The sequence below is a fragment of the Rhodococcus sp. 320_ES genome, assembly GCF_059691855.1.
In genome coordinates this window covers 1-110,736 of record NZ_JCAWAG010000005.1, presented here as the reverse complement: position 1 = coordinate 110,736, position 110,736 = coordinate 1, and the positions used below count along the sequence as shown (strand labels likewise).

120 protein-coding genes (1 of these 120 only partly in view) are annotated in these 110,736 nt (G+C 66.6%); 60 read left to right on the top strand and 60 right to left on the bottom strand.

Translation table 11 applies throughout. The features are described from left to right. Positions 1–473 carry the 3' end of a DUF6542 domain-containing protein gene (locus tag AC59JP_RS18175; protein ID WP_497327218.1) on the top strand. 556 nt of this gene lie to the left of the window's left edge, so 473 of the gene's 1,029 nt are visible here — the last part of the coding sequence; its start codon lies beyond the left edge, outside the window; the stop codon is at positions 471–473. Between the two features lie 21 nt (positions 474–494). On the opposite strand, the gene AC59JP_RS18170 is transcribed toward AC59JP_RS18175, so the two are convergent. Then, positions 495–1,508, bottom strand: coding sequence for a 4-hydroxy-3-methylbut-2-enyl diphosphate reductase (locus AC59JP_RS18170; protein ID WP_497327217.1), 1,014 nt, complete (start codon positions 1,506–1,508; stop codon positions 495–497). An 86-nt stretch (positions 1,509–1,594) separates the two neighbouring features. Between AC59JP_RS18170 and AC59JP_RS18165 the strand changes: the two genes are divergently transcribed. Genes AC59JP_RS18165 through AC59JP_RS18155 form a run of 3 tightly spaced genes read left to right on the top strand, consistent with a single transcriptional unit; the run spans position 1,595 to position 3,740 of the window. Continuing rightward, complete coding sequence (locus AC59JP_RS18165) at positions 1,595–2,257, top strand: lipid droplet-associated protein (RefSeq protein ID WP_497327216.1); 663 nt, start codon at positions 1,595–1,597, stop codon at positions 2,255–2,257. After that, positions 2,254–3,504, top strand: coding sequence for an exodeoxyribonuclease VII large subunit (xseA, locus tag AC59JP_RS18160; RefSeq protein WP_497327215.1), 1,251 nt, complete (start codon positions 2,254–2,256; stop codon positions 3,502–3,504). The genes AC59JP_RS18165 and xseA overlap by 4 nt, the downstream gene beginning before the upstream one ends. A 26-nt stretch (positions 3,505–3,530) precedes the next feature. After that, complete coding sequence (locus AC59JP_RS18155) at positions 3,531–3,740, top strand: exodeoxyribonuclease VII small subunit (protein ID WP_497327214.1); 210 nt, start codon at positions 3,531–3,533, stop codon at positions 3,738–3,740. Here the strand turns inward: AC59JP_RS18155 and AC59JP_RS18150 are convergent. Beyond that, positions 3,737–4,300, bottom strand: a complete 564-nt coding sequence (locus AC59JP_RS18150) for a DUF4245 domain-containing protein (protein WP_497327213.1) — start codon at positions 4,298–4,300, stop codon at positions 3,737–3,739. The genes AC59JP_RS18155 and AC59JP_RS18150 overlap by 4 nt on opposite strands. A gap of 110 nt (positions 4,301–4,410) precedes the next feature. Between AC59JP_RS18150 and glpX the strand changes: the two genes are divergently transcribed. Both glpX and AC59JP_RS18140 read left to right on the top strand, forming a co-directional pair. After that, a complete protein-coding gene (gene glpX, locus AC59JP_RS18145; protein WP_497327212.1) occupies positions 4,411–5,451 on the top strand; it encodes a class II fructose-bisphosphatase in 1,041 nt (346 codons plus the stop codon). A gap of 43 nt (positions 5,452–5,494) precedes the next feature. Next, the gene (locus AC59JP_RS18140) at positions 5,495–6,886 is read left to right on the top strand and encodes a class II fumarate hydratase (RefSeq protein WP_497327211.1); all 1,392 of its coding nucleotides are present in this window, start codon (positions 5,495–5,497) and stop codon (positions 6,884–6,886) included. Between the two features lie 69 nt (positions 6,887–6,955). Here AC59JP_RS18140 and AC59JP_RS18135 read toward each other — a convergent pair whose 3' ends face one another. The 3 genes from AC59JP_RS18135 to phoH2 form a co-directional block, all read right to left on the bottom strand. Continuing rightward, a complete protein-coding gene (locus tag AC59JP_RS18135) occupies positions 6,956–7,816 on the bottom strand; it encodes an acyl-ACP desaturase (protein WP_497327210.1) in 861 nt (286 codons plus the stop codon). Between the two features lie 71 nt (positions 7,817–7,887). Beyond that, entirely contained in the window at positions 7,888–8,562 is a 675-nt protein-coding gene (locus tag AC59JP_RS18130) for an SDR family NAD(P)-dependent oxidoreductase (RefSeq protein WP_497327209.1), read from the bottom strand. Between the two features lie 55 nt (positions 8,563–8,617). Further along, on the bottom strand, positions 8,618–9,922 hold the full coding sequence (phoH2, locus tag AC59JP_RS18125) for an RNA 5'-3' helicase PhoH2 (protein ID WP_497327208.1): 1,305 nt from the start codon (positions 9,920–9,922) through the stop codon (positions 8,618–8,620). Positions 9,923–10,186: 264 nt separating this feature from the next. Here phoH2 and AC59JP_RS18120 point away from each other — a divergent pair, with 264 nt between their 5' ends. Further along, a complete protein-coding gene (locus tag AC59JP_RS18120; RefSeq protein WP_497327207.1) occupies positions 10,187–11,002 on the top strand; it encodes an alpha/beta hydrolase in 816 nt (271 codons plus the stop codon). A 38-nt stretch (positions 11,003–11,040) separates the two neighbouring features. Here AC59JP_RS18120 and glyA read toward each other — a convergent pair whose 3' ends face one another. Together glyA and AC59JP_RS18110 are read right to left on the bottom strand one after the other, a co-directional pair. Beyond that, positions 11,041–12,339: a serine hydroxymethyltransferase gene (glyA, locus tag AC59JP_RS18115; protein ID WP_497327206.1), complete on the bottom strand. Its 1,299-nt coding sequence runs from the start codon at positions 12,337–12,339 to the stop codon at positions 11,041–11,043. A 56-nt stretch (positions 12,340–12,395) separates the two neighbouring features. Then, positions 12,396–13,586 (bottom strand): DUF885 domain-containing protein, encoded by a 1,191-nt coding sequence (locus AC59JP_RS18110; protein ID WP_497327205.1) that lies wholly within the window; start codon positions 13,584–13,586, stop codon positions 12,396–12,398. A 107-nt stretch (positions 13,587–13,693) separates the two neighbouring features. Between AC59JP_RS18110 and coaA the strand changes: the two genes are divergently transcribed. Further along, a complete protein-coding gene (gene coaA, locus AC59JP_RS18105) occupies positions 13,694–14,626 on the top strand; it encodes a type I pantothenate kinase (RefSeq protein WP_497327204.1) in 933 nt (310 codons plus the stop codon). A 46-nt stretch (positions 14,627–14,672) separates the two neighbouring features. Here coaA and AC59JP_RS18100 read toward each other — a convergent pair whose 3' ends face one another. Continuing rightward, positions 14,673–15,440, bottom strand: coding sequence for an isoprenyl transferase (locus AC59JP_RS18100; protein ID WP_497327203.1), 768 nt, complete (start codon positions 15,438–15,440; stop codon positions 14,673–14,675). Between the two features lie 135 nt (positions 15,441–15,575). On the opposite strand from AC59JP_RS18100, the gene trhA reads away from it, so the two are divergent. Continuing rightward, positions 15,576–16,217: a PAQR family membrane homeostasis protein TrhA gene (gene trhA, locus AC59JP_RS18095; protein ID WP_497327647.1), complete on the top strand. Its 642-nt coding sequence runs from the start codon at positions 15,576–15,578 to the stop codon at positions 16,215–16,217. A 4-nt stretch (positions 16,218–16,221) separates the two neighbouring features. On the opposite strand, the gene AC59JP_RS18090 is transcribed toward trhA, so the two are convergent. Both AC59JP_RS18090 and mca read right to left on the bottom strand, forming a co-directional pair. Next, positions 16,222–16,470, bottom strand: coding sequence for a hypothetical protein (locus AC59JP_RS18090; protein WP_497327202.1), 249 nt, complete (start codon positions 16,468–16,470; stop codon positions 16,222–16,224). Continuing rightward, positions 16,470–17,324, bottom strand: coding sequence for a mycothiol conjugate amidase Mca (gene mca, locus AC59JP_RS18085; RefSeq protein ID WP_497327646.1), 855 nt, complete (start codon positions 17,322–17,324; stop codon positions 16,470–16,472). Before mca ends, AC59JP_RS18090 begins: the two co-directional genes overlap by 1 nt. A 137-nt stretch (positions 17,325–17,461) precedes the next feature. Between mca and AC59JP_RS18080 the strand changes: the two genes are divergently transcribed. Then, positions 17,462–17,887, top strand: a complete 426-nt coding sequence (locus AC59JP_RS18080) for a DUF4307 domain-containing protein (protein ID WP_497327201.1) — start codon at positions 17,462–17,464, stop codon at positions 17,885–17,887. 156 nt (positions 17,888–18,043) lie between these two features. Next, positions 18,044–18,538, top strand: a complete 495-nt coding sequence (gene greA, locus AC59JP_RS18075) for a transcription elongation factor GreA (protein WP_497327200.1) — start codon at positions 18,044–18,046, stop codon at positions 18,536–18,538. Positions 18,539–18,606: 68 nt separating this feature from the next. Here the strand turns inward: greA and ilvA are convergent, their stop codons facing one another. Both ilvA and AC59JP_RS18065 read right to left on the bottom strand, forming a co-directional pair. Next, entirely contained in the window at positions 18,607–19,836 is a 1,230-nt protein-coding gene (ilvA, locus tag AC59JP_RS18070) for a threonine ammonia-lyase (RefSeq protein ID WP_497327199.1), read from the bottom strand. Positions 19,837–19,853: 17 nt separating this feature from the next. After that, positions 19,854–21,026, bottom strand: a complete 1,173-nt coding sequence (locus AC59JP_RS18065) for a cystathionine gamma-synthase (protein WP_497327198.1) — start codon at positions 21,024–21,026, stop codon at positions 19,854–19,856. 129 nt (positions 21,027–21,155) lie between these two features. Here AC59JP_RS18065 and AC59JP_RS18060 point away from each other — a divergent pair, with 129 nt between their 5' ends. Further along, entirely contained in the window at positions 21,156–22,364 is a 1,209-nt protein-coding gene (locus AC59JP_RS18060; RefSeq protein WP_497327197.1) for an acyl-CoA dehydrogenase family protein, read from the top strand. Between the two features lie 14 nt (positions 22,365–22,378). Here AC59JP_RS18060 and AC59JP_RS18055 read toward each other — a convergent pair whose 3' ends face one another. Continuing rightward, positions 22,379–23,215 carry an alpha/beta hydrolase family protein gene (locus AC59JP_RS18055; protein WP_497327196.1) on the bottom strand — a complete coding sequence of 279 codons (837 nt, stop codon included), beginning with the start codon at positions 23,213–23,215 and terminating at the stop codon, positions 22,379–22,381. Between the two features lie 14 nt (positions 23,216–23,229). Beyond that, positions 23,230–24,615 (bottom strand): cystathionine beta-synthase, encoded by a 1,386-nt coding sequence (locus AC59JP_RS18050; protein WP_497327195.1) that lies wholly within the window; start codon positions 24,613–24,615, stop codon positions 23,230–23,232. 42 nt (positions 24,616–24,657) lie between these two features. On the opposite strand from AC59JP_RS18050, the gene AC59JP_RS18045 reads away from it, so the two are divergent. Further along, positions 24,658–25,614, top strand: coding sequence for an SGNH/GDSL hydrolase family protein (locus AC59JP_RS18045; RefSeq protein WP_497327194.1), 957 nt, complete (start codon positions 24,658–24,660; stop codon positions 25,612–25,614). Positions 25,615–25,653: 39 nt separating this feature from the next. Continuing rightward, entirely contained in the window at positions 25,654–26,871 is a 1,218-nt protein-coding gene (locus tag AC59JP_RS18040) for an acetyl-CoA C-acetyltransferase (protein ID WP_497327193.1), read from the top strand. Between the two features lie 67 nt (positions 26,872–26,938). Here AC59JP_RS18040 and AC59JP_RS18035 read toward each other — a convergent pair whose 3' ends face one another. The 3 genes from AC59JP_RS18035 to AC59JP_RS18025 all read right to left on the bottom strand — a co-directional run bounded on the left by AC59JP_RS18035 (position 26,939) and on the right by AC59JP_RS18025 (position 30,220). Beyond that, positions 26,939–28,498 carry a long-chain-fatty-acid--CoA ligase gene (locus AC59JP_RS18035; protein WP_497327192.1) on the bottom strand — a complete coding sequence of 520 codons (1,560 nt, stop codon included), beginning with the start codon at positions 28,496–28,498 and terminating at the stop codon, positions 26,939–26,941. Between the two features lie 81 nt (positions 28,499–28,579). Beyond that, positions 28,580–29,245: a TetR/AcrR family transcriptional regulator gene (locus tag AC59JP_RS18030; RefSeq protein ID WP_497327191.1), complete on the bottom strand. Its 666-nt coding sequence runs from the start codon at positions 29,243–29,245 to the stop codon at positions 28,580–28,582. Positions 29,246–29,377: 132 nt separating this feature from the next. Further along, positions 29,378–30,220 (bottom strand): Bax inhibitor-1/YccA family protein, encoded by an 843-nt coding sequence (locus AC59JP_RS18025; protein WP_497327190.1) that lies wholly within the window; start codon positions 30,218–30,220, stop codon positions 29,378–29,380. Positions 30,221–30,379: 159 nt separating this feature from the next. Here AC59JP_RS18025 and AC59JP_RS18020 point away from each other — a divergent pair, with 159 nt between their 5' ends. After that, complete coding sequence (locus tag AC59JP_RS18020) at positions 30,380–30,817, top strand: hypothetical protein (protein ID WP_497327189.1); 438 nt, start codon at positions 30,380–30,382, stop codon at positions 30,815–30,817. 24 nt (positions 30,818–30,841) lie between these two features. Here AC59JP_RS18020 and AC59JP_RS18015 read toward each other — a convergent pair whose 3' ends face one another. Next, entirely contained in the window at positions 30,842–31,963 is a 1,122-nt protein-coding gene (locus tag AC59JP_RS18015) for a class I SAM-dependent methyltransferase (protein ID WP_497327188.1), read from the bottom strand. A gap of 97 nt (positions 31,964–32,060) precedes the next feature. Between AC59JP_RS18015 and AC59JP_RS18010 the strand changes: the two genes are divergently transcribed. Genes AC59JP_RS18010 through AC59JP_RS17990 form a run of 5 tightly spaced genes read left to right on the top strand, consistent with a single transcriptional unit; the run spans position 32,061 to position 36,190 of the window. After that, positions 32,061–32,654: a biotin transporter BioY gene (locus tag AC59JP_RS18010; protein ID WP_497327187.1), complete on the top strand. Its 594-nt coding sequence runs from the start codon at positions 32,061–32,063 to the stop codon at positions 32,652–32,654. Further along, the gene (locus tag AC59JP_RS18005) at positions 32,651–33,802 is read left to right on the top strand and encodes a class I adenylate-forming enzyme family protein (RefSeq protein WP_497327186.1); all 1,152 of its coding nucleotides are present in this window, start codon (positions 32,651–32,653) and stop codon (positions 33,800–33,802) included. Before AC59JP_RS18010 ends, AC59JP_RS18005 begins: the two co-directional genes overlap by 4 nt. After that, entirely contained in the window at positions 33,799–34,914 is a 1,116-nt protein-coding gene (locus tag AC59JP_RS18000; protein WP_497327185.1) for a thiolase family protein, read from the top strand. The genes AC59JP_RS18005 and AC59JP_RS18000 overlap by 4 nt, the downstream gene beginning before the upstream one ends. Beyond that, on the top strand, positions 34,911–35,591 hold the full coding sequence (locus tag AC59JP_RS17995) for an energy-coupling factor ABC transporter ATP-binding protein (protein WP_497327184.1): 681 nt from the start codon (positions 34,911–34,913) through the stop codon (positions 35,589–35,591). The genes AC59JP_RS18000 and AC59JP_RS17995 overlap by 4 nt, the downstream gene beginning before the upstream one ends. After that, complete coding sequence (locus AC59JP_RS17990; protein WP_497327183.1) at positions 35,588–36,190, top strand: energy-coupling factor transporter transmembrane component T family protein; 603 nt, start codon at positions 35,588–35,590, stop codon at positions 36,188–36,190. Before AC59JP_RS17995 ends, AC59JP_RS17990 begins: the two co-directional genes overlap by 4 nt. Positions 36,191–36,196: 6 nt before the next feature. Here the strand turns inward: AC59JP_RS17990 and AC59JP_RS17985 are convergent, their stop codons facing one another. Next, positions 36,197–36,727, bottom strand: coding sequence for a hypothetical protein (locus AC59JP_RS17985; RefSeq protein ID WP_497327182.1), 531 nt, complete (start codon positions 36,725–36,727; stop codon positions 36,197–36,199). A gap of 307 nt (positions 36,728–37,034) precedes the next feature. Between AC59JP_RS17985 and AC59JP_RS17980 the strand changes: the two genes are divergently transcribed. From AC59JP_RS17980 to AC59JP_RS17970, 3 genes are all read left to right on the top strand, one after another. Then, a complete protein-coding gene (locus AC59JP_RS17980) occupies positions 37,035–38,042 on the top strand; it encodes a substrate-binding domain-containing protein (RefSeq protein WP_497327181.1) in 1,008 nt (335 codons plus the stop codon). Between the two features lie 83 nt (positions 38,043–38,125). Continuing rightward, positions 38,126–39,577 (top strand): aminopeptidase P family protein, encoded by a 1,452-nt coding sequence (locus AC59JP_RS17975; protein ID WP_497327180.1) that lies wholly within the window; start codon positions 38,126–38,128, stop codon positions 39,575–39,577. A gap of 74 nt (positions 39,578–39,651) precedes the next feature. Next, on the top strand, positions 39,652–39,867 hold the full coding sequence (locus AC59JP_RS17970) for a hypothetical protein (protein ID WP_497327179.1): 216 nt from the start codon (positions 39,652–39,654) through the stop codon (positions 39,865–39,867). A gap of 3 nt (positions 39,868–39,870) precedes the next feature. On the opposite strand, the gene AC59JP_RS17965 is transcribed toward AC59JP_RS17970, so the two are convergent. The 4 genes from AC59JP_RS17965 to AC59JP_RS17950 are packed head-to-tail and all read right to left on the bottom strand — an operon-like array spanning position 39,871 to position 43,688. Further along, complete coding sequence (locus AC59JP_RS17965; RefSeq protein WP_497327178.1) at positions 39,871–40,647, bottom strand: PIG-L family deacetylase; 777 nt, start codon at positions 40,645–40,647, stop codon at positions 39,871–39,873. A gap of 41 nt (positions 40,648–40,688) precedes the next feature. Continuing rightward, the gene (locus AC59JP_RS17960; RefSeq protein ID WP_497327645.1) at positions 40,689–41,564 is read right to left on the bottom strand and encodes an alpha/beta fold hydrolase; all 876 of its coding nucleotides are present in this window, start codon (positions 41,562–41,564) and stop codon (positions 40,689–40,691) included. Between the two features lie 17 nt (positions 41,565–41,581). Then, positions 41,582–42,046, bottom strand: coding sequence for an NUDIX hydrolase (locus AC59JP_RS17955; protein ID WP_497327177.1), 465 nt, complete (start codon positions 42,044–42,046; stop codon positions 41,582–41,584). Positions 42,047–42,071: 25 nt separating this feature from the next. After that, positions 42,072–43,688: a sensor domain-containing protein gene (locus tag AC59JP_RS17950; protein ID WP_497327176.1), complete on the bottom strand. Its 1,617-nt coding sequence runs from the start codon at positions 43,686–43,688 to the stop codon at positions 42,072–42,074. Positions 43,689–43,847: 159 nt separating this feature from the next. Here AC59JP_RS17950 and AC59JP_RS17945 point away from each other — a divergent pair, with 159 nt between their 5' ends. The 3 genes from AC59JP_RS17945 to AC59JP_RS17935 all read left to right on the top strand — a co-directional run bounded on the left by AC59JP_RS17945 (position 43,848) and on the right by AC59JP_RS17935 (position 46,796). Continuing rightward, a complete protein-coding gene (locus AC59JP_RS17945; RefSeq protein WP_497327175.1) occupies positions 43,848–45,017 on the top strand; it encodes a beta-ketoacyl synthase N-terminal-like domain-containing protein in 1,170 nt (389 codons plus the stop codon). Positions 45,018–45,150: 133 nt separating this feature from the next. Beyond that, positions 45,151–45,978 carry a poly-gamma-glutamate hydrolase family protein gene (locus tag AC59JP_RS17940; RefSeq protein WP_497327174.1) on the top strand — a complete coding sequence of 276 codons (828 nt, stop codon included), beginning with the start codon at positions 45,151–45,153 and terminating at the stop codon, positions 45,976–45,978. Then, the gene (locus AC59JP_RS17935; protein ID WP_497327173.1) at positions 45,975–46,796 is read left to right on the top strand and encodes an LLM class flavin-dependent oxidoreductase; all 822 of its coding nucleotides are present in this window, start codon (positions 45,975–45,977) and stop codon (positions 46,794–46,796) included. The genes AC59JP_RS17940 and AC59JP_RS17935 overlap by 4 nt, the downstream gene beginning before the upstream one ends. A gap of 19 nt (positions 46,797–46,815) precedes the next feature. Here AC59JP_RS17935 and AC59JP_RS17930 read toward each other — a convergent pair whose 3' ends face one another. After that, on the bottom strand, positions 46,816–47,634 hold the full coding sequence (locus tag AC59JP_RS17930; RefSeq protein ID WP_497327172.1) for an Fpg/Nei family DNA glycosylase: 819 nt from the start codon (positions 47,632–47,634) through the stop codon (positions 46,816–46,818). 57 nt (positions 47,635–47,691) lie between these two features. Here AC59JP_RS17930 and AC59JP_RS17925 point away from each other — a divergent pair, with 57 nt between their 5' ends. The 3 genes from AC59JP_RS17925 to AC59JP_RS17915 all read left to right on the top strand — a co-directional run bounded on the left by AC59JP_RS17925 (position 47,692) and on the right by AC59JP_RS17915 (position 50,447). Continuing rightward, positions 47,692–48,093: a hypothetical protein gene (locus AC59JP_RS17925; protein ID WP_497327171.1), complete on the top strand. Its 402-nt coding sequence runs from the start codon at positions 47,692–47,694 to the stop codon at positions 48,091–48,093. Positions 48,094–48,369: 276 nt separating this feature from the next. After that, positions 48,370–49,041 (top strand): response regulator transcription factor, encoded by a 672-nt coding sequence (locus tag AC59JP_RS17920; protein WP_497327170.1) that lies wholly within the window; start codon positions 48,370–48,372, stop codon positions 49,039–49,041. Further along, a complete protein-coding gene (locus tag AC59JP_RS17915) occupies positions 49,038–50,447 on the top strand; it encodes a HAMP domain-containing sensor histidine kinase (RefSeq protein WP_497327169.1) in 1,410 nt (469 codons plus the stop codon). The genes AC59JP_RS17920 and AC59JP_RS17915 overlap by 4 nt, the downstream gene beginning before the upstream one ends. Here the strand turns inward: AC59JP_RS17915 and AC59JP_RS17910 are convergent. From AC59JP_RS17910 to AC59JP_RS17895, 4 genes are all read right to left on the bottom strand, one after another. Next, on the bottom strand, positions 50,428–51,294 hold the full coding sequence (locus AC59JP_RS17910) for a sensor domain-containing diguanylate cyclase (RefSeq protein ID WP_497327168.1): 867 nt from the start codon (positions 51,292–51,294) through the stop codon (positions 50,428–50,430). The genes AC59JP_RS17915 and AC59JP_RS17910 overlap by 20 nt on opposite strands. Positions 51,295–51,323: 29 nt before the next feature. Then, positions 51,324–52,874: an acyl-CoA carboxylase subunit beta gene (locus tag AC59JP_RS17905; RefSeq protein WP_497327167.1), complete on the bottom strand. Its 1,551-nt coding sequence runs from the start codon at positions 52,872–52,874 to the stop codon at positions 51,324–51,326. 82 nt (positions 52,875–52,956) lie between these two features. Continuing rightward, positions 52,957–53,907, bottom strand: coding sequence for a ribokinase (locus AC59JP_RS17900; protein WP_497327166.1), 951 nt, complete (start codon positions 53,905–53,907; stop codon positions 52,957–52,959). A 279-nt stretch (positions 53,908–54,186) separates the two neighbouring features. Further along, the gene (locus AC59JP_RS17895; protein WP_497327165.1) at positions 54,187–56,115 is read right to left on the bottom strand and encodes an APC family permease; all 1,929 of its coding nucleotides are present in this window, start codon (positions 56,113–56,115) and stop codon (positions 54,187–54,189) included. Between the two features lie 23 nt (positions 56,116–56,138). On the opposite strand from AC59JP_RS17895, the gene AC59JP_RS17890 reads away from it, so the two are divergent. Continuing rightward, a complete protein-coding gene (locus AC59JP_RS17890; protein WP_497327164.1) occupies positions 56,139–56,495 on the top strand; it encodes a nuclear transport factor 2 family protein in 357 nt (118 codons plus the stop codon). A 5-nt stretch (positions 56,496–56,500) separates the two neighbouring features. Continuing rightward, positions 56,501–57,532, top strand: coding sequence for an LLM class flavin-dependent oxidoreductase (locus AC59JP_RS17885; protein ID WP_497327644.1), 1,032 nt, complete (start codon positions 56,501–56,503; stop codon positions 57,530–57,532). On the opposite strand, the gene AC59JP_RS17880 is transcribed toward AC59JP_RS17885, so the two are convergent. The 3 genes from AC59JP_RS17880 to AC59JP_RS17870 form a co-directional block, all read right to left on the bottom strand. Further along, a complete protein-coding gene (locus AC59JP_RS17880; RefSeq protein WP_497327163.1) occupies positions 57,529–57,738 on the bottom strand; it encodes a hypothetical protein in 210 nt (69 codons plus the stop codon). The two genes, AC59JP_RS17885 and AC59JP_RS17880, sit on opposite strands and share 4 nt — an antisense overlap. Positions 57,739–57,927: 189 nt before the next feature. Next, positions 57,928–58,107: a hypothetical protein gene (locus AC59JP_RS17875; protein WP_497327162.1), complete on the bottom strand. Its 180-nt coding sequence runs from the start codon at positions 58,105–58,107 to the stop codon at positions 57,928–57,930. Positions 58,108–58,184: 77 nt separating this feature from the next. Further along, complete coding sequence (locus AC59JP_RS17870; protein ID WP_497327161.1) at positions 58,185–59,279, bottom strand: GGDEF domain-containing protein; 1,095 nt, start codon at positions 59,277–59,279, stop codon at positions 58,185–58,187. A 122-nt stretch (positions 59,280–59,401) separates the two neighbouring features. Between AC59JP_RS17870 and AC59JP_RS17865 the strand changes: the two genes are divergently transcribed. Next, a complete protein-coding gene (locus tag AC59JP_RS17865) occupies positions 59,402–60,610 on the top strand; it encodes a PucR family transcriptional regulator (RefSeq protein WP_497327160.1) in 1,209 nt (402 codons plus the stop codon). Between the two features lie 139 nt (positions 60,611–60,749). After that, positions 60,750–61,808: a TerC family protein gene (locus tag AC59JP_RS17860; RefSeq protein ID WP_497327159.1), complete on the top strand. Its 1,059-nt coding sequence runs from the start codon at positions 60,750–60,752 to the stop codon at positions 61,806–61,808. 79 nt (positions 61,809–61,887) lie between these two features. Here the strand turns inward: AC59JP_RS17860 and AC59JP_RS17855 are convergent, their stop codons facing one another. Both AC59JP_RS17855 and AC59JP_RS17850 read right to left on the bottom strand, forming a co-directional pair. Further along, positions 61,888–63,342, bottom strand: a complete 1,455-nt coding sequence (locus tag AC59JP_RS17855; protein ID WP_497327158.1) for a flavin-containing monooxygenase — start codon at positions 63,340–63,342, stop codon at positions 61,888–61,890. An 18-nt stretch (positions 63,343–63,360) separates the two neighbouring features. Continuing rightward, on the bottom strand, positions 63,361–64,221 hold the full coding sequence (locus tag AC59JP_RS17850; protein WP_497327157.1) for an SDR family oxidoreductase: 861 nt from the start codon (positions 64,219–64,221) through the stop codon (positions 63,361–63,363). 295 nt (positions 64,222–64,516) lie between these two features. On the opposite strand from AC59JP_RS17850, the gene AC59JP_RS17845 reads away from it, so the two are divergent. Beyond that, positions 64,517–65,599, top strand: a complete 1,083-nt coding sequence (locus tag AC59JP_RS17845; RefSeq protein ID WP_497327156.1) for a GGDEF domain-containing protein — start codon at positions 64,517–64,519, stop codon at positions 65,597–65,599. Here the strand turns inward: AC59JP_RS17845 and AC59JP_RS17840 are convergent. Beyond that, a complete protein-coding gene (locus AC59JP_RS17840; RefSeq protein ID WP_497327155.1) occupies positions 65,580–66,341 on the bottom strand; it encodes a hypothetical protein in 762 nt (253 codons plus the stop codon). The genes AC59JP_RS17845 and AC59JP_RS17840 overlap by 20 nt on opposite strands. A gap of 256 nt (positions 66,342–66,597) precedes the next feature. Here AC59JP_RS17840 and AC59JP_RS17835 point away from each other — a divergent pair, with 256 nt between their 5' ends. Beyond that, on the top strand, positions 66,598–67,650 hold the full coding sequence (locus AC59JP_RS17835; protein WP_497327643.1) for an Rv1355c family protein: 1,053 nt from the start codon (positions 66,598–66,600) through the stop codon (positions 67,648–67,650). 110 nt (positions 67,651–67,760) lie between these two features. Continuing rightward, positions 67,761–68,720 (top strand): ferritin-like domain-containing protein, encoded by a 960-nt coding sequence (locus AC59JP_RS17830; RefSeq protein ID WP_497327154.1) that lies wholly within the window; start codon positions 67,761–67,763, stop codon positions 68,718–68,720. Between the two features lie 130 nt (positions 68,721–68,850). Here AC59JP_RS17830 and AC59JP_RS17825 read toward each other — a convergent pair whose 3' ends face one another. Further along, a complete protein-coding gene (locus tag AC59JP_RS17825) occupies positions 68,851–69,309 on the bottom strand; it encodes a MarR family winged helix-turn-helix transcriptional regulator (RefSeq protein ID WP_497327153.1) in 459 nt (152 codons plus the stop codon). A 95-nt stretch (positions 69,310–69,404) separates the two neighbouring features. Here AC59JP_RS17825 and AC59JP_RS17820 point away from each other — a divergent pair, with 95 nt between their 5' ends. Genes AC59JP_RS17820 through AC59JP_RS17805 form a run of 4 tightly spaced genes read left to right on the top strand, consistent with a single transcriptional unit; the run spans position 69,405 to position 72,878 of the window. Next, the gene (locus AC59JP_RS17820; RefSeq protein WP_497327152.1) at positions 69,405–69,890 is read left to right on the top strand and encodes a VOC family protein; all 486 of its coding nucleotides are present in this window, start codon (positions 69,405–69,407) and stop codon (positions 69,888–69,890) included. Continuing rightward, a complete protein-coding gene (locus tag AC59JP_RS17815; protein ID WP_497327151.1) occupies positions 69,890–70,657 on the top strand; it encodes a pirin family protein in 768 nt (255 codons plus the stop codon). Before AC59JP_RS17820 ends, AC59JP_RS17815 begins: the two co-directional genes overlap by 1 nt. A gap of 59 nt (positions 70,658–70,716) precedes the next feature. After that, complete coding sequence (locus tag AC59JP_RS17810) at positions 70,717–71,934, top strand: cytochrome P450 (protein WP_497327150.1); 1,218 nt, start codon at positions 70,717–70,719, stop codon at positions 71,932–71,934. Continuing rightward, positions 71,931–72,878, top strand: a complete 948-nt coding sequence (locus AC59JP_RS17805) for a PDR/VanB family oxidoreductase (protein ID WP_497327149.1) — start codon at positions 71,931–71,933, stop codon at positions 72,876–72,878. Before AC59JP_RS17810 ends, AC59JP_RS17805 begins: the two co-directional genes overlap by 4 nt. 9 nt (positions 72,879–72,887) lie before the next feature. On the opposite strand, the gene AC59JP_RS17800 is transcribed toward AC59JP_RS17805, so the two are convergent. Then, positions 72,888–73,703 carry a siderophore-interacting protein gene (locus tag AC59JP_RS17800; RefSeq protein ID WP_497327148.1) on the bottom strand — a complete coding sequence of 272 codons (816 nt, stop codon included), beginning with the start codon at positions 73,701–73,703 and terminating at the stop codon, positions 72,888–72,890. Positions 73,704–73,758: 55 nt separating this feature from the next. Here AC59JP_RS17800 and AC59JP_RS17795 point away from each other — a divergent pair, with 55 nt between their 5' ends. From AC59JP_RS17795 to AC59JP_RS17785, 3 genes are read left to right on the top strand one after another with little or no spacing between them, the layout of a single operon-like run. Continuing rightward, on the top strand, positions 73,759–74,334 hold the full coding sequence (locus AC59JP_RS17795; protein WP_497327147.1) for a GNAT family N-acetyltransferase: 576 nt from the start codon (positions 73,759–73,761) through the stop codon (positions 74,332–74,334). Between the two features lie 32 nt (positions 74,335–74,366). Continuing rightward, the gene (locus AC59JP_RS17790) at positions 74,367–74,909 is read left to right on the top strand and encodes a copper resistance CopC family protein (RefSeq protein WP_497327146.1); all 543 of its coding nucleotides are present in this window, start codon (positions 74,367–74,369) and stop codon (positions 74,907–74,909) included. 21 nt (positions 74,910–74,930) lie between these two features. Next, entirely contained in the window at positions 74,931–75,479 is a 549-nt protein-coding gene (locus AC59JP_RS17785) for a YceI family protein (RefSeq protein ID WP_497327145.1), read from the top strand. Here the strand turns inward: AC59JP_RS17785 and AC59JP_RS17780 are convergent, their stop codons facing one another. Continuing rightward, positions 75,480–75,998, bottom strand: a complete 519-nt coding sequence (locus tag AC59JP_RS17780) for a hypothetical protein (RefSeq protein ID WP_497327144.1) — start codon at positions 75,996–75,998, stop codon at positions 75,480–75,482. It abuts the gene before it with no gap. A gap of 94 nt (positions 75,999–76,092) precedes the next feature. Here AC59JP_RS17780 and AC59JP_RS17775 point away from each other — a divergent pair, with 94 nt between their 5' ends. From AC59JP_RS17775 to AC59JP_RS17755, 5 genes are all read left to right on the top strand, one after another. Next, the gene (locus AC59JP_RS17775; protein WP_497327143.1) at positions 76,093–76,227 is read left to right on the top strand and encodes a hypothetical protein; all 135 of its coding nucleotides are present in this window, start codon (positions 76,093–76,095) and stop codon (positions 76,225–76,227) included. A gap of 77 nt (positions 76,228–76,304) precedes the next feature. Continuing rightward, positions 76,305–76,589 carry a Dabb family protein gene (locus tag AC59JP_RS17770; protein WP_497327142.1) on the top strand — a complete coding sequence of 95 codons (285 nt, stop codon included), beginning with the start codon at positions 76,305–76,307 and terminating at the stop codon, positions 76,587–76,589. A gap of 46 nt (positions 76,590–76,635) precedes the next feature. Next, positions 76,636–77,028, top strand: coding sequence for a VOC family protein (locus AC59JP_RS17765; RefSeq protein ID WP_497327141.1), 393 nt, complete (start codon positions 76,636–76,638; stop codon positions 77,026–77,028). Positions 77,029–77,040: 12 nt separating this feature from the next. Next, complete coding sequence (locus AC59JP_RS17760; RefSeq protein WP_497327140.1) at positions 77,041–77,700, top strand: SDR family NAD(P)-dependent oxidoreductase; 660 nt, start codon at positions 77,041–77,043, stop codon at positions 77,698–77,700. Then, the gene (locus tag AC59JP_RS17755; protein ID WP_497327139.1) at positions 77,670–77,780 is read left to right on the top strand and encodes an SDR family oxidoreductase; all 111 of its coding nucleotides are present in this window, start codon (positions 77,670–77,672) and stop codon (positions 77,778–77,780) included. Before AC59JP_RS17760 ends, AC59JP_RS17755 begins: the two co-directional genes overlap by 31 nt. On the opposite strand, the gene AC59JP_RS17750 is transcribed toward AC59JP_RS17755, so the two are convergent. After that, positions 77,767–78,378 (bottom strand): GyrI-like domain-containing protein, encoded by a 612-nt coding sequence (locus AC59JP_RS17750; RefSeq protein ID WP_497327138.1) that lies wholly within the window; start codon positions 78,376–78,378, stop codon positions 77,767–77,769. The two genes, AC59JP_RS17755 and AC59JP_RS17750, sit on opposite strands and share 14 nt — an antisense overlap. Before the next feature lie 34 nt (positions 78,379–78,412). Here AC59JP_RS17750 and AC59JP_RS17745 point away from each other — a divergent pair, with 34 nt between their 5' ends. Then, a complete protein-coding gene (locus AC59JP_RS17745; RefSeq protein ID WP_497327137.1) occupies positions 78,413–79,273 on the top strand; it encodes a patatin-like phospholipase family protein in 861 nt (286 codons plus the stop codon). 13 nt (positions 79,274–79,286) lie between these two features. On the opposite strand, the gene AC59JP_RS17740 is transcribed toward AC59JP_RS17745, so the two are convergent. Then, positions 79,287–80,066 (bottom strand): IclR family transcriptional regulator, encoded by a 780-nt coding sequence (locus AC59JP_RS17740; RefSeq protein ID WP_497327642.1) that lies wholly within the window; start codon positions 80,064–80,066, stop codon positions 79,287–79,289. Between the two features lie 144 nt (positions 80,067–80,210). Between AC59JP_RS17740 and AC59JP_RS17735 the strand changes: the two genes are divergently transcribed. Beyond that, a complete protein-coding gene (locus AC59JP_RS17735) occupies positions 80,211–80,960 on the top strand; it encodes a CoA transferase subunit A (RefSeq protein ID WP_497327641.1) in 750 nt (249 codons plus the stop codon). Beyond that, positions 80,957–81,601, top strand: coding sequence for a 3-oxoacid CoA-transferase subunit B (locus AC59JP_RS17730; RefSeq protein ID WP_497327136.1), 645 nt, complete (start codon positions 80,957–80,959; stop codon positions 81,599–81,601). The genes AC59JP_RS17735 and AC59JP_RS17730 overlap by 4 nt, the downstream gene beginning before the upstream one ends. Here the strand turns inward: AC59JP_RS17730 and AC59JP_RS17725 are convergent. The 3 genes from AC59JP_RS17725 to pgfA form a co-directional block, all read right to left on the bottom strand. After that, positions 81,582–82,388, bottom strand: a complete 807-nt coding sequence (locus AC59JP_RS17725) for an HpcH/HpaI aldolase/citrate lyase family protein (protein WP_497327135.1) — start codon at positions 82,386–82,388, stop codon at positions 81,582–81,584. The two genes, AC59JP_RS17730 and AC59JP_RS17725, sit on opposite strands and share 20 nt — an antisense overlap. 7 nt (positions 82,389–82,395) lie before the next feature. Beyond that, the gene (locus AC59JP_RS17720) at positions 82,396–83,562 is read right to left on the bottom strand and encodes an acyl-CoA dehydrogenase family protein (RefSeq protein WP_497327134.1); all 1,167 of its coding nucleotides are present in this window, start codon (positions 83,560–83,562) and stop codon (positions 82,396–82,398) included. Positions 83,563–83,677: 115 nt separating this feature from the next. After that, positions 83,678–84,739: a cell envelope lipid trafficking protein PgfA gene (pgfA, locus tag AC59JP_RS17715; RefSeq protein WP_497327133.1), complete on the bottom strand. Its 1,062-nt coding sequence runs from the start codon at positions 84,737–84,739 to the stop codon at positions 83,678–83,680. Between the two features lie 143 nt (positions 84,740–84,882). Here pgfA and AC59JP_RS17710 point away from each other — a divergent pair, with 143 nt between their 5' ends. Further along, entirely contained in the window at positions 84,883–86,235 is a 1,353-nt protein-coding gene (locus AC59JP_RS17710; protein WP_497327132.1) for an MFS transporter, read from the top strand. Here AC59JP_RS17710 and AC59JP_RS17705 read toward each other — a convergent pair. Continuing rightward, positions 86,232–87,356: an SGNH/GDSL hydrolase family protein gene (locus AC59JP_RS17705; protein ID WP_497327131.1), complete on the bottom strand. Its 1,125-nt coding sequence runs from the start codon at positions 87,354–87,356 to the stop codon at positions 86,232–86,234. The genes AC59JP_RS17710 and AC59JP_RS17705 overlap by 4 nt on opposite strands. A 126-nt stretch (positions 87,357–87,482) precedes the next feature. Between AC59JP_RS17705 and AC59JP_RS17700 the strand changes: the two genes are divergently transcribed. After that, positions 87,483–88,679 carry an NADH:flavin oxidoreductase/NADH oxidase family protein gene (locus tag AC59JP_RS17700; protein ID WP_497327640.1) on the top strand — a complete coding sequence of 399 codons (1,197 nt, stop codon included), beginning with the start codon at positions 87,483–87,485 and terminating at the stop codon, positions 88,677–88,679. Positions 88,680–88,687: 8 nt separating this feature from the next. Here AC59JP_RS17700 and AC59JP_RS17695 read toward each other — a convergent pair whose 3' ends face one another. After that, entirely contained in the window at positions 88,688–89,431 is a 744-nt protein-coding gene (locus AC59JP_RS17695; RefSeq protein WP_497327130.1) for an alpha/beta hydrolase family protein, read from the bottom strand. A gap of 161 nt (positions 89,432–89,592) precedes the next feature. On the opposite strand from AC59JP_RS17695, the gene AC59JP_RS17690 reads away from it, so the two are divergent. Continuing rightward, positions 89,593–90,495, top strand: a complete 903-nt coding sequence (locus tag AC59JP_RS17690) for an alpha/beta fold hydrolase (RefSeq protein WP_497327129.1) — start codon at positions 89,593–89,595, stop codon at positions 90,493–90,495. Here the strand turns inward: AC59JP_RS17690 and AC59JP_RS17685 are convergent. The 7 genes from AC59JP_RS17685 to AC59JP_RS17655 all read right to left on the bottom strand — a co-directional run bounded on the left by AC59JP_RS17685 (position 90,462) and on the right by AC59JP_RS17655 (position 95,424). Next, positions 90,462–91,544 (bottom strand): SDR family oxidoreductase, encoded by a 1,083-nt coding sequence (locus tag AC59JP_RS17685; RefSeq protein ID WP_497327128.1) that lies wholly within the window; start codon positions 91,542–91,544, stop codon positions 90,462–90,464. The genes AC59JP_RS17690 and AC59JP_RS17685 overlap by 34 nt on opposite strands. An 8-nt stretch (positions 91,545–91,552) precedes the next feature. Beyond that, positions 91,553–91,699, bottom strand: a complete 147-nt coding sequence (locus tag AC59JP_RS17680) for a hypothetical protein (RefSeq protein WP_497327127.1) — start codon at positions 91,697–91,699, stop codon at positions 91,553–91,555. A gap of 64 nt (positions 91,700–91,763) precedes the next feature. Next, positions 91,764–92,369, bottom strand: a complete 606-nt coding sequence (locus tag AC59JP_RS17675; protein ID WP_497327126.1) for a response regulator — start codon at positions 92,367–92,369, stop codon at positions 91,764–91,766. After that, positions 92,370–93,491 carry a sensor histidine kinase gene (locus tag AC59JP_RS17670; protein ID WP_497327125.1) on the bottom strand — a complete coding sequence of 374 codons (1,122 nt, stop codon included), beginning with the start codon at positions 93,489–93,491 and terminating at the stop codon, positions 92,370–92,372. Between the two features lie 24 nt (positions 93,492–93,515). Further along, complete coding sequence (locus AC59JP_RS17665) at positions 93,516–94,286, bottom strand: ABC transporter permease (RefSeq protein ID WP_497327124.1); 771 nt, start codon at positions 94,284–94,286, stop codon at positions 93,516–93,518. Then, positions 94,283–95,200 (bottom strand): ABC transporter ATP-binding protein, encoded by a 918-nt coding sequence (locus tag AC59JP_RS17660; protein ID WP_497327123.1) that lies wholly within the window; start codon positions 95,198–95,200, stop codon positions 94,283–94,285. The genes AC59JP_RS17665 and AC59JP_RS17660 overlap by 4 nt, the downstream gene beginning before the upstream one ends. Beyond that, a complete protein-coding gene (locus AC59JP_RS17655) occupies positions 95,197–95,424 on the bottom strand; it encodes a hypothetical protein (protein ID WP_497327122.1) in 228 nt (75 codons plus the stop codon). The genes AC59JP_RS17660 and AC59JP_RS17655 overlap by 4 nt, the downstream gene beginning before the upstream one ends. A 102-nt stretch (positions 95,425–95,526) precedes the next feature. Here AC59JP_RS17655 and AC59JP_RS17650 point away from each other — a divergent pair, with 102 nt between their 5' ends. Further along, on the top strand, positions 95,527–96,777 hold the full coding sequence (locus AC59JP_RS17650; RefSeq protein ID WP_497327121.1) for an alpha-hydroxy acid oxidase: 1,251 nt from the start codon (positions 95,527–95,529) through the stop codon (positions 96,775–96,777). On the opposite strand, the gene AC59JP_RS17645 is transcribed toward AC59JP_RS17650, so the two are convergent. The 7 genes from AC59JP_RS17645 to AC59JP_RS17615 all read right to left on the bottom strand — a co-directional run bounded on the left by AC59JP_RS17645 (position 96,774) and on the right by AC59JP_RS17615 (position 101,766). After that, complete coding sequence (locus AC59JP_RS17645) at positions 96,774–97,151, bottom strand: DUF6941 family protein (RefSeq protein WP_497327120.1); 378 nt, start codon at positions 97,149–97,151, stop codon at positions 96,774–96,776. The two genes, AC59JP_RS17650 and AC59JP_RS17645, sit on opposite strands and share 4 nt — an antisense overlap. Positions 97,152–97,164: 13 nt before the next feature. Beyond that, entirely contained in the window at positions 97,165–98,118 is a 954-nt protein-coding gene (locus tag AC59JP_RS17640; protein ID WP_497327639.1) for a glycoside hydrolase family protein, read from the bottom strand. Positions 98,119–98,206: 88 nt separating this feature from the next. Continuing rightward, on the bottom strand, positions 98,207–98,752 hold the full coding sequence (locus AC59JP_RS17635; RefSeq protein WP_497327119.1) for a DUF2231 domain-containing protein: 546 nt from the start codon (positions 98,750–98,752) through the stop codon (positions 98,207–98,209). Positions 98,753–98,812: 60 nt separating this feature from the next. Further along, positions 98,813–99,016: a zinc-ribbon domain-containing protein gene (locus AC59JP_RS17630; protein ID WP_497327118.1), complete on the bottom strand. Its 204-nt coding sequence runs from the start codon at positions 99,014–99,016 to the stop codon at positions 98,813–98,815. A gap of 4 nt (positions 99,017–99,020) precedes the next feature. After that, entirely contained in the window at positions 99,021–99,917 is an 897-nt protein-coding gene (locus tag AC59JP_RS17625) for a DMT family transporter (protein ID WP_497327117.1), read from the bottom strand. Beyond that, positions 99,914–100,864 carry a tripartite tricarboxylate transporter substrate binding protein gene (locus AC59JP_RS17620; protein ID WP_497327116.1) on the bottom strand — a complete coding sequence of 317 codons (951 nt, stop codon included), beginning with the start codon at positions 100,862–100,864 and terminating at the stop codon, positions 99,914–99,916. Before AC59JP_RS17620 ends, AC59JP_RS17625 begins: the two co-directional genes overlap by 4 nt. 17 nt (positions 100,865–100,881) lie before the next feature. Next, positions 100,882–101,766, bottom strand: a complete 885-nt coding sequence (locus tag AC59JP_RS17615) for an SDR family oxidoreductase (protein ID WP_497327115.1) — start codon at positions 101,764–101,766, stop codon at positions 100,882–100,884. A gap of 228 nt (positions 101,767–101,994) precedes the next feature. Between AC59JP_RS17615 and AC59JP_RS17610 the strand changes: the two genes are divergently transcribed. The 3 genes from AC59JP_RS17610 to AC59JP_RS17600 are packed head-to-tail and all read left to right on the top strand — an operon-like array spanning position 101,995 to position 105,413. Further along, entirely contained in the window at positions 101,995–102,798 is an 804-nt protein-coding gene (locus AC59JP_RS17610; RefSeq protein WP_497327114.1) for a bestrophin-like domain, read from the top strand. 40 nt (positions 102,799–102,838) lie between these two features. Next, complete coding sequence (locus tag AC59JP_RS17605) at positions 102,839–104,095, top strand: esterase/lipase family protein (RefSeq protein ID WP_497327113.1); 1,257 nt, start codon at positions 102,839–102,841, stop codon at positions 104,093–104,095. A 31-nt stretch (positions 104,096–104,126) separates the two neighbouring features. Next, positions 104,127–105,413, top strand: a complete 1,287-nt coding sequence (locus tag AC59JP_RS17600) for a competence/damage-inducible protein A (RefSeq protein WP_497327112.1) — start codon at positions 104,127–104,129, stop codon at positions 105,411–105,413. Between the two features lie 2 nt (positions 105,414–105,415). On the opposite strand, the gene AC59JP_RS17595 is transcribed toward AC59JP_RS17600, so the two are convergent. Continuing rightward, a complete protein-coding gene (locus AC59JP_RS17595; protein WP_497327111.1) occupies positions 105,416–106,954 on the bottom strand; it encodes a carboxylesterase/lipase family protein in 1,539 nt (512 codons plus the stop codon). Positions 106,955–107,234: 280 nt separating this feature from the next. Between AC59JP_RS17595 and AC59JP_RS17590 the strand changes: the two genes are divergently transcribed. Further along, entirely contained in the window at positions 107,235–107,888 is a 654-nt protein-coding gene (locus AC59JP_RS17590) for a hypothetical protein (protein WP_497327110.1), read from the top strand. A gap of 6 nt (positions 107,889–107,894) precedes the next feature. Here AC59JP_RS17590 and AC59JP_RS17585 read toward each other — a convergent pair whose 3' ends face one another. Further along, positions 107,895–108,734: a helix-turn-helix transcriptional regulator gene (locus tag AC59JP_RS17585; protein ID WP_497327109.1), complete on the bottom strand. Its 840-nt coding sequence runs from the start codon at positions 108,732–108,734 to the stop codon at positions 107,895–107,897. Positions 108,735–108,814: 80 nt separating this feature from the next. On the opposite strand from AC59JP_RS17585, the gene ilvD reads away from it, so the two are divergent. Continuing rightward, positions 108,815–110,662: a dihydroxy-acid dehydratase gene (gene ilvD, locus AC59JP_RS17580; protein WP_497327108.1), complete on the top strand. Its 1,848-nt coding sequence runs from the start codon at positions 108,815–108,817 to the stop codon at positions 110,660–110,662. Positions 110,663–110,736 lie beyond the last annotated feature (74 nt).

The window sequence follows — 110,736 nt, the reverse complement described above, 5'->3', positions numbered from 1 at the left end:
CGTCACGCGAGCCCGAGGAGATGCCGGAGTCGTCGCCGTGGCGTCGTCCGAGGTCGGAGCCGACATCGCCTCGAGGCTCTCGCTCGGCGGCGTCGGATCGGCGAGAGCGAGACGCCGAGCCGCCCCGGCGTACACGTGCTCAGGAGGCACCGCGTCGGGCAGACCGATCCGCTCCTCCGGGTCGCACCCCACGCGAGAATCCACGTGAGACCTCGCGCCGCGGGATCTACGCGCCGGTCGACGCCACCCGCGAGCCATCACACCTTCGCGAACCGGCTACGTCCTACGAACAGGAACGTTCCCGGGAGCGACCGAAGTACGACTCGCCGAACTACGACGCACCGAGCTACGAGCGACCGAGCTACGAGCGGCGGGCCTACGAGCCGAGGACACCGACGAGACGTGCCGGTGCCGAGAACCCGGCCCTGACGCCCCACCCGGCGCCGCGGGTGCGCTACCGCGACCGGGACTGACCCCGAGCGGTAACTACCGGCTCAGGACGTCGGGGCCGCGTGGCGCAGCTCACGAGGCAGCGCGAACACCAGGGTTTCGTTGGCGGTGGTGACGGACTGGACCGTGCCGAATCCGTGCTCGGCCAGCATGTCGATGACCCCACGCACCAGGATCTCGGGCACGGAGGCGCCGGACGTGATGCCGACGGTGCGCACGCCGTCGAGCCAGTTCAGGTCGATCTCACGGGCGAAATCGACGAGGTAGCTGGCCTTCGCGCCGGCGGCGAGGGCCACCTCGACCAACCGGACGGAGTTCGACGAGTTCGTCGATCCGACCACGATCACCAGATCGCACTCCGGCGCCATCGCCTTGACCGCCACCTGGCGGTTCTGGGTGGCGTAGCAGATGTCGTCGCTGGGAGGATCCTGCAGTGTGGGGAACTTCTCACGCAGTTTGGCCACGGTTGCCATGGTTTCGTCGACGCTCAACGTGGTCTGCGACAGCCAGATCACCTTGGACTCGTCGCGCACGGTGACGGCGTCCACGGACTCGGGTCCGTCCACCAGCTGTACGTGATCGGGAGCCTCACCTGCGGTTCCCTCGACTTCCTCGTGACCTTCGTGTCCGATCAGAAGAATGTCGTAGTCGTCGCGCGCGAAGCGCTTGGCTTCCTGGTGCACCTTCGTCACCAGTGGGCAGGTGGCGTCGATGGTGCGCAGGTTCCTCTCGGCCGCGGACTCGTGCACCGCGGGCGACACTCCGTGTGCGGAGAACACCAGAAGCGATCCCTCGGGCACCTCGTCTGTCTCGTCGACGAACACGGCGCCGCGCTCGGCGAGGGTGTCGACGACGTGGCGGTTGTGCACGATCTCCTTGCGCACGTACACCGGAGCCCCGTGCTGCTCGAGCGCCTGCTCCACCGTTTCCACGGCTCGGTCGACGCCGGCGCAGTAGCCGCGCGGCTCGGCGAGGAGGATGCGCTTCTCCCCGTCGTACGGCTGCTCCGACGTGGTGGATTGCGCGATTCCGAGGTTCAACGGCACTGCAGAGGACATGTCACCAGGATACTGGTCCGCACGAGTCGAGGCCTCCCCCGCACGTCGGCTACCCAAACGCCTCGACGTGCGGCAGTCTGGTGCTCATGATTCGTCCCCCGTTCGCCGCCCGCGTGGCCGTCGGCCTGGCCGTCACGGTCGTCGACGAGGCCCGCCGCCTGCCCAGCACCGCGATCTCGCTCCCCATGACCGCGATCAGCCAGGTGTTGCAGACCTCGATGCGCTTTCAGCAGACCGTGACCGAGCTCGCGATCCGAGGCGACGAAATCTTCGCTCTGATCGGGAACTCACCGCAGGAGAAGCCGTCCTGGGCGACCTTCGACGACGACACACCAGTCTCCAACAAACCGCTGTCGACCGAGCCGGAACTGCTCGGTGACACCAGCGGCGAGATCGACGTCCCCGAACCGGAGCCTGCGACGCGGGCACCCGCGGCCGTGTCGAAGGCGGCGCCCGAATCCGGGCCCGCTGCCGGGCGCTTCGCGCTGTACTCGACGCCTCCGTCCGAGATCGAGGTTCCGGCGGCGCCCGCTCCCAAGAAGGCTGCGAAGCGTGCGCGCAAGAAGGCACCCGAGATCGCCGAGTACCTGGACTACGACTCGCTGACGTTGGCGCAGCTGCGGGCGCGGTTGCGCACGCTCTCGGTGGACGAGTTGACCACCCTGCTCGACTACGAGACGGCGACGTCCGCGCGGGCGCCGTTCCTGACGATGCTCACCAACCGGATCACGACCGCGCAGGCCAAGTGACCTCCGCTTCACCTCGAAGCGGAGCCAGTTCGGCCGAGGAACCGTGGCCGGTACGCACGGTCGCCACGAAGATCGCCGGCTGGATCGACCGGCTCGGCAGCGTGTGGGTCGAGGGTCAGATCACTCAGCTGAACGTGCGTCAGGGAACCCGGACCGCGTTCATCGTTCTGCGGGATCCGTCGGCCGACATGTCGCTGTCGGTGACGTGTTCGCCTCTGCTGATTCAGAACTCGCCGGTTCAGCTGGTCGAGGGCGCTCGCGTCATCATGTTCGGCAAGCTCTCCTTCTTCACCGGTCGGGGAACGATTTCGTTGCGCGCCACGGAGATTCGCGCCGTGGGCGTCGGGGAACTGTTGGCCCGAATCGAGCGCCTTCGATCCCTGCTCGCCGCCGAAGGATTGTTCGATCCTCGACTCAAGCGTCCGATTCCGTTCCTGCCGCGCACCATCGGGTTGATCACGGCGCGGGCGAGCGCCGCCGAGCGTGACGTGATCAGCGTCGCCCAGAGGCGCTGGCCCGCAGTGCGATTCGACGTGCGACACACACCCGTTCAAGGCCCGACCGCCGTGCCCGCCATCCTGTCCGCGCTGAGCCGCCTCGACAAGGATCCGGACGTCGACGTGATCGTCCTCGCTCGCGGCGGCGGCAGCGTCGAAGACCTTCTCCCGTTCAGCGACGAGGCGTTGTGCCGGGCCATCTCGTCTGCCACGACCCCCGTCGTCAGCGCCATCGGTCACGAGCCGGACAGCCCGCTGTGCGACCACGTGGCGGACCTGCGGGCCGCGACTCCGACCGACGCCGCCAAGCTCGTCGTTCCGGACGCGGTTGCCGAGATGCAGCTCGTGTCCGATCTGCGGGTCAGATCGGCGGCGGCACTGCGGTCGTGGGTGGCGCGTGAAGTGCGGAGCCTGGACATGCTCCGCGAGCGTCCCGCCCTGGCCGACCCCCTCGCCTCCATCGTCGATCGTCGTCACGCGGAAGTGGCCGAGGCCATTCGTGTGGTGCGGCGCGACGTCGAACGCGAGGTGGCCCGGCAGACGACGTCCGTGGAGCATCTGCGCTCACGACTGTCGACGCTCGGTCCGGCAGCCACCCTCGCCCGCGGCTACGCCGTCGTGCAGCGCGTCGTCGCGGGCTCGGAGCCCGAGGTGGTCCGGTCGATCGAGGACGTTGCGCCGGGCACTCAGCTGCGGGTGCGCGTCGCGGACGGAGCCGTCACCGCGGTGACGATGGGAAAGAGTTCGTGAACACGCGTCTGGAAGGATCTTCGGCCATGAGCGATACGCCCACCTCCGAGCTCGGGTACGAAGCTGCGCGTGACGAGTTGCTCGACGTGGTCCGACTGCTCGAGCAGGGCGGGCTCGATCTGGATGCGTCGCTGGCCCTGTGGGAGCGCGGCGAGGCGCTGGCCACTCGATGCGAAGAGCATCTCGCGGGCGCCCGCGACCGGATCGAGAAGGCGCTGTCCTCCGACGAGGACTAGGTCCCGAGCGGGGCGGCCGACGACACAGCCGTGGCGAGCGTGACGAACTCGTCGCTGGTTCCGCTTCCGGTCACCACCGCGTGGGTTCGGCCGAAGTCCGCGACCCAGATCGATTCCACGCCGTCCCCGCCGTAGACGACCCAGTTGGTGCCGCCGAGGTTCTCGGCTCCGGTGGCCGTGCGTGAACCCTGCGCGACGTATTGGACCAGTTGATCCTCGGTCGCGTCGCTCTGCGTCAGGGCGAGGTAGTTGCCCTTGTCGGTGATGAACCCCACCGTGCTGCCCACCTTGTCACCGGTGATCGTGGGCCGACTGGCGGAGTTGGGAGTCCAGGAGTCGGGGACTTTAGGCTCGCGAATCGGGAAGGGCAGCGCGGCTGCGTCGGCTTGCAACGACGCACCGAGATCGACTCGCGGGACCGTTCCCTGCGACGGTCCGCCCACCCGCAGCGAGCACTGACCTGCGACGGCGGCGATCGCCAGGCACGCGAGAAGCAGCGGGATCAGCGACCACGCCATGTCTTTGTTGCTCTGGAGAATCCTGGGTTTCTTGTCGGCCACACCATCCACTATCCCACCGGCACCGCCGGGGCCGTGACAGTGCGACAATCACCGACGAGATCCCACTGCGAACGCACGTCTGTAGGCCACGTGCAAGGAGGCACTGCTTCATGACGATATCGACCGATACCCGCACTCACATGGCCCCCGACCGCAACCTCGCACTCGAACTGGTGCGCGTCACGGAAGCGGGCGCCCTGGCCTCCGGTCGATGGGTCGGTCGCGGCGACAAGGAAGGTGGCGACGGCGCCGCGGTCGACGCGATGCGTCAGCTCGTCAGTTCCGTGTCGATGCGCGGCGTCGTCGTGATCGGTGAGGGCGAGAAGGACGAAGCACCGATGCTGTTCAACGGCGAGGAGGTCGGCAACGGCGACGGTCCCGACGTCGACTTCGCCGTCGACCCCGTCGACGGCACCACGCTCATGGCCAAGGGCATGCCGAACGCCATCTCGGTGCTCGCCGTGGCCGAGCGCGGCGCCATGTTCGATCCCTCCGCCGTCTTCTACATGGACAAGATCGCGGTCGGACCCGACTACGCCAACGCCATCGACATCACCGCTCCCATCGCGGAGAACCTCCGCCGCGTGGCCAAGATCAAGAAGGGAGCGCCGTCGGACGTGACGGTGTGCGTGCTCGATCGCCCCCGCCACACCGCCCTGATCCAGGAGATTCGGGACACCGGGGCTCGCATCCGCCTGATCTCGGACGGCGACGTGGCCGGCGCCATCGCCGCAGCACGTCCCGATTCCGGCACCGACATCCTCATCGGAACCGGTGGCACCCCCGAGGGCATCATCGCCGCGGCCGCGATGCGCTGCATGGGTGGAGTGCTGCAGGGCCGTCTCGCGCCGACGGACGACGACGAGCGCCAGAAGGCGATCGACGCGGGCCACGACCTCGACCGGATCCTGACCACCGAGGACCTCGTCTCGGGCGAGAACGTCTTCTTCACCGCAACGGGTGTCACCGACGGTGATCTGCTTCGCGGTGTGCGCTACGCCGGCGGCGGCGCGTACACGCAGTCGATCGTGATGCGCTCGAAGTCCGGAACCGTGCGCATGATCGACGCGTACCACCAGCTCAACAAGCTCAAGGAGTACTCGTCCGTCGACTTCGACGGCGACACCTCCGGCTCCATCCCGTCCTTCTGACCGACTCGCGTACCCGACTCGCCTACAGAAAGAGTTGCTTTTCATGACAGAGCAGTACCGAATCGAACACGACACCATGGGCGAAGTGAAGGTGCCCATCGACGCGTTGTGGCGGGCTCAGACCCAGCGCGCCGTCGAGAACTTCCCCATCTCGGGCCGCCCGCTCGAGCGCACCCAGATCCGCGCCATGGGCCTTCTCAAGGCCGCCTGCGCTCAGGTGAACAAGGACCTCGGTCTGCTCGACGCCGAGAAGGCCGACGCGATCATCGCCGCCGCAGGTGAGATCGCCGACGGCAAGCACGACGATCAGTTCCCCATCGACGTGTTCCAGACCGGCTCGGGCACGAGCTCGAACATGAACGCGAACGAGGTCATCGCCTCGATCGCGAAGAACGCCGGCGTCGAGGTGCACCCCAACGACCACGTCAACATGTCGCAGTCGTCGAACGACACCTTCCCGACGGCCACGCACGTCGCCGCCACCGAGGCCGCGGTCACCGATCTCGTTCCGGCGCTGCGTCATCTGCACGAGGCGCTGGCCGCCAAGGCAACCGAGTGGAAGACCGTCGTCAAGTCCGGCCGCACGCACCTGATGGATGCCGTGCCGGTCACCCTCGGCCAGGAATTCGGCGGGTACGCCCGCCAGATCGAAGCGGGAATCGAGCGGGTCGAAGCGACGCTTCCGCGCCTCGGCGAGCTGCCCATCGGCGGCACCGCGGTGGGCACCGGCCTGAACGCTCCCGACGGTTTCGGCGCGAAAGTCGTTGCCGAGCTGGTCAAGTCGGCCGGCATCGATGCTCTCACCCCCGCCAAGGATTCGTTCGAGGCTCAGGCCGCGCGCGACGGACTCGTCGAGGCGTCGGGCGCGCTGCGCACCATCGCGGTGTCGCTCACCAAGATCGCCAACGACATCCGCTGGATGGGATCGGGTCCGCTTACCGGTCTGGGCGAGATCGCCCTGCCCGATCTGCAGCCCGGCAGCTCCATCATGCCCGGCAAGGTCAATCCCGTTCTCCCCGAAGCGGTCACGCAGGTCGCCGCACAGGTGATCGGTAACGACGCCGCCGTCGCGTTCGGTGGAGCATCGGGTGCGTTCGAGCTCAACGTCTACATCCCGATGATGGCGCGCAACGTCCTGGAGTCGTTCAAGTTGCTGGCCAACGTTTCTCGGCTCTTCGCCGATCGTTGCATCGTCGGTCTCGAGGCCAACGTCGAACACCTCAAGACGCTCGCCGAGTCGTCGCCGTCGATCGTGACGCCCCTCAACAGCGCCATCGGCTACGAGGAAGCCGCGGCGGTGGCGAAGCAGGCTCTGAAGGAGAAGAAGACGATCCGTCAGGTCGTCGTCGAGCGTGGTCTGGTTCCGGACAAGCTGTCCGAGGAAGAGCTGGACAAGCGCCTCGACGTTCTCGCCATGGCGAAGGTCACCGACTGACCGGTTCCGAGGCAAAGAAAAACCCCCGCAGCGTGGCTGCGGGGGTTTTTCGCGTCGTGGACTCTCGGGTCAGGCGACCGCGGACGCGATCTCGTCCCGCGCCGCGTTGCCCTCGGCTCCGAAGTCGTTGCGCTCGAACACCTTCCACTCCTGCAACAACGGCTTGACGACCTGCTCGCTCTGCATCTCGGGCGTGTAGATTCCGGCCTTCTCGAGCAACGTGGAACTGCTGCCCTCACCGGGCAGGTCGACGACCGGGACGGCGAAATCGGCCACTCGGTCCGCGATGGCGCGCATCGACAGATCCGGTTCCAGGTCGAGTGCCGCGGTGACGAGGTTGCGGAAGAACACGGCCTGCAGCTCGTCGTCCTGTGCGATACGGCCGAAGATGGCGGCCAGACGCGGTTCCGTCGCCAGTTCCGCGGCCTTGCGGTGACGCAGGCCCGCGGCGGTCTCGTCCAGCGCGTACTTCACCAGCATGTCCACCACATGGAGCGAGGGCGCTGAGTACCCCTGTGTCATGTAGTCGATCCGTACGCGCTCGAGCTCGACGGGATCCACCGAACGGGTGGTCATGAGGAAGTCCCGCAACACGATGGCGTGACGGTTCTCCTCGGCGGTCCAGCGTCCGATCCACTTCCACCACACACCCTTCTTGCGCAGCGAGAAGGCGAGATCGCGGTGGTAGGCGGGAAGGTTGTCGGCGATGAGCACCCCGACCGTCGCCGCGATGCGGTCGACGTCCGTCAGTCCGGACTGCTCGGCAGCCCAGTCCTCACCGCCGAGGAACGCGAAGTTCCGCCCTTCGGCCCACGGGACGAAATCGTGAGATTCCCAGTCCTGTGCGGCGCCCACGTGGCGGTCGTAGTTTTCTTCGGCGACCTGTTCGAGGGCAGCAAGCAACTCGGCATCGGTCTTCGGTGACGTCATGAGCGCAAGCATAACGACCGCACCGGGGGTGTGATCCTTCACTGCCACCGCGCTGTGACCGCTCACAGAGCTCAGAAGTCTTCGCTGGCAACCTCGGTCTCGTCGTCACGAAGTGCAGCCACGATACGGTCCGCGACACGCGCTGGGTCGAGCCCCTTGGGCAGTTTCGGCGGCGTGCCGGCGATCGCGCGGTCGACCAATCCGGTTTCGGTGTGCGGCGGGCGCACGTCCACGATTCTGATCTTGCTGCGTCGAGCCTCGTGACGCACGGCCGTGAAGAACGCACTCACAGCCGACTTGCTGGCGGAGTAGGCCGCCATGTTGCCGGTGGGCGTCTCGACGAGCACGGCGCTGATGTTGAGGATCACCGCGCCCGACTCCATCACTCCCAGCGCGGCGCGCGTAAGACGAACGGGCGCGAGGTAGTTGACGAGGAGCAGGTCGTCGACCGTGTCGTCGTCGACCTCGGCCGCTGCACCGAAGGCCGCGATGCCGGACGCGATGACCACGCCGTCGAGCCGGCCACCGTCCGATTGGGCACGCTCCACCATCGCTCGGGGCGCATCGGGTTGACGCAGATCACCGGTGACGGTCTTCGCACCCTCGACGCCCACGCCGTTCAGTTCCTCCTCGTCGCGACCGGCCAGGGTGAGAGTGGCACCCGCGTCCGCGAGACCGTGTGCGATGAGTGATCCGAGTGCGCCGCTCGCTCCGACGACCAAGAAGTGCTTTCCAGAAATGTCCATGGTCAAGGTTCGTGGTCACCCCGCCCCGTGGACGAGGCGGGGTGACATCGAACGCCTAGCTCGGGCCGAACTCTTCGAGCATCTCCGTCACGAGGGCGGCGATCGGCGAGCGCTCGCTTCGCGTCAGAGTGATGTGCGCGAAGAGCGGGTGGCCCTTGAGCTTCTCGATCACGGCGGCGACGCCGTCGTGCCGACCGACCCGCAAATTGTCTCGCTGCGCGACGTCGTGGGTCAGGACGACGCGCGAGCCGGTGCCGAGCCGCGACAGAACGGTCAGGAGAACGTTGCGCTCCAGCGACTGAGCCTCGTCGACGATCACGAACGAGTCGTGCAGCGACCGTCCACGAATGTGCGTGAGCGGCAACACTTCCAGCATGCCCCGCGCCGTGACCTCTTCCATCACCTCGGGACTGGCCAGACCGTCGAGCGTGTCGAAGACGGCCTGAGCCCAGGGACCCATCTTCTCGCTCTCGCTGCCGGGAAGGTAACCGAGCTCCTGGCCACCCACCGCGTAGAGCGGGCGGAAGACCACGACCTTGCGGTGTGTCCGACGTTCGAGCACCGCCTCGAGACCCGCGGTGAGCGCGAGCGCCGACTTGCCGGTGCCCGCCTTGCCGCCGAGCGAGATGATCCCGACGCTCTCGTCGAGCAGAAGGTCCAGCGCGACGCGCTGTTCCGCGGAACGGCCGTGCAGACCGAACGCCTCGCGCTCACCGCGCACGAGCTGCACGCGCTTGTCCGCCGTCACCCGCCCGAGAGCGCTCGACGTTCCGCCGAGAAGCCGAACACCGGTGTGGCACGGCAACTCTCGCGCCTGCTCGATGTCGAGAATGCCCTCGGCGAACAACGCGTCGACGGTCTGACGTGAGACGTCGACCTCCGCCATGCCCGTCCACCCGGACGGCACGACGTCCTGAGCCCGGTATTCGTCGGCCGGAAGCCCGACTGCTCCCGCCTTCACGCGTAGCGGAATGTCCTTGCTGACGAGGACGACGTCCTTGCCCTCGGCCGCAAGATTCAAGGCGCACGCCAGGATTCGGGAATCGTTGGAGTCGGTGCGGAAGCCCACCGGCAGCACCGACGGGTCCGTGTGATTGAGCTCGACCTGCAGAGTTCCGCCCTCGGTACCGATCGGAACCGGCTGATCGAGGCGCCCGTGTTCGATGCGCAGGTCGTCGAGCATGCGCAACGTCTCGCGGGCGAACCATCCGAGTTCGTGGTGGTGCCGTTTACCTTCGAGTTCGCCGATGACGATGAGCGGGAGAATCACTTCGTGCTCGGCGAACCGGACTACCGCCCAGGGATCGGAGAGCAGAACGGAAGTGTCCAACACGTAGGTACGAACGCGAGCTGTGGTCACGTGGAACTCCTCGGCGTGTGCGGCACCCACACACACTCTCGATCGCTGGACCGGTCCGTCCCGATGTGTCAGGTGACACGAGGGCCGGGCACCGGCCCTCTCGCACTGAATGACTCAGTCACGTATCAGGACCTCCCGCACCGTCGGCTTCCCCGCCGCCGGTGAATTGGACGCTACTGGCAATGGAGGGCTCCGGCGCGTTGGACACGACGAGAGTCGATGAACAACAGGTAACGCGGGGAAGCCGGGTGTTAGCGTCGGCCCATGACGACGGTTGCGGACACAGCGAGTTTCGAAGGTACCGAGGGCACGATCGAATACACCGTGTGGCGGAGTACCGATCCGACCTTCGTCGCGCTGATCGCCCACGGGTTCGGTGAGCACGCGGCGCGCTATCAACACGTCGCCGACGCCCTCGTCGACATCGGCGCCGTCGTGTATGCACCCGACCACATCGGCCACGGAAAGTCCGACGGCGCCCGCGCGGTGGTCACCGACGCGGACCACCTCGCTGTGGATCTCCATACGGTCGCCGACATCGCGCGACGCGAGAACCCGGGCATCCCGGTCGTGCTCGTCGGACACTCGATGGGCGGTCTGGTGGCAACCCGCTTCGCGCAGCTCTACCGCGGCGAACTGGCGGCACTCGTGCTGTCGGGTCCGCTCCTCGGGGATCACCCGGCACTCGCGTTGCTCGACATGGACCCGATCCCGGAGATCCCCATCGATCCGGAGACGCTCTCACGCGACCCGAAGGTGGGCGAGGCGTACATGGCCGACCCGCTGATCTACCACGGCCCCTTTGCGCGCGAGACCCTCGAAGCGTTCAAGGCGGCGATGCCGCGGGTGGCCGGCGACGGAGACCTCGGAGAGCAGGCCACGTTCTGGATCCACGGACGCGACGACGCGCTGGTGCCCTACGACACCACCGCTGCCGCCATCCCGCCGCTGCGCGGACCGCAGTTCCAGGAGAAGATTTACCCGGGCGCCAAGCACGAGGTCTTCAACGAGACCAACTCCGACGAGGTGATCGGCGACGTCGTGACGTTCCTGAAGGAATCCGGACTGCCGACCAAGTAATCCGGCCGGCCTCGGGCCTACCCGCAAAGTAGAAGCGGTCAGCCCAGCAGACCCCAGTCTTCGAGGCCCTCGTACAGCGGGCACTCCTGCGCGAGCTTGGTGACGCGGGCGCGCAACGCGTCGGTTGCCTCGCCGGTCGTCAGCGCGGTGGCGATGATGTCGGCGACCTCGGTGAACTCGGCCTCACCGAAACCACGGGTGGCGAGTGCGCCGGTGCCGATACGCAGACCGGACGTCACCATCGGCGGACGCGGGTCGAACGGAACGGCGTTGCGGTTCACCGTGATTCCCACCTCGTGCAGGAGATCCTCGGCTTGCTGACCGTCGAGCTCGGAGTTGCGCAGGTCCACCAGAGCGAGGTGGACGTCGGTTCCGCCGGTGAGAACCGATATGCCCTTGCCGGCGACGTCCGAGCCGGTCAGACGCTCGGCGAGGAGCGACGCACCGAGCAGGGTGCGCTCCTGACGCTCGCGGAACTCTGCGGTGCCCGCGATCTTGAAGGCGACCGCCTTCGCGGCGATCGCATGCATCAGCGGCCCGCCCTGCTGGCCGGGGAAGACGGCGGAGTTGAGCTTCTTGGCCCACTCCTTCTTGGCCAGAATGATGCCGGAGCGGGGACCGCCGAGAGTCTTGTGCACGGTCGAGGACACGACGTCGGCGTACGGGACGGGTGACGGGTGCACCCCGGCCGCGACGAGCCCGGCGAAGTGCGCCATGTCGACCCAGAGCAGCGCGCCCACCTCGTCGGCGATGGAGCGGAACGCCTCGAAGTCCTGGTGGCGAGGGTATGCGGACCATCCGGCGATGAGCACCTGCGGCTTGGCGGCGATAGCCTGCTTGCGCACCTCGTCCATGTCGATGCGGTGGTCTTCCTTCGACACACCGTAGGACTCGACCTCGTAGAGCTTGCCGGAGAAGTTCAGCTTCATGCCGTGGGTGAGGTGGCCGCCGTGAGCGAGGTCCAGGCCCATGATCTTGTCGCCCGGGTTGATGAGGGCCATGAGCACCGCGGCGTTGGCCTGCGCGCCGGCGTGCGGCTGCACGTTCGCGAACTCGGCGCCGAACAGTTCCTTCGCCCGCTCGCGCGCGAGGTTCTCCACGATGTCGACGTGCTCGCATCCGCCGTAGTACCGGCGTCCCGGGTAACCCTCGGCGTACTTGTTCGTCAGGACGCTGCCCTGAGCCTGGAGCACGGCGCGGGGAACGAAGTTCTCCGACGCGATCATCTCGAGCGTGTCGCGCTGACGGCCGAGTTCACCCGCGAGGGCCGCTGCGACCTCGGGATCGACCTCGCCGAGCGACGCGGTGAGTGCGGACGTGACGGGTGCAGCGGTCATCGATGTTCTCCAGTGCTGACGAGTGCGGGGATGAAGAGGAGTCTATTGGTCTTTCGTCACCGCAGCGACGACGGGATCAGGGGTTCGTCGAGCAGGCGCCGGAACAGCTCGCTCCGCTCGGCGGGTGAGCCGCCGCGATCGAGCCAGGTGTCGAGCAGCCGATACCCCTCGACGTAGGTCGTGGTGTACGCCCGCCAGAGCGGTGAGGACAGGAACCGGAGCATCTGCCGCGCTCGTTCCTCGGTTGCGAGGGACCACCGCTGCAGGAAGGCGGCGACGTCGTCCTGACTTCGGCCCTGATCGTGCAGCAGCAGGGCTGCGTCCTGGCGCACGCCCAGCAGGGCCGCGGACGCGTTCGCGAGCGCCTCGGCGCGCTCGCCGTCGAACCGAAGTCCGAGATCGGCGTAGATGTCCTGAGCCCATCGACCCCATCCCGGCCCGACGATGGATCCGAGCGCGTGATCGGCGAGGCCCTCCGCCATCAGGCACTGTGGGGTGTTCACCACGAACAACGTCTGTTCGGTCTCGCCTCCCGCCACCAGTCCGGCTTCCTTCCTGCAGTGCTCGGTGTGGTGACCGGGGTAGGACTCGTGCGCGATCAGGTGCGGCAGATGCGCCATGTGCTGTTGGAGGTCGGAGTTGATCGCCACCGTCGAGCGGTAGTTCCCGAGGTAGTAGTTGAAGCCCGACCACGGCTTGTCCCCCACCACCTCGTAGTCGACGCGTTCGGTGTCGGGAAGGGTGTACTCGGCGCGGACCAATTCGCGAAGTGCGCCGGAGAACGCGTCGACGCATTCCTGCAGCCGCTCCGGCGCGATCACGTCGGCCGCCCGGTGCGCCCGAACTCGTTCTGCGAGAGGGCCGCTGCCCGCCAGTACCTCGTCCATGACCCGGTGCGCCGACCGGTAGTCATCCGGGTCCCCTGCCTCGATCCGGACGTCGAAGTACGCCTCCACCTCGTCGACGAACGCGACCGGTTCACCGGCGAACTTGCGGCCGGAGCACTCGAGGGCCCGCAGGTGGACGTCGAGGAAACGGACTCGGTGTTCGGGAAGGTCGGTCGACGCGAGTTCGGTCCGCAGCTCGCGGGCCCTCCCCGCGAGACGGCGCGGGTCGAAGGCCGGGTCGTTCTCGATCTGCCGGCGTAGCGCCGGATCGCCGGTGTAGGCGTCGACGAACCCCGGTTCGAGTCGGTCGAAGGCCAGGCCGAGGAGCAGATACTCGCGCACGAAGTCGTCGGAATTCACGACGATCAACCCTACGCGGCCCACCCCGATTGTCGGGATGGCAGCGCCACCAAGCACAATCGCTGCATGGATCCACTGCTGTCGTCGATTCCGGCGAGCGGTCGCGCGTGTCCCGAGTAGGCGAATCCAGCCCGTACGTCGAATTCGACCGACGACAGTGGCGGACTCTGCGCAACTCGACACCGCTCGTGTTGACCGAGAGCGAGCTGATGGGTCTGCGCGGCCTCGGCGAGCAGATCGACCTCGACGAGGTGGCCGAGGTCTACCTACCCCTCGCCCGCCTGATCCACCTGCAGGTCGCCGCTCGCCAACGCTTGTTCGCGGCCACCGCGACCTTCTTGGGTGAGAAGACGCCCGACCGTCAGGTGCCGTTCGTCATCGGCATCGCGGGCAGTGTGGCCGTGGGCAAGTCGACCACGGCGCGTGTTCTGCAGGCTCTGCTCGCGCGGTGGGAACACCACCCGCGGGTCGATCTGGTGACCACCGACGGATTCCTGTACTCGACGTCGGAGCTGACCAAACGCGGCATCATGCATCGCAAGGGTTTCCCCGAGAGCTACGACCGCCGCAAGCTGCTTCGCTTCGTCACCGAGGTCAAGTCGGGCACGGAAGCCGTTGCCGCGCCGGTGTATTCGCATATCTCTTACGACATCATTCCGGGCGAGTTCCATGTGGTGCGCCAGCCCGACATTCTGGTGATCGAGGGACTGAACGTGCTGCAGACGGGCCCGCGCCTGATGGTGTCGGACCTGTTCGATTTCTCGATCTACGTCGACGCCCGCATCGAGGACATCGAGCACTGGTACGTCCAACGCTTCCTCGCCCTGCGCAAGACCGCGTTCGCGAACCCGTCGTCGCACTTCCACCACTACTCGGGGCTGAACGACGAACACGCCCGATTGGCGGCGGAAGACATCTGGCACTCCATCAACCGCCCGAATCTGGTGGAGAACATTCTGCCGACGCGTCCGCGGGCCACGCTGGTGCTGCGCAAGGACGGCGATCACGCCATCAACAGGTTGCGGCTCCGCAAGCTCTGAGCCCGCTGAGCCTCAGATACCCCAGTGTTTCAGATACCCCTATGTTTCAGATACCGAAGCGCCGGTGCCGAGCTGCGAAGTCTCGAAGTGCGCGCAGGAAGTCGACCCGGCGGAACTCGGGCCAGTACGCCTCGGTGAACCAGATCTCCGAATAGGCGCTCTGCCACAGCAGAAATCCCGAGAGGCGTTGCTCGCCAGACGTTCTGATGACCAGGTCCGGATCCGGTTGACCCGAGGTGTAGAGGTGCGCGTCGATCGCGTCGACGGTGACTTCCCGCATCAGGTCCTCGCCCGTGCGCCCCTCGGCGATCTTGTCGGCCAGCAGGGACTGCACTGCGTCGGCGATCTCCTGCCGACCTCCGTATCCCACCGCCACGTTGACGTGGGTGCCGGATCGTCCGGCGGTGCCCGAGGACGCCTCTTTCAAGCGCCGCGCGGACTCGGCGGGCAACAGGTCGAGGGTGCCGACGATCTTGACGCTCCAGTTCTTGCCCGGGCCGCTGATCTCCTCGACGACGTCGGTGATGATCTCGAGCAGTGATTCGAGTTCGTCCGGATCACGGCTGAGGTTCTCCGTCGAGAGCAGGTAGATCGTGGCCATCTCGATTCCGGCCATGTCGCACCACGTCAGCAACTCGGCGATCTTGAGTGCGCCCATGCGGTGCCCGTGCGCGACGTCGGAGAAGCCGTTCTCGCGAGCCCAGCGACGATTTCCATCGCACATCACGGCGACGTGCCGGGGGTGCTGAGCCCCTTCGAGCTGCTTCAGCAACCGACGTTCGTAGAGCGTGTACAGCAGACCGCGGGCCTTCATCTATCGCCCCATCAGTTCTGTCTCCGACACGGTGTTTCACCTTACGCCCGCGAACGACACAGTCTCGAGGTAGACACCCGGCGAGCTAACTTACGGTACCGTAGGTTTGTGATATCCACGGAGTCGACGACGGTGATGGGCAAGCCCCGCATGCGCGGCTGGATCCACCTCTACGCGCTCGCGGTGTCGCTCGTGTGCGGCATCGTTCTGATCGCACTGTCCTACTCGCTCGTGTCCGCGAGCGCGGGATTCGCGACCACCGTCTACTCGATCACCATCTGGGGCCTGTTCGGCATCAGCGCCACGTATCACCGCGTGCACTGGAAGACCGTCGCGAGCCGAACGTGGATGAAGCGGGCCGACCATTCGATGATCTTCCTGTTCATCGCCGGCAGTTACACACCCTTCGCGGTACTCGGCCTGTCCTCCTCGACCGCCAGGACACTGCTGGTGGTGGTGTGGTCGGGCGCAGTCGCGGGTGTCGCCCTGAAGATGCTGTGGCCGACCGCTCCGAGTTGGATCGGCGTGCCGCTCTATCTGCTTCTGGGGTGGGCGATCGTCCCCGTCGCCGGTCAGCTGACGCACAACGTCGGACTGGCGCCGATGCTCCTCCTGCTTGCGGGAGGGATCTCCTACAGCGTCGGCGCCGTCCTGTACGCGACGAAATGGCCCAACCCGTGGCCGACGACATTCGGCCACCACGAGTTCTTTCACGCGGCCACCGTCGTGGCTGCGCTCGCTCACTACATCGCGATCTGCCTGGTGGTGTTCGGCTGACCCGTCAGGTGGACGGGCGGTCGACCGCTCCCTTGTCCGTGCCGTCGTCCGCGGCCTGGTCCGGAAGCGGGTCCTTCGGATCGAACGACGGCGGCAGTTTCTTGAGTCTGCCGTTCATCGAGCGGATCAACAGCGCGGTGCCCACAAGCAGAACCACGATGACGACCAAGCCGAACGGCGACGCCTTGCCGAACTCGGGTCCGGTGTCGTTCTGAGTCTGTGCGAGAAGAAGATTGGCCTGCGCGAGCAACATCACGCCTCCTCGATTCCCGCGAACAGATCGTCCTCGGGGATCGACGTACGCACCCGTGTGCGCGCCAACTCGTACTCCTCGGTGGGCCACAGCTTCTGCTGAACGTCCATCGGCATGGAGAAGAAGTGACCGTTCGGGTCGATCTGGGTGCGATGGGCACGCAGTGCCTCGTCACGCACCGGGAAGTACTCGGCGCACTCGACCTGCGTGGTGATGCGCTCCATGATCTGGTCGCGTTCGGTGCCCCACCGCTCGAGCCACTCGGTGAAGGGTCCCGGCTTCACTCCGCGCGCTTCCGCTTCGTCGTTGAACAGCTGCATGCGCTTTCGGATGAAACCGTGCGAGTAGTAGAGCTTGAGCGGTGTCCAGGGTTCTCCCGCGTCGGGGAACTTGTCCGGGTCACCGGCCGCCTCGTACGCCGCAACGGACACCTCGTGGCAGCGAATGTGGTCCGGGTGCGGATATCCGCCCTTCTCGTCGTACGTGGTCATCACGTGCGGCTTGAAGTCGCGAACCACTTTCACCAGCGCTTCGGTGGAGACCTCGAGCGGCACCAGCGCGAAGCATCCGTCGGGCAGGGGCGGGAGTGGGTCGCCCTCGGGAAGTCCGGAGTCCACGAACCCCAACCACGTCTGCTGGACGCCGAGAATGGCCGCAGCCGCGGCCATCTCCTCCTTGCGCACCTCGCTCATGCGATCGGCGATACCGGGAATGTCCATGGCCGGGTTGAGGATGTCTCCTCGTTCACCGCCGGTCAGGGTGACGACGAGGACGTCGTGTCCCTCGGCGGCGTAGCGCGCCATCGTTGCGGCACCCTTGCTGGACTCGTCGTCGGGATGGGCATGTACTGCCATCAGACGTAGTCCGCTCACGTTGTGTCCTCATCTCGAATTCGCAGGTCTTTCGCAGGCAATGGTTCCACTTTGCCCCATCTGGACAACACCCGGCCCGCCGCAGTCCATCCCGTCCACGCAACTAGTCTTGGAGGACGATGACCACCACGACGCGGCCCGAAGGCCGATACCCCACACCCAGCCGGTTCTCTGCCTCGAAGGCACTGGCTCTGCTGTTGGGCGCACTCGTCATCGCTCTGGGCGTGGCCATCGCCTACCTGGGCTACAAGAAGTTCACCACCCCCGACGTCGACGGCGAAGTGGTCTCGTTCGTGCTCGTGAACGACCAACGAGTCGACATCAGGCTCAGCGTCTCGCGCGCGGACCCGTCCCGGCCGGCGGTCTGCATCGTGCGCGCCCGGTCCAAGGACGGCACCGAAACCGGCCGTCGCGAGGTCCTGATTCCGGCGTCCGCGGGCAACACCGTCGACGTCCAGACCTTCGTGATCGCGTCGCAACCGCCCGCTCTCGGCGACCTGTACGGCTGCAGCCTCAACGTGCCCGGATACCTCACCGGAACCTGAGTTTCGAGGGGCCACGTCCCGCTCGTGTTAAAATGGTCGGATGCACGGCTTCGGATTGGAGCCGTGTATTGCTGCATATGCAGGTAGTGCCGCTACCCCGGCGCTGCGTGCGACAGGGAGCCGACTACCGGCTTCGACTACAAGGGAGTGATCGAGATGACCGAGACTCAGGTGACCTGGCTGACCCAGGAATCCCACGACAGGCTCAAGAGCGAACTCGACCAACTCATCGCCAATCGTCCGATCATCGCCGCAGAGATCAACGAACGGCGTGAAGAGGGCGACCTCAAGGAGAACGGCGGCTACCACGCCGCCCGCGAGGACCAGGGCCAGCAGGAAGCACGCATTCGTCAGCTGCAGGAGTTGCTGAACAGCGCCAAGGTCGGCGAGGCGCCCACCCAGTCGGGTGTGGCATTGCCCGGATCCGTGGTGAAGGTGTACTACGACGGAGACGAGTCCGACACCGAGACGTTCCTGATCGCGACCCGCGAAGAGGGTGCCCGCGACGGCAAGCTCGAGGTCTACTCGCCCAACTCGCCGCTGGGCGGTGCGCTCATCGACGCCAAGGTCGGCGACACGCGTCAGTACTCGTTGCCCAACGGCAAGTCGATGAAGGTGACGCTCGTCAGCGCGGAGCCGTACCACAACTGACGGTCGAGATGGCCGGCGCCGTTTTCCCAGCAGGGAAGCGGCGCCGGTGTCGTTCGCGGACGGTGCGTCTAGATCTGCACCCGCGGGTCGTAGTGGTGCCCCCGGAGCGCCGCAAGAACTTCCTCGCGATGCGTCGGACCCTGTGTCTCGACGGTCAGCAGCACGTCGACCTCGTCGATGGCCAGCGTCCCCGCGGTGCGGGTGTGCAGGACGTCGACGACACTCGCCTTGGTGTCTCGTACGACGCCGAGCAGATTGACCAGACCGCCCGGCCGGTCCGGAATGACCACACGAACCGCGAGATACCGTCCAGCAGCACGCAATCCGTGGGTGACGACCTGCGTGAGAAGCAGCGGATCGATGTTGCCTCCGGAGAGCACCGCCACGATGGGCCGATCGCTGTCGTCGCCCGCGAGTTCGCTGGTCGGCAGGTTCATCAGTGCGGCAACCGCCGCGGCGCCCGCCGGTTCGACAATCAGCTTGGCGCGCTCCATGCAGAGCAGGAGCGCGCGCGAGAGTGCGTCCTCGCTGACGGTGACGACGCTGTCCACCAGGTCACGGACGTGAGCGAACGGGACGACACCGGGACGGCCGACGGCAATTCCGTCGGCCATGGTCGACATGGACTGCGCCGCAACGGGTTCACCCACGCGCAGTGATTCGGGCCACGCGGCAGCCTTCTCTGCCTGCACCCCGACCACGCGAATATCCTTGCCCGACAGCGCAACAGCCGCAGCGATACCGGCCACCAGACCGCCGCCGCCGGTCGGCACCACGATGGTCCCGACGTCGGGCATCTGGTGCACGATCTCGACACCGGCGGTCGCCTGACCGGCCACTACGTCGATGTGGTCGAACGGGTGAATCAGCACCGCGCCGGTTCGCTCCGAGAACGCCATCGCGGAGGTGAGCGCCTCGTCGACGGTCGTACCGACCTGATGCACGTCGGCCCCGTACGCCTTGGTCGCCACCAGCTTGGGCAGCGGCGCTCCAGTCGGCATGAACACCGTCGAGCTCGCGCCGAGCTCGGCCGCTGCCCAGGCCACTCCCTGCGCGTGGTTGCCGGCGCTCGCGGCGACCACCCCACGCGAGCGCTCCTCGTCGGTGAGCCGCGCGATCCGGTTATAGGCACCGCGGGGCTTGAACGACCCTGTGCGCTGCAGGTTCTCGCACTTGAGCCACACCTGGCGGCCACACCGATCGGACAGAACACGCGACGCGACCAGTGGCGTGCGGCGCATGACGGGCGCCAGCAGTTCGAGCGCGTCGTCGAGTTGTTCCTGCGTCAGCAACTGCATCGACCGAGGGTAGTTCTTCAGGAGAGCGCCTGCTCGATGTCGGCGACGAGGTCGGCGCCGTCCTCGATGCCGACCGACAGCCGAACCAGGTCGTCCGGAACTTCGAGGAGCGAGCCCGCCGTCGACGCGTGCGTCATGGCGCCCGGATGCTCGATCAGCGACTCCACGCCGCCGAGCGACTCGGCGAGGGTGAAGATCTCGGTCTTCGCGCACAGGTCGAGGGCCGCTTGCCGGCCGCCGGCCAGCCGCACCGACACCATGCCGCCGAAACGGCGCATCTGCCGTGCGGCGACGTCGTGGGAGGGATGCTCGGCGAGACCCGGGTAGATCACCTGCGACACCGCGGGGTGTCCGACGAGCAGATCGCACATCATCTCGGCGTTGGTGCTGTGCTGCTCCATTCGCAGAGCGAGGGTCTTGATTCCGCGCAGCGTCAGGAAGGCGTCGAACGGTCCGGGAACGCCGCCCGCGCCGTTCTGGAGGAAGGCGAAACCGGCGTCGAGCTCTTCGTCGTCGGTGACCAGGGCGCCGCCCACGACGTCGGAGTGACCGCCGATGTACTTCGTGGTCGAGTGCAGGACCACGTCGGCGCCCGAGGTCAGAGGCTGCTGGAGGTAGGGCGAGGCAAAGGTGTTGTCCACCACGATCTTCGCCCCGCCGTCGTGCGCCACGGCCGACAGTGCCTCGATGTCTCCGACGTTGAGCAGCGGGTTGGTCGGCGTCTCGACCCACACCAGCTTGGTGGTCGGCCGCATCGCGGCTCGGACCGCGTCGATGTCGGAGACGGGCGCCACCGAGTACTCGATTCCCCACTGCGTGAAGACCTTGTCGATGAGCCGGAAGGTGCCGCCGTACGCGTCGTTCGGGATGACCAGGTGGTCGCCCGGCCGCAGAACCGTCCGCAGGAGGCAATCCGTCGCGGCCATGCCCGAGGAGAAGGCGCGACCGTAGTGACCGGCCTCGATGGACGCGAGGTTGGCCTCGAGCGGGCGGCGCGTCGGGTTGCCGGTGCGCGCGTACTCGAAGCCGCTGCGCATACCGCCCACACCGTCCTGCGCGAAGGTGGAGCTGGCGTAGATCGGGACGTTGACGGCGCCGGTCAGAGGGTCGGGTTCGTACCCGGCGTGAATTGCTCGGGTGGAGAACCCCTGCCAGGACGAACCGTCTGCCTTGCTGCGCTGTTCACTCATGGCACCCAGGGTAAACGGGCAGGAAAACCGGGCATTGCCTCGCCCGGTCGGCCGCGTCGGTTAGCGTCGAGGCACCACGGGTTCATCGGTCGGCGAGCGGCCGGGCGGCACAGGGAAAGAGGGCATCTCATGGCGGACACGACACCGGTCAGCGTCGAGCAACTGTTCGCGATCGACGGGTTGCTCGAGCCCGAGGAGCGCGACATCCGCGACACGGTGCGCAAGTTCGGTGCCGAGCGTATTCGTCCACATATCGCGGGATGGTTCGAGGACGGCACCCTTCCCGCGCGCGAGTTGGCGAAGGAACTCGGTTCGCTCGGGCTCCTCGGAATGCATCTCGAGGGATACGGCTGCGCCGGAACGTCCGCGACGGCGTACGGCATCGCGTGCTCCGAGCTGGAAGCCATCGATTCCGGCGTGCGCAGCCTGGTGTCGGTGCAGGGTTCGCTGGCCATGTTCGCGATCTGGAAGTTCGGCTCCGAGGAGCAGAAGCAGCAGTGGCTGCCGGGCATGGCGGAGGGGTCGCTCATCGGGTGCTTCGGTCTCACCGAGGCCGATTTCGGGTCCGATCCCGGCGGCATGCGTACCAACGCCAAGCGTGACGGCGACGACTGGATTCTGAACGGGTCCAAAATGTGGATCACGAACGGGCCGATCGCCGACGTTGCCGTCGTGTGGGCGCAGACCGACGACAAAATCAGCGGGAAGGCCGGAGGCCGGTCGGTAATCAGGGGTTTCGTTGTTCCGACGGACACGCCGGGGTTCACGGCGAACACCGTGCAGCACAAGCTGTCTCTGCGCGCCTCCATCACCGGTGAGCTGGTATTCGAGGATCTCAGACTGCCCGCCGACGCGGTCCTGCCCGAGGTGACCGGTTTGCGCGGGCCCCTCAGCTGCCTGTCCGAGGCACGCTTCGGCATCATCTTCGGCGCGATGGGCGCAGCGCGTGATTGCCTCGAAAGCGCCATCGAGTACTCGCTGACCCGCAACGTGTTCGACAAGCCGCTCGCGGGTTACCAACTCACGCAGGCGAAGATCGCCGACATGGCGCTCGAACTGGGCAAGGGTGAGCTGCTCGCCATTCACCTCGGACGTCTCAAGGACGCCGGCGGTCTGAAGCCCGAACAGGTCAGTGTGGGCAAGCTGAACAACGTGCGTGAGGCCATCGCGATCGCCCGCGAATGCCGAACCATCCTTGCTGCCAACGGAATCACCCTCGAATACCCCGTGCTGCGGCACGCGAACAACCTCGAATCGGTGCTGACCTACGAGGGCACCTCCGAGGTGCACCAGTTGGTGGTGGGGCAGGCACTCACCGGGGTGGGTGCCTTCCGCTGATCAATCGGTGCTGATCAACCGGTGCTGAGCAACCACCGCAGCGATTCGACCCAGAAGTCCTCCCGGTGCCGTGAGTGGAACAGGCCGAAATGCCCGATGCTCTCGCACCCCAAGTCCGAGGGCGCCAGTTCGATTCGCTCGCGTCGCGCGCCCACGTAGGGCGCCAGTCCGCGGACGATTGCTGCGGGCGTACCGAATTCGTCGTCCGTCGCGGCGTACGCACGAATCGGCGCGGTCACGGCGGCGAAGCGCGCTCGCACCTCGGCGCCGTCGCGGAACCACGCCGTGAAGTCGGCTCTGCTGAACGCCCACCCGTAGACGACGCGCGACGGAGTGTCCTCCAGCCAGCCGAACCGTCGGCCGGGAAAGTAGCCGACCAGGGCAGTGACGGGGGGCATCACCAGATGCCACTTCACGAACATCGACGTCCGCCGGGCCGGCAGGTAATCGGGCCAGTAGGCGTGCTGCGCTCCGACCGTCAGAATGCGGTCCACCGCAACCGAATTGGGCGCGAAACCGATCATGAAGCCGCCCCAGCTGTGCCCGACCACCGTGATCGGCACGGACGGGAACTGCGTCGCCGCCCACCCGAGTACCGCGTCGAAATCCAGCTCGCCCCAGGTTCGCCACCGAGTGCGTGATCCGCGCAGCGATCCACGGCGGGACTCACCGATGTCGCGGCAGTCCCAGGTGATCGCGGCTACCCCGTTCTCCGCCAGGAACTCCGCGTACCTCCGGTAGTACCGGGCACGCGTCGATGTCGCGCAGTTGATCACGGCCACCGCGACCGCGTTCTGAGCCGCGAACACCGTCGCGTGGACGGGGACCCCGTCCGAACAGGTAATTCGCACTCCGACCAGAACAGCTACGCGCCGGAGCTGAGGAATCCCAACAGGTCGTGACGAGTGATGACGCCGACGGGCTTGCCGTCCTCGACCACCATCAACGCGTCGGTCTCGCCGAGCATCTTGGTGGCGGCGGAGACGGGCTCACCCGCACCGATCATCGGGAACGCGGCGCTCATGTGCGCTGCAACCGCGTCCGAGAGCGCCGCGCGGCCTTCGAACACCGCACTGAGCAGGTCGCGCTCGCTGACGCTGCCGGCCACCTCACCGGCCATGACCGGCGGCTCGGCGCCGACGACCGGCATCTGCGAGACGCCGTACTCGCCGAGGATCTCGATGGCGTCGCGCAGTGTCTCCGACGGATGGGTGTGCACCAGGTCCGGAAGGTTGCCGGACTTGCCGCGGAGAACGTCGCCGACCATCGGCTCGGCCCTGGCACCTTCGAGGGGGGTGCGGAGGAAGCCGTAGGACGACATCCACTTGTCGTTGAAGATCTTGCCGAGGTATCCGCGTCCGCCGTCGGGTAGCAGAACCACCACGAGCGCATCCGGGCCCTCGCGCTTGGCCACCTCGAGCGCCGCGACCATCGCCATGCCGCACGATCCACCGACCAGTAGACCTTCCTCACGGGCGAGGCGGCGGGTCATCTCGAACGAATCGGCGTCGGACACCGCGATGATCTCGTCCGGGATCGACGGGTCGTAGGCGGACGGCCAGAAGTCCTCGCCGACCCCTTCGACCAGATACGGGCGACCCGTGCCGCCGGAGTAGACGGAACCTTCGGGGTCCGCGCCGACGACCTTGACCGCACCGCCGGAGACCTCTTTGAGGTACTTGCCGGCGCCGGTGATGGTTCCGCCGGTTCCGACGCCCGCCACGAAATGGGTGATCTTGCCGTCGGTGTCGGCCCAGATCTCGGGGCCGGTGGTCTCGTAGTGCGACTGCGGGCCACCCGGGTTGGCGTACTGGTTCGGCTTCCACGCGCCCTCGATCTCACGGACGAGGCGGTCGGAGACCTGGTAGTAGCTGGTGGGGTCCTCCGGTGCGACCGCCGTGGGGCACACGACGACCTGCGCGCCGTACGCCCGCAGCACGTTCCGCTTGTCCTCGCCGACCTTGTCGGGGCACACGAACACGCACTTGTAGCCGCGCTGCTGGGCCACCAGCGCCAGACCGACGCCGGTGTTGCCGGACGTCGGCTCGACGATGGTGCCACCGGGCTTCAGTTCGCCGGACGCCTCGGCCGCGTCGATCATCTTGACCGCGATCCGGTCCTTGGAGCTACCGCCCGGGTTGAGGTACTCGACCTTGGCCGCGACGACGGCCGATCCGGGCTCGACGACGGAGTTGACCTTCACCAGCGGGGTGTTGCCGATCAGGTCGGTGATGTGGCTCGCGATGCGCATGTCTCCATCCTCCCAGATTGCCGACCGTCATACGATCGAGGTGTGCCGACACAGCGATGGCAGAACGCCGCGGTCGCCGGTGCTGCGACCGTGCTCGCCGGATCCGGAGCCGGGACTCTGTCGTGGGCCGCGTATCGCCACCTCATGGCGCAGGCAGCGGCCGCGCGCGGGGTCATCGGCCGCAGTACCGAGAAGCCGCCCGAGGCCGACGGGATCTACACCGCCGGGTGCGACCGTCCCGAGCCGTGGCGTCTCGGTGCGTCGGCCGATCTGCACCTGATGATATTCGGCGATTCCACGGCGGCCGGAATGGGATGCGTGGTGGCCGACGAGGTTCCGGGCGTCCTTCTCGCGCGCGGCCTCGCCGAGGAGACCGGCAAGCGAATCAGGCTCAGCACCAAGGCAATTCCGGGCGCCACGTCCAGGGGACTGAAGGGCCAGGTCGACGCGATGTTCGTCGCCGGGCCGCCGCCGGACGCGGCCGTCATCCTGGTGGGCGCGAACGACGTCACCAAGAAGAACGCCGCCGGGGCGTCGGCCGCGCGTCTCGGGGAGGCGGTCGGCCGCCTGCGCCGAAGTGGCGCGGTCGTCGTGGTGGGCACGTGTCCGGACCTCGGAGTGGTGCTCGCGATTCCGCAGCCGCTGCGTGCGGTCGTGCGCACCTGGGGACATCGACTTGCGCGAGCTCAATCGGAGGCGACGCTGAAGGCCGGTGGTCACCCCGTCGCCTTGGCCGACCTATTGGCACCGGAGTTCCTCGCGGCTCCGGACCGGATGCTGTCCGCGGATCACTTCCACCCGTCCGCGGCCGGTTACGCCCTCGCGGCCGAGCAATTGTTGCCGGTACTCGCCGCGGCGCTGGGCGAGTGGGACGGAGGCCCGCTCCCCACCCTGCCCGCTGTGTCGCAGGCCGCGGAATCGCGCCGTTTGGCGGCTCGATTGACGCACGCCGCGAACAGAGTCGTACGCGCCACACCGGCCGACAAACACGGACGCTAGATTCGCAGCACAGACCGTTCGATCATCGGAGGACAGTTCATGCCCGAAGCAGTCATCGTCTCGTTCGCGCGCTCGCCTATCGGCCGGGCCGGCAAGGGCTCGTTGGTGAGCATGCGCCCCGACGATCTGGCGGCCCAGATGGTCAGCGCCGCGCTGGCCAAGGTGCCCGCGCTCGACCCGACCGACATCGACGACATCCTCATGGGCTGTGGCCTCCCCGGCGGTGAGCAGGGCTTCAACATCGGCCGCAACGTCGCCATCCAGCTCGGATACGACTTCCTGCCCGGCACCACCATCACCCGCTACTGCTCGTCGTCGCTGCAGACCACCCGCATGGCGCTGCACGCCATCAAGGCCGGCGAAGGCGACGTGTTCATCTCCGCCGGCGTCGAGACGGTGTCGCGGTTCGCGAAGGGGACGTCGGACTCCTGGCCCGACACCCACAACCCGATCTACGCCGACGCCGAGGCCACCACCGCGGAGTTCTCCGCCGGCGGCAAGACCTGGGTCGACCCCCGCGAAGAGGGCAAGCTGCCCGACGCCTACATCGCGATGGGCCAGACCGCGGAGAACGTCGCTCAGATCACCGGCATCACCCGCGAGGAGCAGGACCGCTGGGGCGTTCGCTCTCAGAACCGCGCCGAGGAAGCCATCAATCGGGGCCACTTCGACAACGAGATCACCCCGGTCACCCTCGCCGACGGCACCGTCGTCAGCAAGGACGACGGTCCTCGCGCCGGCACCAACTACGAGACGGTGAGCCAGCTCAAGGCCATCTTCCGCCCGGACGGCACCGTCACCGCCGGCAACGCCTGCCCGCTCAACGACGGCGCCGCGGCTCTGGTGATCATGTCCGACACGAAGGCCAAGGAACTGGGCCTGACTCCGCTCGCCCGCATCGTGTCCACGGCGGTCACCGGCCTGTCCCCCGAGATCATGGGCCTCGGTCCCATCGAGGCGTCGAAGAAGGCACTCGCGTTGGCGGGCAAGACGATCGACGACATCGATCTCGTCGAGATCAACGAGGCGTTCGCCGTGCAGGTCATCGGCTCGGCACGTGAGCTGAAGATCGACGAGGACAAGCTCAACGTCTCCGGCGGCGCCATCGCCCTCGGCCACCCGTTCGGTATGACGGGTGCGCGTATCACCGCCACCTTGATCAACAACCTCACCGCGCACGACAAGCAGTTCGGTCTCGAGACCATGTGCGTCGGCGGCGGACAGGGCATGGCGATGGTGCTCGAGCGCCTGAGCTGACCCGAGCTTTTCGAGCGAAGGGCGCTTCCCGGGTCGGACCCGGGGAGCGCCCTTTGGCTTGCGTCTTCTAGATGGCCCGCTCGCGCCCGGCCCAGAAGGGTGCGCGAAGCTCTCGTTTGAGAATCTTCCCAGTCGCGTTGCGGGGCAACGCATCCAACACCTCGACCCGACGGGGACGCTTGTACGCGGCCAGGTTGTCCGCGCAGTGCGCCAGCAGGGCGTCCACGTCGACGTCGACGTCCTCGGCCGGAACGACCACCGCCAGAACACTTTCGCCCCACCGCTCGTCCGGAACGCCTATCACGGCCACGTCCGCAACCCCCGGAAACGCGGCGACGACGCGTTCCACTTCGGCCGGGTAGATGTTCTCACCGCCGGAGATCACGATGTCCTTCACCCGGTCTCGGATCGTGAAATAGCCTCCGTCGTCCATGGTCCCCGCGTCGCCGGTACGGAACCAGTCGCCGTCCATCGATGCCGCAGTGTCCTTGTCGCGCCGCCAGTACCCGGCCATCACCTGCTCGCCGCGCACCTGGAACTCGCCGATCTCCCCGGCCGGCAACGGGTCTCCGGTCATCGGGTCGACCACACGGACCTCGGTACCGAGCACGGGACGGCCAACCGAGTGAAGCCGGTCGGGCCTGCTGGTGTCGCGATGGTCGTCACCATCGAGAATGCAGAAGACCCCCGACGCCTCGGTCATGCCGTACACCTGGAAGAAATCGACGTCGAACGTCTCCATCGCCGTCGCGAGCAGCGCGGACGGCATCGGCGACCCGCCGTAACCGAGGCAACGCAACGACGTCAGGTCGAGGTCCGCAGCTCCGGGAACGGCAGCCAGCATGGCGATGGCCGCCGGCACGAAGAACGAGTGGGTGACGCGCTCGGCCGCGATCGTGTCCAGCACGACGGGCGGATCGATCGCGCGCACGAGGATCGTCCGGCAACCAGCGGCCAGACCGGCCAGGGCCCAACAGGTTCCGCCGACGTGGAACAGCGGCATCGCCACCATGTTCACGCTCTGCTCGTCGAAACCGAACCCGGCGATCGCACTCCGGCTGTGCGCGCCGACGGAGCGGTGGGTCAGGACGGCGCCCTTCGGAAGGCCGCTCGTGCCCGAGGTGTACAGCTGGAGGAATCCGTCGTCCGGGCCGGTGGAGAGCGCGCCCTCCACCGGTTCGGCAGAGCCGATCCACGGCTCGTATTCGTCTGCGGCGCCGCCCAACACGATGACCTGGGGGTCGTGAATCAGCTCCGAGACGATGGAGTCGATCACGTCTCGAAACTCGTGGCCGACGAGGACGACGCGGGCTTCGCTGTCGTTGAGCACGTGCGCGAGTTCCGGCGGTGCGAGCCGAAAATTGACGATGGCGTTGGCCGTGCCCGCCAGTGCACTGCCGAGAGTCGTCTCGAGACACGCGAGGTGGTTCTTGTCGAGAACGGCGATGCGGTCCCCCGAGCTCAGACCGGCGCCGCGTTGGGCCCCGGCATTTCGGCGCACGCGCTCGTCGAACTCCGACCAGTCGTACGTCACGCCCTCATAGGCGATGGCGGCACGGTCCGGGTGCGCTCGTACGTGCTCCCGTATCGCCGCCATCGTGTGCCACTGCGGCAGCTGGTCGTCCACGCTCGAAGTCCCTTCGTCGCGCCGATCCCCATTGACCGTACGCACGGTCAGTCAACCAGACAGTGATCCATGCCACAAGGGTCAGGACAGCACGTTCCGGGCGGCCGTTGCGGCCGCACCGGCCGCGTCGGCGAGGTCCTCGAGGTCACCTCGGTCGATCAGCAGTCCGCCGAGCACCGACTGCACGAGCGCCGATCCCACCTCCGCCGCGCTGTGTCGGCCCGCCGGCTCGAACCACGTGTACGCCCAGTGCGCGGACCCGAACAGCAGCAGGGACTGCAGATCGACATCGACGTCGCGGAACACCCCGGACTCGACGCCGGCACGCAGGACGCGTCGCACCGACTCGAGGTGGTCGGCTCTCAGACGCAGCCCACGTTCGCCCAGTGCAGGAAGGCGCATGACCTCACGCTGGAACGCCACCGTCGCGTCCCGGTCGTGCTCCTGATAGAGCACCAGGGCGAACAACACTGCGGCGAGTTGCCGGTCCGGCAGAGGCGACCAGGCCACCAGCTGCACCATCTCCGCGTTGCGCCGCACCATGTACTGCTCGTGGAGGGCGCCGAGCAGTCGCTCCTTGGTTCCGAAATGGTGGACGATCGTGCCCTTCGAAATCGACAGCTCGGCCGCGATGTCGCTGAAGTTCGTTCCGTCGTAACCGAATCGAGCGACCCGCCGGGTGAACGCCGCCAGGATGTCGTCTGCACGCCCTTCGCGACGCACGCGTTCCTGCTTCTCGATCGCCACGGCACACGGTATCGCGGCGGGTGCGCTTCACGCGGCACAGCGACACGAACAGCAGGGCCACGGACAGCAGGGCCCCGAACAGCAGTCGGCCCCTGCCTCCGAGGGAGACAGGGGCCGACGATCTGCGGAAGGCTAGTCGTTCTGGAAGTAGCTCAGCAGTCGCAGGATCTCGATGTACAGCCACACCAGCGTGACGGTCAGGCCGAAGGCGACGCCCCAGGCTGCCTTCTCCGGCGCCTGCGCGCGGATGAGCTGGTCGGCAGCGTCGAAGTCGAGCAGGAAGCTGAACGCCGCGATGCCGATGCAGACGAGGCTGAAGATGATGGCGATGGTGCCGCCGTCACGCAGTCCCAGTCCGCCTGCGGTGAAGAAGCTGGCGATGAAGTTGCCCAGCATCAGCACCACGACGCCGATGAGGGCGCCGACGACCATGCGGGTCAGTCGCGGGGTGACGCGGATGGCACCGGTCTTGTAGACCACCAGCATGCCGAAGAACACGCCGAACGTGCCGAGGACGGCCTGCGCGATGAGCGCGCTGCCGCCTGCGCCGCCGAACTCGATTCCGGTGAACAGGTAGGACAGGGCACCGAGGAAGACGCCTTCTGCGGCTGCATAGGTCAGAACGATGGCCGGGTTGTCCATCCTGCGACCGAAGGTTGCGACCAGCACCAGCACGAAGCCGATGAGACCGCCGCCGATGACCAGCGGAGCCGCGAGGCCCGGGTCGTTGCCGACGAGCAGGTAGGACACAACTGCGGCAACGGTGAGAACACCGAGCGTGATGCCGGTCTTGGTGACGACATCGTCGATCGTCATCGCGCGCTGGGCATTGCCGGTCTGGTACGGCTGCGGGGCCTGCGGCTGACCGAACTGCGTTGCCTGGGCGGCACCGGCCGTGGCCGAACCGAACGTGGCGTATCCACCGCCCTGCTGCTTGGGCAGATTGCGGAACACCGGGTTGCTGGAGGTGCGCACCGTGTCTCGTCCCTTCTCGGAGTAGTTCTGAAGCTCTGTGGTCTGTCAACGCTCGACATCCGGACAAAAGTTCCCGCGTCGTCGAGCCAGTCGGACAAATCGGACTCTACCCCGCGAAGGTCACGTTTCGCCCCTCGTCGCACTGGGCAGAATAGGGATATGAGTATCGAAGACGGCCCCGGCGACACCCTCGATCCGAGCGAAAGCCTCGACTCCGACGAGGTGCGCAACGCCGACGGCGACGACGTGGTGACCCCGCCCGATTCCTGGTCGGAGGCCGACAAGTTCGGCACCACCGAGCGTGAGGCACTCGAGGGCGAGACACTCGACATGAAGCTGAGCGAAGAAGAGCCCGACATCGCGATCGAGGACGAGCTCGATGTACCCGTCGCCGCCACGCCGGACGACTACCTCACCGAAGAGCTCGTGGACCGCGTCGTCGACAGCGACGACGAGAACGACTACATAGCCGCCGAGGATCCCATCGAGGGAAGCAAGGCAGCCGACGTGGTCGATGGTGTCGTCGTCGAAGATTCCCGCGTGGACCGCGGACAGATCGACGGTGCGGCCGAGGACGGCGACTCGCTGTTCGACTGACAGCTTCTGTTTCGACCGACGGCGTCAGCGGACGGTGCGCGTCACCGTGAACTTGGCGTTGCGTCCCACCGTGTCGGTGGGGCCGACGACTCTGCCGAGCAACGGTCGGAAGTGCAGGTGCGCGTTGTGCACCGTCCACAGCTCGCCGCCCGGACGCAGCACCCTCTTCGCGGCGGTGAAGAGTTTCTCGGCGCCGCCGGTGTGCACCGCCGCGTTCTCGTGAAACGGCGGGTTGCACAGGATCAGGTCCACCGAACCGTCCGGCATCGACGTCATCGCGTCGTCGCGAACCACCTCGATCTCGACACCGGCGTTGGCGGCGGTAGCCCGCGTGGACGCCACGGCCGCCGACGATCGGTCCGTGGCCACCACCGACGCCGCGGGTCGCCGTCGCGCGGCTTCGACGGCGAGAATTCCTGTCCCGCAGCCCAAGTCGACGATCACCGTCGCGTCGGGCCGCATGGTGTCGAGAAAGCTCACGAGGAATCTGGTCCCGACGTCGTACTTGTCGCCGGCGAACACCGCGCCGTGCGCCACCACGTCGAGATCGAGCTCGGCGATGGTCGACGTGACCGGATAGGTGAAGGTGGTCGGCGCGATCGGACCCGACGCGATCAGTCCGCGAGACTTCTGCGCGGCCCGGGTGGCCTGCACGTTCGAAAAACTCCGTGCGAGAACGTCGTTCATCGACCGCGTCATGTGTTTGACGCGTCCGCCGGCGTACACCTGCGCAGTCGGCGACGCCCATCGCGCGACCGTTTCGGACACCTCGGTCAGCTCCGCGAGCGATCTGGGCAGTTGCAGAAGGATCACCTCCGCGCCGGACACCAGCTCCTCGCCGAGGGGAAGGTTGCGGAATTCCCCGACGAACCCTGTGGTCGACGAGTTGTGCGCCAACGCTGTTTCACCGGTCAGCGCATCCTGATGCACTCGAATGTTCGTCGCACCCAGAGTCCCGATGGCCCCGAGGGTCAGTGCGCCGTACCGGTCTCCGATCACCACGACCGAGCCCGCGTCGGCGCGCGACACCGCGTCGGCGGCCTCGGCGAGAATCAGGCGGTCCGATGCGTCGAAGGCGAACAGATTGACCGCCTCGACATCGGGGGCCCGTCGCAGCTGAGAGAAGATCGTTTCGAGGTCGGCCACAGGCACAGTCTTGCGCAGTTTGCGCTGCGTGCGTCGCTCGGGTTAATTTACGGCCTGAAGAACTTGAACACCGTTCAAGTCTGGCGAAGGAGTACTGGTGACCCACTCTCGTTTCTCTGCGCGCGACCTCGCTCGTGTCGCCGTCTTCGCCGCACTCATCGCGGCACTGGGCCTTCCCGGCTCCATCACGGTCGGCATCAGCGGCGTTCCGATCACCGTGCAGACGTTGGGCGTCATCGCCGCCGGCGCCATTCTCGGTGCGCGCGAGGGCACCGCCGCGGTCCTGGTTCTTCTCGCTCTCGTGGCCATGGGCCTGCCGCTGCTGGCCGGTGGACGCGGTGGCCTCGGAGTCTTCGCCGCACCGAGCGCCGGATACCTCGTGGGCTGGGTGTTCGGAGCGCTGGTGATCGGCCTCCTCACCGCCCGAATCCTGCCCAAGTACTCGCTCTGGGCAGGATTGCTCGTCAACGCCGTGGGCGGAATCGTGGTCATCTACTTCTTCGGGATCATCGGAGTGCTGCTGCGCACCGACCTCGGACTCGGCGCGGCCATCGCCTCGACCGGTGCCTACATCCCCGGCGACGCGATCAAGGTCGTCATCGCGACCATCGTGGCGAAGAGCGTTCACCGTGCGTACCCGGGCCTGATCGGCCGGCCGGCGTCGCGGACACTGCGCACCACGGACGCATGAGCCTGGCCCTGTCGGGCACTCCCAGCGCACCTGCCCTCGCATGGAACGGGCGGGTCAAAACCTACGCAGAACTCGACGCCGCAGTGGACCGGTGGCCTCGATCCGAGATCCACGACGCCTCGCGTCTGTCCGTCCCCGATGCGCTGACGTGTGTGATCGCGGCTGCGCGACACGGGGAGTCGGTGATCGTGGTCGACCCGGAACGGCCGCCGGTCATCGAAGAACACAACGGCCGGTCCGAGGCCTCCGGCCTGAAGCCCGCCCGCCTGCACGTGTCGACATCCGGCTCGTCGGGCGCACCTCGCGCGCTGCGGCGCACGTACCGGTCGTGGACGGACAGCTTTCCGTCGTTCACCGCCGTCACCGGACTGACGAGTGCCGACCGCGTCCTGATCACCGGCCCACTGCACGCCACGATGCACCTGTTCGGGGCTCTGCACGCGCTGAGCGTCGGGGCATGCGTCACCGACGACGCCGACACGGCCACCGCGGTACATGCGGTCCCCGCCGTTCTGCGGCGGGTTCTTCGCGCCGCACCCCGACTGCGCACCGCCGTCGTCGCCGGAACGTTCCTGGATGCGACCGCGGCGCGGCTCGCCGCCGAGCGCGGCGTGCGCGTCGTCGAGTACTACGGCTCGGCCGAACTCTCACTGGTGGCGACGCGGGTGGCCGGCGAATCGGACACCCTGCGCGTCTTTCCCGGAGTCGACGCGGTCGAGCGCGACGGAGCCGTGTGGGCCCGGTCGCTGTTCATGGCGGCGGGACTCGAACTGGACGAGTCCGGCTACTACTCCGCGGGCGATCTGGGCCGCGTCGACGGTGACCGCATCGTCGTGTCGGGTCGGTCGAACGCGGCCATCAACGTGGGCGGAACCACCGTGATCGCCGAGGACCTCGAATCCCGGCTGTCCGAGGTCGACGGAGTACGGACCGTGGCCGTCGTCGGTGAACCCCACTCGGTGCTCGGCGAAGTGGTGACCGCCGTCGTCGTTCTGGAACCGGGAAGCGACCTCGCTGCCGTCAAAGCCGAGGCCAGGGCTACCGTCGGTGCCGAAGCGTTTCCGCGTCGATGGATCGTTCGCGACGAACTGCCGCGGACCGCGAACGGCAAGATCGCGCGAGCCGAGATCAAGAGGAGTGTGCAGTGACCCGGTCTCCGGTGATCGTCGCCGCTCGCCGCACCCCCATCGGCAACGCCGGCCACGGATTCGCACAGCTCACCGTCACCGACCTCGCAGCCCCTGTCCTGTCGGCGGTGGCCCGCGAGATCGACGACCTCGGACCCGTGGACGACGTGATGCTCGGCAACTGCGTCGGACCCGGTGGCAATCTGGCACGCATCGCCGCCCTGGCCGCGGGTCTCGGCACCGACGTCCCCGGTGTGACCGTCGACCGGCAATGCGGATCCGGACTGGACGCGGTTGCCCTTGCCGCGCTTCGTATTCGCAGCGGTGAGGACTCGCTGATCCTGGCCGGCGGGGTCGAGTCGGCCAGCACCGCACCGTGGCGATTCTGGCCTCCCACAGCGGGTTCGGAGCCGCAACGCTACACCCGCGCACCCTTCGCGCCGGCGGGATTCCCCGACCCCGACATGGGCTGCGCCGCAGACGATCTCGCTCGGCTGCGTGGTATCGACCGGGGCCGCCAGGACCGGTACGCCGAGCGGTCGCACCGCTTGGCCGCAGAGTCCGACTTCGGTCCCGAGATCGTGCCCGTCGGCGGCGTCACCCGCGACGAACGCATTCGGTCGGGCATGACCGAGGCGCGACTGGCACGCCTGCGCCCGGCCTTCGGTCCCGACGGCACCGCCACAGCCGGCAACTCGTGCGGCATCTCCGACGGTGCTGCGGTCGTTGCCGTCACCACACAGGAGAAAGCTCGCGGACGGCCGGGTCTGCGGGTCCTCGCATCGGCCGTGAGCGCCGGTGACACAGCGCTTCCCGGCCTCGGCCCGGTCGACGCGATACGCCGCGCCCTCGATCGGTGCGGCCTGGACATCACCGACATCGGCGTCGTCGAGATCACCGAAGCGTTCGCTTCTGTGGTCCTCGCGGTGGTGGACGAGTTGGCAATCGATCCGGAGATCGTGTGTCCGGACGGCGGAGCCATCGCGATGGGTCACCCGTGGGGAGCGTCCGGAGCAATTCTGTTGGTGCGCCTGGCAACACGAATGTGCGCCGCGGACGGACCTGCGCTCGGCTTGGCTGTCTGCGCCATCGGCGGCGGGCAGGGCATTGCCATGGTAGTGGAGAAGCTATGAGCGTCATACGTTTCGACGGTGTCTCGCACTCCTACGGTGAGCGGCACGTGCTCTCCGATGTCGACCTGACACTGACCGAGCATCGCATCGGTATCATCGGGTCCAACGGATCCGGTAAATCGACGCTCGCGCGGATGATCAACGGTTTGGTCGTACCGTCGTCCGGCACGGTGAGCGTCGACGGTCTGAACGTTGCGCGCAAGGGCGGCGAGGTGCGCCGCAAGGTCGGATTCGTCTTCACCGATCCGGACAACCAGATCGTCATGCCCACCGTGGGGGAAGATCTCGCGTTCTCGCTGCGCCGATCCAAGCTCTCGAAAGCCGAAGTGGCGCACCGTGTCGAGAGCATGCTCGACCGTTTCCGCCTCGCGGGACACGCCGACCACCCTGCCCACCTGCTTTCCGGCGGCCAGAAGCAGATGCTCGCCATCGGCGCGGTGCTGATCCGAGAGCCGGATGTCGTGGTGGCGGACGAACCTACGACACTGCTCGATCTACGGAACGCGCGCATGGTGACGGACGTCCTCGCCGCGGTGCGCCAGCAGGTGATCGTGGTGACCCATCAGCTCTCGCTGCTCGACGGGTTCGACCGGGTCGTCGTGGTGCACGACGGCCGGATCGCGTTCGACGGTCTGCCCGCCGACGCGATCCCCTCCTACGAGAAGCTGCTCCTGTGATCGGGTTGTATCGGCCGGGAACGTCTGTGCTGCATCGGATGCCGGCGGGCGCAAAGCTGATGGGGCTGATGGTGGCGATCATCGCCCTGCTGGCGTTCGCGCGCACCCCCCTCGACATCGCCGTCGCCGCCGTGGCAGTGGCTGCCCTGTTCGCAGTAGCGCGGATTCGTCCCGGAGTCGTTCTCGCGCAGCTGCGTCCGATGGTGTGGATGCTGGCGCTGATCGCCGTGTTCCAGGTGATTCTCACGTCTCCATCGCGCGCGATCGTGGTGTGCGGTGGAATCCTGCTGTCCGTGGCCCTCGCAAGCCTGGTCACCTTGACAACGCGGGTCACCGCGATGCTCGACACCACCACTCGCGTTGTGGGCCCGCTGCGCAGAGTAGGCGTGGACCCCGATCGGGTGGGACTGCTTCTGGCCCTGACCATTCGGTGCGTTCCACTGCTGACCGAGATCGTGCGCGAGGTGTCCGATGCGCGCAAGGCGCGTGGTCTGCAATGGTCGGTGACGGCACTCGCGACGCCGGTCATCGTGCGTGCTCTGCGGACCGCGGATGCGTTGGGCGATTCGCTGCTGGCGCGCGGCGTGGACGACGACTGAGCGGAGTTACCGCGCCCGAAGTTCGTTCGTGCTGCCCCACAACGCGAATCCGAGGAGCAGCGCGCCGGGGATCACCGCGCCGACGAGGTCGATCGCGACCTCGGGGCCACCGCCGAACGCGATGACCAGTCCGACGAGACCGCACACTGTCAGACCGGCCGCGAGAACGGTGAAGAACGACAGGTGCCACACACGCGCGAGCGCGAAAAAGTGCACGCCGACGACGAGGGCAATCCAGGCAACGGCGGCGTCCGGCCTGTTCAGCACACCGGTGATGATGCGCAGACCACCGAATATCGCAACGACTTCCACTGCGACGACCACCCAGTAGCCCCGCCCGAACCCGCCCTGCTTCGATATGTCGGGCAGGCGCGCGGGTGGTACGCGCGCAAGGGCGACAACGATTCCGACGAACACCGCCGCGGCCACGATGCGCAGAATCAGTGCGATCGGCCCGGGAAACGAGCCGGTGTTCACGAGCACGAAAATCAGGCCGAACATTCCGCCGATCAACGAGCCGATCTTCTCCCTTGGCATCGGGTAATTATCGGTGCTATCGACTTCGGGTGTGGAGAAGTGGCTATTTCCGCGGCCCACGCACCCCGGATCGCTCTGCACACGCCCGATCGCCGGCGCCTCGAGCGAACCGGAGTGCCCCAACTCCGAGCACCTCCGATCGCCGGTGCCTGAACGGCCCGACGCCCCGGAGCAATAAGTACATATGTCCAGACAAACTCTTGACATCTCTTGTGATGTGGATTACACATTGATCGCACACCGAATCACGACTCCGAAGCACCGTTCGCGGGCCATACCCGACCGCGAGCCTCGAGAAAGCGACCAGATGACACTGAACAAGAATCGCCGCGCCCTGTCTGCGGCGATCGGCCTGGCACTCACCGCGACGGTCGTCGCCGGTTGCTCGAGCACCGGCGGCGCACAAGACACCGGGGGCGGAAGCGGCAACAACGCCGGCACCGCCGACACTCCCCGCGTGACGATCGCAATGGTCACCCACGAGGCGCCCGGCGACACGTTCTGGGACCTGATCCGCAAGGGCGCCGAGGCCGCGGCAGCCAAGGACAACATCGACCTCAAGTACTCCAACGACAACCAGGGTCCGCGTCAGGCCACACTGGTGCAGTCGGCCATCGACTCGAAGGTCGCGGGCATCGCCGTCACCATGGCGTTCCCCGATGCCATTGCGCCCGAGGTCAAGACGGCAACGGACGCCGGTATCCCGGTCACAGTCTTCAACTCCGGCAAGGACCAGGCGCTCGGCGCCGGTGCCATCAGCTACTTCGGCCAGGACGAGAACATCGCGGGCGAAAGCGCGGGACAGCGTCTGGCCAGCGAAGGCGCCAAGAAGGCGATCTGCGTCGTCCAGGAGCAGGGTTCGGTCGCCCTCGAGGCCCGCTGCGCCGGCGCGAAGCAGGGCTTCACCGGCGGCAGCATGGAGAACCTGAACGTCAACGGCACGGACCTCCCCTCGGTGCAGGCCACCATCAGCGCCAAGCTGCAGTCCGACCCGTCGATCGACACTGTCCTGACGCTCGGCGCACCCATCGCGCTCACCGCGGTGCAGTCGATTCAGTCGAACAACAGCAACGCCAAGGTGGTCACCTTCGACACCAACGCCGCACTCGTGGACGCCATCAAGGGTGGCGACGTGCAGTGGGCCATCGATCAGCAGCCCTACCTCCAGGGTTACCTGGCCGTCGATCAGCTGTGGCTCTACCTCAACAACAAGAACATCATCGGTGGTGGCCAGCCGGTTCTGACCGGACCGTCGTTCATCGACAAGAGCAACATCGATGCCATCGCGGAACTCGCGCAGGGCGGCACCCGCTGACCTGAGCAGTACACGACCTGAGCAGTACAAGACAACGGGCCCGGAGCGATGCTCCGGGCCCGTTGTCGTCGTACGGTGAACGCATGAGCGAGACACCAGTACGCAAGCGGAGATCCACGCTGCCGAGCACCCCGGAGTTCGGTACCTACATGTCGTCGAACTGGGACGACGCACCCGATCGGCGTCCGGACCGGCGCGAGGTGGCCGCGTACGCTGCTCGCCGCCGAGCCGCGGTCTCCGCACAGCACCCGGGCCTGTGGCTGGTCGTTCCCGCCGGCGACCTCGTCCAACGATCCAACGACACCGACTATCCCTTCCGCGCGCACTCCGGGTTCGCCCATCTCACCGGATGGGGATCGGACACCGTCCCTGGCTCGGTCCTAGTGCTCGAACCCGTGGAGAACGAGGAACATTCGGCCACGCTCTTCTTTCCGGCAGCACCGGGTCGGGACACCACGGAGTTCTTCACCGACGCGCGCACGGGAGAGTTCTGGACCGGCCCGCGGCCGTCGCTCGCACACGTCGAAGCGGAACTCGGACTGCGAACCCGCCCGCTGTCGGAACTGCCCGAGCTGCTGAATTCACTGGGCGACGACACCGCCGTCGTGGCCGAAGCGGACCCCGGTGTCAACGAGCACCTGTCTCGAACACCCTCTGCCGCAAGCACACTCGACGCCGATCTGTTCCGCACCCTGTCCGAGATCCGACTCGTCAAGGACGACTACGAAATCGAGCAGATGCGCCGCGCCGTCGCTGCCACCGCACGGGGTTTCGACGACATCGTCGCGGGTCTCCCCGTCAGCTCCGGTCACGTTCGCGGAGAACGCGTGGTGGAAGGCATCTTTCATTCGAGAGCGCGACTCGAGGGAAACGACGTGGGGTACGCCACGATCGCCGCGTCGGGCCATCACGCCACGGTGCTGCACTGGGAGAAGAACGACGGACCCGTCCTGGCGGGGGATCTTCTGCTGGTCGATGCCGGTGTCGAGATGGACAGCTACTACACCGCCGACATCACGCGAACCGTTCCGGTGGACGGGCGCTTCTCGCCGGTGCAGCGGCGGGTGTACGAGGCGGTTCTCGACGCCGCCGACGCCGCGTTCGCGGTGACGCGGCCCGGCGTCCGGTTTCTCGACGTCCACGAGGCAGCCATGGCGGTGATCGCGTCCAGGCTCGACGAGTGGGGTCTGCTCACGATGAGCGTCGAGGAGGCGCTCGAGCGCGACAATCAGCCGCACCGTCGGTACATGGTGCACGGCACCAGCCACCACCTCGGCCTCGACGTCCACGACTGCGCGCAGGCGCGGTTGGAGCTCTATCAGGAGGGCGTGCTGGAGGAGGGAATGATCTTCACGATCGAACCCGGCCTGTACTTCCAGTCGACCGATCTCACGGTGCCGGCGGAGTATCGGGGAATCGGGGTTCGCATCGAGGACGACATTCTCGTCACCGCGGACGGCGCGGAGAACTTGTCGGTTGCTCTGCCGCGGAGTGCTGACGACGTCGAGGCATGGGTGTCACGACTGACGTCGTAATTCATCGAACACATGTTCGAATTTCGGTGATACGCTGCTACGACAGGTCAGGGTCGAGCGCGGAGGTCACCGTCATGAGCACCACAGGGAACACCGACGAGCTGTCCGGTCTGATCAGCGAGCTGACCGACATCGACCGTCGCCGCGTCGAGATCGGCCTGCGGCTCGCCGAGCTCGAGTTCGAGTTCCGCAGAGCACGCGCGGACGCGGCCGAGCGGCGTGCCCGCGAGGCTTTTCTGCGCCGTTACCAGGGCCGAATACTCGAGCTGGCCGACGGCCTGCGGGAGTAGCGCTCACAGCGGCAGCGCGGTCTCCTTCAGTCCCTCGGCAGCGCCGACGCGGCGGAACCATTCGGTGCCGAACGCGGCAGCCAACTGCTCGTCGGGCATGTCGCGGAAGGGCCCGAAGTCACCGATCTGAGTGGCGTGAGCGTGCATCGCCGCACGCTTCGCCGGCATCGCCGACACCACGTTCACGGAGGTGGTGATCTCGGCTTCCGGCAATCCCATCTTCTCGATGTCGGGAGCGTTCGGGTTGTCCTCTTCCCAGGCCGGGTTCTGTTTCACCAACGCCCGCATGTGATCTCGGTTCACGGTGGACTCGTACACCTTCTCGACGCCTGCCATCTCCGCGGCGCGCAGACCGACCTCGTGCACCTTGATGTGGTCCGGGTGTCCGTAGCCGCCGTTGGCGTCGTAGATGGTCAGAACGTCGGCGTGCTCCTCGGTGAGAATGTCGGCGAGGCGCCGGGCCGCTGCGTCACGGTCGACGTTGGCAAACGCGTCCGGGTTCGCATTGTCGTCGGTGCCGGCCATGCCCGAGTCCGAGTACCCCAGCACGACGACGCGTTCGGCACCGAGAACTCGCGCGGATTCCTGCAGTTCGAGACCACGACGCTCGGCGAGCGACTGGCCCGGCTCGAGTATCCCGTCGGGGAATTCACCGAGCGCACCGTCCGTTGCCGTCACGAGAACCACGCGGTGACCGGCGTCGGCCGCCAGCCGCATCACTCCCCCGGTGTTGAACACCTCGTCGTCGGGATGTGCATGGAAACAAACCAGAACGCTCATCGTGCAGATGCTGCCATGCCGGGCCGACCAGCGACACTCGGCTACTGCGAGAGAAACGCGGCGATGCGCCTCCCGACGACATCGGGGCGGTCGAGTTGCAGGAAATGGCCGGCCGACGGCACCACGACGACGTCACTGCCGGCGGGCAACAAGCGGCTCATTCCGTCGGCGAAATCCGCCGAGATGCAGCCGTCGTCGGCGCCGTGAAGATACAGAATCGGCACCAACGGCGCTGTGTGCCAAGCCTTCTGGGCCTCTCGATATAGCGCAGGCACACGTGGCCGACGCAGTGCGCGGTAATAGCCGAGCACAGCGCTCACCCGTTCGCGCGATCCCACGGAGTCGAACACGTCGCGAATGTCCTCGGCCGCGTCGTAGCCGGGCGACCAGCGCGACCACAACACCGGCATCAGCCGCCGGAAAGCCCTCTCCGGCAGCACCGGCAGTTGGAAGAACGCAATGTAGGAGCTTCGCAGCACCTGCTCTCCCAGCAGCGCCACCGTGCCCACCCCTCGGCGCCCGCCCGCGGACAGGATCGCCGGTATCGGCGGAACCGACATCGACACCACCGTCGCGAACGGCGAATCGGCATACGCGGCAAGCCCGTTGGCGGTCACCGCACCCCAATCGTGACCGATCACCGCGGCCCGCTCGTCCCCGCCGAGGGCAGCGTGAAGACCGATCGCGTCGTGCATCAATGCTCCGACGTGATAACTCCCGTCGGCTGGAATCGACGACGGCGCATACCCTCTCGTGTACGGAGCCACCACTCGCCACCCCGCCGCCGCGAGCTCGGGACCGAGATGCCGCCACGTCCGGGCGGTGTCCGGGAAGCCGTGCAGGCACAGTGCGAGCGGCCCGTCCGCCGGTCCCCACGTCAGCGCTTCGATGGTGACGGACTCCAGTTCGACGGTCATACGTCCGGGAGGTGTCGTCACAGCATGTCCTGCAAGGAGTCGAGGAAACCGACCTGGGCGGGCAACATCTTTCGTCGTGCGACGTCGATCGTGAACCACTCGACGCGGTCGATCTCCGGAAACGACTGCATACGTCCCGAACCTCGGGGCCATTCCATCTCGAAGTCGTTGCTGACGGACGTCGCCGGGTCGACGTCACCTTCGACGGCGAAGGCCACCACGACCTTTCCGCTCTTCTGCGTCACCGATCCGAGGTCCAGGTGTGGTCCGGTGGGTACGTCGCTGCCCACCTCCTCCCGGAATTCGCGGCGGGCCGCATCCCACGGATCTTCGTCGGTGTACTCACCTTTGGGTACGGACCAGGAGCCGTCGTCCTTGCGTGCGAAGTACGGCCCCCCAGGATGGCCGAGCAGCACTTCGATGTCACCGGACACTCTGCGATACAACAGAATTCCTGCGCTGGTCTTCGATCGCGTCGCCATGGTCTCAGACTAGGCGGCGGCCGGGTCAGTGCCGACCGACCCGCGACCGTGTCTGCGCATCGAGGTGCCGAGTGCGTCCACCGCCGGCGACTTTCGCCTCGTACATCGCGAAGTCGGCGTCCTCCAGAACTTCTTCGGGTGTGCGCGGGTCGCCACCGGCGAACATCACCACACCGATGCTTGCTCCGAGCCGCACGTCCGATCCGTCCACCTCGGTCACGGCGGCAAGAGCAGCGTGCAGGCGATCGGCGAGCCGGTCGACGTCGACGCGGTCCACCCCACCGAGCAGCAGCGCGACGAACTCGTCCCCGCCCAGGCGGCCGACGAAGTCGACTCGACGGACGGCTCGGCGGAGACGATCCCCCACGGTCCGCAGGACCGAGTCTCCTGCTCGGTGCCCCAAAGTGTCGTTGACGGTCTTGAGACGGTCCAAGTCGATGAACAGCACGGCCGCCGGCGTCGTCGAGGGCATGGCCAGCGCCGAACCGATCGCCGACACCACGGCGGCGCGGTTGGGAAGACCGGTGAGAACGTCGTGGGTGGCCTGGAATTCGAGGCGACGCGTGGCGTCGCGCTCGGCGGTGATGTCGGAGAAGGACGTCACGAGCGACGAATGCTCGGGATCGTCCGGGTTGAGGAGGGAGCAGCTGCCCGCCAGCCACACCAGCAGTCCGTCGGCTCGTTCCACGCCGACGACGTAGCCGGGATTGGCGCGGCCGGTGCGCAGCGTCTGCATCACCGGATGATCGGACGAGTCCATCCGTTGCCCGTCGGCGTGGAACATCGGAAACTGGAAGTCGTCGTTGCACGTCGTGGACGTGGCGTTCACGAGGGGCACACCGAGGATTCGGCAGGCGGCGGGGTTCGCACTTTCCACCTGGCCGGTCCGCGAGACCACCAACACTCCCTCGTCGAGCGAGGTCACGACCGTGCGGAAATGTTGCTCCGCCCGGTGCAGAGCCGTCGAGTCGGTACAGATCAGCGCGTAGCCGTCGGCCATCGGAGCCGCCGACACGCGCACCACGCGGGTGGATCCGTCTGCGGTGCGGTGCACTTCGTGCGAGACACCGCCGCGCGACACCACCGACGCCGGGGAGAGCTCCGCACCGACCACATCCGAGATGGGTCGGCCGATCGCGTCGGCCGCGGACCGTTGGTAGATGGTTGCCGCGGCCGGGTTCCAGCTGGTCACGATCTCGTCGAAGGTGGTCGAGATGATCGCGTCGCTGACGTGCTCGACGAGGGCGGCCTGAAAGCGCAGCGTCGACTCGGCGGCCTTCTGCGCCGTGAGATCGCGGAAGACCACCTCGTAGGCGGCACGCCCCTCCCACACCGTGCGCACCGAGACGGCTTCGACCGTGAGCGTGCCGCCGTCGAGACGGCGCAGGACGGCTTCGGACGGGTCGGACGCATCTCCCTCGCTGCGGAGCGCGGCGATACGGGCGACGACGCCGCCGATCGACTCGGGGTCGATCAGATCGGCGATGGGCGTACCGACCAGATCGTCGCCCGACTGGGCGCCCATCCACCGGACAGCAGCCGGATTCGCGTAGACGACCTGGCCCGATTCGTGCACGCAGATCGCGTCGGGGCTGTGGTCGACGAGCCGACGATATCGCTCGTCGGCGCTCCGATCGTTCATCTCGCTCCCCGCTCCGGCACGTCTGTGGGCTCTCATCATGACCCACAAACCTGAGAGTCGGTTATCGGTTCGATTCACCGCTGCCGGATACGCGCCGATCGGGGTTAATCGAGAGTGTGGTCATCCAACCGGCGATGACCCTCTATCAGGAGGAATCGAATGCAATCACAGCAGATCGAGCGAGGAATGTCCGTCGCGGGACTCGGGGCCGTCACCGGATACGGGTGGGGTCGAGACGCGCTGTGGGGCGGACTCGTCAGCGGTAAGCCCGCAGCACAGCTCCACGGGGGATACGGCGCCGGGCGCAACGAGGAAGTGTGGCTCGCGAGGGTTCCGCACGGCGGGGACGAGCGGGACGGTAGTCGGTCGGGACGGGCCATGGCGGGCGCGGTTCGCGAGGCGCTCGGCGACGCTCGTGAGCGTGGGTGGAGACCGGGCCGCAAGGTGGGTCTGCTGCACGCGGTCGTCCTGTCGGAAGCAGACGAATGGTCGAGCTTTCTTCGGGAGGAGGACGGGCATCGGCGGGTGCGGGACTACCTCACCCTGATGCCGTCGACTGCCGTGTCGAAGTTGATGCGCGAGTTCGACTTTCACGGCCCGGCGATGAACATCTCGGCCATGTGCTCGTCCGGCAACGCCGGGTTGATCACCGCGAAGATGTGGCTGGACGCGGGCATCGTCGACGACGTCGTGTTCGTGTCGACGGACCTGTCGCTGACACCGGAGAACGTCGAGCATTTCACGGCGCTCGGTGTGAGCGTGGTCGACGCCGAACCGCTCGACGCGTGCCGACCGTTTCAGGAGGGGAGTCGCGGCTTTCCTGCCGGCGAGGCATCGGTGGCGTTCGTCCTGTCCCGAGACGTCGAGGTCCCCTATCTCGACGTTCTCGGCGGTGCGATGTCGCACGACGGCTTCCACGTGACCTCGGTCGATCCCGAGTTGACCTACGTCCGCCAGTGCGTGGTGGATGCTTTGAGCGATGCGGGTGTCACCGCGGACAGCATTCGGTACATCAACGCGCACGGTCCCGGGACGGCGCAATGCGACCGCGCCGAGGCGACGATCCTCGAGACGGTGTTCTCGTCCCGACCGGAGATCTATTCGGTCAAACCGTTGGTGGGCCACTGCCAGGGAGCAGCGGCATCGGTCGAGATCGCGTCGACCGCACTGGCGTTCGAGCACGGAGTCGTCCCGGCCCCGCCCACGGTGTCCGCCGGCCACCCCCGTCTCCTCGACGGGCCCACCGCACTCCAAGGCGGGCTGACGCTCAAATCGTCTCTGGGGATGGGAGGGCACAACTCGGCGGTCGTGTTGTCGCCGCCTGCGTGAGCACATGACGCCTGCGTCAGCACATGACACTCGCGTGAGCACATGACACTGGCGTGAGCACATGACACTGCGGTGTGGACCCGGATCGCCCGGGTCCACACCGACACACTTCGGCGCTGTCGATAATGGGCGTATGGAATTCGGTCTGCGGTCAGACTCCGACTGCCCGGCCGACATCGTCCGCATCGGCGACGGACACGGCGTCACGTCCGGTCGGCAGGTCCGCGTGATCACCAGTTCCTACGGGCCGATGCTTCTGACGGCGGCGGTGGATTCTGCGTTGACGGGCTCGCGATGCATCGCGATGTCCCCCGCTCGCGTCACCAGGCTGCATTCGAGGACGGCGACTGTCGACAACCGGTGCACCGCGGAGTCCATGACGGGCGACGACGCTCGCGCACAGCTCGAGATGATCGAGACCCTTCTCGACGATGGGCACCGACGATCACTGATCGCCATCGCGCCGCATGGGGGTGACATCGAACCGACGACGGACTCGCAGGCCGAGCGGCTGGCCACGAGAGCGGGCGACGCGTCCGCGTGGACGGCTCGAGCGTGGTCACCGACGGCGGCGTTCCTACGGTGGCACGTGCCGTCGACCCTGCTCAGTCCCGACAGCTTTCCGGTTCTGAAACCTTTGATGGACCGACGATTCGAGCGGGCCGTCGCCTTCCACGGCTGTTCGTTCGACGGAGTCGTCGTCGGAGGAACGATGCCGGCGGCGGTGAAAGAGGCTGTGGTGCAGGCGGTCACGGCCGTCGCGGAGCCCTTCGGTTTCCCGGTGGTTCTCGCCGAGCCCGCCGGCCGCTACAGCGGCCGCGACCCCCGCAATCTGGTGAACCGGTTGTGCGCCGGCGACGACGGTTCACTACAGCTCGAACAGGGCCTGCGGGTGCGGGCCCTACTGTGGCGCGAGATCGCCGACGCGGTGGCCACCGCCTTGGATAAGTTCGTGGCATGAACTCCCCCGCTCTCGGTGTCGTGTTCCGTCCGCAAAGTCCGCCCGAAGAACTGCAGCGCGTGGCCAGAGCCGCCGACAGCTCGCGCCTCGACCAGCTGTGGCTGTGGGAAGACTGCTTCCTCGAAGGCGGATTCACCACCGCCGCAACGGCTCTGGCGTGGACCGAGAGGATCGACGTCCACGTCGGCGTGTTTCCTGTCCCGCTCCGCAATGCAGCGGTGGCGGCCATGGAAGTGGCCACCCTGGCCCGAATGTTTCCCGGCAGATTCCACCCCGGCTTCGGACACGGAGTGCAGGACTGGATGGGACAGGTGGGCGCGCGCGTGGCGTCACCTCTCACGCTGCTCGACGAATACGTCGGCGCGGTGTCCGCGCTGCTCCGCGGGGAGAACGTCGACGTCCGCGGCAGGTACGTGCAGCTCGACTCCGTCATGCTCGACTGGCCGCCGTCCCACGTGCCGTCGATCGGAGTGGCCGCCACCGGGCCTCGCACCCTCGAAGCCACGGGCCGTATCGGCGACTGGACCGTGCTGACATCCGAGACCACGGTCGAGGGCGTCGCCGCTGCGCGTGCCGCGGTGCAGCGGGGACGCGACGCGGTGGGCCGCACGGATCCCGTCCACATCGTCGTCTACGTGAGCTGCGCTCGGGAAGCAGGCGGGGTCACCGCCGCCGGAACCGCCGAGGAGGTTGCCGCCGTCGTACGCGACTATGCGGCGGCCGGAGCGGATTCGGTTGTTCTCGAGCCGCGGGCGGACGAGCCGGATCCGGTGGGCTTCGTCGAATTCGTCGGCGGCGACGTGGCGTCGGCGCTCTGAGTCGACCCTCTGAACCGACTCAGTCCTGCTCTCGCGAGCACCACCACGTCGTGCGACCACCGACGGTGCCGCGTTTCATCGGCGCACCGCACCGTGGGCACGTCGCATCGGCCTTGCGGAACGGGATGATCTCACCGGTGTGTACGCCGCCGTGCTTGATCGCGGCCCGAATCGACTTGCGCAGTTGCCGTCTCAGCTCGTCGAGCTCGTCGGTGGTCAAGGTGTTCGCTCGGCGCGAGGGCGATTGCGAACTCTGCCACAGGACTTCGTCGGCGAGCAGATTGCCGACACCGGACAGCGCCGCCTGATCCAGCAGTCTCGCCTTCAGGGCGGTGGTGCTCTTGCCGATGCGCTCCCGGAACTCGTCGCGGTCTATCTCCGCGGCGTCCGGGCCGAGCGCGTCGATGTTCGGTTCGAGCCGCACGCGTCCGAGCCGACGCTTGTCGAACAACCTGAGTTGACCGCCGTCGTCGAAGGTCATGGCGAACCGAGTCCACTCCGGCTTGTCGGTATCGCGGACACCGACGTGCGGATCGCCACCGCCGTAGGAGGATTGCGACTCGCCCTCGGGTGCGGTGACGATGATCCGCCCACCCATCCCGAGGTGGATGCCGAGTGTCGGTCCCTCGGATCCGTCGGCCGTGACCGTGTCGCACCACATCGCCTTGCCTCGGCGGTTGGCCCGCACCAACTGTCCACCAACGAGGGCGTCGGCTATCTCACCCGGGCGGTGGGGTCGACACTCGTAGGTGTCGCGATCGTCGATCTCGGTGATGACGCGATGCAGACCCTTCTCGACGACCTGCCGTGCGTTCTCGACCTCGGGAAGTTCTGGCACCCTTCTTTTCTACACATCGTCCGTGCAAGGGGCGCGCACACGGGCTCCGGAGAACCCGTGCGCGCGCCACGTGAGCTTTACGGGGTGCATCCTGCGGGGGGCGCGGGCGGGGTGCATCCGGCAGGCGGTGCGGGGGGTGTCGAACCGTCAGCCGGCGGTGCAGGCGGAGCGGGCGGCGTCGAACCGTCAGCCGGCGGTGCAGGCGGCGTCGAGCCGTCCGACGGAGGCGCAGGCGGAGCGGGCGGCGTCGAGCCATCCGACGGAGGCGCAGGCGGAGCGGGCGGCGTCGAGCCATCCGAAGGCGGTGCCGGCGGTGTCGCGGGTCCTCCCCCGGCAGGTCCCCCTCCCGCGGGGCCTCGCGCGGCCGGCCCTCCTGCAGCCGGTCCTCCCGCGGGCGGGGCCGGGGGCGCGGGGCAATTCGCGTTCGGCGCAGCCGGCGCGTCACTGCTCGGCGCCTGACTCTGGGTGGTGCTGGGCGCGCTGCTGCCGCCACCACCGTCGGCGAGAGCGACGGCCGATCCGCCGCAGGCGATGCCCAGTGCGAGCACGCCTCCCCCGATCAGGACGCGAGTCCGGCGGGCTGTCGAAAGTCCGTTCATCTGTTCCTCCTCGTGATGTTCCGGCTCCGACTGGTGCGGAACCGACTCACCCGAGAATTGACAGGAAACCTGAAGCCGACCTGAAGAGCGCGTGGTCTTCAGAAACTCTTCAGCCGCGACCGCCATGATGGTGTCCGTGAGTCCACCCCGTCCGCGCGTTCTCGTCGTCGAGGACAACGAGTCCATTCGCGCTGCTGTCGCGGCGGACATCGGCGCGTCCGGAGCGCTGGTCCACGAGTGCGCGGACGGGCGCGAACTCGAGAAGGTACTGGAGTCGTTTCGCCCGGACCTGGTGATTCTCGACATCATGCTTCCCGGTCGCGACGGAATCGAGCTGATGAAGGTGGTCCGCGGCTCCAGCAGCGCCGGAGTCATTCTCCTGACCGCGCGTGACGCCGTCGAGGACCGCGTGCACGGGCTCGCAGCGGGGGCCGACGATTACGTGGTCAAGCCGTTCGCGATGGCCGAACTACTGGCGCGTGTCGATTCCGTCCTGCGACGGCTGGGCCGGGTTCCGAGTGCGGTGACGATCGGCGACATCGTGCTCGACACCAACTCCGGCGACGCGACTCGCGCCGGCCACGATCTGGAGTTGACCACCACCGAGTGGCGTCTGCTGTCCTACCTCGCCGCGCAACGAGGGCGAACGGTGAGCAAGACTCAAATCCTTACGCAGGTATGGGGTTACGACAACTACGACGCCAATCTTGTCGAGGTTCACGTGAGCGCACTGCGGCGCAAACTGGAGGCGCACGGTCCGCGGGTGGTGCACACCCGCCGCGGCATCGGATACGTGCTCACCGCATGAGCGAGCCGCCCGCCCTGCACACGGCGTCGCTGCGGAAGCGACTGATTCTCTCCGCGATGGCGGTGATGGCCGTCGTTCTCGTGGTGGTCGTGGTGGCAACGAGCGTTCTCCTCGAGGCGCAGCTTCGATCCTCGGCCACCAGCGGACTGGAGGGCCGGGCCAGGTCCGCACAGCAGATGCTCGATCGCGGTGCCGATCCGGCGGAGATCGCCTCTGCCGCAGCCGGACCCAACATCGCAGCACAACTGATCACGACAGACGGGAAGGTGTACGGCAACCTCTCACTCCGCCCGGCCGCCGATGCTCCGAAGCCGCCCGCTCCCCCGTCCGGTGGCCCCGGTGGACCGACCGGCGCGCCGACACCGCCGGAGCCGACACCTCCTGCCGCGGTGACGGAAACGCAGGTGTCGACGTCGACGCTGTCCGACGGGTCCGTCCTGACCGTGGCCGTCGACGCATCCGCCATTTCCGCCATTCGGAGCCAACTGCTGTTCATCCTCGTTCCCGTGGTGATCGCTGCGGCCGTCGTGGCCGCACTTCTGCTGTCGCTGGCCATCTCTCGCGGCCTGCGACCGCTGCGAGCGATGACGGCGATCGCTCGGTCGATCACCACCGGCAACCGGGGGCAGAGGTTGAAGCCGGACAACACCCGGACCGAGCTCGGCGAAACGGCAGCAGCTTTCGACGAGATGCTCGATGCACTCGAGGGGGCGGAGGCACGCGAACGTGACGGCGCCGCACGCACGCGCCGATTCTTCGACGACGCCGCGCACGATCTTCGCACCCCGGTCGCCGGGGTCGCGGCCGCCGCGGAGGCGTCGCTGCGCGCGGGACCCGAGGCGGACCCGCAGCTGCGGGAACGGTTGCAGCTGTTGATAGTTCGCGAGGCACGGCACGCGGCTCGCCTGATCGACGACCTGCTGGCTGCTGCGCGCGTCGAAACGGCCGCAGATCTGACGACGGCGCCCGTCGACCTGATGGAGCTGGTGCGGGCCGATGCCGACCGCGTGCGGTTGCTCTCCCCCGACACGGACGTGACCGTCGACGGGGTGTCGGTGGTGGCCGATGTCGACCGGGTGCGGATGGCTCAGGTTCTGGCCAACCTGACCGACAACGCTCAGCGCCACAACCCGCCAGGAACGACCATCACGATCACGGTCGAGGAGACGGGTCAGGACGCGCGAATCACTGTGCGGGACAGCGGTCGCGGGATCGCTCCGGAGGACCGCGAGCGCGTGTTCGACCGGATGGTCAGGCTCGACAGCGCACGGTCGTCACCGGATGGATCCGGGCTCGGTCTGGCCATAGCGCGCACCCTGGTGCGTCAACACGGAGGCGACATCGTCTGCGAGGGAAACGAACCCGAGCCCGGCTCGTCGTTCGTCATCACCCTGCCGCGTCGGTGAGGGCGCGGCCGCGGCCCTCCCGCTTGGCCCGGTAGAGCAACATGTCGGCGCGGTCGAAGCAGTCCCAGAAGCTTTCGCCGGGCCTCGTCGTGGAGTAGCCCGCGGAGAAGGTGACCCACCCGGGCATCGACGCGGCGGCCGCCCTCAACTCGTCCAGAACGGCCGCGGCCTCGGCGGCCTCGGACCGCGGAAGCGCGAGGACGAATTCCTCACCGCCCCAACGTGAACACAGTCCACGGTCACCGACCACCTCCGCCATGCGATGCGCGAACGCCACGATCATGTCGTCGCCGGCGTGGTGGCCGTGCTCGTCGTTGTAGGACTTGAAGTTGTCGAGATCGAGGACGGCGAGCGTCAGCGGTTGCCCCCGATCCACGGTGGACGCCAACAGGCGCAGACGATCACGCCACCCGCGCCGGTTCAGCAACCCGGTCAACGGGTCGGTGGAGGCCAGCATGTTCAGCTCGTCCTCGGCGAGACGCCTGCTGGTGGTGTCGTTGACGACGGCCATCGTCCATCGCTCACCGGACGGCCCGACGACGGCTTCGGCCGCGACCCACCCCCACCGCACCGATCCGTCCGGCCTGACGTAGCGCTTCTCGACGCGCAACTGCTCGCCCCGCGCCCGCGCATCGGCCATGAGGTTTTCCATGTCGGCGTGCTGAGCGCGATCGTCGGGGTGGGTGTAGCCGCGCGACGACTTGCCGAGCAGTTCGGCTTCGCTCCGCCCCAGCACCCTGCAGTAGGCATCGTTCATCGCCACCAGCAAACCGTCCTCGTCCGCGAGTGCGATCCCTACCGGGCTGCACTCGAAGAGAATTCGGAACCACCGTTCGTCGACACCCACGCGCCGACCTTACCGAGAACGCGCCGAGGTCAGACCGGACGCAGCAACGACCGACGGCGCGGAGGAACGTACTGGGGCTCCTTGTCGCGCAGCAGCTGGAGCGCGCGACGCAGTTCGAGGCGGGTGTCCTCGGGCTGGATCACGGCGTCGATGAAGCCGCGCTCGGCAGCCATGTACGGGGTGGCGATGAACTCGTTGTAGAAGTCGATGAACCCCTGTCGCACTTCGTGTCCACGGTCCCCCGCCGCTTCGATCTCGCGCTTCTTGAGCAGTGCGACGGCACCTTCGGCGCCCATCACCGCGATACGTGCGGTAGGCCACGCGAAGTTGATGTCGGCACCGAGGTTCTTCGAGCCCATCACTGCGTACCCGCCGCCGTAGGCCTTGCGGATCACCACGGTGACCTTCGGAACGGTGGCCTCGATGATCGCGGCGAGGAGCTTTGCGCCGCGGTAGATGACGCCGCCGCTCTCCTGCTCGAGTCCGGGCAGGTACCCGGGGATGTCGACGACCGAGATGATCGGGATGTTGTAGGCGTCGCAGATGAGGAGGAAGCGGGCCGCCTTCTCCGAGCTCTTGATGTCGAGCGCCCCGCTCAGGTACAGGGGCTGGTTGGCCATGACACCCACCGTGCGTCCGTCGACGCGCGAGAAGCCGGTGATGACGTTCGGTGCGTACTCCGAGCTGACTTCGTGGAACTCACCGTCGTCGAAGAGGCGAATCAGCACGTCGTGCATGTCGTAGGCAGCGTTGTCGGAGTCGGGAAGGAACGTGTTCAGTCCGCGGTCCGAGTCGGTGACCGCGGGCTCGATTCCCGGGTTCACCAGCGGTGTTTCCTCGTGGCAGTTGGTCGGGAGGTACCCGAGCAGTGTCCGCACCCACTCGAAGGCGTCGCTTTCCGTCTTGGCGACGTGGTGGACGGTTCCGTAGCTGGCCTGGGCACGGGCGCCGCCGAGATCGTCGATCGAGATCTTCTCGCCGGTGACGCTCTCGAGGATCTCCGGCCCGGTGACGAACATGTATGCCTGGTCCTCGACGGCGACGACGAAGTCCGTGCAGGCCGGCGAGTATGCGGCGCCGCCGGCGCACTTGCCGAGCATGATCGAGATCTGCGGCGCGAGACCGGAGATCATGGCCTGCCGCTTGCCGATCTCGGCGTAGAACGCCAGTGAGTTCACGGACTCCTGGACACGGGCGCCGCCCGAGTCGTTGATCCCGATCAGCGGGCATCCGATCTTCACCGCGAGCTCCATGATGGCGCACACCTTGCGGCCGAACATCTCACCGAGGCTGCCGCCGAACACGGTCTGATCGTGCGAGTAGACGACGACGGGGCGGCCTTCGACGGTTCCGCGTCCGGTGACGACACCGTCGCCGTAGGTGTGGTCCGGTCCTCCCACGGCTTTGACGAGGGCGCCGTACTCGACGAAGCTCCCGCGGTCGAGAATCATGTCGATTCGCTCGCGCGGTGTGGGCAAGCCGAGCGACTTGCGTTTGGCGATCGCCTTCGCACTGCCGGCGTTGTCGGCCAGGTCGAGTTTGTGTCGCAGTTCCGCGAGCTTGTCTGCCGTTGTCTTCACTGTGAACCCCTTTTATCGTTCCAGCAGCCCCCGCTCGCGGACGATACGGATGCCGAAACGGCTGTGAATTCTCACATCGGGGTCAGGGGCCCTCCGCGGCCCATTTCTCGAGGGTCGCGCGGTCGGGATACGAGCTCTGCGTGCCGATACGCAGAGTGGCGTAAGCCCCGACTTTCGCAGCGAAAGTTGCTGCGTCCCTGAGGTTTCGACCCTCGGCAACACACGACGCCAGGGCGCCGGTGAACGCGTCACCGGCGCCGGTGGTGTCGACCGGCGTCACCGACGGCGACGGCACAGTCGCGATGGAGGGGTCGCTGTCGGCGTTCAGAACGACCGCTCCCTGCGAGCCGCGCGTGACGACGGCGGTCCGAATGGAGAGCCCGACAAGGCGGTCCAACACGTTCTCCCAGTCATCTCCACCGGCACCCGCAGCACCGTCGGCCCCCTCGAGCAACAACTGCAGCTCGTGCTCGTTCAGAAGCACCACATCACCCGGTTCGAGCAGATCGCTCACGGCGTCGAACGGGGAGAGATTGACCAGAATGCGGGCCCCCGCGGCTCGCCCCCGTCGTGCGGCGTCGCGGACCACATCGATCGGCGCTTCGAGGCACAGGCACACCACGCGCACGCCGTCGAACGCGCTGCTGTACCGCTCGAGCGACTCGCGCGAGAGTCGGCCGTTCGCACCCGCACTCACGACGATGGTGTTCTCACCCTCCGCGTCGACGGTGATCACCGCCGTCCCGGTGGCGACGTCGGGGATGCGCTCCACCCGGGAGGTGTCCACGGACGCGGCGTCGAGCGAGGTCAGCAGCACGTCTGCGTGCGCGTCGTCCCCCACGGCCCCGATCATCGCCACTCGGCTGCCGAGTTTCGAGGCGGCAACCGCCTGATTGGCGCTCTTGCCGCCCGCGCCCACGATCAGATCGTCGCCGTGCACGGTCTCCCCCGCGCGGGGGAAGCGGTGGGTGCGCACGATCAGATCGGCGTTCAGGGAACCGACGATCAGGACGTCGAGACGTTCTTCGCTCACCACCATCACTCTATTGACGGCGTCAGAACAGTGCCGCGGTACGTCAACAACGCATCAAGACCGTCGAGATCCGCTCGTTCGCGCCGCACGCTGAACAGGTGAGCATCCTCGACGTCCTTCCGTCCCTCCGAGCCGCAGCGCCCACGCGGTTCGACCCCGATCTCTGGCCATCGACGACCGAGTGCCTGCACGGCGCTCGGTACGGTCACGCTCGCATCCGACGTGCGAGCCGGTGACGTGCTCGCCATGGTCGGCACCGGTGGAGCCGCCGTGCTCGGCCTACCCGACGTGGACCCGTGGCCGACGAGTGACGTCCTTCTCCGCTCGGCGTAGCACCTCGCGGGTGACGGGTGCGACCTCACCGGCTCCGATGAACAGGAACCGCAGCAGGTTGATCAGCGGGTTGCCCTCGGACCATTCGAAGTAGACGTTCGGGTTGATGCCGGTGTTGTCGCGGACGGCGAGCAGGATCGCGGCGATCGAGTTGGGCACCGCGGGGCTGTTCACCCAGAGCACGCGGTGCGGCCCGCGTTGACGCCCGTGCACCGAGAGATCCGTCGAGAAGTCCGACGAGTCCACCACGTTCACCTCGAGGAACAGGATGGGCGCCGAATCGGGCAGGTGACTGTCCGCTCGCTGCTGTCGCGCCTTGTCGTCGTATTCGTCGACGTCGAAGCGGTCGGCGTCGTGCGCCACGATTTCCACGGTTCCGAGCCGACACGTCTCGTCGATGAAACGCTGTGCGGTGGTATCGAATTCGATGGACGTCGCCCGTAGCTCGAACGCCCGGTTCACGCGCGAGAGGAAGGAGATGACCAGGATCGAGACGATGAAGAAGCCGGCCACCTTGACCCCGTCGGGGCGTTCGATGATGTTCGCGATGGTGGTGTAGACGAAGACCACCGCGATGGTCGCGAACATGTACTGCAGCGCTCGTTGGCGATGGCGCCTCGCCGACAACGTCACCGCCACGGACGCGGAGGTGATCAATACGAGAACACCGGTGGCGTAGGCGCCGCTCTGTTCGTCGACGCTGGCGCCGAAGTAGATCGTGACCGTCACGGCGATGACGGCGAACACCAGGACCAGCGGGCGGACGGCGCGGGCCCACTCGGGGGCCATGCCGTAGCGCGGAAGGTAGCGGGGCACCAGGTTGAGCAGACCAGCGAGGGCCGATGCGCCGGCGAACCAGAGAATGGCGATGGTGCTCAGGTCGTACACCGTGCCGAAGACTTCGCCGAGATGCTCGTGCGCGAGGTACGCGAGCGCTCTGCCGTTTGCCTGGCCGCCGGGCTGGAATTCTTCCTGCGGAATCAGGATCGTCGTGATCAGGGACGAGGTCAGCAGGAACCCGGACATGATGAGCGCGGCGGTCGCGAGCAGCCGGCGCGCACCGCGAATACGCCCGGTCGGTCGCGCATCGGTGTCGTCGGCATCGCCTCGGATCTGCGGCATCACGGCCACACCCGTCTCGAATCCGGACAGTCCGAGCGCCAGCTTCGGGAACACGATCAGGGCGATCGCGATCATCATGAGTGGGTTGCCGTGTTGGGTCGTCATGGCCGACGTCCAGTCGGTGATCTTCGACGGCGCGTCGGCGATCTCGACGAAACCGGCGACGACCACGACGAAATTGAGGGACAGGTAGATGGTGACCAGGGTGACCGCGATGCCGATGGCTTCGGTGAAGCCCTTCAGGAACACGGCGGTCAGCAACGCCAGGAACACCAGGGTGATGACGACCTGTTGATTGCTCAAACCTTCGGGCGCGAACGGGTTCTCGATGACGTGCGCGGATGCGTCCGCCGCCGACAGCGTGATCGTGATGAGAAAGTCGGTCGCCGCGAATCCGAGGAGAACCAGCACGAAGATCTTGCCGCCCCACTTGGGCAACAGACGTTCGAGCATCGCGATCGAGCCCTCACCGCGCGGTGACTCCCGCGCGACCCGCCGATAGACCGGCAGAGCACCGAACAGCGTCAACAGGATCAGAACCACCGTCGCCAGCGGCGCCAACGTCCCGGCGGCGAGTGCGGCGATGGCCGGCTGATAGCCGAGGGTCGAGAAGTAATCGACACCCGTCAGACACATGACTTTCCACCACGGATGGGTGTGTTCGACCTTGGTCGGTTTGCGGTGGGGTCCGAGGTGTCCGGACGGTTCCTCGGTTATGTCGGCGAGCAACCATCCGCCCAGGCGTGACTCCATCGGGTCAATCTATATTCAGTCCTATGAGCACCTCGGAGATTGCAACGGTATTGGCCTGGCACGACGCATTGAACGCTTCCGACGTCGACACCGTCCTCTCGCTCGCCAGCGCCGACATCGAGGTGGCCTCGGCCGACGGCGCTGCTCAGGGCCTTGCCGCGCTGCGTGACTGGGCAACCGATCCGGACGTCACCCTCACGCCGGGGCGGATGTACTACCGCGACGGCGTCGTCGTGGTCGAGGAGGCCGTGGACGGGTCCGCGGACGAAGCGGCCGCGTTTCGGGTCGTGCACGACCGGATCACCTCGATCTTCCGGCACACGGACGTCGACTCCGCGCTGTCGGCCACCGGCATGACGCCCGACGACGTGGTCGGTTGACCCGCGTGCAGATCGGCATCGACAGCTTCGTCTCCACCGTCGAGGATCACGTCACCGGTGAGACGATCGGACCGGCCACGCGGATCGCACATCTCCTCGAGGAAGTCGAGACGGCGGACCGATGCGGGGTGGACACGTTCGGGGTGGGAGAACATCACCGGCCGGACTTCTACGATTCCGCACCGGCCGTCATCCTGGCCGCGGCGGCTGCACGAACGTCTCGGATCCGGCTGACCAGCGCGGTCGCCGTCATCAGCGCCGACGACCCCGTCCGGGTCTTCCAGGACTACGCGACTCTCGATCTCATCTCGAACGGTCGAGCCGAACTGGTGGTGGGCCGAGGATCGTTCACCGAGGCGTTTCCGCTCTTCGGGCTCGATCTCGGCGACTACGACTCGCTCTTCTCGGAAAAGCTCGACCTGCTGCTGAAGATCCGAGACAACGTGTCGGTGACCTGGCGGGGTCGGCACAGACCCGCACTGACCGGCCAGGGCGTGTATCCGAGGCCGGTGCAGTCCCCACTGCCCGTGTGGGTCGGGGTGGGCGGCAGTCCTCAATCGTTCGTTCGTGCAGGCACGCTGGGTCTGCCGCTGATGGTGGCGATCATCGGCGGCGAACCGCGACGGTTCCGGCCCCTGATCGACCTGTATCGCGAAGCCGGACGGCGCGCGGGCTTCACGCCCGAACAACTTCCCGTCGGCATTCACTGCCCGGGTCTTGTCGGCGACAGCACCGAAGCGGCGGCCGACGACGTCTATCCCGGCTTCGAGAGACTGTTCGGACGAGTGGCCAGCGAGCGCGGCGGGCCGCCGGTGACCCGGCGCGGATTCGACGCGCAGCGTGGACCCACCGGGGCGTTCTTCGTGGGAGATCCGGCCACGGTGGCCGAGAAGATGACGACGGTCTCGCGGGACCTCGGCGGCCTGTCGCGCATCACGTTGCAGATGACGAACATGATGCTTCCGCACGCGAGCATGTTGCGCAGTATCGAACTGCTCGGCACCGAGGTCGCGCCGCTGGTGAGAAAGCAGACCTAGCAGTTCCAGAGCTGAGTCAGCAGCGCGATTTCACGCTCACGACACACACGATTACGCCGAGCAGACCACCGTGTGGACAGAGCCGCGAAGGCCACCTGTCCGAGGGCGACGAGCGCCCCGGCCGGGCAACACGACATCGCCGCCATCGCCTGAGCCTCGGCTTGAGCGTGGGCATGACGATTGTCCATATCGGGCACTGCGCTCACGAGACCTCCCACAGACGGGCGACAGTGTGTCGTGGGTCACGCTACAGCGAAGTGCGTCAGATCGGGTCGACCACCAGGAGAGTCGCCCAGTATGTGGACACATCGTGTCCAAGATACGGCATCAGGAAGTCGTACAGCAGGTAGGACATTCGATTGCTCCTTTTCCGATGGTGACGACGGACCGAAGAATCAGTCCGAATCGCTGGCGAAGTTCCACGAATCGTCGTCGTGCTGAACCTCGAGGCGCCATCCGAGCGGGTCGTTCTCGGCCTTGGTCTCGACGAACCACTGGTGCGCGTCCTGCGCACTCGTGATCGTCTTGGTTGCGACGACGCTGCCGGTGGGATCGAGTACTCGATAATTGGCCATGCCCGCTTTATGCCCCGTTCGCCCGGTCCGTAATCATCGCGCCCTCAGCCAGTTCTGCGACTAACCAGTGCTTGCGACTAACCCGTGCTGCGACGAGATGCCTTGGCGTTGTACATGGCCCTGTCGGCCCGGTCGATCAGGTCGTCGAGGTCTGGCGGCGCCTCACCGGGTGTCCACACGGCGAGCCCGGCCGACACCGCGACGCCCACCGCCGTCACGGCGTCGACGGCAACGGTGCCCAGTTCGGTGGCCGAGGCTGCCGTCGCGTCGGTGAGGACCGCGACGAACTCGTCACCACCGATCCTGGCCACGACGGCCTCGGGACCGAAGGTGAACCGGAGAATCTCCGCTGTTCGAGTCAAGGCGTCGTCGCCGCTCGCGTGGCCGAGACGGTCGTTGATGGCCTTGAGCCCGTCGACGTCGAAGTACACGACAGCCGCCGAGTGTCCCTCTGTTGCGCATCGCTCGAGCTCGGGGCGCGCGGCGACGAACAGTCCTCTCCGATTCGCCAGGCCGGTCAATTCGTCGGTGAGGGCCGAGGTCTGGGCGCGGTCGTGGGCCGTCTCGAGCCGCCGATAGGCACGCATCAGTTCCTGGACGGTACGAAGGCGAATGTAGTTGAGCAACAGCGCAACCAGATTGACCCGAACGACGGCGAAAGCGAAGGTGGCCACGTCCGCTCCGTTGGTCCCCTCTGCGAAAGCGAGTGCGATCCACACCGCGTCGGCGAGTGCGACGACGAGGAGCATGTGGAAGCGACGCCGCAGGAAGCCCGCGGCCACGACGATGGCGAGAACCATTCCCGTTCCGGGAAAGGCGGTGCCGAGATTCCACATGGTGATCAGCGGGCTGCACAAGACCAGTACCGACGCGGTCAGAGTGACGGTGTCGGCGTTGCGGTAGAGAACGAGCGCGCGCGGAGTGTGCGTTGCGATGCACGTCGCGGCCGCAATGGCCGCAACCATCAAGTCGTACACACCGGGCCACACCCCGAACCGCAGACCCGGAGTCTGCGCCGTGACGAAGAACGACACGGTGAACCAGACAGCCATGATCGCTGTCACGGCCGTCATTCCGCGCACGGCCACCACGTCGAGTCCCAACGGATCCGCGCCGACAGCCTTGCGCCGCCACCACGCTCGACGCTCGCGGAGCTCGTCGCGCACCGACATCGACACCGCCTGACCTGTCCGGTGAATCCCGACCGCGCCACATTGCGCAACTGACGAAAGTATAGGGAGAAACAACAAGTCGGTTGCGTGGCACGCCACGCCCACGTGGGAAGCTGATCGGCGTGGCCCCGCCCTCCGAGTCGAGATCGGCTGCCGAACGCGTTGCCGACGCCGCCGCTGCGGACGCCGGTGCGCCGGCGGAACTGCTGGCGGACTTTCTCACCGTCCTCACCGAGGCAGTGACCCGAGGTCGACCACTCGAACGCCGCGATCTGCGCAACTTCCGGGCACAGGCCGACGACGCGGCTCGCCGCGGAGTAGCGCTGCGCGCTCTTCTCGACCTCTACCTCTCCGCGACGTGGCGGATGTGGCGCGAACTGCCGATGGTGCAGCAGTCCGCGGATGGCCGTGCGGTGGCCGCAGCCGGTGACGTGATGCTGCGCGCTGCCGACGACGTGGTTGCCGAACTGACCGAGGGATTTCAGCTCGCCCGACGGTCGATCGTCCGCCTCGAGGAATCGGCCCGGCGCGAATTCGTCGACGACTTGCTCATGGGCGGCGGAAACGTCGCGGACATGTCCTCTCGCGCGGCCCGTTTCGGGCTGAACCTGTCCGGGCCGCACTGCGTGCTGGTGGTGCGGGCCGAGGTTCCGTTCACCGACGGCACTCCCGTCGCGCGCTCCATCGAGCGAGCCACCGCGGGAACCAAGGGCGACGCGGAAGCCGTGGTGGCCAGCAAGGACGGTCGTCTCGTCGTGGTCTTCCCCGCACCCGACCGTCTCGCGGTCGATCAGGTTGTCCAGGCGGTGAGCGCGGCGCTGGGGTCACGGACCGGCGAGGGGTCGGAGGACTCGTCTCGCGACAGCGTCCGCCGCGACTGGCAGATCGGTGTCGGACGGGCCGCGCCGGGTGCGAGCGGCGTGGTCACCTCGTACCGCCAGGCGCGTGAGGCGCTCGAACTCGCGGTTCGGCTGAATCTGACCACGCGGGTGGTCGAGGCCCGTGACCTGCTGGTACACCACGTTCTTCTGCGAGACCGCGACGCCATCAGCGACCTCGTGGAGACCCTGCTGCGCCCCCTGGAAGAGGCACGCGGAGGGGCGGAGCCGTTGCTGCAGACGCTCGACACCTACTTCGCGTCCGGCGGAAACTCGGCGTCGACGGCCAGGGAGATGCACCTGTCGGTACGTGCTGTCACCTATCGCCTCGCTCGGGTGAAGGAGCTGACCGGATGCGACGTCGACGACCCGGCCGGCCGCTTCGCGCTGAACACCGCAGTTCTCGGCGCGAAACTTCTCGACTGGCCCTCTTCGGGGTCCGACACGGCTTGATTGCCGGACATCGGCAATGAAAAAGAAGCGAACCTGTCCGTATTCGGACTGAACGTGCGCGGTTCCGGCAGGGCACACTGGAAGGAACGGAGCCACAGGGCACCGCACAATCCACTCGTACCGATAGGAGCCCAAAGTCATGCTCGACGTACCCATCTGGGCGTGGGCCGCTCTCGCCGCGATCATCGTCGTGATGCTGCTGATCGACTTGTTCGGTCACCGCGGCGCCCACATCATCGGCTTTCGCGAAGCTGCGACCTGGAGCGCCATCTGGGTCGGCATCTCCATCGTCTTCGCCATCGTCGTCGGCGTCACCTTCGGAGCGAACGCGGGCGTGGAATTCACCACGGCGTGGTTGCTCGAGAAGAGTCTGTCCGTCGACAACCTGTTCGTGTTCGCGCTGATCTTCGGCTACTTCAAGGTGCCGCGTGAATACCAGCACCGCGTTCTGTTCTTCGGCGTCGTCGGCGCACTGATCTTCCGCGGCATCTTCCTGGCACTCGGCGTTGCCGTGGTCAGCAAGTTCACCGTCGTGCTCTTCGTCTTCGCCGCGATCCTGCTCTACAGCGCATGGAAGCTGCTCAAGGACGAAGACGATTCGTACGACCCCAGCAAGTCCGTCGCAGTTCGCCTGCTCCGCAAGGTCGTCCCGGTTCAGGACGAGTACGCCGGTACCAAGTTCTTCGTCAAGGAAGCCGGCAAGCGCGTCGCAACGCCGCTGCTCGCGGTGGTCGTGGCTATCGAGGCCGCCGACCTGGTCTTCGCCGTCGACAGCGTTCCTGCGGTGCTCGCCGTCAGTGACGATCCGTTCATCGTGTACTCGTCGAACGCGTTCGCCATCCTCGGCCTTCGCGCCCTGTACTTCCTGCTCTCGGGTCTGCTGGACAAGTTCCACTACCTGGGCAAGGGACTGGCGATCATCCTCGCCTTCATCGGCGTGAAGCTCGTGCTGCAGGCAAGCCACAAGGTCATCAGCACCTCGATCCCCGAGATCCCGTCGCTGGTGTCGCTGGCCGTGATCGTGGTGGTACTCACCGTCTCGGTCGTGTTGAGCCTCAAGCGTCCCCCGAAGGGGTCGGCCGACACCGACGAGACCGTTCTCGCGGACGGAGCGGTCACACCCGGATCCCGGACCGCCGTCGACGCCAACCCGGCAGAGGCCGGTGCAGCCGACACGGTGAACACCGAGAAGCAGTAGCACTTCCGGTTTAGAAGAAAGCGGCGACGCACCATCACGGTGCGTCGCCGCTTCGTTTCTGGGTCGAGCGTGTCTCGGGTCAGGCGTGCTCGAACACCATGGCGTCGTCGACGACCTTGCCGAACTTGAGCATGGGCAGATCGCGGAAGTAGTTCATGCGCAGACGCCACGGTGCAACAGATCCCTGCCGCGGGAAGCTGTCCACGGCGCGCAGGACGTATCCGGCGGCGAAGTCGAGAAACGGTTCCTCGCCCACCGACGGATCACGCTGCAGTTCCACCTTCGCGTAGTTGTTGGACTCCATGTGCTCGAGCAATCGGCACACGTAGTCGCACACCAGATCTGCCTTGAGAGTCCACGACGCGTTCGTGTATCCCACGATGAACGCGAAGTTGGGGACGCCGGTGAGCATCATTCCCTTGAACGCCATGGTCTTCGACAGGTCCACGTCCTGACCGTCGACGCGGAACGTCGCCCCGCCGAGTGCGGTCAGGTTCAGGCCGGTTGCGGTCACGATCACGTCGGCGTCGAGGTCCTCGCCCGACTCGAGCCGGATGCCGGATTCGGTGAAGCTCGCGATGCGGTCGGTCACGATGGAGACCGTTCCCTTGCGAATCTCGCGGAACATGTCGTTGTCGGGCACCAGGCACAACCGCTGATCCCACGGGTCGTAGCGCGGGGTGAAGTGGGTGTCGATGTCGTAGCCCTTCGGCAGCCACCCCTCCTGCAGCTTGCGGATGCGTCCCCGCATGAAGTTCGGGTACTTCTGGCACAGCTCGTACAGCGCGACGGCGACGGAGACGTTCTTGAGCCGGATGGCCGAGTAGGCGAGCTTGGCGGGGAGGAACTTCCGAAGCTTCTGTGCGATGGGGTCTTTCGCCGGCAACGACATGATGTAACTGGGCGAGCGCTGGAGCAGCGTCACGTGCTCGGCCTTCTGCGCCAGGTTGGGGGCGAGCGTGATGGCCGTCGCGCCGCTTCCGATCACGACGACCTTCTTGCCCTCCAACTCGAGGTCGTCGGGCCAGTGCTGGGGATGCACAATCTGCCCGGCGAACGAGTCGCGTCCGGCGAATTCCGGGGTGAACCCCTCGTCGTATCGGTAGTACCCACTGCACGACATCACGAACGACGCCGTGACGGTCACATCCGCACCGTCGTGGTCCGCGTGCACCGTCCACCGGTTGTCCTCGCTCGACCACTCGAGGGACGTCACCTTGTGGTGGAACCGAATGTGCCTGTCGATTCCGGTCTCTCGTGCGGTTTCGACGATGTAGTCGCGAATGGCCGCGCCGTCCGCGATCGACTTCTCACCCGTCCACGGCTTGAACACGTAGCCGAGGGTGTACATGTCGGAATCGGACCGAATCCCGGGGTAGCGGAACAGGTCCCAGGTGCCACCGATGGCTCCGCGGCTCTCGAGAATCGTGAACGTCTTGTCCGGGAATTTTGCCTGGAAGTGGTGCGCTGCACCGATTCCCGACAGTCCCGCCCCCACGACGAGGAAATCCACGTGCTGCTGTGTTGCGGTCATGACGAGTCGAAACCCCTTCTACTGCATCTTGTTTCGAGCACTGGTGGACCGGCCCAGCGCCGCCACCTCACGGTCCATCTTGGGAAGGATTCGCGGAACGTGCTTCAGCGTGCTGCGGTCGCCCACCCGCGACGTCACGACGGCTTTGAGCCACCCGATCGGCCCCACCCAGCCGGGGACGTTCACTCGGCGCTTGCGCTTCTCGAGTCCTGCCACGAAGGCGTCGACACAATCCTGCACCGACGACGTCTTGCCGAGTGGTCCGGGCATCACGGCGAGCAGATCGCCGAACGCCGACAGATCGGCCTTCGCGTCCTGCACCAGGGGTGTGTCGATCCATGCCATGTGCGCCGAGCCGACGCCCACACCCCGGTGCGTCACCTCGAGGCGCAGCGCCGACGCGAAGTGCTCTGCGCCGGCCTTGCTGGCGTTGTAGGACGTCAGCCCCGGGCACGCGGCGAAGGCCGCCAGAGACGACACGATCAGGATGTAACCGTTGCTCTCGATGAGCGCAGGCAGTGCGGCGCGGGCCGTGTGGAACACCCCGAGAAGGTTGATGTCGACGACGCGCTTGAACGTCTCCGGATCGACGGCGAGCACGGAGCCGTAGCTGGCGATGCCGGCGTTCGCGAGAACGAGATCGATTCTGCCGAAGCGATCGATTCCCGCCGCGACGGCTGCTTCCATCTGATCGAGCCGGCGCACGTCTGCCGTCACGACCACCGCGTCGAGTTCACGACCGATCTCCAACAAGGGCGCTTCGTCCACGTCGATCAGGACCAGCTTGGCGCCGCGCGCGGCGAGTTCGCGCGCCGTGGCCGCACCGATACCTCGCGCGCCGCCGGTGATGAGCACGACTTTGTTCCGAACCGAGGGCATGGCGACTCCAGTACGTATGTGTGACTGCCGGTACACCGAGTCTCACACCGCGTGTACGAGGCCGGTCGAGCGGGGTCTGCGGTGGTTTCGATCGACGTTTCGGGCAACAATTTTGCGCAAAGCGGACGTAACCAGAAAAACCGACGTCGGCGGCGTCTCCGATTGCCGGTTCCGTGACCTACCCTGGTGTACGGACAACCCGGGGTAACCGGCACGCGGTCGTACGACAGAGAGTGAGTCGATGGAAAGGCGGAGTCGTTCGGTTCGTTCCCTCCTCCACGTCGACCGTTTCGATGTGCGCACGGGCACCGTGATCGCGAGCGCATCCGGCGCTCTGCCTCTGCTCGTTCTCGGTGTCGTGTCGCCGACCTTTCTCAAGGCCGGCGCGCTGCCCATCCTCGCTGTCATCGTCGCCTTCACAGTGGTGACCGTCGCGATCGCCGTTCGAGCAGGCCGTCTCACCGAAACGCAGTTCACCGTCCTCGGGTCCGGCGGGATGATCGGTGTGGCGATCTCGGCGTTCCTCATCGCCGACCCGTCCGGTGCTCGGGCCGTGACATCGATGCTCGCCGTGGTTCCCGCCATCGCCGCATCCGGGTCACCGCACAAGGTCACGGCGTCCCTGACCTTGGCCTCGGTCGCGATGGCGACGGGTCTGACGTTCGCCGGGTCGACGTCCGGCGCCGTGACGTTCGTCGCCGTCGGCGCTGCCGCCACGATCGTGCTGGTCCCCGTGCTACTGATCGCCACGATCCGCCGGTCGCTCGTCGCGGTGACCGCACGGCTCGAGACGCTCGCGTACACCGATTCCCTCACCGGTCTGCTCAATCGCCGCGGCATGATGACCCGCGTCGAGACGATGCTCGACGCGGCGGCATCGTCGGACAATCCGGTCACCGTGCTGATCATCGACGTCGATCACTTCAAGACCGTCAACGACCGACACGGTCACGCAGCGGGCGACAAGGTGCTCGTGACCGTGGCCGACGCCATTTCGGCAGCCGTGCGCGAGTCGGTGCGCGACGACGACGTCGTGGTCGCCCGGATCGGCGGCGAGGAATTCGTCGTGCTGTGTCGAGACACCGCTCCGACCGACGTCCAGTCGGCCATCCTCGAGGCCGTTCGAACCCGGTGCCAGGTGACTGTCAGCATCGGCGCGGTGAACGCCCTCGTCGTGCAGGGGGACGGTGACCCGAGCGACGTCGAGTTGTTCGTCGACGAGCTCATCCGCGTGGCGGATCGCGCGCTGTACGCGGCGAAGAACGAGGGCCGCGACCGCGGTGTCCAGGCACGCGCGGAGGCGTTCCGATGGAAGTCCGAGGCCACGGTCCCCATCAAGCTCATGACGGGTGAGACCCCTAGGCGACGCGTCGGCTGATCGCCAGGTGTGCGGTCTCCGCCTGCATGGTCGACCACACGTCAGGACGCGCGTCGTCGGCGATCGTCTCGCGGTCCCACCACATCAATCGGGTCCGGTACTGATCCGTGGGGTAGGCAGCCGGCGGAATGCTGTCGTTGATGCGGCCGCCGGACGACTGCCACTGCCGCAGCACGTGATCGGCAGCGGTCGCGAGGAGGTAGCGGGACCCGGTGATCTCCATGGTCGGCAGCGCGACCCGCGCCAGTTGCGCCGAGATCACCTTGGCGGGAGCGTCGTCGTCGACCCATGCCGTCTTCATCTCGACGACGCCGTCCGGCAGACGCATCCGCAGATCGGATTTCACGAGGTCCAGTCCGTCGGACTCCGACCATTCCACGAGTGCGTGCGACTGCTCGACGTGCGTGTACGGGCCCTGTGCGCGGAGACCGCCGAGCATCCGTCCGTCGGCGTCGAGCGCCACGAAGAAGAGCGTCGTGGTAGCTCCCGAGGCGAGTTCGTCGGTGTCGATCGCGACGGACACTCCGTGACGCTCGTAGGAGCGCAGAGCTCCGTCCACGTACCGGGACCACAGGTCCGGCGCCGCGGAGGGCGTGGCCGCCACGAGCACCGTCTTGCTGCTGTGATCGACGACCGAGCGGGGACCGTCGAACGGGTCCACGACGCGTGCCGAGCGGGCGCCGAATTGCGGGCGATGCACCACACCGGTCCGAGATGTCGGCGATTGGGTCACGTGGACCACGGTCGGCTCCTTCACGCGTAGGGTCGGAGCCCTGCGCGCCCCGACGGCAACACGCACCATTCTCCCGGCCGTTTCAGCCGTCTACTACCGTTCGTCACAGCGATCGGCCCGAAATTAGTGAGACTGCACAACGAGAAACCGTCCATTGGTTTGGTCCGCGCCAATTTGCGTGCTGATTCACAAATAATGGTGCGAGAAAACACCTTTCGTTACGGAACGTCGTGCGGGTTGCCCGGCGGTTCGCTACCTTCGTCACCTGTCCCACCGCGCCAGCGAGAGCGAGCACGACGTGCCCGAACACCGCATTCTCGACCCGTCCGAGACTGCCGACCGCACCGAGATCGATCGATTGACCGCCGATGCGACGACGGTCGTGCTGGACACGACGGCCGAGCAATTGCGCTCACTCGCCGAGCTGCTTCCGCCGTCGGACGACGCGCGGTCCGACGGCACGAGATGGGTTCACTACCCGTGGCGCCACACCCTCGTTCACCTGCTCGGGCCGACGTCCTTTCGCCGTCTGCGACTCGACCGAAACCGCAACAAGATCACGGCCGCGGAGCAGGAATCGATGAACAGGCGGCGAGTCGGTGTTGTCGGCCTCAGCGTGGGCCACGCCGTCGCCCACACCCTGGCGCTCGAAGGCCTGTGCGGCGAGCTCAGGCTGGCCGATTTCGACGACCTGGACCTGTCGAACCTCAATCGCGTGCCGGCCACCGTGTTCGACCTCGGTGTCAACAAGGCGGTGCTCGCCGCCCGGCGAATCGCGGAAATCGACCCCTATCTGACCGTCCACACCTTCACGGACGGCATCACGCCAGGAACGATCGACGACTTCCTCGCCGGCCTCGACGTGGTGATCGAAGAGTGCGACTCCATGGACGCCAAAGTCATGGTTCGTGAGCACGCGCGAAGACACGGCATTCCGGTCGTCATGGAGACGAGCGACGGTGGTGTGCTCGACGTCGAACGGTTCGACCTCGAACCCGAGCGCCCGCTCTTCCATGGATTGCTCGGGGACATCGACCAGTCGTCCCTCGCGTCGATGGCCGCATCCGAGAAGGCGTCCATGGCGGCTCGGATTCTGGACCCGGCCAAGCTGACACCCCGCATGCTCGCGTCGGTGCCCGAGATCGGGTCGACGTTGTCGTCGTGGCCGCAACTGGGTAGCGACGTCGCGCTGGGCGGTGCGTCCGTCTGCGCGGTGGTCCGGTCGTTCGGCCTCGGGACGGCGCCACCGTCCGGGCGCGTACGGATCGACCTGGACGCACTGGTGGCAGACAGCAGGGACCCGCGGCCGCAGGTGTGACGGCCATTCGTGGCATAGTTCACGTTTTTGCTCATTACCAGCGGGTAACCGACTTTCAGGTCAGTTACGAACGACGTTCGTAAACGCCGATCCACGAAAAGGAGCAAAACATGACCGCCACCAAAGCAACGATCATTGCTCAGCTGCGCGCGCTGCTCACGCTCACGAACACCGAGATTCAGGTTGCGCAGACCCGAGTCATACAGGCGCGCACCGAAGCAGTGCGCAACGAGCTTCAGCAGAACGCCTCCAACGGCGAGGATCGTGCCAAGGCGATCAAGACCGTTCTTCGCGAACTCGGCGGCGCACCGTCCGTCATCGCACCCGCCGTCGGACGCATCACCGCGGCATTCAAGGCCGCAGCCGAGCAGGCGCAGCCCTTCGACGAGGCACTTCTCGGTGACCTCGCGCTCGAGCACCAGTTGCTCGACCGCTCGCGCTACCTGAAGGCACTAGCCACCAGTGATTCGCAGACCGACGTGGAGCGCCTTGCGGAGCGGCTCATCACCGCGCACAGCGCCACCGTCGACTGGCTCATCACCGTTCTCGCCGAGGACGCACTGGGCGGTCCGGCTGCTTTGCGTCGCACGCCGACCCAGGCCGTTGCAGGCGCCGTCGTCGGCGCCATCAACGCACCGATCAACGTCGCCACCAACGCGATCGACCGCGCCATCAACACGGCGCAGGAGACCCCGGAAGCCGTCCGCCGTCTCGTCGGACGCGGCGCGGAGATCACCGAGGTCGCCGCACGTACCGCTGCCGCCAGCCGTGACGCAGCGCTCGAGGCGGCCGAAGCAACGGTCCGCGACGCCGGCAGGAACGACGCCGCGGAGGCCCTGCACAAGGCACGCGCCGCCTCGGGCTCGCTCGAGGCCGACGAACTGCCGATCGAGGGCTATGACGAGCTGACCGTGAACAACGCGGTCGCGGCGATCCGTGAGCTCACCGACACGCAGGACGTGCGCACCATCGTCGCCTACGAGGAGCGCAACAAGAACCGTCAGGGCGTGGTGTCCGCAGCGCAGACCCACGTTGCGTCGCTGGCTCGTGAGGCCGCCGGCGTCGAATAAACAGCTCTCTCGCTCAGCCGATTACGCCCCTGTATTCCTTGAATACAGGGGCGTAGTCGTCTTCGCAGTTGGCCATCGGACCGTCCCTGTGGCTTAGCTGCAGTTTTGTTCGTGAACCTAGCGGAATGGACTATGACTCGGTCATGTGCGAACGCATCGCCGAGTACGTGCGCTGCAACGCATTCACGTCGCTCGGCGTCATGAGGTCGAACATGTTCTCGCGCACCGCGGCGACGTGTCCGGGGCTGGCCGATGCCAGCTTGTCTCGGCCGGCCTCCGTGAGTTCGGCCAGTGTGCCGCGCCGGTCGTCTTCGCATTCGACCCGCACCACCCAGCCTGCGTCGACCAGCCGCGTGATGGCTCGGGTGACGCCGCTTCGGGTGGTGGTCACCGCGTCGGCCAGCTCGCTCATGCGCAGCCGGCTTCCGGGGGACTCCGAGAGCACCACCAGGAGCTCGAAGTCGGTGAACGAGATACCCGCATCGCGCGCGAGTTGGCGGTCGAGGGTGTGCAGCAGCAGTCTGGTGGCATCGAGATACGCGCGCCAGGCCCCCTGCTCGTCGTCGTCGAGCCAGCGCGTGTCGGTCATGAACACAGAATATCGCAGTTAGTTGACAAAGCAACTAATGAGTGTACGGTTCCAGTTAGTTGAGCACGCAACCATTTTCTCGGGAGGCAATCACCATGACCACCGATTTCGCTGCACAGCGCGACCGCATCCGAGACCAGCACTTGGCGCCGGCGTCGACGCGTCCGGCATCGTCCGCGCGCGGCCTGCACCACACCGCACTCGTCAGCAGCAACGTGGAGAACACCATCCGGTTCTACCAGGACCTGCTGGAGTTCCCGTTGACCGAACTGATCGAGAACCGTGACTACCCCGGCTCGTCACACTTCTTCTTCGACATCGGCAACGGAAACCTGTTGGCGTTCTTCGACTTTCCCGGCCTCGACCTCGGTCCGTACCAGGAAGTGCTCGGCGGACTGCACCATGTGGCCATCAGCGTCGAGACGTCGCGGTGGGAACGGTTGCGAGAGAAGATGACAGGGGCGGGCGTCGAGTTCGTCGAACACAGCGAGGTGTCGCTCTACTTCCGTGATCCCGACGGCGCCCGCATCGAATTGATCGCCGATCCGCTCGGCGAAATGTACGGAGAGAAGGTTCTGTGATGACTGCTCCCACGCTGGACGTGCGACGCGCCGACGACAGGGCGAAGACGAACATCGGGTGGCTCGACTCGAAGCACTCCTTCTCCTTCGGCCACCACTACGACCCCGGCAATACCCACCACGGTGTGCTCATGGTCAACAACGACGACATCGTGGTGCCGGGCCAGGGTTTCGACACCCACCCGCACCGCGACATGGAGATCGTCACCTGGGTACTGCAGGGTTCCCTGGTCCACCAGGACTCGATCGGACACACCGGCGTCATCTACCCGGGTCTCGCACAGCGCATGAGCGCCGGAACCGGCATTCTGCACTCCGAGAAGAACGACTCCTGGCGCCTGGGAACGGAACACGGCGGCGAGCACGCCGAACCCGTGCACTTCGTTCAGATGTGGGTGGTGCCGGACGAAGCGGGCATCACCCCCGGATACGAGCAGCTCGAGATCGAGCACGAACTCCTCTCCGGTGGGCTCGTTCCTGTGGCGTCCGGAATGCCCTCTCACGCAGATCATTCCGCGATCAGGATCAAGAACAAGTACGCCGCGATGCACGTCGCGCGATTGCAGCCTGGCACGCCCGCGGTCACACTGCCCGACGCTCCGTTTCTGCACGTGTTCGTCGCGCGCGGAGAAGCATCGCTCGAAGGGGTCGGCGTTCTGGTCGAAGGTGACGCCGTACGAGTACGCTTCGGCGGCGGACAACAGGTGAGTTCGACGGCCGGCGCCGAGGTCATCGTCTGGGAGATGCACGCGACCATCAGCGGCTAGCACTGGCTCTGTGCATATGTCTTGACATATGCACAGAGTGCGTGTGAGCGTTGTTACCCATGAGTGGCTCCCCCGACCCTGTCGTCTACGACCCGTTCGACGCACGGTTCCACGACGATCCATTCCCGGTCTACCGACGCCTGCGCGACGAAGCGCCGGTGTACTACAACGAGAAGTGGAACTTCTACGCCCTCTCACGATTCGAGGACGTGCGGGCCGCCCTCCGGGACTCCGAGACGTATCTCAATTTCGAGGGAATCGACCTCGACGACACCAACTCTCAAGGCGGGGCGGGCAACATCCCTGTCCTCGACAACCCCAGGCACGACGAGATTCGCGGGGTGGTGCAGCGGCAGTTCATGCCGCGCAGCATCAAGAAGCTCGAGGACGACGTTCGCGCTGTCGTCACCGACCTGGTCGATTCCTTCGCCGATCGCGGGACCGCGGACCTCGCCGACGAATTGTGCTGGCCCCTCCCCTACGAGATCTTCTTCGACTTCCTCGGCTTGCCGGACGGGGAGGAACGCGAGCAGCTGAAGGAGTGGTCGCACGGCCTCAAGGATCGAGTGCCGGACAGCGCGGAACTCACACCGCGTGCCGTCGAATCGACCGAGCGATCTCGCGACTACCTGGCCGACATGTTGGCTCGCCGACGCCGAGAGCCGAAGAGCGACCTGCTGACTCACATCGTTCAGGCCGACATCGGCGGAGTCCCGTTGGCAGAGAACGAGATCGACGCCGCCTCGGAGATCGTGGGGTTGGTGTTCGGGCTGTACCTCGCCGGCATCGAGACCACGTCCGGCCTGTTGACCACGTTGTTCCACCAGCTCGGTACGCACCCGGATCAACAGAAAGCGCTGCGCGAGAACCCGTCCCGCATCGCGAACGCCGTCGAGGAGGGCCTGCGGTACAAAACGCCGTTGCAATTGGTGGTCCGCACGTCCAGTCGCGACGTCACACTTCACGGAGTCACCGTTCCGTCCGGCAGTCGCGTGGCCATGGTCCTCGGCGCGGCCAATCACGACGACCGTCAGTTCGAGAATCCGGAAGAATTCGAGGCACTCAGGCCGGCCGTTCGCCACCTCGGTTTCGGGGAGGGCCTGCACGGGTGCCTGGGAAATCCGCTCGCGCGGCTCGAAGCCAGAGTCGCCCTGGAGGTCGCACTCCCCCGCCTCGGTGAGTACGAGATCGCAGGTACCGTGCGAAGGTACTCGAGTACGCCCAACGCAGCAGGTCTGGATCGCCTGCCCGTGTCTTTCGGAGGAGTGTCGGCATGACCGAAGCAGATCTCGATCTCGTTGTCCGGGAACGAGAGGACGCGGCCGACGGTGTCGTGGTGCTCACGCTTGCCGATGCGGGAGGCGCCGAACTGCCGCCCTGGCAACCCGGAGCGCACATCGACATCACCGTCGCAGACGGCGGCGAGCGGCAGTACTCGCTCTGCGGAGATCCGAACGACAGGAGCGTCTACCGCGTCGGTGTCCTCAACGAACCGGCCGGACGGGACGGCAGCGCCTGGGTGCACGACACCCTGACCGTCGGGTCGACGGTCTCCGGACGTGGCCCGCGCAATCACTTCCCGCTCGACGAGTCGGCTCGCTACGTGTTCGTGGCGGGCGGAATCGGTATCACTCCGATCCTTCCCATGATCGGCGCGGCCGAGAAGTCGGGGGCCGAGTGGACGCTCGTGTACGGCGGTCGTTCGACGCAGTCGATGGCTTTTCTGGACGAGATCTCCGAGTTCGGCTCGCGTGCGACGATCTGGCCGCAGGACACTCACGGTCTCATCGATCTGCCGGGGCTGCTGTCCGAGCCGAGCGAGGACACCCTCGTGTACTGCTGCGGCCCCGAACCGCTGCTTCAGGCCGTCGAAAAGATGTGTTCGCCATGGCCGTCGGGCGCTCTGCACATCGAACGATTCTCCCCCAAGGAGGTCGGCGCGCCCGTGCGTTCCGATTCCTTCGAGGTGGTGCTCGCCGATACCGGTGTCACCGTCACGGTGCCTCCGGACCGGAGCATTCTCGAGGTCGTCGAGGAGGCGGGCGTGAACGTGCTGTCGTCCTGTCAGGAGGGCACGTGTGGAACGTGCGAAACCGGCGTCGTCGAAGGGGAGCCGGACCACCGCGACTCCGTGCTCACCCCGCAGGAGCAGGCCGAGAACACGTGCATGATGATCTGCGTGTCACGGTCGGTCAGCCCCCGACTCGTTCTCGAGCTCTGAGAGTTCGGTTCACAGTCCTACCTTCTCCAACATCTCGTCGTAAGCCTCGGCTGCCTCCTTCTCCGAGCGGCCCCGCGCGAGAGCGTCGGTGTAGGCGGCTGCGACCACGGCCTCGACTTTCTCGTACCTCTCCAGCCATTGCTCCGCCCGCACCCGCCAGTAGCCGATGATGTCGAATCGATCGGCGTCCATACCGCGTTCGCGGCGGACGAACTTGCGCACGGCCCGCGAGTCGGCGGCCTCCCCGGCGAACCACACGTATCCGTTGCCGTCGGGAAAGGGCCACTCGCGCACCGCATCCACGAGGGCGCCGGGGCCGTCACCGTTTCCGGTGCCCACGTGCCAGTCGACGGTCACGGCCCCCGCGGTGTCGAATTCGAGGATGTCGCGCCGGTCGCGTACCTCGGCGATCACGTGCGCGCGAGCATCTTTCGGCAGCTCTTCCACGATGCGCGCGAGAGCCGGCAATCCCGCGAGATCAGCGACCAGCAATTGCCAGTCGGCGCCGTCGGGCACTCGGTACCACCCGCGTGGCATCGCGAAAAGCACCGTGTCGCCGACCGATGCAGACAGTGCCCACGAGGCCGCCACGCCGCCGTCGTGGACCACGAAATCGACGACGAGGGTCCCGTCCGGTTCGATCCGCCGCACCGTGTAGTTGCGGCCGTCATCGGTGCCGGGAAAGTAGACGGCGACCGACTCGTCGGGAGATCCGTGAGGGACATAGTCACGTAGGTCGTTGCCGCCGAACCTGATTCGGACGAAGCTGGGGCCCGTACGCTCGGACGACAACACTTCGGCCCGGTACAAACCTCGCTCGCTCATGAGCTTAGGCTAACCTATCGATGACACTGGACAAATAGGTCGGTACAGTGCCGCCATGACCTGGGAGACCCATCCGGTCACACCCGACCGGTTCGACGACTTCGCCGACGTGATCAACCCCAGCCGCCGGACGACGCACTGCTGGTGTCTCTCGCACCGCCTCCAGGCCAAGGACATCGAATCACTCGGCGAGGGCAGCCGAGAGAATGCCATGCGCAAGCTCACCGAGCGCGAGCACCCGCCCGGTGTGGTCACCTATCTCGACGGCGTTCCCGTCGGCTGGTGCAGCATCGGACCGCGGAGCGACATCCCGCGACTGGTCGCCAGCCGCCTGATCAGACCGGTGGACGACACCGACGTGTGGAGCATCATCTGCGTCGTCGTGCGGAGCGGGCACCGCAGGAAAGGCGTCACGACCGCGATGCTGGAAGGCGCGGTCGACTACGCCGCATCCCGGGGCGCGCCTGCGGTGGAGTCCTACCCGGTCGACCCCGACGGCCGCATGGATCTGACGATGGCGTTCGTCGGAACCCGAAAGATGTTCGCCAACGCGGGTTTCGAGGTGGTGGGCACCACGGACGCGGTGGCGTCGAAGATGCCGCGACTGATCATGCGTCGCAGCCTCGGCTGACCGCACTTTCCGTTCGTGAGAAAATCGCCCGTATGGGACGTGTGGCGACCGCGGTCGGGCTGATCTGTGCACTGCTTCTGCTCACGGCCACACCGGCCGCCGCGCACACCAGGCTCGTCTCGTCCGACCCGACTGCCGACGCTGTCCTGGACGTAGCACCCACGTCCGTTCGGCTCACGTTCAGCGAAGCTCTGTCGACGTCGTTCGCCACGATCAGCATCGTCGGTCCGGACGGTGCGCAGTACGCCGAACCGAACACGACCACCGACGGTGCCGATGCGGTCGTGTCCACCGTCGACGCGATGCCGGCGGGCGCGTACACGATCGGCTACCGAGTGACGTCGGCCGACGGTCATCCCGTCACCGGCACGACGCTGTTCACACTCACCACCGCCGCGGCTCCGGTCTCGGCTCCGACCACGAGCACCGCCGAACCTGCCGCGCAGTCGTCGGCACCTGCCGAGCCCAGCGGAGGAGGCGGAGGCATCGATGTCGTGTTCTGGATTCTCACTGCGGTGCTCATCGCCGCTGCGGCATTGAAGGCAGGCTTCTTCATGCGCAACAGGGGTCGATGATCCGATGGCTACAGTCGAGTCATGACTTCGATTGCGTGGGCCCTCGACGCTTCCAGCGGCGGTATTTTGTCGATCAGAACCGGAGTGACGGGGCGGGCGTCGAAGTTGGGCCACAACCTCACGATCGAGGTGGCCAGTTGGCACGCGTCCGTCGAGTGGGACGGTCATCGACCGACCATGGTGGCCCTGACGGCCGAGGTCCCCTCCATCGAAGTGGTGGGCGGCGAGGGCGGTGTCACACCACTGATCGGCCCCGAGAAGATGGTGGCGAAGTCCAACGCGCTCAAGACATTCGACGCGACCAAGTATCCCGAGATCAAGTTCCGCTCCGACACGGTGACCGAGTCGGACTCCGGTTACACGGTGGACGGATCCCTCGAAATCCACGGCAAGACGCGCAACGTGGTCGTCGAGGTCACCGTGGAGGATCGAGGCCGATCGTGGCACCTGAGCTCCGAGAACGTCGTCAAGCAAACGGATTACGGCATCACGCCGTACTCACAGCTGCTGGGGTCGATGAAGGTGGCCGACGAGGTCACGGTCACCTTCGAGGCCGAGCACTGGAAGTAGCTAGCTGCCGAAGACGGAGCCGAGTTGCCGAAGGAAATCGGTGACGATCTGCACCGGACCGCCGGCGGGCAGGATGAGAACGGGCGACGCTTCCTGCACCTCGTACGCCGGGTAGGGGTACAGCCGCAGAATGTCGCTCACACCGGGGTAGCTCGACACCCACAACGCAGGGTCGGCCTCCGTACGCGCGCAACTCGCGAGCGCGACGTAGGAGCCGTCCGGGATGTCCGTCACCGTCTGAGTAGACACACCCCGCAGCACGGTTCCCGACTTGTACAGCTGCTCCGTGCTGAGTTCCTTGACGGGCGGAAGCACACCGCCGGGAGCCTGCGCCACCGATGTCGAGCAGGTCAATGGCGTGCCCGAGTTGTTCGTGATCGTGTTGGTGACCGTCGACCCGTCGGAGGTGAAGGCAAAGCTGACGTCGGTCGGCCCTACCGCGGAGGCCACGGCCGGGGCGGCGAGGAACAGCGGAGCGCATACGGCAGCGGCTACGGCTGTGCGGGTGAGCATGCGCATCGCGGGTTCCTTCTGTCGGAGCTGTTAGTGAGATGTCACGATTGTTTTCGTTACACCTAGGTTTGTATCACTACTACGAACGAAGGAGTTCATCGTGGCCGAGAAGTCCGAGCCTCAATCCCCCGAGACACCCGAGCCCAAGGGCGGACGGCCAGGCCCTGTAGATCACAACGGGAGCGGCGGTATGGCGTCTCGCGAGCTCGCTGCCGACGAGGAATCGGACGACTGATCGGTTCTTGTCGGTACCCCGGCCCCCACTTCATCGTGCCGAACCGACGATCGACGTGAAGGATGTATAACCGAAACATGATTCGCAACGTCGTCATGGGCCGCCTCCGGGACGGTGCCGACCGTGCACAGCTCGACGCAGCCCTGGCCGGTATAGCAGCGCTCGAACTACCTGGACTGATCGCCAACCACACGGGCTTCGACGTCGGATTGCGTGACGGCGGTTGGACATTCGCGATCACCAACGATTGGCAGGACGCCGAAAGCTACCGCGCATACGATCTCGACCCCGAACACAACGTCCACAGACGGCGCATCGTCGACGTCTGCGATGATGTGGCACGCGTCCAGTTCGAATTATGAGGGGCCCACTGTATATGAGGAGCCCACTGTATATGAGGAGCCCACTGTGCAGATGAAGCTCGAGCTGATCCCGATTCCGGTCACGGACGTCGATCGGGCAAAAGCGTTCTACGTCGACAAGTTGGGCTTCGTCGAAGACGTCGACGTCAGACCGATGGACGGCCTTCGCGTGGTGCAGCTGACTCCGCCGGGATCCTCCTGTTCCATCGGAATGGGCACCGGGCTCCCGGCGTACGACGCTGCCCCGGGGTCGGTGATCGGACTGCACCTGGTGGTGTCCGACATCGAGGCGGCCCGAAGCGAACTCGTCGACAAAGGTGTCGATGTCGGGCCGATCGACGACGTCGGCGGTGGCGTCAGGTACGCGGGCTTCGGCGACCCCGACGGAAACGGCTGGACGCTGCAGGAGATGGCCTGGCGGACCAGCGACAACTACTGACGGAGGCGGGCGATGACCGAATTCGACGGGAGGACGGCGCTGATCACCGGCGCGGGGCGCGGCATCGGCGCAGCCACCGCCCGGCTCCTCGCCGATCGCGGTGCGCGCGTGGCAGTTCTCGATCGAGATATCGTTGCCGCCCGATCCGTCGCCGACGAAATCGGTAACGGCGCACAGGCTTTCGAGGTCGATGTTGCCGACGAGGATTCAGTCGCGTCCACCGTCGACGCCGTGACGCGAACCATGGGCGGGCTCCACCTGGCGGTGAACAACGCGGGCATCGTCGGCCCCGACGCCGCGGTCGGACAGTACCCATCGGACGTGTGGCGCCGCGTGATGAGCGTGAACCTGGACGGTGTCTTCTATTCGCTGCGCTCGGAGATCCCCGCCGTCATCGGGTCGGGCGGCGGCGCCATCGTGAACGTCTCCTCCATTCTGGGCACCGTTGGACAGAAGGGACAGGCGCCGTACGTCGCGGCGAAGCACGCCGTCATCGGACTGACGAAAACGGCAGCGCTGGAAACCGCGAAGCAGGGTGTCCGCATCAACTCGGTCGGCCCCGGATACGTGGACACGCAATCATCTCGCACGTGGACGAGAAGGGCCGGGCGTTCCTCGACGCCTCGCATCCGGTGGGCCGGATGGGCCAACCGAACGACGTGGCCGAACTGATTGCATTCCTGCTTTCCGACCGCGCCGCGTTCGTGACCGGGAGCCACCACAACGTCGACGGCGGGTTCACGGCGCGGTGACTGGCTGGCGAAGGATGGTTCGTCTCGCCTCCGGAGCGGTGCGCCGAAAATCGCTCAGATAAATTTCGTGATGCTTGCCGGTGACCGACAGTCCGTGCTCGGGGACGAACTCGTCGTGTATCCGCCGCAGCAGCGGCGCCTCGTCGTCGAATGCGCCGACGTGCAGCGTCTGGACGCAGCGGCCCTCGGACAGCCGTTCCCGACGTACGTCGGCGCACCGCGGGTTCTTGGACGACGCCGTCGCGACGGCTCCGTCGAACACGGGCTGCTGGATCCACTTCGGAAACATGATCATCAACGTCCACTTCCACCGTGACTTGTTGCGCGACGGAGTGAAATCGTTCATGTCGTCCGCCCACCACAGACCCTCGAGCGGTGGCACCACGTAGTCACGACCCAGATCGATCTTGCTGGCGAACTTCAGCGCGTAGGCGAGCGGATACAGAGCTTCGATCGAGTCGGCGAACGATTGCGACGTGTTGGGATCGCCGGTTCCGTCGATCATCAGATAGTCGGCGTCGGGCACCTCGACGATGCGAAGGACGTCTCGCCGCGCCCGGTAGGAGTCGAGCTCCTTCTTGAAATCCACCTTGGCCATGGCCGACCGTACCGTTCCACGTAGCATCGCGACCATGAGCTCACTGGCTTTGGTTCTTGCCGGAGGCGGCGTCGCCGGGATCGCATGGGAGCTGGGGTTCCTCGCCGGCGTCCATGATCGATACCCCGCGATCGCCGACGCCTTGCTCGCCTCGGACGTCGTCGTAGGGACGTCGGCCGGATCGGCGGTCGCCGCGCAGATCACCAGTGGGGCAACGCTGGACGAGCTGGTGACACAGCAACTGACGCCCGCGTCGACCGAGATCGATCCCGCGATGGATCTGACTGCGTTGATCGAATCGTTCACTGCAGCACTGTCGGACCCCGACGCCAGTCCGACCGATCGGCTCCGCACCATCGGCACCATGGCCGCAGAAGCTCCGACGGTGAGTGCGGAGGTGCGGCGGGCAGTCATCGCATCTCGCCTGCCCTCGCACGAGTGGCCGGATCGGGACGTCCGGATCACCGCACTCGACGTCGCGACCGGTGACCTCGTGGTGTTCGACCGCTCCAGCGGCGTCGATCTGGTCGATGCCGTCGCCGCCAGCTGCGCGGTTCCGGGAGTGTGGCCGACGGTCACGATCGACGGGCGACGCTACATGGACGGCGGAGTGGCGAGCAGCACCAATTGCCCAGTGGCGCAGGGTTTCTCGCAGATCGTGGTGTTGGTGCCGTCGGAGTCGCCGGGCAGCTTTCTTTTCGGCGGGACGGTCCTCGAGGAGATCGGCGACCTGCCCTCGTCGGTTGTGCACTCGGTGTTCGCGGACGAGGCGTCCGTGGCGGCATTCGGCGAGAATCCGCTCGACCCCGCGACGCGCGCGCCGTCGGTTGCCGCCGGTCGGGTGCAGGGCGCGCGGGAGGCACAGGCACTGGGTGAGTTCCTGGGCATCACGTGACCCGAACGTAGCCTCAGCCGCGGCGATTCCCCAGCTTCTTCGTCAGTACGTGCGCCTGCTCGAGCAGCATGCGTCCCAGCTCGGGCCGACGATCCGGCCGAAAGCGCGTCTCCACGCCGGTGAGGCTCAACGCCCACGTCGGACGACCGGCCCGGTCGAAGACCGCCGCACCCATCCCCCAGCTGCCCTCCACCAGCAGGCCCGGATTCACGGCGAAACCCTGTTCTCGGGTGATCCCAATACGTTCGCGGACAGCAGTTTCCGAGTGGGCAGTCCCCCACGAGGTCACCAGGTCGACGGAACCCAGGTAGGCATCGAGTTCTCGGTCGGGCATGTGAGCCAATATCGCCAAACCTGCCGAGGCGACGCCGAGCGGGAAGCGAATTCCCTCGTGCAGTACGTGCGACCGCAACGGAAAGCTGCCGTCCTCGCGGAGTAGGCACACGGTCTCGTCGGCGCGCCGAGCCGACAGAAACGCACTCTCGCCGGTTTCGGCCGCAAGGAACCGCACCACGTCACGCGCCTGATCGGTGACGTCGTAGCGCTGCGCTGCCATGGTCCCGAGCAGGTAGACCTCGGGACCGAGAAACCACCGCCCGGATGCGCGATCACGGTCGACGAGCCCTTCGCCGGCCAGCGCCGACAGCAGGCGATGCGCCGTGGGCCGGGCCAGTCCCGTCGCGCGCGCCAGTTCGGTCGTCGACGAACCAGCGGGTTCGGCGGACCCCACCGCCCGCAGCACAGCGCTGACCCTCCCGACGACAGTCGACGCCTCCACGGTCATGGCACACATCCTAGCGTTCACTCAGTGGACGCTGCGGCCGTGATCGTCCACCTCCCGATCAGTTCACGCGTTTCGCGGACTGGATAAGCGCAGCACGGTTCACTTGTCAGCAGCGTTTACTGAATGAACAGGAGGGCTGGCGTGTCCACTGAAGTGCATTCCTCTGCTGCCGACGCGGTGGCGGATATCGGAACAGGAGCAAGCCTTGCCGTGGGCGGATTCGGACTGTGCGGAATTCCCGACGTCCTGATCGATGCGATCGCCCACGGCGACGCCACCGACCTCGAGGTGTTCTCCAACAACTGCGGCGTCGACGATCACGGACTCGGAATCTTGTTGTCCGCACACCGTATTCGGCGTGTCACCGCATCCTACGTCGGTGAGAACAAGGAGTTCGCCCGCCAGTACCTGGCCGGTGAGCTCGAAGTCGAACTGACCCCGCAGGGCACCTTGGCCGAGCGCCTTCGCGCGGGCGGCACCGGCGTTCCCGCGTTCTTCACTCCCGCAGGCGTCGGCAGCCCGATCGCCGACGGCGGTATGCCGTGGCGCTACGACCCGGACGGCGGCATCGCCGTCGCCTCCCCTCCGAAGGAAACCCGGGTGTTCGGGTCCAAGCGGTACGTGCTCGAAGAGGCGATCACCGCCGACTTCGCCTTGGTGCACGCTCTCACCGGCGACACCGAGGGAAACCTCGTGTTCGACAAGACCGCCATGAACTTCAACCCGCTGGCCGCGATGGCGGGCCGCATCACCATCGCTCAGGTCGAGAACCTCGTCGAGCCCGGCGACATCGACCCCGCCTCGGTTCATCTGCCCGGCGTGTTCGTGCAGCGCATCGTGCACACCGGCCCTCAGAACAAGCGCATCGAGAAGCGGACGATCACGAAAGGAACTGCACGATGACCGGATGGTCACGCGACGAGATGGCGGCACGCGCCGCCGCCGAGATGGTCGACGGCGAGTACGTGAACCTCGGGATCGGGCTTCCCACACTGATTCCCGGATTCCTGCCGCCCGACATCAAGGTCACCCTGCACTCGGAGAACGGCATTCTCGGGACGGGCCCCTACCCGACCGAAGACAAGATCGACCCGGACCTCATCAACGCCGGCAAGGAGACGGTCACCGTCAACCCTGGTGCCGCGTTCTTCGATTCGTCCCTGTCGTTCGGGATGATTCGCGGCGGACACATCGACACTGCGGTGCTCGGCGGCATGCAGGTCTCGCGCACCGGTGACCTCGCCAACTGGATGGTTCCCGGCAAGATGGTCAAAGGCATGGGCGGGGCCATGGACCTCGTGCACGGCGCCGGGCGCGTCATCGTGATCATGGAGCACACGGACCGCGACGGTAACCCGAAAATCCTCGATGCGTGCACCCTGCCGTTGACAGGTCAGGGCGTCGTGGACCGCATCATCACCAACCTCGCCGTCATCGACGTGGCGGGCGACGGCACACTCGACGTGGTCGAGTTGGCGCCGGGAGTCACCATCGACGAGGTCGTCGACGCAACCGGAGCCGAACTCACCTACGCCGAGCGATGATGCGACGAGCCTGTAGCAATACAGGCTCGTCCACCATTCGGCCCTGGAACGTGAAGACTCCGCGGTTGGAGGCCACCGCCGCGAGAAGTTCTTCGGCCCAGGCGATTTCGCTCTCCGCAGGTTCGTAGGACTCACGAATGACCGGCACCTGGCTCGGGTGAATGGCCACCTTGCCGTCGAATCCGACGGCAACGGCGTCCTCGGTTTCGGATCGGAGGCCGTCGAGATCGCCGATGTCGACGTACACCGAATCGAGTGCCAGAAGACTACGTGCCTTTGCGGCGAGGAGGACCTGCGACCTGACGTGTCGGGCCACGTCGCGATAGGCACCGCCGGAGAACCGGCTGGCGTTCCCGCCGAGCGAGGCAACCAGGTCCTCCGCGCCCCACATCGCTCCGACCGCGTTGTCCGCCGACAGAGTGGACATCACGTTCACCGCTCCGAGCGCGGACTCGATCAGCGCGACGACTCCGCGCGGCGCGAGCTCGGCAAGGTGGTCGGCGCTCACCGCCTTCGCGAGCATGAGCGTCCGATACTCGGTGCGCTCCACCGCTTCCATGTCACGTGAGTGATCGTCGGTCCCGAACGCGTTGACGCGCACCACGGTTCGCTCGGGATCCAGTGGCGTCGACACCAACGCTTCACGCGCGGCGCCCTTGTCGGCGGGCGCCACCGCGTCCTCGAGGTCGAGAATGACGACGTCCGCGCGCGCTGCCGCCTTCGCGTACCGCTCGGGTCGGTCGGCGGGACAGAACATCCATGCCGGACCCGGCGGTGTCCACGTCATCACTCGCTCACATCCCCAATCCTCGGGCGATCAGCATGAGTTGCACCTCGGTGGTGCCCTCCCCGATTTCGAGGATTTTACTGTCCCGGTAGTGCCGGGCGACGACGTACTCGTTCATGAAGCCGTAGCCGCCGTGGATCTGGGTCGCGTCACGCGCGTTGTCCATGGCCGCTTCGGACGCAACCAGTTTGGCGATGGACGCTGCCTTCTTGAACGGCTTGCCCGACAACATCAGTGCGGCCGCGTCGTAGTAGGTGGCGCGGGCAGCATGCGCACGCGCTTCCATCCGGGCGATCTTGAACGAGATCGCCTGATTGGTGGCGATGGGCGCTCCGAACGCCGTCCGATCCTTGGCGTACTTCACGCTCTCGTCGACGCAGCCCTGCGCCACACCGACTCCCACCGCGGCGATGGCGATGCGGCCCTCGTCGAGGATGTGGAGGAAGTTCGCGTACCCGCGACCTTCCTCGCCCAGGAGGTTCTCCCGCGGCACGCGCACGTCGGTGAAGCTGAGCGGGTGGGTGTCGGAGGCGTTCCAGCCGACCTTGTCGTAGGCCGGGCCCGCCTCGAATCCCGTTGTGTCCGTGGGGACGAGGATGGACGAGATCTGCTTGCGACCCGAAGCTTCGTCTACTCCGGTCACCGCCGTCACCGTCACGAGGCGGCTGATGTCGGTTCCCGAGTTGGTGATGAATTGCTTGCTGCCGTTGATGATCCAGTCGCCGCCGTCGACCTTGGCGGTGGTCTTGGTGCCGCCGGCGTCGGAACCTGCACCCGGCTCGGTGAGACCGAATGCGGCGAGCGACTCACCACTGGTCAGCTTGGGCAGCCACTCCCGCTTCTGCTCCTCGTTGCCGAATCGATGAATCGGCATGGCGCCCAGCGATACCCCGGCCTCCAGGGTCATGGCGACGCTCTGGTCGACCTTGGCCAGTTCTTCGAGCGCGAGACACAGGGCGAAGTAGTCGCCGCCCATGCCGCCGTACTCCTCGGGGAACGGCAGGCCGAAGAGACCCATCTCGCCCATCGCGGCGACGACCTCGTACGGGAACGAGTGCTCCGCATCGTGCTTCGCCGACACCGGCGCGACGACGGACTGCGTGAAGTCCGCGACCGACTTGATGAGCTGCTGGTATTCGTCGGGCAGATTCGCCGACGACATGACGCCGGTCATCGTGCGTTCTCGAGCGTGCGGAAGAACATGGAGCAACCCCGATCTGGACAGTTCGGTTAAGGGTCAATAACTGAAAACATAGTAAACCGTCATTAACCGAGCTGTCCACTGCGGGTCACGCCACGGGCTGCGTCCTCTCGGCCGGTGTCACAGGAGAGTCGTCGTCACGCGAGCGTGACCGAGCGCTGACCACCGCCAGCACCAGACCGGCCACCAGGGACAACCCGCCGACCACCGACGCCAGCACAGGGCCTCGGGACGTCAGCCAGGTCAACTTGTTCGCGCTGTCTTTCGCGCGCGCGACCTGTTCGGCCCGACCCGCGTCGTCGAGGCTGAGCGACGCCTTGAAGATCGAGACCTCGGGAACCTTCGGGTCCCGGGCGAAGTACTGGTACGGCGTCTCCTGCCCCGACACGAGGCTGCCGCTCAGCGGTTCCACGTAGATGTCGCGGACGTTCGAGTAGTACCGCTTCATGGTGATCGGTTCCTCGCCGTCCCCGACCCCCCACTTCGACGCGGGCAGAGTCACCGAGTTGATCGGGGACTTGGTGGTGGTCGACAGATTGAAATTCTCGACGACAGTACGGAAGTGGTAGATGTCGAGTCCGTCGAGCGTCATCTCCTCGACGAAATCCGCCGGAAAGCTGGTCCAGGATGTCGCGTCGTAGACGGTGTAGGTCTGCTTCTGCGTGCCGAAGGGGAATCGCTGCTGAAGGCCGGTGCGCGGCAACGGGATGGCCGGTGCGTCGAGGGTCGTCTGCAACGTCCCCGCAGGCTCGACCGGAACGCCGGTGTGTCGATCGCTGGTGACGCGATCCACCGACGCGGTGAGCAGCCCGGCGTCACCGGGGCGGTCTCCTCGCCGCACCGTCGCGCCCGATTGGAAGGTCACCCGCTCGCTGTCGGACGGTTCCTCGACCGTGATGTAGCGCTGGAGGATCAGCGGGACGTCACGAGCGACGGACAGCGGGCCGGGCCTGGTGATGGACGACGAGTCGAGCACCTCGCCGCCGGCACCGGGCGCCGTCGTCGCGACGGTCGTGGCTTCGATGTCGAGAGGCGTCTTCGCGAGCCGGTCGTAGACGTAGGTGGGAAGCGCCACGGCGATCACCAACAGGAAGCACCCGAGTGCGACGAGCAGGGACGACACGACACGCATACGGGACCTTTGCCTCATGAGAGACGATCCTGACAGCCTCTCGCCTCGGCCCGTGAGCTGAGGCGAGAGGTCCGTGACCGATCACAGACCTTCTCGCTCGGCCTCCGAAATTATCCTGTTTGCCGGGTTTGCTCCGACACGGCCGTGAACACTTGCCACCCATGACGAGCGACACCGACCGCGCCGACACGGGTGTGAACACCCGCCCACGGTGGCGGACCATCGGCACTGTCCGGGGAGGCCCGAAAGCACTGGACCTCCCGTTCGGGTGGGGGCCGGCCATCGTGCTGATCCTCGTCGCCTTCGTCGACCGCATCGAGTTCAGTCTCGTTGCGGCCGTGCTCCCGCAGCTGCAGGCGGAGTGGGGGTTCGGCGACACCGTCGCCGGCTCGATCCCGACAGCCGCAGCAGTAGCCGCAGGTGTGCTGGCTATGCCGGCTGCCTACCTCGCAGACCGCTACGACCGTGGTCGTCTGATCACCATCGTCGTCGTCGTGTGGTCGCTCGCCACGCTGGGTTCCGCTCTCGCGCCCACGTTCCTGATCTTCTATCTCGTCCGTATCGGACTCGCCGCCGCCGAGGCCGTCGACAACCCCTCGAGCGCAAGCCTTCTCGCCGACTTCTACCCACCGGCGACGCGATCGACCGCGTTCGGCTGGTGGCGCACCTCCGCGTACCTCGGCGGCGCCGGCATCGTCCTCGGCGGGATTCTCTCGGACTGGCTGGGATGGCGCGGAGCCTTCCTCGTGATGGCGATTCCGGGCGTTCTCACGGCCGTGCTCGTCTCACGCCTGCGAGAGCCGGAACGCGGTTACGCCGACCGACTGGCGTCGAAGTCCAATTCCGCTGCGACGGAGGAGGTCACGGCACCGATGCGGGTGCAGCTGGCCCGCGTCTCGGGCACGCGAACCCTGTGGTTCACCGGGTCCGCGCTGACCGTCATGAGTTTGTCGATCGGTGGCCTGACGTTCTGGTTGCCGAGCCTGCTGCAACGACGTTTCGGCATGTCCGAGTCCGCCGCCGCCACGTCCGGCGGCGGCCTGACCCTGCTGGGCATCGTCGCCGGCACCTTCGTTGCATCGCTGCTGACGCGCCGGGCGTTCGTGGGAACCTTGGCGCAGTGGCGCGTCCTGCTGGGCGGCGGCGGCATCCTCGTCGGCAGCGGGGTGTTGGTCGGCGCATTGACGACGGAGAAGCAGGTCCCGTTCATCGCCTCGCTGGTGGTGTTCGCGTTCTTCTCCGCGTTCGCACTCCCGACCCTCACGGCCTGCGTCGCCGACGTCCTGTCCGCGAGAGACCGCGGATTCGGCTTCGGGTTGTTGCAAATCGTCGCCACCATCGGCGGTGCGATCGGCCCGCTGCTGGTCGGCGTGGTGTCCGACCGTGCCGACTCCCTCATCGTGGGAATGGCTCCGCTGCTGCCACTTCTGACGGTCGGGGGGATTCTGGCTCTGTGCGCCTACCGATACGTCGAGCCCGAAGCGCGTCTGGTGCTGGCGGCAGCGGAGAACTAATCGGCCCAGAGCGCGTCGAATCGCGCTGCCATCACCGCGTGCCCCCCGTCGTCGGGATGAAGACCGTCCACCAGACGATCCGCCTCGTCCTGGTGAAGGAGATCGGGTCCGTCGATGTAGTCCAGATTGTCGTCGCGCCCGGAGCGACGGAGAACGATGTCGCGCAATCTGTCTCGGATGTCCTGCACGGTCAGCGCACCGAAGAGAACAGCCCCGTCGTCACCTGCGACGACGTAGTTGCCGTCGTCTCCGCGCAGCACCGGCCCCGGACGATCCTCGGCGATGGGAAAGGGCGTCGGCGAGATGACCGTGATGGGCGTGGTGGGGTGGCCGTCGCGCACGGTGTCGAGGAACCCGTCGACGGCCGGACCGAAGGTGCGCGCAGTCATGGCGGCCCCGTTGTGGATGTTGGCACCGAGCTCGAGGGTGATCCGGTCCGCGGGTGCGCCGGCTATGGATCGGGCCACGAACGGGTCGAGCATCGCGTTCCCGGTGAAGGACAGGTCGTAGAGCGCAAGACCGCGGGACAGCGCGACACGCACCGGCCACGTCGACACGATGCCGGCCGCCTCCAGTCCCTGGCTCAACGACGAGCCGTAATGGATCCACCGCGGACGCGTCTCGGGACGGGGCGGACGAATCTCCGCGTCCGCCGACACGGACACCGGCGCGGTCAGGGTGCCGTTGGGAAGCCACAATTCGATCTGTTTGTCGTCGTCGCCCAGGTCGTCCACGAGGATCGTCGACGGTTCTCCGTCGCGCACGTCGATCGAAAGGTCTTCCTCGACAACGACTGTGGAACTGATCTCCACCGGACACCGCCGACGGCGCTCGCCGTCGACCACGACGTCGACGACCTGGACGGCGAGTGACGACGCCTCGCCGCGCACCTCGAGGGCGGTGGTGTGCAGCCGAACCGTGAGGACGCTCGCGGCGGTGCGGAACACCAGGCGGATGCCGCCGCTGGCGCCGAACACGAAGTCCGTCATGCGATCCGGGTACTGGGCACGTGTCCACTCCGGGAGACGCCGCACGTCGACGCCGCCGTGACCCGACGGGGCGATGTCGCCGGCTCCGTCGATGCGGATGACGTCCGACGGAAACCGGTATTCGTGACGCACAACGTCAGTCTAGGCCCGCCCCGGCATCTCGGACGCGCCAGTAGCATCGGCGACGTGGACTCATCCAACGTGTCGCTCGGCTCTCCCCTCACCTTGGCGTGCGGCCAGGTGCTTCCCAACCGCCTGATGAAATCAGCGCTCAGCGAAGGCTTGGCCACCCGGGACCACGGGCCCGATGCGCGACTCGAACGTCTCTACGAACGCTGGGGTGCAGGCGGATACGGACTCGTGGTGACCGGCAACGTCATGGTCGACCGTCAGCACCTCGGCGAGCCGGGCAACGTCGTCGTTGAGGACGACAGGCACCGGGACGAGCTCACGCGGTGGGCCAAGGCCACCCGCGACGGCGGCACCCCGATCTGGATGCAGATCAATCACCCCGGACGACAAGCGAATCCGTTGGCCACCAAGGCTCGACCGGTCGCGCCGTCCGCGATCGCGCTGAACATTCCCGGACTGCCCTCGCCGCGCGAGCTGACTCACGGCGAGATCCTCGACATCGTCGAACGCTTCGCGACCACGTCGGTCGTCGCCGAGTCGTCCGGATTCGACGGCGTGCAGATTCACGGCGCGCACGGCTATCTGATCTCGCAGTTCCTGTCGCCGCTGTCGAACACACGAACCGACGTCTGGGGCGGCGAGGCGGAGGGCCGAATGAAATTTCTGCTCGACGTGGTCCGTGCGATCCGCAGCGCCGTCTCCCCCGGCTTCGCGGTCGGCATCAAACTGAACTCGGCCGATTTCCAGCGCGGCGGGTTCAGCGAGGAGTCCTCGCGCATCGTCGTCGAACGATTGGCAGAGGAGAACATCGATCTGATCGAGATCAGCGGCGGAAGTTACGAATCCCCGGCCATGATGGGAACCTCGTCCGAGAGCACCCGAGCGCGTGAAGCGTACTTTCTCGAGTACGCCCGCACGGTGCGCCGGGCAGCCGGATCCGTTCCGCTCGCGGTGACCGGCGGCTTCCGGACCCGCACAGGCATGGCAGAGGCGCTCGAGTCCGGCGACTGCGACGTGGTCGGGTTGGGTCGTCCCACCGCGATCATGCCCACCGCCGCAACCGCACTCCTCGACGACGGCGCGAACTCGCTGGCAGCACCGTCGGTGTCGCTGCGCATTCCCGCGAAACTGCGGTCGGCGCCGGCGTTGAAAGCGCTGGACGGCGCGCTCGACCTGCAGTGGCACACCGATCAGCTACACCTGATGGGCGCCGGCAAGGAGCCCGATCCCGATAGATCCATCCTTCGAACGGTGGTGACCACGGTGCGCCGCAACGGAATCGACGCGTTCCGAAGCAAGCGCGGAGGCGACCGACGCCGCTGATTCCGCAGTCAGCCGATCGTGTCGAGAATCTGCAGCGTGCGCGCCCAGGCCTGCGACGTCGGATCGATCAGAACCATGTGATCCCCGCTGACCCGGACCATCTCGGCGCGCGCACCGGCCGCGGTCGCAGCGTCGACGTACGACGTCGACTGCCCGATGGGTACGTTCGAATCTCGGTCGCCGTGCACACACCACACCGGCACGTCGAGCGGAATCTGTTGCTGTGGATCGAGTCTCGCATCCGCCGGGCCGGGCGAGTGCCCGAGCAGATCCGCGACGGCGCCGTCACCGAGGTCCTCGTCGTCCGCTACGACGAGGTCGAGCACACCGGCTTGCGAGACGACGTGAGTGACGTCCACTCCGCCGGTCCACCGTTCGTCCCGACCGCGCGACGCCGCCCAGGTGGCCAGGTGACCGCCCGCCGAATGGCCCAGGGTGACCACGGTCGACAGGTTCAGGTCCGTCTGGGCGAGCATGTCGATGCCCGCTGCCACGTCGTCGAAGGTCGCCGGGTTGCCGCCGCCGTTCCCGACGCGCCGGTACTCCAGATTCAGTGCCGCCCAGCCCTTCTCGGACAGATCGGTCGCCAGCGGAGAGCCCAGAGTGTAGTCGTACTGGCTGCGCCAGAAGCCGCCGTGGATCACCACCACCACTCCTCGCGGCGTGCCGCTGGGCAGATACAGTTCGCCGAACTGACTGGGATCACTGCCGTAGGAGCGTCGTCCTTCGCCGGGTCCGTCGGGTGTTCGCACGGGCACATCCTTTCCGCAGGCGGTGAGCTGTCCGCAGGCCGTGAGCACGGTGGCGAGAGCGCCGAACCGAAGGGCGGTTCGGCGGTTCACGCTTCCTGGAGACACAGCTCAAGGCTAGCCCGCTCCGATGAGTTTCCGTTGTGCCCGAGGTCGAACCCTGCATGAGCACCCACACAGTCGCCGTCACCGGCGCCACCCTGACGTACGACGTACACGGCGGCCTCTCCGCAGGGTCGGTCCCGCTCCTGCTCATCGGTTCACCGATGGACGCCACCGGGTTCGGCACCCTCGCGTCGCACTTCGCCGATCGGACGGTGGTCACCTACGACCCCCGGAACGTAGGACGCAGCGTGCGGGACGATCCTGACGCCGCAGTCACGGCGCAGCAGCACGCGGAAGATCTGCATCTGCTGATCACCGCGCTCGACGCAGGGCCGGTGGACGTGTTCGCGTCCAGCGGCGGTGCCGTCAACGCACTCGAACTGGTCGCCGCCCACCCCGACGATGTTCGGACTCTCGTCGCCCACGAGCCACCCGCGGGCGGAACGCTGCCCGACCGCGACGTTCTCGCTGCCGTCTACGACGATATGGTCGCCACCTACGACGCGTCCGGATTCGGACCAGCGATGGCAAAGTTCATCGCCCTGGTCATGCACCGCGGAGAACTGGACGCCGGCTATTTCGAGCGACCCGCGCCGAACCCGGAGATGTTCGGGTTGCCCACCACCGACGACGGCACCCGCACCGACGGGTTGATGGCGAACATGCGCGGCGGCGGCGCAAGCTACTCCCCCGACGTCGAGGCTCTCCGGTCCGCAACCACCCGCATCGTCGTCGGCGTGGGCGAGGAGTCCGGAGGACCGACCGACGGCGAAATGGCCGGTCGCAGTGCGTATGCCGTCGCAGGGCTGCTAGGCCTGGAACCCGTCGTTTTCCCCGGCGCCCATCAGGGTTTCCTCGGCGGAGAGTTCGGGCAGACCGGGAAGCCGGTCGAGTTCGCGGCCAAGCTGAAAGAGGTTCTGGGTCTCGATCATCGCGTCGGCAGGATTCCGGCGGAGCGGTAGCGCTCCGTCTTGTCAACGAAACTGTCGAAGGTCGATCGGAAGCCCAGAAATCCAGCCTGCCGACTCTTCGTCATGTCGGTCAGGCACTCGATGTTTCGCCCCAGGTCGCTGTCGGTGTGCCACCAGGATGCGAGGCGATCGACGTCGTTCACCTCGAGACCGTTCTTAGCGGCGATCGCCGCCCAGATTGCGGGCGCATCGTCCATACGCTCCGCCAACGGTCGGGGCGCATCGGCGAAACCGACGGGCTCGACGCCGAACTCCGCGGCGATCTTGGGCCACATCCATCGCCATCGGAACACGTCACCGTTGGCGATGTTGAAGGCTTCGTTCTCACCTTCGACATGGGTTGCGGCCCAGATCATCTGCTCACCGAGCAGATCCGCGTCGGTGATGTCGGTCAACCCGTTCCATTGCGTTTCCGAGCCGGGAAAGGCGAAGGGAGCACCGGTCTCACGGCACATCTCCGCGTACACGCCGAGGGTCAGGACCATGTTCATTGCGTTGCCCACCGCGTATCCGAACACCGTGTGCGCCCGGTGCACGCTCCAGGTGAATCCTTGCTTCTCCGCTGCGGCGAACAACTCGTCCTCCTGCGCGTAGTAGAAGTTCGGGCTGTCCAAGCGGGGTTCGTCCTCGTGGAACGGAGTCTCCGCCATGACGCCGGTGGCGTAGTCGTCGAACGAACCGAGGTAGTGCTTGAGACCGGTCAGAAGGCCGACGTGACGCAACGAGGGTCGCCCGTCCAGTGCAGCAAGTACGTTACGGACAGTTGCGCTGTTGACCTCGATGTTGGCCTGCTCGGTGTCCTGCTTCATCCAGGCGGTGACGAACACGATCTCCGGGTCCACGTCTGCGAGTGCAGCGGTGAGCGAGTCGGGATCGAGCAGGTCCGCCGCAACTGGGATCGCGCCGTCGAAAGGACTTGATCCGCTGCGGGACAATCCGTAGGTGGTCCAGCCCGCGTCGACGAGCTGGCGTGAGATCGTTTGGCCTGCAATGCCGGTCGCGCCGACGACAAGTGCGGTGCGTGCGGTGGTGGGGTTCACGGCGTCGATCAGCTCTTCTCGTTCTGGTCCCCCGGATGCGGCACGTTGTTCTCGTCGACGTAGGCAGTGGTGTCGGTGTCGACGTCCTGCTCGCGGGGTCCGTCGTTGCTGCCGGTCCGCTCGACTGCGTCGGCGGCGTCGCTGGGCATCGTCATGGGGGCTCCTCGTCGGTAGGGTCACTCCCGTGTGCCCCGTCGAGCGGTGTTTCAAGCGTCGGGGTCAGATCCACCCGTGCCGGCGCGCGAGGGCACAGGCTTCGTGGCGGTTGGCCGCGCCCAGCTTGGCGGCGGCGGCCGAAAGGTAGTTGCGGGTGGTTCCGGGCGAAAGATGCGCTCGCTGAGCAATTTCGGCGATGGACGCGCCGTCCGCGGCGAACTCCAACACGTCCGCCTCACGCGGGGTCAGGGGCGAGTCACCGGCGCCGATCGCCTCGGCAGCAAGAGCAGGATCGACGTAGCGACCACCACCGTGCACCGAGCGCACCACCTCGGCGAGCGTGGCCGCCGACGTCGTCTTGGGCAGGAATCCGCGCACCCCCGCCTCGAGCGCCTTCTTCAGATAGCCGGGTCGGCCGTGACTGGTCACGATGATCGACGCGCACCGTGGCAGAGCCGCGGCAATCTGTACGGCCGCTTCGACTCCGTCGATTCCGCCGAGTTGGAGGTCGAGCACGGCGACGTCGGGCTCGAGCTGCACCGCTTCGGTGACCGCAGCCTCCCCGGAGTCCGCCTGACCGACGACGTCGATGTCGTCCTCGAGGTCGAGCATCGTCGCCAGAGCCGTGCGGATCAGGTTCTCGTCGTCGGCCAGAAGAACTCGAATCACCTATGCCTCCTTCGCGCCCGAAAAATCGGCCGTCACGCTGAACGTATCGGACGTCGACTCGACGAGCAGCTCCCCACCGACTTCCGCGAGACGCTCACGCAGGCCGTTCAGGCCGGTACCGTCACCCGTGCCTCTCGCTGGAGACGGCGCGTCGTTGACAAGTCGAATCCTGTTCGCGCCGAACTCCATTCGGCAGAACGTGGCGTTCGAGTGGCGCAGGATGTTCGTGACTCCCTCCCGCACAACCCAGGCCGCCTGCTCGGCTGCCCGCGGTGGAACGTCGGACGCCTCGCCGACGATCTCGGTTCGAATTCCCGCTGCGGACAACAACGACCGAGCACCCACCACCTCCGACTCCACGTCGACGGATCTGTAGCCGCGCACCAACTCTCGTGCATCGGACATCGAATCCTGGGCCAGCTCGCGCACCTCGTCCATCTGAGCCGCCGCCCGATCGTCACCGCGCCTGGCCAGCGTCGCGGCCAGCTCGCTCTTGACCGCGATGGCGGACAACGCGCGTCCGACCACGTCGTGGAGATCTCGGGAAAAGCGCAACCGCTCCTCCGCGACGGACAGCGCGGCCGCCGAGTCGCGGGTGGCCTCGAGTTCGGTGACGAGCCGCAGCAACCACATCGACAGGTGCACGGTCAGCGCCATGAACGCGATGAAGAGGCCCAGGAACACGATCTGGGGAGCGTCCGCGCCCAACACCGCGGACACAGCCATTGCTGCGACCGCCGCGGCAAGAGACCACCGCAGATCGACGAGCGCTGCGACCGCCGCAGTGACCAGCAGTGCCGTCCACAGGATGATCGGGACACTGCCGAACGCCACCGACACCGCGCTCGCCGCAATCAGAACGACGAGCGGAAGTCGGGGTGAGCGCCGGGACGTTCCACCCATGCTCGAGGTGCGCTGCAGCACGGCCCCCGCAGCCAGGGCACCGATCAGCGACGACACCGCGGTCACGACGTCCTTCTCCGCAATCGATTGCGAGACACCGGCGACGACCAGCCCGACCAGAATCACCACGAACGACTGCCGGGTGTACAGGCGCACCTTGTCGACGTCACTGCTGTCGTTCCAGCCGTGCATCGGATTCAGGTAGTCACGCAATCGCATGGTGTCAGCCTCGCAGACGATCGGTCAGGATCGCGGTTCCCACCGGAAGTGGGTACGGGCGATCACGAGGCTGCCGGCGATCCACGCCGCCATGACGAGTAGCGGCATGCCGGCCTCGGTGAAGGTCGATGCGAAGCCGACAGACGTCTCTCCCACAGTGGTGTTCCCGAACCATCCCAGGTTCAGCAGGTCGGTCACTGCCGCCATCGGGGTCAGGCCCACGACTCGCGACAGGGAATCCGGAACGACATCGCGCAGAAGCGACGAACCGAGCATGGCCAGCAGGATGATCGGCAGGCTCGTGATCTGCGCCGCCTCGGCGTTGCGGGTGAACGCCGACGTGATCAATGCAAGCGCGGCGAACAGGGCCGCGCCGCCGATCAGTGCGACGGCGACCAGTACGACGTTGACCGGAACTCCGCCTCCCAGCGCAACGACCACTGCGCCCACGACGATGGTCAGCAGCACCGTCAGCAGCAGCGACGGCACGGCCGCACCGAGCAGGATCTGGGTGTCGGTGCTTTCCCCGGTCCGAAGACGCTTGAGCACCAATTCGTCTCGTCGCGTCGCGTAGACCGACAGAAGGTTGTAGTAGACCAGGAACACCAACAGAAAGAGAGCGAAGATTTCCAGCGCGGCCGAGACGCCGGCCGCCTCGAGTCCACCGTTGCGCTTGCCGATGATCAGCACGGCCACCGGAAATATCAGCGGCATCACGAGTGCGTTGAACAGCAGGACACGGTTACGGCCGAGGAGCGTGAACTCGGCTTTCGACAGTGCGGTGACGGTGCTCATGCGCTGATCCTCTGGTCGTCGAATTCGTCTGCGATGGAAAGGAACACAGTCTCGAGGGACGCTGCCCGCGCGTCGAGTCCGTGCAGGGTCACTCGGTTCTCGCGCGCCCACATCAACAACTCGGTGAGCGTGTCCTGCACCGACGACGTCGTGATGGTCACCGTGTCGCCGCGGACGTCGACGTCGACGTCGGGGAGTTGCGGCAGCGCACGCTCGGGCACCGTGAAATCGATCTTCGCCGGGTGATCGGCCACCACCTCGTCGACCGTTCCGCTGCGAACGACGGTGCCCTTGTGCATGATTGCCAAGCGATCGCACAGTGACTCGGCTTCGTCGAGGTAGTGCGTGGTCAACATGATGGTCACGCCGGAATCCTTGAGCTCCTGAATCAGGCGCCAGGTGTTGCGTCGGCTCTCGGGGTCCAGACCGGTGGTGGGCTCGTCGAGAAACAACACGCACGGCCGACTGATGATCGCGCACGCCAGATCCAGCCGGCGCTGCTCACCGCCGGACAGAAATTTCACGCGGGTGGCCGCGCGGTCCGACAGATCCACCTTGGTCAGCACCTCGCCGACCGGAAGCGGTTTGCTACACGTGCCGGCCCACATCTGCAGGCTCTCCTCGGCGGTGAGATCCTGTGGCAGGCCGCCCTTCTGCAGCATGATCCCGAGCGCCGGCCGTACCTTCCGGCGGTCGGCTACCGGGTCCATACCCATGATCCGCACCGAGCCTGCGCTCGGTTTCGACAGGCCCTGAATGACTTCGAGCGTCGAGGTCTTGCCGGCGCCGTTGGTGCCGAGCAGTCCGAACAGCTCGCCTTCTGCGATGTGCAGATCGAGGTTCTTGACGGCCTCGTAGGCCGCCTTGCCCGATCCGTACCGGCGGGTCATGCCCGATACGTCGATCATGTTCATGACTGCTTCTCCCAATGGCGGAGGCCGATGGCGAATCGAACGCCCAGGAAGACGACGATCACGGCCGTGGCCACGAGTGCCGGCACGCTCGGGCCGACGATGGCGAGCAAGACCGCAACGATGGCCAACGAGATGACGACGACCACGATCTCGCGCGACATCGTCGGCGCCGGGCCGAGCTCCATGAGGTCGGTGAACAGGTTTCCTTCGTCTGGTTGCTTCATGCCTACGATTGTTCGGAGATCGCCCGATCCGCAACAGTGCACAGGTGCATGACCTGCGATGACAGTGTCATCGGGCGGCGATGACAAATGTCATGATGGGTCATGGCTCTACGCAGGCAAGCTCCTAAGCCGTCCGAACTTCTCGAACTCGTCTCGTTCAAGAAGCCTGATTTGAACGGCCGCCGTCGACGGCTGGAATCGGCTTTGACGATCGCCGATCTGCGCACAATCGCCAAACGGCGCACTCCGCGAGCCGCGTTCGACTACACCGACGGGGCGGCCGATGCCGAGGTTTCGCTCGCCCGTGCGCGACAGGCGTTCCAGGACGTGGAATTTCATCCGTCGATCCTGCGAGACGTCTCGCATGTCGATACCTCCACGACGGTGTTCGGCGGTCCATCCGCGCTCCCGTTCGGTATCGCCCCGACCGGGTTCACCCGACTCATGCAGACCGAAGGCGAGTACGCGGGTGCGGGGGCCGCAGCAGCCGCGGGCATTCCGTTCAGCCTTTCGACCCTCGGCACGGTGTCGATCGAGGACGTGAAGGCGACGAACCCCAACGGACGCAACTGGTTCCAGCTCTACGTCATGAAGCAGCGCGAGATCTCCTTCGGCCTGGTGGAGAGAGCGGCGCGCGCAGGATTCGACACACTGCTCTTCACCGTGGACACCCCCGTGGCCGGCGCCCGCCTGCGCGACACCCGCAACGGCTTCTCCATACCGCCGCGACTGACGGCGTCGACCGTGCTGAACGCTGTTCCGCGACCCTGGTGGTGGTGGGATTTCCTCACCACCGACAAGCTCGAGTTCGCCTCGCTCACATCGACGGGAGGCACGGTTGCCGATCTGATCGGTTTCGCCATGGATCCGTCGATATCGTTCGAGGATCTCGACATCGTCCGCGGTATGTGGCCGGGTCGCCTGGTGGTCAAAGGCGTTCAGAACGTGGAAGATTCGAAGCGGCTCGCCGACCTGGGTGTCGACGGGATCGTGCTGTCGAACCACGGTGGCCGTCAGCTCGATCGCGCTCCCGTGCCGTTTCATCTGTTGCCCGAGGTCGTGCGTGAAGTCGGCGGCGACCTCGACGTGGTGATCGACACCGGCATCATGCACGGAGCCGACATCGTGGCGGCCATCGCCATGGGCGCAACGTTCACTCTCGTGGGGCGCGCGTACCTGTACGGCCTCATGGCGGGAGGTCGCGCCGGGGTGGACCGCGCAATCGACATCCTCTCGGGCGAGATCGTGCGCACCATGCAACTGCTGCAGGTCAATTCGATCGCGGAACTGAACCCGAGCCACGTCACGCAATTGGCGCGCCTCGGCCCCATCCGAGGCCAGAGTCGTCTCTAGCCGAACAAGACGCGCAGGCCGACGCTCGCCTGCGACCCACCTGCGCTGAGGACGAAGTTGTGGCGGCCCTCGTCGCGAAACACCATCTGCATGGGAAGAAACCAGAAGCGGTTCTCACCGGTGAAACCGGCGCCGGGGATCTGCAGCCCTCGTTGATTCACCACGTGGTTTCCCGACGCGTCGAGAACTTCGAGGGCGGCCGGATAGTCCTTTCCGATGTCGTCCGGTCCGGTCTGCAACAGCGCGACGAGACGACACTCGAGCATCCGAGTCTCCCGCGGCACGGTGCACGAATCCCACACGGCGCCCAGAACATCGAGCATGTCCGACGACGCCCGGGCGTACTCGGCGAAGAACAGTCCGGTGATGATCACGCCGGCTCCCGCATCACACCGGTTCCCGCATCACACCGAAGTGCCGGACGGACCCGGACACCCCCGGCAGTTCCTGCACCGGCGTCCACGTGCGCAGACCGTCGCCGCTGTCGGTGTAGAGGTACTTGCCCTCGGTGTAGGCGTCGAAGTACAACCGCCAGGTCTCGTTCGGCAACTGGACCAACGACGGGCCCTCACGGAGCGTTCCCCAGTCGTTCCCCGTGGGGAGGAAGCGGTACGGCCCGACCAGCGTCGGCGCGATCGCGTGCTCGATCACCTTCTTGGTCTCGTTCTTGGTGATCGCGTGATAGTCGGAGCCGATCTTCACGATGGTGGTGTCGATGCGATCCGCGCCGAGCCCGACGAGCGGCACGGGCATGCCGAACATGGTCAGCGACGGGTTCATCGCCGTCATCACGTAGGGCACGAATCCGCCGCCGGTCGAGAGCGACAGGATGACGCTGACGGTATCGCCTTCCACGAACCACTCCGGCGCCCACGCTTTGGTGACGAACGGCGACAGGGACGGACCGTCCGACGAACCGGCGGAGCCGACCGACCCCGGCGCGAGGCCGACGCCGTCGCCCGTTCCCGGCATGAAGATGCAGCAGAACGGAACCGGGTAGTCCATCAGATGCGTCCAGTTGACCCGGTCGCTGCTCCGCGCGAAGCCGATGTTCGCTCCCCCGGCCGTGGTGTACGTGACGTAGTACATGCCGTCGGAGTGCCGAAAGATACTCGGATCACGCACCAGTCCCGTCGGGGGTCGGTACGCCGGGCGCTGCAGTGGCTCGAACGTGGTGCCGTCGGACGATTGATAGACGTCCATGTCCCGATCGGAGACGTTGCTGAACGCCACCATCGTGTAGCGCCACGACGGCTCGGCATGACCGGTGGCCGGCGCGGCCAGCACCGCGGCGGCGAGAAGAAACAGCACGGTCGCGACCGCAGACACGGCATTTCGGATGGACGTCACGCATCGAGTATCACGGGTAGGAACGAACACCACCCGTCACTCGGGTCACAGGGTTAGCGGATCGTTACCCCGGAGGGCGTCAGATCCCGGCCGGAACAGCCCGCGCGGCCACTCCTGCTCCCATGTTGTACCCGAGATGACCGCCCAGCGCCCCGCCGATGCCGGCAACGGCGAAACCGCCTAGCGCCAACGCTTTCGACCGAGTGTCGGCGGGCGAGTCGGGAGACTTGGCCCGCCGCCGGTACGACGCCGTGAACAACCCGAGAGCCACCGCATTGGTGCTCGCGTGGATCAATCCGACTCGACGCTGCTCGCGGGTCAGCGTCGACCACGTCGCCCACCCCGTGATCAGAGCTGCCGGCGCTGTCACCAGTCCGGCGCCCAACAATCGACGGGCTGCGTCGCCGCTCCCACCCGTCAGGTCGAGAAACACTGCGCTGCTCCACATTCCGACGGTGGAGTATGCGGCGATCGGGTGAATCGGATGCCCGATGAACGTCCCACGAAGGATGCCGTCGACGGCAGTGCCGTCGAGAGCGGATCGCAGTGTCGACGCCACCGCATCACTCACCGGATCGAGAATCGACGCTTCTTCGGCGGGTTCGAACAACGCAGTCAGGTTCATACGCTCCCGAGTACCCGTCTGTGACGGACGTAACCCGACTGGTGTCGGGTGGTTACTGGATCAGACGGAGACAGCCGACCCGCAGATCCCGCACTGTTCGAATTCTTCGCGCTTCCATCGAGCGAGCGGGACGAAGAACACCGTGAACTGCTTGTACTGCCGCATGCGCGCCCACTGCGTGGTGTTGTGGCACCGCGGGCACGTCCGGGTCGAGCCGAGACCGAGCTGTTTGCGTTTGACACCGAATCCGAAGAGGAGGAACACGACCTCAGCCTACTGTCGCGGCGGTCCGGGAGCGCCGACCAGCACGAACGGCGACGAGGCCACCTCCGATGACCAGAAGCATGCCCATGCATGCGATCAGGGATGGCCGGTGGTGCCAGACCGCCCAGTCGATGAGGGCGGTGAACACGATCACCGAGTAGATGAACGGCCCGACCTTCTCTGCCGGCGCGTAGCGGTAGGCCACGACGATCAGGGCTTGAGACGCCAGTTGCGCACACCCGAGCGCGGCCAGCCACACCCACGCCTGCGCCGGAATCGGTCGCCAATCCACCGCGGCGATAGGCACCGCGATCACGGTGGACAGCAGAAAGTAGTAGAACAGCACTCTGATCAAGGGTTCCGTCGAACCCAACCAGCGAACGGACATCATTGCGGTGGCGAGAAGCAACGCCCCCGCGAGAGCGGCGAACGACCCCAGTCCGACGTTGTTGCCCGACGGTTGCAGCACCAGGACCACACCGACGAATCCGATGCCCGCACCGATCCAGGTGAGGCGAGCAACCCTCTGACGAGTGACACACCATGCGATCAGAGGCATCCACAGGGGCGCGCTGTAGGTCAGCAATGTGGCGTCGGCCAACGGAATTCGAGTGATCGCGAAAAAGAGTGCAAACCAGCACGCCGTTCCCGTCGCCGCCCGCAGAACGTGCATGCCGATTCGGTGCGTCCTCACCGCGGCGATCCCGCCGCGCAGCGCCACCGGCACGACGAACAGCAACCCGATTGCATTCTGGAACAGCAGCAACACTCCGGTGGAGGTGTAGGTTCCGGATTGCTTGGCCAGAGCGCCGACGAGTGACACGCAGAAGAACGCGACCGTCGTCAATCCTGCTCCGAGCACCAGGTTTTCGGGTCGGTAGCCGGTGGCGGAGCGGATCACCGCGGGCCGGACCTCAACACGGCCTCGACGTCTTTCTGCGTCTCGGTCAGGAAGGCGCGAAGTTCGTCACCCACCATGAACGTGGTCGTGAATTTGCTGCGCTGCGCTGTCTGGGTCCACGTGGGCGAGTCGACCATTTTCCCCAGCGCGCTCTGCCAGTACTCGACGGCGTTGGCCGGCATGTCCGGCGGGCCGTAGAGCCCGCGCCAATTGGACAGGGTGACGTCGAGACCCTGTTCTCTCGCGGTGGGCACATCGAGACCGGGCACGCGATTCTCGGCGAGCACACCCAATGCGGCGAGGCTGCCGGAGGAGATCTGGTCCACGAATTCGCTCACCCCGCCGATCGCCACGTCGATATTGCCGTCCTGCAGCGCCGCGATCTGTTCGCCGCCGCCCTCTTCGGTCACGTAGCGAACGGTCGACGGGTCCCCTCCCGCTGCCGTGATTAGCAGGTCGAACGGTGCTTCGTCGTCGAACGCAGCTCCGATCGCAACCCCGGCGGGATCGGCACGGACCGCATCGATCACGTCGGGCAAACGGGCGAACCGTGAGCCAGGTCGGGTCACGACGACGTAGTACTCGGTCATGAGACGGGCGATCATCGTGACGTCGCCGACGCCGTACTCGGACGTTCCGTTCACCTGATTCACCACCATCGACAGCGACGTCGACGCGATCTGGTCGTCGTCGCCCCGGAGCTGCGTCACCATGGTGGCAAGAAAGTCCGCGCCGCTGTTGCCCGGTCGGTTCTCCACCGACAGCGGGGCGTCAACGATCTTCTCCTTCTGCAACGCGTCGACGACCGAGCGAACGGTGAGGTCCAGACCGCTGCCGGGGTTGGCACCCGCCGTCAACGTGATCGGCCCCGCGGGATAGGGCGCCGGGTCCGCCGTCGGTGTGGACTGCGAACAGCCTGCGAGCAGAATCGCTACCGCTGTCAACACGCCGCACACGGTCGATCTCATTGCCGCGCCCCGATCGTCGAATTGTGTTGTGTGACAGTATTTCGAGCGTTCATGCGCGCGGTTTCACGTTCGAGAATGCCGTTGACAGCACGTGGGGCGACAAGGTCGAGCGCGCGGAGCGCGAGCGCCTTGCGAGGGGCGATTCGCAGAGGCCGGGTCTTCACGGCGGTCACGATCCAGTCGGCGGCCTCGTCCGCCGTGAGTGCAGCAAGACCGTCGTACGCCCGAGTGGGCGCAATCATGGGCGTCGACACCAGCGGGAAGTAGACGACGGTGGAATGCACACCTGCGGCGCCCCACTCCGTGTCGATGACCCGGCTGACCGCACTGAGCGCGGCCTTGGATGCGTTGTAGGCGGCGAACATCGGTGAGGCCTCGGGGAGAGCGCGCCACGTCGCAACGTTCACGATGTGTCCGTCACCGCGTTCGATCATGCCGGGTGACACCCCGCGAACGAGCCTGAGCGGCGCGTAATAGTTCAGTGCCATCACGCGCTCGACGTCGTGCCAGCGATCCAGCGATTCCGAGAGCGATCGCCGGATCGACCGAGCCGCGTTGTTGACGAGAACGTCTACCGGACCAGCGCGCTCCACCACCTCGTCGACCTGGTCGAGATCGGACAGATCTGCCTGCACGGCAACGGCATTGCCGCCCGCCGCCGCGGCGGCGCCCACGATCTCGTCGAGAAGAGCTCGACGGCGGGCGACCGCGATGACGGTGGCGCCCTCGGCGGCCAGCTTCAGCGCTGCAGCGGCGCCGATCCCCGAGGAGGCGCCGGTGACCAGAATTCGCTTGCCCCGCAGGTTCACCCGCTCTGTGGTGCGCCAGGTCGGAAAGGGCCGCATCCCGGCGAGCCTGAGGGACATCCGAACGTTCGACATCACAGCATCGCCCCTGCCCGATCGACCCTGTCCGATCGCCTTTGCCCCGAAGCACAGCGGTAGCTGCTCCAACATCGCCACAGTAGGGTGCGGAGACGGGTGGGCGCAGCACATCCCGACAAACAATCTCGGGTACCGTTAGCGGTCGAAACCAGCGTCGTTCGGTATGTAACTCCGGCGCAACGCTATTCGACCGCATTCCGCTGCACCTGCGCCTACAGTTGCCCGGTGTCGAGCTGGATCCTGGCCCTTGTCGTGGTTGCCGTTGTGGCACTGGCGGTCACCGTCAAACTGTTGGCACGCACCCGCGCACCCGACCCCGGCTGGTTCATCGACAGCACGCGGGCCGCGGGCGCGCTGACGGTGATCGGCACCATGTTCGCAGTGGTGCTGGCGTTCACCATCTTCTTCGCCCTGCAGAGCTATCAGGCTGCGCGTAACGGCGCCAGCACGGAGGCCGTTGCGGTGACCGAATTGCACAGCGTGGCCGAAGTTCTCGAAGGGCCGGAAGGAGAGCGCCTGCACGGCGATCTCATCTGTTACAGCCGCGCCGTGATCTCCGACGAGTGGCCCGCCATGTCGCGGGGCGAGATGTCCCCGGTCGTTGCCGAGTGGGTCGACACGATGACCAGCGATTTCGCTGCCACCTCGCCGCAGGGCGCGTCACAGGAAGCGGCCTACGGGCAGTGGTTCGACCAGCAAGCCGAACGCCGGGACGGTCGCCGCGCTCGCGCCGCCGAAGCGACACCCTCGGTCCCGTTCCCCTTGTGGATCGTGCTCGGCATCGGAGCGTCCGCCATTCTGACGTACATGTGCGTGCAGGCGGACAAGCGCGAAGGTGCTCTCGTGCAGGCGATTCCGATCGCGTTCGTCTCTGCCCTCGTGGCGTCGGCGTTGATGGTGGTCATGTTCCTGGACCACCCGTACTCGGGCTGGGCCGGCAGCATTCGGCCCGACGAGATGGGCGTGACACTTCAGCTGATCGACGACGGGCATCCCGCGCCCTGCAATTCGCTCGGTAATCCAACCTGATCCTTCGAGCCGACACAGTGCACACTTGTACACTGAGTCGATGGGGAAAACGTCGCGTCGAACGCAGGAGCTGGGCGAGCTCGGGGAACTTGCCCTGCGTGAGCTGGCGTCCGCCGCCGGTGGGGTCCGCGCCGTGCACTCGGCTATCGCCCGACGCACCTTCGCGGCCGTACGACTCGGTGTCGGACCGGCAGCGTTGCCGGCGCAACTGACCCACGACGCGATTTCCGCAATCACGTACACCTCCATCGGGGCCGTCTGCTCCGCCGCCGCCCACACCGTCGGCGCATTGACCCGATCCGACGAGTCCGGCGACACCGTCGAGCACGACAGCCCGCACTCGCCGTCGGAGACCACCCGCGGCGCCCAGACCATCGCGATCCTGCACGGCCTGATCGGCGACGAAATGGAACGCAGCGGCCGGACCTTGACGTTCCCGATGTCGATTCGTGTCGACGGCCGCGCCGTTCCGGTGAAGTACCGCGCCCTGGCGGCAGCGTTTCCCACAGCGGGCGCGCACGTCGTGCTCTATCTGCACGGACTCTTCGAGACCGAGTCGGCGTGGCGGCTCGGTGGTCGCCCGACGTACGGCGAGCGACTGGACGCGGAAGCCGGCACCACGGCCGTGTATCTGCGCTACAACACCGGGCGTCGCATCGCCGCGAACGGTGCCGACCTGTCGGCCCTGATCGAGGATCTCGTGACGGCCTGGCCGGTCGGGGTCAAGCGCATCACGCTCGTCGGTCACTCGATGGGTGGTTTGGTCTCGCGCAGCGCAGCGCATCAGGCCGCCGAGGACGGACGTCGATGGGTCGACCAGCTGACGGACGTGTTCACCCTCGGAACTCCGCACCTGGGAGCGCCGGTAGCGCACGGTGTCCATCTGGCCACCGCAGCGCTGGCGCTGACGCCCGAGACGCGGCCGTTCGCCCACCTCCTGGCGCGGCGCAGTGCCGGTGTCCGCGATCTGGTCCACGGCTCGATCACCCACGACGAGGGTCACGCCAGGGACCTCGACGGATTCGGTGTCGGTATGGCGACCGATATTGCCGTGCCGGAAAACGTCCGGCATCATCACGCGTCGGCAGTGATCACCTCCAGTCCGCAGAATCCCGTCGGATCGTGGGTGGGCGACGGATTGGTACGCACCTTCAGCGCCTCCGGGCGAAACAAGCTGCGCGACATCGGACTTCGGCCCGACGACGGCCTATCCATCAACAGCGCCCATCACTTCACCCTCCTCAACGACGAGAGGGTGTACGCGTGGATGCGGAGCGCCCTGGTCGGGGAGCGGTAGCAGGCGGGCGGCTCGCCAGTAGGGTCGGACCATGGGTGTACGAGCGGGCGTCGTGGTCACGGGAACCGAAGTGCTGTCCGGTCGGGTCACCGACCGCAACGGACCGTGGGTGGCCGCGCAGCTCCTCGAACTGGGGGTCGACGTCGCGCACATCACGATCTGCGGGGACCGCCCGGAGGACATGACCGCGCAGCTGCAGTTTCTCGCGGACCAACACGTCGACCTGATCGTCACCACCGGCGGCCTGGGGCCGACCGCGGACGATCTCACCGTCTCGACCGTCGCCGCCCTCTACGACCTGGATCTGCACCTCGACGCCGAGCTCGAACAGCGCATCGGCGCGATCGTCGAGCGGTGGCGCGGTCGCCTCACGTCTGCGGCCGACTCGGAACCGCTGCGGGCCGGCATTCGCAAACAAGCCCTGGTTCCGGAGGGTGCGCATTCCATTGCGCCGACGGGAACGGCGCCGGGCGTCGCGATCGCGGCGAACGATTCCGGGACTCTCCCCACCGTTCTCATTCTGCCGGGGCCACCCCGCGAACTGCAGTCCATGTGGCAGGACGCCCTCGACAGCCCACCCGTCGCCCGAGTGTTGCTGCGGCGGGCCGACATTCGTCAGGAGACGATCCGCGCCTACGGTCTGTCCGAGGCCGACCTGGCCGCGACGCTGCGTTCCGCAGAACAGAGCGTGCCGGGATTCGCGGACCTCGAGATCACCACCTGCCTGCGACTCGGTGAGCTCGAGATGGTGACCCGCTTCGCCGAGTCGGCCGCGTCGAGTTACGACCAGCTCGCGGGCCTCGTCGACGAGGCACACGGATCGCGGATCTTTTCCACCGACGGCACCACCATCGACGATGTCGTGGCACACGCGCTGTCCGACAGAACGATTGCCACCGCGGAGTCGTGCACCGGAGGCATGATCGCCGCGCGTCTCACCGACCGGGCAGGGTCGTCGGCCTACGTCGTCGGCGGCGTGGTGTCGTACGCGAACGAGGCCAAGATCGGTCTCCTCGACGTTCCCGCGGACGTCATCGACGAGCACGGAGCGGTCAGCGAACCGGTGGCGGCACTGATGGCCGAAGGTGCGCTGCGCCGACTGAGCGTCGACGTCGCCGTCTCCACCAGCGGAATAGCCGGACCCGGCGGTGGGACCGATCTCAAGCCGGTCGGGACCGTGTGCTTCGGAATTGCCATGGCGGGCAGAGCGACCCTCACCCGAACGCTCCACCTACCGGGCGATCGCGCGAGTGTGCGCGCGCTGTCCACCACGGCTGCGATGCACATGCTCGCCGCCGAGTTGGCGACCGGGAGCTGAACTCACCCCACCCAGAACGAGCACTTGTGCTCGTTCGCGAACGTTCCGGTCATGACCGATGCCGTGCGATCGATCCGCAGAGCCTGCTCACGATCCGACCAGACGTCCCAGTTCGGCAATGTGCTGGAATTCGGATTGCCCGTGTGCGCGAACGTGGCCCAGGTCGTCTTGAGTTGGATGGCGAGCGCCGCTGCCGGTCCCGTCCACGGAATCGGAATACCGCCGAGCCGCGAGAAGATGTACGGAACTTCGGCGGCATGGAATGCGCCCGGCAGGATGGGACTGCCCTTCCCCACCGGTGCGTCGGCGAACTGGTACTGCCACACGTCGGAACCGCCGCTGGTTGCCGCCTCGGTGGTGACCAATGCAGGACAGGCGAACAGCGAATCGGTCCATACGGCGGACAACGCCGCGGCGGGTGACGGGTACTTGTAGACCGGGTAGCGGGCCAGAACCTGGTCGGCCCGATCCGGATAGAGCTTCCGAACGTCGTCGGCGACACTCGCAGCCGTGGGTATCCGTCCGCTCAGATAGTCGAACAGCACCAGGAACGTGCCGCCCTCGTCGGTGTTGCTCCCGACGATCATCGGGATACCCGATGCAGCACCGGCTTTCAGCGCCTCTTCCGGTGTCGAGTCGAGAACAACCCCGTCGACGATCGGTGTCCATGTCGCCAACGGGCTGTCGAACTTGTTCGTCGGCGAGTCCAACAGCCTGTTGACGGGCAGCGCTCGCAGACACGCCAGACGGGTTCGCTCGTCGGTGCATCCCATCTCCAGCGCATACTTCGCGGCCCGCGCGTACGCCACGTCCTTGGTGGGCGGCACCAGTGGACTCCGTGCGCACGCACCGCTTTCCACGATTGCTTTGGTGAACAGTCCCTTCGACGTCGGCGACGCCAGTTGCGTGCACACGCTCATCCCGCCGGCGGATTCGCCCAAGATGGTCACGTTGCCGGGATTTCCCCCGAATGCTGCGATGTTCTCCTTCACCCACCTCAGCGCGAACTGCTGATCCTGCGTTCCGTAGGTCCCTGTGGCACCGCCCGCCTCGGCCGCGAGTTCCGGGAGTGCGAGGAAGCCGAGAGAGCCGACCCGGTAATTCGGAATGGCCACGATGACGTCGCCGTTCCGCACCATCTCCGACGGCGAGTCGTACTGGAAGTTCGAGCCCAGGACGAAGGCGCCTCCGTACAGGTACACCATGACCGGAAGGTTGCGACCTGCGGCGTTTTTCGGCACGTACAGGTCCATGCTCAAACAGTCTTCGCTGTTGGCCGGCATCCCGACGAGACTCGGCAGGTCAGGATCGACGGGCACCGGGAGGGGCAACGCTTGCGGGCACTGCTTGCTGTGTGCGACGGCCGGGCGCACCCCGGGCCAGGCCGGAGCAGGTTCGGGTGATCGGAATCGGCCCGCGCTGGCGTACGGCACGCCCAGATACTGATCGATGCCGTCGTTGACGAAACCGGTGATCGCTCCGCCGGTCACGGTGACGACCGGCTGCGCAGACGCTATCGGCGGAACTGACAGCAGCGCCACGACCAGCACGATCGCCCCGAAAATCGACCTTGATCTCACTTCAACCCCCCGTTGACCCGGCTGCGTGCGGCGCGCACAGTCGGCGTCAGCACCATAACCGCAACAACGACGATTGTGCGAACGAAGCGTGAACGACGAACGCACAGTTGGCATTATCGGACATTGCAGGCGCATCGAGTTGGACACGATTCGGGATGAACAAGCACACTCACTCACGAGAGGACTCGTTCCTCGATTCCGCTCGGCCATGGCCGTCAGAACGAAAGAAATTCCGAGAATCGTGAGCAAGAAAATGCGTGGCTCGTTGTTGTTCCATATCGCTGCGGCGGGAGTCGTGGCGCTCGGCATTGCGGGGTGTTCGAGCGAGCCGGCCAGCACGACGGATGCGGCACCGTCGGCGACGGCCGCTCCGCAACCGTCGTGCCCGGTGGAGTTCACCGGTCCCAATCCCACCCGGGACCAGGTCGAGAAGGACATCGGCGATCTGGCCGCGGATCAGAACAGTCTGTACTCGAAATACAGTGCCGCGCTCGGTAATCCGACACCCGCCCCGACGGACGCGACGCTGACCGAGCAGCAGGTGTCGATACTGAACGCCGCACCGGCCGGGGCCCTCGAACGTTTGTCGTCCGCGTTCTGCACGAACGAGACGCTGTCTAACGGGATGACTCAACGCCTGGACCAGGCCATCGCTGCTTCTGTTCCCGACACGACCGACGGTGCGCAGGACATTCGCTCCGGACTGGCGTCGATCTCCACCGGCCATCCGATCTCCCTACTCCTCGGGACGACCTTCGACGTCTGCGGGTTGGGCGCCAATCAGCCGACCTTGACCAAGGAGACCAATCCACTCGCTGCGGATCAGGGAGCGATCGCCATCGTCACGAACTTCTGCCCAGACCAGTCCGATCTCTTCGATGCTCTTCCGTCGTAGCCCACATCACGACTGCCGTTCCGCCAGCAATGTCTCGAGTCGTGTCGCGGCGTCTCTGCCGGCGGTGTACACGACGATGTGCAGGCCGGGATGGTCGGACGGCGCGAGGCGGTGGTGCTCGAGGACCATGTCGCCGACCATCGGGTGATGAAATCTGCGCTCGCGGGACGCGAAGCCCTCGACGCCGTGGCCGTCCCACCCACTCCGGAACTCTGCGCTGACGCTGCGTAGTCGGTCGACCACGGCGGCCACCGCAGGGTCGCCGAGCCGTGCACCCACTTCGGCGCGGAACTCCGCGAGGAACCGTCGGCTGTCGACGTCCCAGTCCGGCAACAACTCTCGGACGTACGGATCGGTGAAGACGAGGTACAAGAGGTTGCGATCGGCGTCGGGCACCGTCCCGACGTTCGGGTACAGCGCCGCGTACGCCCGGTTCCACCCGGAAATGTGCCAGTCCGGTTCGATGGCGAAGGCGGGTGAGGTGTCCAACGCGTCGAGCAGTCGCTGAACGTGCGCGGGAGCGCGGTCGGATGTGCGGGCGGGCCGCTCCCCCGCATAGCCGGCGAGACCCAGAACGTAGGTGTGCTCGGCCGGACTGAGCGCCAGCGTCCGCGCCACCGCGTCGATCACCTGCCGCGACGGGTTCATCTCTCGACCCTGTTCGAGCCAGGTGTACCAGGTCATCGACACCCCGGACATCAGCGAAACCTCCTCGCGCCGAAGCCCTGTGGTGCGCCCGCGCGGGGCGTCGGACAAGCCGAGGGGCGCCCTGGCGAGCTGGCCGCGGCGGGCTCGCAGGAAGTCCCCGAGCTCGCGTCTACGCTGCGCCGCGCTGTCCGTGGTCATCGGCCGAGCCTACTGGTAGTGCCACTACTAGTACCGCCACCGTCTTGGTGGTCGACGCTCCTCACACCGACGATGAATCCATGCCAGCCCTCAGATCACGCACTGTCACCCACGGACGCAACATGGCGGGCGCACGCGCGCTGCTCCGCGCCGCCGGCGTCGACCGCGAGGACTTCGGCAAGCCGATCATCGCCGTCGCGAACAGCTTCACCGAGTTCGTGCCCGGTCACACACACCTGCAGCCGGTGGGCCGCATCGTCTCCGACGCCATCAAGGCAGCGGGCGGAATTCCGCGCGAATTCAACACGATTGCGGTGGACGACGGCATCGCCATGGGCCACGGCGGCATGCTGTACTCGCTCCCCTCGCGCGACCTGATCGCGGACTCGGTCGAGTACATGGTCGAGGCACACTGCGCGGACGCACTCATCTGTATCTCGAACTGCGACAAGATCACTCCGGGCATGCTCATGGCCGCGATGCGCCTGAACATTCCCACCGTGTTCGTCTCGGGCGGGCCCATGGAGGGCGGCACAGCGGTACTCGTCGACGGCACCGTCCGCACCCGCCTGAACCTGATTTCCGCCATCTCCGATGCCGTGTCCAACTCGGTGTCCGACGACGACATCTCCCGCATCGAGGAAGCCGCGTGTCCCACGTGCGGCTCCTGCTCCGGCATGTTCACCGCCAACTCGATGAACTGCCTCACCGAAGCACTCGGGCTTGCCCTGCCCGGCAACGGTTCCATCCTCGCGACGCACACCGCGCGCAAGAAGCTCTATCAGGACGCCGGTGCCACGGTCGTCGACATCACCAAGCGCTACTACGACGGCGACGACACCACCGTGCTTCCCCGATCCATCGCGTCGCGCGCGGCGTTCGACAACGCCATGAGCCTGGACATCGCCATGGGCGGGTCCACCAACACCATCCTGCATCTGCTCGCCGCAGCGCAGGAAGCGGAGCTGGACTACACGCTCCGCGACATCGAGAAGCGCTCCAAAGCCGTTCCGTGCCTCACCAAGGTGGCCCCGAACGGGGTCTACCTGATGGAGGACGTCCACCGCGCCGGAGGCATACCCGCCATCCTCGGTGAGCTTCACCGCGCCGGCCTGCTGAACGAGGACGTGCACACGGTGCACTCGGACTCGGTGTCGGAGTGGTTGAAGACGTGGGACATTCGCGGCGGGTCACCCTCACCGGAGGCCGTCGAGATGTTCCACGCCGCCCCCGGTTGCGTGCGGTCCGCCACGGCGTTCAGTCAGTCCGAACGGTGGGAGAGCCTGGACACCGACGCTGCGAACGGTTGCATTCACGATGTGGCACATGCATATTCGGTGGACGGCGGGCTCGCCGTGTTGCGGGGCAACCTCTCCGTCGACGGGTGCGTCGTCAAGACCGCCGGTGTCGACGACTCCATCCTCACCTTCTCCGGACCGGCGGTCGTCCTCGAATCGCAGGACGACGCGGTCGAGGCCATCCTGAACAAGAGAATCAAGCCCGGTGACGTCGTGGTCATCCGGTACGAGGGTCCGAAGGGTGGACCCGGAATGCAGGAAATGCTGTATCCCACGGCGTTTCTCAAGGGCCAGGGACTGGGCAAGGTCTGCGCACTCGTGACCGACGGACGCTTCTCCGGGGGAACGTCCGGCCTCTCCATCGGACACGTCTCACCGGAGGCAGCGGCCGGGGGCACCATCGCCCTCGTGCAGGACGGGGACACAGTCACCATCGACTGCCCGGCTCGGTCCATCACCGTCGAGGTGTCGGACGCCGAGCTGGCCGAACGCCGCGCGAGGCTAGAAGCCACCACCGGGTATCGGCCCATCCAGCGCGATCGCAAGGTATCCCTGGCGCTCAAAGCCTATGCAGCGATGGCGTTGTCGGCGGACAAGGGTGCGGTGCGGGACGTGTCGAAGCTGGGCTGAACCGTCCTGGGTCTGGTGGAGACTGTGATCTCACCAGGAGAATGCCGTTATGGCTGCACCGAGGAAGTTCGACG

Excerpts from the sequence above, each read along its gene's own strand:
- AC59JP_RS18170 (WP_497327217.1), bottom strand. The coding sequence starts at position 1,508 with ATGTCCTCTGCAGTGCCGTTGAACCTCGGAATCGCGCAATCCACCACG.
- AC59JP_RS18165 (WP_497327216.1), top strand. The coding sequence starts at position 1,595 with ATGATTCGTCCCCCGTTCGCCGCCCGCGTGGCCGTCGGCCTGGCCGTC.
- AC59JP_RS18155 (WP_497327214.1), top strand. The coding sequence starts at position 3,531 with ATGAGCGATACGCCCACCTCCGAGCTCGGGTACGAAGCTGCGCGTGAC.
- glpX (WP_497327212.1), top strand. The coding sequence starts at position 4,411 with ATGACGATATCGACCGATACCCGCACTCACATGGCCCCCGACCGCAAC.
- AC59JP_RS18140 (WP_497327211.1), top strand. The coding sequence starts at position 5,495 with ATGACAGAGCAGTACCGAATCGAACACGACACCATGGGCGAAGTGAAG.
- AC59JP_RS18135 (WP_497327210.1), bottom strand. The coding sequence starts at position 7,816 with ATGACGTCACCGAAGACCGATGCCGAGTTGCTTGCTGCCCTCGAACAG.
- AC59JP_RS18130 (WP_497327209.1), bottom strand. The coding sequence starts at position 8,562 with ATGGACATTTCTGGAAAGCACTTCTTGGTCGTCGGAGCGAGCGGCGCA.
- AC59JP_RS18120 (WP_497327207.1), top strand. The coding sequence starts at position 10,187 with ATGACGACGGTTGCGGACACAGCGAGTTTCGAAGGTACCGAGGGCACG.
- glyA (WP_497327206.1), bottom strand. The coding sequence starts at position 12,339 with ATGACCGCTGCACCCGTCACGTCCGCACTCACCGCGTCGCTCGGCGAG.
- AC59JP_RS18100 (WP_497327203.1), bottom strand. The coding sequence starts at position 15,440 with ATGAAGGCCCGCGGTCTGCTGTACACGCTCTACGAACGTCGGTTGCTG.
- trhA (WP_497327647.1), top strand. The coding sequence starts at position 15,576 with ATGGGCAAGCCCCGCATGCGCGGCTGGATCCACCTCTACGCGCTCGCG.
- AC59JP_RS18090 (WP_497327202.1), bottom strand. The coding sequence starts at position 16,470 with ATGTTGCTCGCGCAGGCCAATCTTCTTCTCGCACAGACTCAGAACGAC.
- mca (WP_497327646.1), bottom strand. The coding sequence starts at position 17,324 with ATGGCAGTACATGCCCATCCCGACGACGAGTCCAGCAAGGGTGCCGCA.
- AC59JP_RS18080 (WP_497327201.1), top strand. The coding sequence starts at position 17,462 with ATGACCACCACGACGCGGCCCGAAGGCCGATACCCCACACCCAGCCGG.
- greA (WP_497327200.1), top strand. The coding sequence starts at position 18,044 with ATGACCGAGACTCAGGTGACCTGGCTGACCCAGGAATCCCACGACAGG.
- ilvA (WP_497327199.1), bottom strand. The coding sequence starts at position 19,836 with ATGCAGTTGCTGACGCAGGAACAACTCGACGACGCGCTCGAACTGCTG.
- AC59JP_RS18065 (WP_497327198.1), bottom strand. The coding sequence starts at position 21,026 with ATGAGTGAACAGCGCAGCAAGGCAGACGGTTCGTCCTGGCAGGGGTTC.
- AC59JP_RS18060 (WP_497327197.1), top strand. The coding sequence starts at position 21,156 with ATGGCGGACACGACACCGGTCAGCGTCGAGCAACTGTTCGCGATCGAC.
- AC59JP_RS18050 (WP_497327195.1), bottom strand. The coding sequence starts at position 24,615 with ATGCGCATCGCGAGCCACATCACCGACCTGATCGGCAACACCCCGCTG.
- AC59JP_RS18040 (WP_497327193.1), top strand. The coding sequence starts at position 25,654 with ATGCCCGAAGCAGTCATCGTCTCGTTCGCGCGCTCGCCTATCGGCCGG.
- AC59JP_RS18020 (WP_497327189.1), top strand. The coding sequence starts at position 30,380 with ATGAGTATCGAAGACGGCCCCGGCGACACCCTCGATCCGAGCGAAAGC.
- AC59JP_RS18005 (WP_497327186.1), top strand. The coding sequence starts at position 32,651 with ATGAGCCTGGCCCTGTCGGGCACTCCCAGCGCACCTGCCCTCGCATGG.
- AC59JP_RS17995 (WP_497327184.1), top strand. The coding sequence starts at position 34,911 with ATGAGCGTCATACGTTTCGACGGTGTCTCGCACTCCTACGGTGAGCGG.
- AC59JP_RS17985 (WP_497327182.1), bottom strand. The coding sequence starts at position 36,727 with ATGCCAAGGGAGAAGATCGGCTCGTTGATCGGCGGAATGTTCGGCCTG.
- AC59JP_RS17980 (WP_497327181.1), top strand. The coding sequence starts at position 37,035 with ATGACACTGAACAAGAATCGCCGCGCCCTGTCTGCGGCGATCGGCCTG.
- AC59JP_RS17975 (WP_497327180.1), top strand. The coding sequence starts at position 38,126 with ATGAGCGAGACACCAGTACGCAAGCGGAGATCCACGCTGCCGAGCACC.
- AC59JP_RS17970 (WP_497327179.1), top strand. The coding sequence starts at position 39,652 with ATGAGCACCACAGGGAACACCGACGAGCTGTCCGGTCTGATCAGCGAG.
- AC59JP_RS17965 (WP_497327178.1), bottom strand. The coding sequence starts at position 40,647 with ATGAGCGTTCTGGTTTGTTTCCATGCACATCCCGACGACGAGGTGTTC.
- AC59JP_RS17960 (WP_497327645.1), bottom strand. The coding sequence starts at position 41,564 with ATGACCGTCGAACTGGAGTCCGTCACCATCGAAGCGCTGACGTGGGGA.
- AC59JP_RS17955 (WP_497327177.1), bottom strand. The coding sequence starts at position 42,046 with ATGGCGACGCGATCGAAGACCAGCGCAGGAATTCTGTTGTATCGCAGA.
- AC59JP_RS17950 (WP_497327176.1), bottom strand. The coding sequence starts at position 43,688 with ATGAACGATCGGAGCGCCGACGAGCGATATCGTCGGCTCGTCGACCAC.
- AC59JP_RS17945 (WP_497327175.1), top strand. The coding sequence starts at position 43,848 with ATGCAATCACAGCAGATCGAGCGAGGAATGTCCGTCGCGGGACTCGGG.
- AC59JP_RS17940 (WP_497327174.1), top strand. The coding sequence starts at position 45,151 with ATGGAATTCGGTCTGCGGTCAGACTCCGACTGCCCGGCCGACATCGTC.
- AC59JP_RS17935 (WP_497327173.1), top strand. The coding sequence starts at position 45,975 with ATGAACTCCCCCGCTCTCGGTGTCGTGTTCCGTCCGCAAAGTCCGCCC.
- AC59JP_RS17915 (WP_497327169.1), top strand. The coding sequence starts at position 49,038 with ATGAGCGAGCCGCCCGCCCTGCACACGGCGTCGCTGCGGAAGCGACTG.
- AC59JP_RS17895 (WP_497327165.1), bottom strand. The coding sequence starts at position 56,115 with ATGGAGTCACGCCTGGGCGGATGGTTGCTCGCCGACATAACCGAGGAA.
- AC59JP_RS17890 (WP_497327164.1), top strand. The coding sequence starts at position 56,139 with ATGAGCACCTCGGAGATTGCAACGGTATTGGCCTGGCACGACGCATTG.
- AC59JP_RS17875 (WP_497327162.1), bottom strand. The coding sequence starts at position 58,107 with ATGGCCAATTATCGAGTACTCGATCCCACCGGCAGCGTCGTCGCAACC.
- AC59JP_RS17870 (WP_497327161.1), bottom strand. The coding sequence starts at position 59,279 with ATGTCGGTGCGCGACGAGCTCCGCGAGCGTCGAGCGTGGTGGCGGCGC.
- AC59JP_RS17860 (WP_497327159.1), top strand. The coding sequence starts at position 60,750 with ATGCTCGACGTACCCATCTGGGCGTGGGCCGCTCTCGCCGCGATCATC.
- AC59JP_RS17855 (WP_497327158.1), bottom strand. The coding sequence starts at position 63,342 with ATGACCGCAACACAGCAGCACGTGGATTTCCTCGTCGTGGGGGCGGGA.
- AC59JP_RS17850 (WP_497327157.1), bottom strand. The coding sequence starts at position 64,221 with ATGCCCTCGGTTCGGAACAAAGTCGTGCTCATCACCGGCGGCGCGCGA.
- AC59JP_RS17830 (WP_497327154.1), top strand. The coding sequence starts at position 67,761 with ATGACCGCCACCAAAGCAACGATCATTGCTCAGCTGCGCGCGCTGCTC.
- AC59JP_RS17825 (WP_497327153.1), bottom strand. The coding sequence starts at position 69,309 with ATGACCGACACGCGCTGGCTCGACGACGACGAGCAGGGGGCCTGGCGC.
- AC59JP_RS17820 (WP_497327152.1), top strand. The coding sequence starts at position 69,405 with ATGACCACCGATTTCGCTGCACAGCGCGACCGCATCCGAGACCAGCAC.
- AC59JP_RS17815 (WP_497327151.1), top strand. The coding sequence starts at position 69,890 with ATGACTGCTCCCACGCTGGACGTGCGACGCGCCGACGACAGGGCGAAG.
- AC59JP_RS17810 (WP_497327150.1), top strand. The coding sequence starts at position 70,717 with ATGAGTGGCTCCCCCGACCCTGTCGTCTACGACCCGTTCGACGCACGG.
- AC59JP_RS17805 (WP_497327149.1), top strand. The coding sequence starts at position 71,931 with ATGACCGAAGCAGATCTCGATCTCGTTGTCCGGGAACGAGAGGACGCG.
- AC59JP_RS17800 (WP_497327148.1), bottom strand. The coding sequence starts at position 73,703 with ATGAGCGAGCGAGGTTTGTACCGGGCCGAAGTGTTGTCGTCCGAGCGT.
- AC59JP_RS17795 (WP_497327147.1), top strand. The coding sequence starts at position 73,759 with ATGACCTGGGAGACCCATCCGGTCACACCCGACCGGTTCGACGACTTC.
- AC59JP_RS17790 (WP_497327146.1), top strand. The coding sequence starts at position 74,367 with ATGGGACGTGTGGCGACCGCGGTCGGGCTGATCTGTGCACTGCTTCTG.
- AC59JP_RS17785 (WP_497327145.1), top strand. The coding sequence starts at position 74,931 with ATGACTTCGATTGCGTGGGCCCTCGACGCTTCCAGCGGCGGTATTTTG.
- AC59JP_RS17780 (WP_497327144.1), bottom strand. The coding sequence starts at position 75,998 with ATGCGCATGCTCACCCGCACAGCCGTAGCCGCTGCCGTATGCGCTCCG.
- AC59JP_RS17770 (WP_497327142.1), top strand. The coding sequence starts at position 76,305 with ATGATTCGCAACGTCGTCATGGGCCGCCTCCGGGACGGTGCCGACCGT.
- AC59JP_RS17760 (WP_497327140.1), top strand. The coding sequence starts at position 77,041 with ATGACCGAATTCGACGGGAGGACGGCGCTGATCACCGGCGCGGGGCGC.
- AC59JP_RS17755 (WP_497327139.1), top strand. The coding sequence starts at position 77,670 with ATGGGCCAACCGAACGACGTGGCCGAACTGATTGCATTCCTGCTTTCC.
- AC59JP_RS17750 (WP_497327138.1), bottom strand. The coding sequence starts at position 78,378 with ATGGCCAAGGTGGATTTCAAGAAGGAGCTCGACTCCTACCGGGCGCGG.
- AC59JP_RS17745 (WP_497327137.1), top strand. The coding sequence starts at position 78,413 with ATGAGCTCACTGGCTTTGGTTCTTGCCGGAGGCGGCGTCGCCGGGATC.
- AC59JP_RS17740 (WP_497327642.1), bottom strand. The coding sequence starts at position 80,066 with ATGTGTGCCATGACCGTGGAGGCGTCGACTGTCGTCGGGAGGGTCAGC.
- AC59JP_RS17730 (WP_497327136.1), top strand. The coding sequence starts at position 80,957 with ATGACCGGATGGTCACGCGACGAGATGGCGGCACGCGCCGCCGCCGAG.
- AC59JP_RS17725 (WP_497327135.1), bottom strand. The coding sequence starts at position 82,388 with ATGACGTGGACACCGCCGGGTCCGGCATGGATGTTCTGTCCCGCCGAC.
- AC59JP_RS17720 (WP_497327134.1), bottom strand. The coding sequence starts at position 83,562 with ATGACCGGCGTCATGTCGTCGGCGAATCTGCCCGACGAATACCAGCAG.
- pgfA (WP_497327133.1), bottom strand. The coding sequence starts at position 84,739 with ATGAGGCAAAGGTCCCGTATGCGTGTCGTGTCGTCCCTGCTCGTCGCA.
- AC59JP_RS17710 (WP_497327132.1), top strand. The coding sequence starts at position 84,883 with ATGACGAGCGACACCGACCGCGCCGACACGGGTGTGAACACCCGCCCA.
- AC59JP_RS17700 (WP_497327640.1), top strand. The coding sequence starts at position 87,483 with ATGAAATCAGCGCTCAGCGAAGGCTTGGCCACCCGGGACCACGGGCCC.
- AC59JP_RS17690 (WP_497327129.1), top strand. The coding sequence starts at position 89,593 with ATGAGCACCCACACAGTCGCCGTCACCGGCGCCACCCTGACGTACGAC.
- AC59JP_RS17680 (WP_497327127.1), bottom strand. The coding sequence starts at position 91,699 with ATGACGATGCCCAGCGACGCCGCCGACGCAGTCGAGCGGACCGGCAGC.
- AC59JP_RS17670 (WP_497327125.1), bottom strand. The coding sequence starts at position 93,491 with ATGCGATTGCGTGACTACCTGAATCCGATGCACGGCTGGAACGACAGC.
- AC59JP_RS17665 (WP_497327124.1), bottom strand. The coding sequence starts at position 94,286 with ATGAGCACCGTCACCGCACTGTCGAAAGCCGAGTTCACGCTCCTCGGC.
- AC59JP_RS17660 (WP_497327123.1), bottom strand. The coding sequence starts at position 95,200 with ATGAACATGATCGACGTATCGGGCATGACCCGCCGGTACGGATCGGGC.
- AC59JP_RS17655 (WP_497327122.1), bottom strand. The coding sequence starts at position 95,424 with ATGAAGCAACCAGACGAAGGAAACCTGTTCACCGACCTCATGGAGCTC.
- AC59JP_RS17650 (WP_497327121.1), top strand. The coding sequence starts at position 95,527 with ATGGCTCTACGCAGGCAAGCTCCTAAGCCGTCCGAACTTCTCGAACTC.
- AC59JP_RS17635 (WP_497327119.1), bottom strand. The coding sequence starts at position 98,752 with ATGAACCTGACTGCGTTGTTCGAACCCGCCGAAGAAGCGTCGATTCTC.
- AC59JP_RS17615 (WP_497327115.1), bottom strand. The coding sequence starts at position 101,766 with ATGTCGAACGTTCGGATGTCCCTCAGGCTCGCCGGGATGCGGCCCTTT.
- AC59JP_RS17605 (WP_497327113.1), top strand. The coding sequence starts at position 102,839 with ATGGGGAAAACGTCGCGTCGAACGCAGGAGCTGGGCGAGCTCGGGGAA.
- AC59JP_RS17600 (WP_497327112.1), top strand. The coding sequence starts at position 104,127 with ATGGGTGTACGAGCGGGCGTCGTGGTCACGGGAACCGAAGTGCTGTCC.
- AC59JP_RS17585 (WP_497327109.1), bottom strand. The coding sequence starts at position 108,734 with ATGACCACGGACAGCGCGGCGCAGCGTAGACGCGAGCTCGGGGACTTC.
- ilvD (WP_497327108.1), top strand. The coding sequence starts at position 108,815 with ATGCCAGCCCTCAGATCACGCACTGTCACCCACGGACGCAACATGGCG.